We start from the raw sequence: 115,343 nt of genomic DNA, 5'->3' as shown, positions 1-115,343 counted from the left end.
GCCCCGCCGCTCGTCGCCGCCCGCCGCCGTTCCAGCCCCGCCCCGCCGCCCGCCCCCGCTGCCGCCCTCACCCCGTCAGCGCTTCCTCCCGCGTTGCCGGGGCCCCGGCCGTCGGGGCTTCCTTCGCAGCCGTCCCGCGTCGCCCCGCGAGCACGACCGCCGCCAGCCCCAGCACCGACCAGAGAGCGAGGGTCAGGGCGGGGCCTCCCGCCGCGCTGCCGTCGAAGAAGGCGACCGAACGCAGCAGGGATCCGCCCGCGCCCGGTGGCAGCCACTGGCCGATCATGCCGACCGGTTCGGGGAGCAGTTGGGGCGCGCTGGTGACGCCGGAGAAGGAGTTGCCCAGCAGGATCATCAGCAGCGCGCCCAGGCCGAGACCGCGCGGGCCGAGCAGGGCGGCGAGTCCGGCGACCGCCGAGCCGATCGCCAGGACGGTCAGGCCGAGTACGCCCGCCTCCGTCCACCAGTCGCCCGTGATCACGCCGAGCCAGCTGTGCGCCACGGCCGTGGCGGCGAGGCCCACCAGCGCCGCCGACCCCGTCAGCGTGAGCGCCGCCCGTGTCCCGCGCAGCCCGAGCAGGGTGACGGCCGCGCCCGCGCCCATCCCCGCCAGGGCCAGCGGCAGCACGCTCGCGCCGAGTGCGCTGCCGCGCGGGTCCCCGGGAGGCGCGGCCACCACGTCGGTGGTCCGGACGGGGGTGCCCTCCGGGGCCTGTGCCGTCACCGCGTCCCGCAGCAACTGGGCGACGACGGGGCTCGCGGCCGACGCGGTGAGCACGTGCGGGCCTTCCGGTCCGGCGACCACCGCTCCGTATACGGTCCGGTCCTCGATCGCCTCGCGGGCCGCCGCCTCGCCGTCGAACCGGTGCACCTCGAAGGCGCCCGCCCGTCGCTCGAACCCCCGCTCCAGTTGCTCGGCCGCCGGACCGGTGCCGGCCACGCCCACCGGCAGGTCACGGGGGGCGATCCGGGCGGCGGGCCAGGCGAAGGCCCAGAGGGCGAGCGTCACCACCACGGGTATCAGCAGGAGGACCGCCACCGCGCGGCGGTTCGGGGGAGTGGACACGGGGCCTCGTTCCGGGCGGTGGCCGCCGGTCGGGCGAGCACCACATCAAAGAGAAGGATCGTTCGTTTTGCGTACGGCTCCCACTCTCTGCATGTGGGGGTTCGCTTGTCAAGAAGGAACGTTCGTTTTAGGTTGAGGCCATGGCCCGTGTATCCCAGGAACACCTCGACGCCCGCCGCCGCCAGATCCTCGAAGGCGCCGCGCGCTGCTTCGCGCGCAAGGGGTTCCACGGCACGTCCATGCAGGACGTCCTCAAGGAGGCGGGCCTCTCCGCCGGTGCGGTCTACCGCTACTTCCCCGGCAAGGAGGACATCATCGCGGCCATCACCGAGGAGACCTTCGCCACCATCCGCGGCGCCTTCGAGGAGGCCGCCCGGGTCTCCCCGCCCCCCACCCCGGACGTGCTGCTGAGCCGGATGCTCACCCGTGTGCTCGGTGAGCGGCTGTACGGGCTGGAGCGCCGCACCTTCGCCGCCCTCGCCGTCCAGCTCTGGTCCGAGACCCTGCGCGACGCGCGGCTCGCCGCACTGCTCGACGAGGGGTACGCCACCATGCGGGGCGTCTGGGCCGAATTGGTCGGGACCTACCGCGGCGTCGGGATCCTCTCCGAGGACGTGGTGGCCGACCATGTGGCGCGGACGATGATCGCGACCGCCCAGGGCTTCATCGTGCAGGAGGCGCTCTTCGGCGATGTGCGCCCGGAGGTTCCGCGGAACGGGTTGCGCGGGCTGATGTCCATGGGTCCGCAAAAGGCCAGTTAACGCAACGGAAAAACTTCCGCCCTAACGTGCAATGCCTGGTCGCGGGAGCCGGTTTCCCCGTTCAACGAACTGTTGAACGGGGATATGGTCCCGCTGCGTCCGGAGGCCGGTGCCGGGCGGGAGACGATGAGGTGGAAGCGTGCAACTGACCCCGCACGAGCAGGAACGCCTGCTCATCCATGTGGCCGCCGATGTGGCGGAGAAGCGCCGGGCGCGCGGGCTGAGGCTCAACCACCCCGAAGCCGTCGCCCTCATCACCGCCCACCTCCTGGAGGGCGCCCGCGACGGCCGTACGGTCTCCGAACTCATGGCGTCCGGGCGCACGGTGCTCACCCGGGACGAGGTCATGGACGGCATCCCCGAGATGCTCCACGACGTCCAGGTCGAGGCCACCTTCCCGGACGGCACCAAGCTCGTCACCGTCCACGACCCGATCGTCTGACGGGGGACGCGCCGATGCCACCCGTCGTCCCCGGCGAGATCCTGTACGGGGCCGGTGACATCGCCCTCAACGAAGGGCGCCCCGTCATCCGCCTCACCGTCCTCAACGCCGCCGACCGCCCCGTCCAGGTCGGCTCCCACTACCACTTCGCGGAGGCCAACCCCGGGCTCCGCTTCGACCGGGAGGCCGCCCGCGGGCTGCGGCTGCACATCGCCGCCGGTACGGCGGTCCGCTTCGAACCCGGCATCCCCGTCGACGTCGAACTCGTCCCGCTCGCAGGCCGCCGCATCGTCCCCGGCCTGCGCGGCGAGACCGGAGGTGCCCTCGATGCCTGATCTCAACAGGGCCGTGTACGCAGACCTGTTCGGGCCCACCACCGGCGACCGCATCCGCCTCGCCGACACCGACCTGCTCGTCGAGATCGAGCAGGACCGCTCCGGCGGCCCCGGACACGCGGGCGACGAGGCGGTCTTCGGCGGCGGCAAGGTGATCCGCGAGTCCATGGGCCAGGCCCGCACCACCCGGGCCGAGGGCGCCCCCGACACCGTCATCACCGGCGCGGTCGTCATCGACCACTGGGGCATCGTCAAGGCCGACATCGGCATCCGCGACGGCCGGATCACCGGCATCGGCAAGGCCGGCAACCCGGACACCATGGACGGAGTCCACCCCGACCTGGTGATCGGCCCCGAGACCGAGATCATCGCGGGCAACGGGAAGCTCCTCACGGCCGGAGCCGTCGACGCACACGTCCACTTCATCACCCCCACCCTCATCGACCAGGCGCTCTCCAGCGGCATCACCACCCTCGTCGGCGGCGGTACCGGCCCCGCCGAGGGCACCAAGGCCACCACCGTCACCCCCGGACCCTGGCACCTTGCCCGGATGTTCGAGGCCCTGGAGACCTTCCCCGTCAACATCGGGCTGCTGGGCAAGGGCAACACCATGTCCCGCGACGCCCTGTACTCCCAACTCCGGGGCGGGGCACTGGGGTTCAAGATCCACGAGGACTGGGGAGCCACCCCGGCCGCCATCGACGCCTGCCTCGCCGTCTGCGAGGGGAGCGGCGCCCAGCTCGCCATCCACACCGACACCCTCAACGAGGCCGGGTTCGTCGCGGACACCCTCGCCGCCATCGCCGGGCGCACCATCCACGCGTACCACACCGAGGGCGCGGGCGGAGGGCACGCACCCGACATCATCACCGTGGTCTCCGAGCCGTACGTCCTGCCCAGTTCGACCAACCCGACCCGGCCGCACACCGTCAACACCATCGAGGAGCACCTCGACATGCTGATGGTCTGCCACCACCTCAACCCCGCCGTCCCCGAGGACCTCGCCTTCGCGGAGTCCCGTATCCGGCCCTCCACCATCGCGGCCGAGGACATCCTCCACGACCTCGGTGCCATCTCGATCATCTCCTCGGACTCCCAGGCGATGGGCCGCATCGGAGAGGTGGTCCTGCGGACCTGGCAGACCGCCCACGTCATGAAGAAGCGGCGCGGCGCCCTGCCCGGGGACGGGCGCGCCGACAACCGCCGGGTCCGTCGTTATGTCGCCAAATACACCATCAACCCGGCCGTCGCGCAGGGCCTGGACCGGGAGATCGGCTCGGTGGAGAGCGGAAAGCTCGCGGACCTCGTGCTCTGGGACCCGGCGTTCTTCGGAGTGAAGCCGCAGACCGTCATCAAGGGCGGCCAGATCGCCTACGCGCAGATGGGCGACGCCAACGCCTCCATCCCGACGCCCCAACCGGTCATGCCCCGGCCGATGTTCGGCGCCCTGGGCCGCGCGGCGGCGCGCGGCTCGTACAACTTCGTCACCGGTACGGCGATCGAGGACGGGCTGCCCGAACGGCTGGGCCTGGAGAAGGAGTTCAGGGCCATCACCAGCACCCGGACGGTCACCAAGGCGGACATGCGCGAGAACGACGCCATGCCGCACGTGCAGGTCGACCCGGACAGCTTCGCCGTCACCATCGACGGCGAACCGGTCGAACCCGCACCGGCGGCCGAACTCCCCATGGCCCAGCGCTACTTCCTCTTCTGAGCCGGAGCCCGACATGTCACGCGCAGCCCTCCTCGTCCTCGCCGACGGCCGGTTCCCCGCCGGAGGCCACGCCCACTCCGGCGGCGCCGAACCGGCCGTCACCCAGGGGCGCATCCGCACCGCCGACGACCTCGCCGCCTTCTGCCGGGGCCGCCTGCACACCACCGGGCTCACCGCCGCCGCCCTCGCCGCGGCGGCGGCCCGCGGCCTCGACCCGCTCGCCCTGGACGAGGCCGCGGACGCCCGCACCCCCTCGCCCGCCCTGCGGGCCACCGCCCGCAAGCTGGGCCGCCAGCTGATGCGGGCCGCCCGCGCCACCTGGCCGAGCCCCGGACTCGACGCCCTCGCCGCGGCCCGCCCGCGCGGCGCCCACCAGCCCGTCGTCCTCGGCCTCACGGCCCGGGCGGCGGGGCTCGGCCCCGAGGACGCGGCGCACTGTGCCGCGTACGAGACGGTCAGCGGCCCGGCCACCGCCGTGGTCCGGCTCCTCTCCCTCGACCCCTTCCACGCCACCGCCGTACTCGCCCGTCTCGCACCGGAGTTGGACCGGGTCGCCGAGCGGGCCGCGGCGGCCGCCCGGCACGGCATCGACGCCCTGCCCGCCGCCTCCGCCCCCCTCCTCGACATCACCGCCGAAGCCCACGCCGCCTGGCCCGTACGCCTCTTCGCGTCCTAGGGGTGTCCGACCATTCCGCACGGGCGGGCGACGCCCGGCACGGCACCTCGCGGCGTTGCCGAAAGGCCCTGGCAGCTCCCGCTGCGAGGACGCTCCGGCGCCTTGCGAAGCACCGCGCCTGACGCCGCCCGCCGACCCGCGCCGAAGGGCAGGCACTCCCGGTCCCGCACACAGCGGCCCGGCCCCCGGCCCCCGGGCTCCGGCGCACCCGACCCGCACCCCGACAGGAGCAGCCCCATGCACCTCGGCCACACCCACGACGCCCCCGCCGCCGTCAGCGCCGACGCCACCCGCCCCGACGGCACCCGGCGCGCGCTGCGCATCGGCCTCGGCGGGCCCGTCGGCTCCGGCAAGACGGCCACCGTCGCCGCCCTCTGCCGCACGCTGCGCGACCGGCTCTCCATCGCCGTCGTCACCAACGACATCTACACCCGCGAGGACGCCGAGTTCCTCCTCCGCAACGCCGTCCTGCCGCCCGAGCGCATCCAGGCGGTGGAGACCGGCGCCTGCCCGCACACCGCGATCCGCGACGACATCTCCGCCAACCTCGAAGCCGTCGAGGACCTGGAGGACGCGGTCGGCCCGCTCGACCTGATCCTCGTCGAGTCCGGCGGCGACAACCTCACCGCCACCTTCTCCAAGGGGCTCGTCGACGCCCAGATCTTCGTCATCGACGTCGCGGGCGGCGACGACATCCCGCGCAAGGGCGGCCCCGGCGTCACCACCGCCGACCTCCTGGTCGTCAACAAGACCGACCTCGCCCCGCACGTCGGCTCCGACCTCCGGCGGATGGCCCGGGACGCCAAGGAGCAGCGCGGCGAACTCCCCGTACTTTTCACCTCGTTGACCTCCGCCGAAGGCGTCGGGCCGGTCGCCGGCTGGGTACGGGCGCAGCTCGCCGCCTGGACCGCATGAGCGTCCACGCCACCGCCCGCCTCCGCGCCGAACCCGACGGCCGGGGCGCCACCGCCCTGCCCCTCCTGGAGAGCGCCGGACCCCTCGCGCTCCGCCGCACCCGCTCACCGCTCCCCGAACGCGCCCGGGTCACCGTCGTCGGCGCCATGAGCGCACCGCTCAACGGCGACCGGCTGGCGATCGAGGCCGAGGCCGCGGACGGCGCCCACCTCACCGTCGACGCGGCGGCGGCCACCGTGGCGCTCCCGGGCGCGCGGCCCGACGGCGAGCCGTCCACGTACGACGTCCGCCTGACCGTGGGGGAACGGGCCACCCTGCACTGGCTCCCCGAACAGCTCGTCTCCGCCCACGGCAGCGACCTCCACCAGACCACCCGTGTCGAACTGGCCCCCACCGCACGGCTGTTGCTGCGCGAGGAACAGATCCTCGGCCGCCACGGCGAACCCCCCGGCACCCTCGCCGCCCGCCTCACCGTCCACCGCGCCGGCCGCCCGCTCCTGGACCAGCATCTCGCCTACGGACCCGGCGCACCCGGCGGCTGGGACGGCCCCGCAGTCCTCGGCGGCCACCGTGCGGTCGGCCAACTCCTCCTGGCCGACGCGTCCTTCGAGGACGCCCCGCCCGCCCCCCGCCTCCTCGGCCCCACCGCCGCCCTCACCCCGCTCGCCGGCCCCGCCGTCCTGGTGACGGCCGTGGCCCCCGACGCGCGCCTGCTGCGCGCGATCCTGGACGACGCCCTGCGCGAGCTGCTGGACGGGCTGAAGGAGGGCGCGGAGAGCGACCGGGTCCGCTGAGCGGACGCTCCTCACCGGTTATGGGTTCGGTAAAGAAACAGGTGTACGCCCTGGCATCGGGAACCCCACAGGCGAAAGGATCCCCGGAACGCTCCGATGGAGACCACGCCGCCACCGGCGGCGCATCGGACGACGATGGGGGAGGTTCCACGTGGGACGCACAGCAGTGCTCGGCGCGGCCGGGGCGCTGATAGCGGGCACGCTCATCGCGGGCACGGTCACCGCGCCCGCCGCGGAGGCGAGGCCCGCACGCGCCGACAGCCGCCACCACGACCGGGCGGGCGCCGAGGCGTACGGGGTCAGGATCGCCGCCGAGCGGGCGGCCCGGACCGGCATCGCCTGGAAGGACTGCCCGAAGGACTGGGGGCTGGCCGCCCCCATCCAGTGCGGCTGGGTGACCGTACCGCTCGACTACGCGAAGCCGTACGGCAGGAAGATCGAGCTGGCCGTCGACCGGCACGTCAGCACCGGCACCAAGGGCGAGCGCCAGGGCGCCCTGGTCTACAACCCGGGCGGGCCCGGCGGTTCGGGGATGCGCTTCCCCACCCGGGTCACCAACAAGAACCCGCTCTGGACGAAGACCGCCGCGGCCTACGACTTCGTCGGCTTCGACCCGCGCGGGGTGGGCCGCTCGGCGCCCATCTCCTGTGTCGACCCGCAGGAGTTCGTCCGGGCGCCCAAGGCCGACCCGGTGCCGGACAGCGAGGCCGACAAGCGCGCCCAGCGGAAGCTGGCCCGCGAGTACGCCGAGGGGTGCGCCGAGCGCAGCGGCTGGATGCTGCCGCACATGACCACGCCCAACACCGCCCGCGACCTCGACGTGATCCGGGCCGCGCTCGGGGAGAAGAAGCTCAACTTCCTCGGCGTCTCCTACGGCACCTACCTGGGCGCCGTCTACGGCACGCTCTTCCCCGCCCACGTGAGGCGCATGGTCGTCGACAGCGTGGTCGACCCGGCGCGGGAGAACATCTGGTACCGGGCCAACCTCAACCAGAACGTCGCCTTCCAACTGCGCTGGGACGACTGGAAGGCCTGGGTCGCGCGGCACGACTCCGTCTACGGCATCGGCGACACCCCGCAGAAGGTCGAGCAGGAGTGGCTCAAGCTCCGCGCGGCCGCCAAGAAGGAGCCCATCGGCGGAGTCGTCGGCCCCGCCGAGCTGATCGGCTTCTTCCAGAGCGCGCCGTACTACGACTCCGCCTGGGCGCCCACCGCCAAGGTCTGGAGCGCCTACCGGGCCGGTGACACCCAGGCGCTGATCGACGCCGCCGCCCCCGACATGGACGACCTGGCGGGCAACGCGTCGGCCGAGAACGGCAACGCCGTCTACACCGCCGTCGAGTGCGCGGACGCCAAGTGGCCCACCAGTTGGCGCACCTGGGACCGGGACCACACCCGGCTCCACCGCGACCACCCGTTCATCACCTGGTCCAACGCCTGGATGAACCTGCCCTGCGCCACCTGGCCCACCAAGCAGCAGACCCCGCTGAACGTGAAGTCCGGCAAGGGCCTCCCGCCGGTCCTCATCGTGCAGGCCGAGCGCGACGCCGCCACCCCGTACGGGGGCGCCGTCGAACTGCAGCGGCGGTTCAAGGGCTCCCGGCTGATCACCGAGAAGGGCGCCGGCTCCCACGGGGTCACCGGCATCGCCAACCCGTGCGTCAACGACCGGGTGGACACCTACCTGCTCACCGGGAGGACCGACCGGCGGGACGTGACGTGCGACCCGCACGCCACCCCCAAGCCGTAACGCGTCACTGAACCCGACGACCGGGGGCGCCGCCCGGCTCACGCGCGGCGCCCCCGGTCGTGCTCCGCCGCTGCTCGGCGGTGGCGGAGACCCCGCCCGTACGCCCCTGCCGCCCGGCTCGCGGGTGGCCTCGGCCGTGCGCCCCCCGCCCGGCCCTCACACCCCGCGCCCCCGGTCGTACGCGGACAGCCGCACGTCCTCCGCCGCATGGCGGAACAGCGCCTCCCCCTAGCTCCGCGGCATCGTCGGGAACGCCTCCCGCCAGTCCAGCCCCGCCGTCGGCGCATCCGCCGTCAGCGTCGCAGTCCGCGGAACTTCTTCGGCGGGGCGGCCTCCTGGTCGGCGGCCTTCACCTTGGCCGCGTACTCGTCCACGTACTCCTGGCCGGAGAGTTCGAGGATCGCGTACATGATCTCGTCCGTCACGGCCCGGATCGCGGCCTTCTGGTTCTCCATCCCCGCGTAGCGGGAGAAGTCCAGCGGCTCACCGAACCGGATCGTGACCCGTTTGATCTTGGGGACGACCTGGCCGGGCGGCTGGATCTCGAACGTCCCGACCATCGCGCACGGGACCACCGGCACCCGCGCGGTGATCGCCATGACCGCCACCCCGACCTTGCCCTTGTAGAGGCGGCCGTCGTGCGAGCGGGTGCCCTCCGGGTAGATCCCCAGCAGCTCGCCCTTGTCCAGCACCCCCAGCCCCTCGCGGATCGCCGCCCGGCCGGCGTCCTTGCCGGAGCGGTCGACCGGGATCTGGCCCGCGCTGCGGAAGAAGAAGGCGGTCAGCCGGCCCTTGATGCCGGGGCCCGTGAAGTACTCGGCCTTGGCCAGGAAGGTGATGCGCCGCTTGAGGATGGCGGGCATGAGGAAGTGGTCCGAGAAGGAGAGGTGGTTGCCCGCGACGATCGCCGCGCCCTCCTCCGGGATGTTCTCCAGTCCCTCGATACGGGGGCGGAACAGCACCCTCAGCAACGGACCCAGCACGACATACTTCAGGACGTAATAAAACACCGTGTGCGTCCACCTCGCTCTGCCGGGCCGACGTCGGGGCTGCGTACCGTGCAGGCCCCGGCCGCCCGCCCGCGCAGCGCGCGGTCAGGTGTCCTGGGTGGCCAGCATGCCGAGGGTGCAGAGACCGAGCACCACCCAGCCGAACCAGAGCCAGCCACTGCTGCCCAGTGCCACCGTGTACGCCGTCACCGTCACCAGAGCCCCGACGGTCAGATATCCCATGGTCTTCGTCGATCCGGACATGCGCGTACCCTCCTCGTCGGCCGCGCGGCCGTTCACCCCATGGTCACCCCGCGGGCGCCCCCCGCGCTACTGTCGCGCCTGCAATGACGCGAGATAGGCGTTGTACGCCTCCAGCTCCTTGTCGCCGTCGCGGTCGGCGGCCCGATCCGAGCGCCGGGCGGCCCGCTGCTCGGAGTGGTACCACTGGTAGACCAGCGCGATCAGCACCAGCACGGAGGGGATCTCGCTGAAGGCCCAGGCGATACCGCCCGCCCAGTTCTGGTCGCTGAGCGCGTCGATACCGAGCGAGGCCGGGGGATTGCTGTACGTCTCCACCATCGGTGTGGTCGCCATCATCAGCGCGATCCCGAAGAACGCGTGGAACGGCATCCCGGCGAACAGCTCCAGCATCCGCATCACATAGCCGGGGCGGTGCGGGCCGGGGTCGACGCCCATGATCGGCCAGAAGAAGACCAGGCCGACGGCGAGGAAGTGCACCATCATCCCGAGGTGACCGGCCTTGGAGCCCATCAGGAGGTCGAAGAGCGGCGTGAAGTACAGCGCGTAGAGGCTGGCGATGAAGATCGGGATCGTGAACGCCGGATGCGTGACGATCTTGATGTACCGGCTGTGCAGCAGCTTCAGCAGCAGCTCACGCGGCCCGATCCGCCCCCGCCCGGCCGGCGGCAGCGCGCGCAGCGCCAGCGTCACCGGGGCGCCGAGCAGCAGCAGGATGGGGGAGAGCATGCTGATCACCATGTGCTGCACCATGTGCACACTGAACATGACCATGCCGTAGTCGTTCAGCTTGGTGCACATCACCAGGAGGATGCTCAGCACACCCACGGTGAAGGCGATGATCCGGCCGGCCGGCCAGCCGTCCCCGCGCCTGCGCAGCCGCACCACGCCGTACCCGTACAGGGCGAGCGCCAGGAGGCTGCCGGTCAGGAAGAACGGCTCCACGGAGAGCTCCAGCCCCCGCCCCAGCGTGAACGGCGGCAGATCCATGTTCATGCCGTGCCCGCTGTGATCCATCTGTCCACTCCCGATGGGGACACGTCCCCGTTTCGTGCCGGTTGTCCGGTACAGCGTAGAACTGCCCCCGACCGCGTTCGCGGGCGGGGGCAGTTCTCGTGGCGCGGAAGGTCAGAGCACGCACTCCGCCTCGGCGTACCGGTCGGCCGGAACGGTCTTCAGCGTCTCGACCGCCTCCGCCAGCGGGACCATCGCGATGTCGGTGCCGCGCAGCGCGGTCATCATCCCGAACTCGCCCCGGTGCGCCGCCTCCACCGCGTGCCAGCCGAACCGGGTCGCCAGGACGCGGTCGTACGCGGTCGGGGTGCCACCGCGCTGGACGTGGCCGAGGATGACCGGGCGGGCCTCCTTGCTGAGCCGCTGCTCCAGCTCGCCGGCGAGCTGCGTGGCGACCCCGGCGAACCGCTCGTGGCCGTAGACGTCCTTGACGCCCTGCTCGAACTGCATGGAGCCCTCGCGGGGCTTGGCGCCCTCGGCGACCACCACGATGGCGAACTTCTTGCCCGCCTGGAACCGCTTGCCGACCAGCTTGGTCAGCTCGTCGATGTCGAAGGGGCGCTCCGGCACGACGATGGCGTGGGCACCGGCGGCCATCCCGGAGTGCAGGGCGATCCAGCCGGTGTGGCGGCCCATGACCTCGACGATCAGCACCCGCTGGTGCGATTCGGCGGTGGTCTTGAGCCGGTCGAGCGCCTCGGTGGCGACCCCGACGGCGGTGTCGAAACCGAAGGTGACGTCGGTGGAGGCGATGTCGTTGTCGATGGTCTTGGGGACGCCGACGATGGGCAGCCCGGCCTCGGAGAGGAGGTTGGCCGCCTTGAGGGTGCCCTCGCCGCCGATCGGGATGATGGCGTCCAGGCCGAGGTCCGCGACATGGCCGCGGGCCCGCTCCACCCCGTCGCGCAGATGCGCGGGCTGGACCCGGGAGGAACCGAGGATCGTGCCGCCGAGAGCCAGGATCCCGCTCACCGCGTCGAGGTCCAGCTTGCGGTAGTCGGCCTCCAGCAGGCCCTTCCATCCGTCGTGGAAGCCGACCACCTCGTCGCCGTGGTCCACCACCGCGCGGTGCACGACGGAACGGATGACGGCGTTGAGGCCGGGGCAGTCGCCGCCGGAGGTGAGTACGCCAATGCGCATGGCCCGGAAACCTTTGCAACGTGAAGTCGACGACCGGACCACGTCGTCCGGTTGGATCCCCGCCACCCTACCGGCGCGGGGTGGCGGGACCGAACCGGCCGTCCGCCTGCTGGACTCCGCTCGATCGAGCGGAAAACCCCTCAGGCGGACACCGCTCAACCGAGCGGGAAGCGCCTCATCGGGCGGTCGTCACGCGGGCTGTGTCGCGGCGGCGATCCGCTCGGAGCGCAGCGCCTCGTACCAGCGGTCGTCGGTGGGCGGCAGCGCGTTCACATCGAGGGCCAGCTTCAGCAGGTGGTCCGCGATCTGCGGGTTGCGGGCCATCACGGGACCGTGCATGTACGTCCCGAAGACCGTGTCGTTGAACGCGCCCTCCGTGCCGTCCCCCGTGCCGTTGCCCCGGCCGAACCGCACCCGGGCGAACGGCCGCGCCGTCGGGCCGAGATGGGTGACGCCCTGGTGGTTCTCGAACCCGGTCAGCGGCTCCAGGCCGAGCTGCGGGTCGATGTCCGCCAGCACGTCACCGACGCACCGGGCGCCCTCGCCCCGGGTCGAGACCACGTCGAGCAGCCCGAGACCCGGCTCGCGCTCACCGAGGTCGTTGATGAACTCGTGGCCGAGGATCTGGTAGCCCGCGCAGACCGAGAAGATGATCGCGCCGTTGGAGGCGGCCCGGCTCAGCCCGCCGTCGCGGCGCAGCCGCTCCGCCGCGAGGCGCTGCGGCCGGTCCTCGCCGCCGCCGATCAGATAGATGTCACCGGACGTCGGCACCGGCTGGTCGCTGCGCACGTCGACGCGCTGCACGTCCAGACCGCGCTGCCGGGCCCGCCGCTCCACGACCAGCGCGTTGCCCTGGTCGCCGTAGGTGCTGAGCAGGTCGGGGTAGACCCAGACCAGACGCAGACCGTTGTTGCTCATGCTTCGTCCTCTCCGGAGGTGGCCGGGGCCGGGGTCAGTTGCCGACACGACGGCGCAGATCCTGGAAGGCGGTGTAGTTGGCGATGACCTCGATACGGCCGGGCGGGGCGTACTGCACGGCCTCGTCGAGGTTCTCGCAGACCCGGAAGTCCAGCCCCGCGACCTCCAGGCGGACCGCGAGGTCGAGCTTGCGGTCACCGAGCACGAAGATCGGGTGACCGGCCAGCTGGGTGTAGTCCACGTCCCAGAGCCAGGAGGTGTCGGTGCCGTCGGCGCCGCGGGCGTTGACGGAGAGGATCACCGGCGTCGGCGGCGGGTCGATCAGCGAGAACGTCTCCAGCCAGCCGGCCGGGTTCTTCGCCAGCAGCAGCCGCAGCTCACGGTTCTGGAAGTTCACGACGTCGTAACGCCCCGCGACCGCCTGCACCTGGTACATCCGCTCCAGGGCGACCTGCGGCGGCACCCCGAAGACGGCGGCGACGGCGGCCGAACTGGCGGCGTTGGCCTTGTTGGCCCGGCCGGGCAGCTGGAGGTGGATCGGCCAGGCCGAACCGTGCGGGTCCAGGACGTAGTCGCCGTTGAGCGCCCAGCTCGGGGCGGGACGGCGGAAGCCGCACTGCCCGCAGAACCAGTCGTCGCCGGGGCGCTGCATCACACCGCCGCAGGACGGGCAGGACCAGGCGTCGTCCTTCCACGCCTGACCGGCCGCCACCCACACCACGTTCTGCGAGGAGGAGGCCGCCCAGACGACCAGCGGGTCGTCCGCGTTGGCGATGACCACGGCCTTGGAGCCGGAGAGCCCCTCGCGCCAGTGCTCGGCCATCATCCGGGTCTCGGCCGCGCGGTCCAGCTGGTCGCGCGAGAGGTTGAGCAGCGCGATCGCCTTGGGGGTGGTGTCCCGGGCAACCCCGGCCAGATACTTCTCGTCGACCTCGATCACCCCGAACTTGGCGTCCGAGCCGCCGGCCAGCGCCGAGGTGATGCCCGCGGGCATGTTGGCGCCGAGCGCGTTCGACACGACGGGCCCGGCGGCCCGCAGCGCCTCCGCGATCAGCCGTGTGGTGGTCGTCTTGCCGTTCGTCGCCGACACGAGGATCACGTCCAGGTGCTGCGCCAGCCGCCCCAGCAGGTCGGGGTCGAGTTTGAGCGCCACCCGGCCGCCGATCACCGATCCGCTGCCCCGCCCCGCGGCGCGTGACACCGCCGCCGCGGCCTTGCCCGCCGTCACGGCCAGCTTGGCCCGCGGCGACAACGGCTCCGTGTTGCCTGCCATCGTCCTAGATCCTCCTTGCATCGGTCCGCGCCCAGCCTATCGATGTCCGCCGCGGCGACCGCACCGCGGCACCACGGGAACTCCCCGGTGCCGGCGGAACGTACGCTTGCCCGCATGCGAAACCGCCCGATCCCCGGCAGTTCCGGACTCGTCCGTGAGATGAGTCTGCTCGGCGACCCGTTGCTCCACCGCGCCTGTGAGGACGTCACGGATTTCGGCCCGTCGCTCGCGCGGCTGGTCGAGGACATGTTCGCCACGATGTACGCCGCGCAGGGCGTCGGGCTCGCCGCCAACCAGATCGGCGTCCCGCTCAGGGTGTTCGTCTACGACTGCCCGGACGACGACGACGTCCGTCACCTGGGACATGTCGTCAACCCCGAACTGGTCGAGGCGGACGGTCTTACCGTACGCGGACCGGAGGGCTGTCTGTCACTTCCGGGTCTGGAAGCGGGCACGGAACGCTTCGACCACGCGGTGGTCGAGGGGCTGACGATGACGGGGGAGCCGGTGCGGATCGCGGGGACGGGGTGGTTCGCCCGGTGCCTCCAGCACGAGTGCGACCACCTGGAGGGGACGGTCTACACCGACCGGCTGACCGGGCTGCGCCGGTCCCGGGCCCTGCGCGCGGCCCGCCGCGCGCCGTGGGCCCGAAGGTCAGGGGCCGAGGGCTGAGGGCGGGGCCGCGGCCCACGGAACCCCCGGGCTGCCGCCGTGGCCGGGAGGCGGCGGACCACCGCACGGGATGTGCCGTACCCGGGAGGCGGCGGACCGCCGCACTGGATTTGCTGTACGCGGGAGGCGGCGGATCACCGCACGGGACGCGGGCGGTTCAGAACCCCGGGCCGCCCTTCACGTCCCGGTCGCCCGCCTCCGTCAGCCGCCCCCACAGCAGGTCCGCCAGGCTGCGCACCAGCCGCTCGCGGGAGCACGGCCGGTCCGCGAGCCACCAGTCGCCCGCCGCGTGCATCATGCCGACGATGCCGTGGCCCCAGATGCGCGCCATCTGCTCGCCCTCCGGCCCGAGGTCCACGCGCTCGACGATCACCTGGCCCAGCTCCTCGCCGAGGCGGCGCAGCAGCGGGGCGGAGTGGCGGCCGACGTCGAAGCCCTGCTCGGGGGAGAGGGACGCGTCGGCGGGGGAGGCGGAGTCGGCCGCCCCGTCGGCGGGATGCATCAGGAAGCGGTAGACCTGGGGGCGGGCCTCGATCGCGGCGAGATAGGTGTCGAGCGTGGACTCGACCCGGGCCCGGCGTTCGGCAGGGGCGTCCAGGGCCGCGCGCAGGGCGCTGAGGAGGGCGTCGGTGTGGCGGGTGGCCAGTGCGCGGTAGAGGCCGCCCTTGTCCCCGAAGTGGCGGTAGAGGATGGGCTTGGTGATCCCGGCCTCGGCCGCGATCGCGTTCATCGAGGCCTGCGGGCCGTCCCTGAGCACCACCCGGTCCGCCGCTTCGAGCAGCTCCCGGCGGCGCGCCTCGGCCGCGGTCCGCTGTCGTTCGGCGCTCCGCGTGGTCTCCATGTCGTCTCTCCCGCCCCTGGCCCTGCGATTTCTTCACGTCTGCTTCTTCGCGCCTGCGCAACGTAACACCACGCCCGGCGCCCTTGTCGATCAGTACCGGGGCGGTTGACAGCGGCTACTGTCCGGTAACAGACTGCTGTTACCGCAAGTAACGCTTGGTTTTCACGGCAGTGCATGGAGGGGAACATGGCCGAGTTCACGCTCGATCTCAACGACGACCAGAAGCAGGTCCGTGACTGGCTGCACGGCTTCGCGGCGGACGTGATCCGCCCCGCGGCCTCGGAGTGGGACGAGCGTGAGGAGACGCCCTGGCCGGTCATCCAGGAGGCGGCCAAGGTCGGCATCTACTCCCTCGACTTCTACGCCCAGCAGTTCTTCGACCCTACGGGGCTCGGCATCCCCATGGCCATGGAAGAGCTGTTCTGGGGCGACGCGGGCATCGCCCTCTCCATCGTCGGTACGGGCCTGGCGGCCGTCGGCGTCCTCGCCAACGGCACCGAGGAGCAGATCGGCACCTGGATCCCGCAGATGTACGGCGACGCGAACGACGTGAAGGTCGCCGCCTTCTGCTCCTCCGAGCCCGACGCCGGCTCCGACGTCGCCTCCATGCGCACCCGCGCCGTGTACGACGAGGCCAAGGACGAGTGGGTGCTCAACGGCACCAAGACCTGGGCGACCAACGGCGGCATAGCCAACGTCCACGTGGTCGTCGCCGTCGTCGACCCCGGCCTCGGCTCCAAGGGCCACGCCTCCTTCATCGTGCCGCCCGCCACCCCCGGCCTCTCCCAGGGCCAGAAGTTCAAGAAGCACGGCATCCGCGCCTCGCACACCGCGGAGGTGGTCCTGGAGGACGTCCGCGTCCCCGGCCACTGCCTGCTCGGCGGCAAGGAGAAGCTCGACGAGCGCCTCGCCCGCGCCCGGGAGCGCGCCAAGGCGGGCGGCGAGCGCGTCAAGAACGCGGCGATGGCCACCTTCGAGGCCTCCCGCCCGGCCGTCGGCGCCATGGCCGTGGGCACCGCCCGCGCCGCCTACGAGGTCGCCCTCGACTACGCGAAGACGCGCAGCCAGTTCGGCCGCCCGATCATCGACAACCAGGGCATCGCCTTCCAGCTCGCCGACATGCGGACCCGCATCGACGCGGCCCGGCTGCTGGTCTGGCGCGCCTCCTGGATGGCCACCACCGGCAAGCCGTTCACCTCGGCCGAGGGCTCCATGTCCAAGCTGTACGCCAGCGAGACCGCCAAGAGCGTCACGGCCCAGGCGATCCAGATCCTGGGCGGCAACGGCTTCACCCGCGAGTACCCGGTCGAGCGGATGCACCGGGACGCGGCGATCTACACCATCTTCGAAGGCACCAGCGAGATCCAGCGCCTGGTGATCGCCCGCACACTGTCGGGCATGCCGATCCGCTAGCGGCCCGCCGGACAGGAGCCGGTCCGCCGGCCGACAGGCCGTGAAGGAAGGGGGCCGTCCAGGACGGCCCCCTTCCTTCACACCCGCACTCAGCCGGGCAGCTGCGCCTCGATCGCCGCCACGACCTCCGTCGACTCCGGCTCGCTGCGCGGGCGGATCCGGGCCACCGGCTCACCGGCCGGGGAGATCACGAACTTCTCGAAGTTCCACTGGACGTCCCCCGCCTCCCCGTCCGCGTCGGCCAGCTTCGTCAGCTCCGCGTACAGCGGGTGCCGGTCGGCCCCGTTGACGTCGACCTTCTCCAGCAGCGGGAAGGTCACCCCGTACGTCGTCGAGCAGAAGGTCTGGATCTCCTCCGCGCTCCCCGGCTCCTGCCCCGCGAACTGGTTGCAGGGCACGCCGAGCACGGTCAGCCCCCGGTCCCCGTACGTCTGCTGCAGCCGCTCCAGGCCCTCGTACTGCGGGGTGAGCCCGCACTTGGACGCCACGTTCACCAGCAGGACGGCCCGGCCGCTCCAGGCGCCCAGGGTGGTCGGTTCGCCGGTGAGGGTGCGCAGCGGAATGTCGTGCAGCGTCATGAAGCTCTCTCCCTGATCATCGCGTGTGGTGCTCATTGTGCCGCTCCCCGGCTGCCGCTCACGGCCCGGTGAGCTCCTTGTAGTAGAAGGTGGTCGGCTTGAGGCTGCCCGCCGGATCGGCCGCGTATCCCGGCACGGAGCCGACCTCCGTCCACCCCGCCTTGCAGTACACCTGCTCGGCCAGGCTGCCGCTCTCGGTGTCCAGGATCAGCAGCGTGATGCCCTCCCTCGCGGCGAACTCCTCCACCGCCGCCAGCAGCGCCCGCCCGAGCCCCTGTCCCCGCGCCGAGGGCCGCACCATCAGCTTGGCGACCTCCGCCCGGTGCCGGGCGTTCGGCAGCGGCGCCCGGACCAGGGCGATCGTCCCGGCGACCCGGCCCCCCTCGCGGGCGATCCAGATGGAGACCTCCCCGCTCTCCACGGCCGCCGCCCGCGCCCGCCACCAGACGGCCGCCGCCTCCCGTTCCAGCGGCGCCAGGAACCCCACCGAGGAGCCCTCCTCGACGGTCTCCATCAGCAGTTCGGCCATCTCATCGGCGTACGTGACCAGCTCGGGAGCGCTCACATGGACGATCTCGGTCATGGGGTACGGGGTCCTTTCGGGCGGAACAGTCACCGGGGGGCACCGGCCGGGGCCGCTACGGCCCCCGATGAGGAAGGATCTCCCCCGTGCAGTCTTCCGAACCCTTCCCCGAACCACTGCCCGCACTCGGCCGCGAGGAGCACCCCGGCGACGCCCCGTCCCGCCGGCTGATCCGCTGCCGCCTCTGCGGCCGCCCCCTCACCGGCGCCGACTCCCGCCGCACCGGCCTCGGCCCGTCCTGCGACGCCAAACTGCACCCGCCGCCCCCGGACATCCGCACCCGCCGCCACGAGGTGGAGCAGGACACGCTGCCGGGGACGTGAGCATCCGCGTCACTCAGCGTCCACCACGCGAGCGGCGAGCTCCAGGAAGGCCATGACCGTACGGGAGCGCATCCTTCTCACCTCAACCACACCCGCGCCCGAGAGATGCGGGTCGAAAGGGACGAGGACCGGCCCGCCCGCGGCGGGGAACTGCTTCCTCACCTGCGCCTCGGAGGCGCCCACCGCCCCCGTGCCGCTGAGCCGCGTGGCCACCACCACGGCATCGCCGCTCAGCGCTGGATACCCCAGGTCCTCCACGGCGTCCAGCGTCTCGCGTGCCGCGGTCAGCGAGCCGGTGTCGGTGGTGCAGCAGATGACCAGTCGATCCGTCTTGTCCAGCACGGTCCGCGCCGGTGGCCCGAGTCGGGGTGAGGCCCAGTCGGTCAGGACGACCGGGTAGTGGGGATCGGTGATCTCCAGCACCCGGCGGTACTCGTCCGGATACGCGGGACCGGCGCCGGTCCCGAAGGCACTGTGCGCCAGCACCTCCAGTCCCGAGGGCAGCGGGGTGGTGAAGGACCGCACCCGCTCGTACGGGGTGTTGAGCGGAAGCGTCGTCAGGCTGCGGACCGTGGCCCGATTCCGGCCGGTCAGCCGCGAGTACACCTGGCCGATATCCGGAGCCCCGTCGAGCGCCAGCACCGGTCGGCCGCGCACGGTGGCGATGACCGCGCCCAGCGCATGGGTCGTGGTGGACCGCCCGCACGACCGTTCCGCTCCGATCAGCGTGATCCGACGGCCGTACGCGAGAGGCCGGGACGTACGCTCGACCAGCAGCCGGTGCCTGCCTCGCCGCCGGACCGCCGTCAGACCGAGCGCTCGCCCACCGGGGTGGAGGTCCGGCGGCCCCGGCTCGACCAGTGGCCGACGCGGTGTGTCCGGCGGGCTCTCCGTGTCGGTGGCCGGGCCGTAGGGATCGGGCACGCGCTGCGAGACCATCGAGACGTACCGCGCCAGCACGCCGGCCGTCTCACTGGCGGAAGGCCGCCGGGCCGGGTCGGTTTCCAGGCAGTGCACCACCTGGTCGCGCAGCGGCTGCCAGGAATCGCCCTGCCAGAGCTGCATCCCCTGCGAGCTGTGCAGTACCGGCGTCCGCTTGGTGCTGATCAGCCGCAGCAGCTCGCCCAGCTCCCGGACGCTGCCTGCCTCCGTCGGCGCAGGGCCCCCTCCGGCGTACTCACCGTCCACGGCGCAGTCCGAGAGCCCGGCCAGCGACACCGAACGGCCGGTGACGAGGACCCGGTCGGCGGTCAGCCGGGAGGGTACGAGCCCGTGCAGATGGCAGAGGCTGAGGGCATCGGCCAGCTGCCAGCCCAGCGTCAGGCTGCCCAGGAGGTCCAGGGCCGACTGGCGGCCCGGCGGCACCTCCTGGAGCAGGTCCCGCAACAACGGCGCCCGTGCCTGGTCGGTGCCGGACGTCACCAGCTGCACCGCGATCCAGGCGGGCCGGTCGTCGAGCCCGGTGGCCAGCAGAGCGGGGGAATAACGGCCGTTCAGCCGGCGCAGCGCCTCCGCCTCCGTCGCCAGGAGCTGCGCCGAGCCCGTCGGCAGGTCCGGCCGGGCCACCCGCACGGCCGCGTTCCCCCCATGGGTGTCCCGGCCGAGATAGACGACCGTACGCCGCCCCGCCCGCCGGCCCAGCAACCGGTAGGGGCCCAGCCGTTCGGGATCGGAGTCCAGCAGCCGATCCCAGCCTCCGGGCTCTGGCGGCTCCGGCTCCTCCGCGAGACCCGCGGACCCCTCCGCCCGGCGTGGCAGGGTCACCCCGAACCGGGCCAGCAGCCGCTGCTCCACGACCGTGAACGAGCGGAAGGCGGCGGGGAGCCGCTCCGTGCCGCCGGGGTGCGCCAGCCAGGCCGGGAAGTCCGGCGAACGGCCCGCGAGCCGCTCCAGCGAACGTCCGATGTCCCGGCTGGTGCGCAGCAGTTCCGCGCGCGGCACGGTGTCCAGCAAGGCCCCCCGTACCTCCTCGTCGAAGTCGAAGATCCGGTGCTGGGCGGGCAGTGGTCCCGGCACCGGTGCCTCCACCTGCCGGAGCAGCCCGCCGAGGAACACCTCGGCCAGGTCCCCCGTTCCGGCCCGCCACGGGACGGCCGACCGCACCAGGCGCATCACCGGCACGGAGACCGGTGAGACGGCGGCCAGATGGGCGGCGAGGCGGTACGCCCCGGGGGTCGCCGCGTCCCGGAACGACTGCACCTCGCCCGCCGCACCCGGCGGGCCGACCGCCGCCTCGAGGCTGGGCCGTGCCAGCAGGGGCAGCTCCACCGTCGTCCCCGGTGAGGTCAGCAGCCGGGCCCAGTCCCGGGCGGCCGCCGGAGAGGGCTCCAGCACCGGGACGGGGACGCCGGAGAAGTCCGCGAGGCCGGTGGGCAGCACGGAGTCGGTGATCTCCCACGCGGTACCAGCACCGCCGGGCCGGTGCGTGGTCGCCTGCCAGCGCTCCGCCTGGATGCCCGACCCCTCCCAGAGGTGCGGGGGCAGTGCGTGGACGAGGGCCACCGGACCGGCCTGCGCCCAGCCCTGAAGCACGTCGTGCGCGGAACCCTGGCGCCAGGCGGCCCCCATCCCGTCGCTGACCACCATGATCAGGGTCTGGCCCGAGGGGTCGGTGACAACCGTCGCCGGCATCCGGCCGCTGCTGGGGTCGAAGGGGCGGCCGGTCAGCACCGGAGGGTTGGACGCCCGGGTGTCCAGGCCGAAGAAGCGGACGGAGCGGAACGCGCCGAGCCGCTGCATCATCGTCCGCAGATCTCCCGCCAACCGGTGCCACAACAGCATCGAGAGGCCGTCGTCGACCACGAGCACCAGATCGAGCCAGCGCTCGCGGGCCGGCCGCGTCACGACGTCGGGCAGCCCGGTCTCCGCCACCATGGCGGCGGTCGCCGCCTCGTCCAGCTGCCGCCGCCACCGGCTCGGCCGCTTCTGCTTCAGTGGGCGCAGCGCGCGGCCGAGCGCCAGCTCGTCGGCCAGACCCTTGAACTCCGGTACGCGCAACGGCAAGGCGGACCGGTCGTCGGAGCGGGGCCCGACCGTGGGGAAGCGGGACGGTGGCGGCTGGGGGCGGGCCGATGCGGGCGGCGGCGCGGCGAACAGCTCGGGTGCGTCCAGGTCCGGCCGGTCGGCCTCGGCGGTCGGCCTCGGCGGTTCGGCCGGGGTGCCGGAAGCATCCGACGCGCCGCCCGTGACGGGCCCGCGGGCGACGGCCTCGTCCCCGGCCGGAGCGGAACCGGCCCGCACAGCCGCCCTGATCCGGGCCAGCGGCAGCTCCGGGCCGGGGGGCAGCCGCCCGGCCAGCCACAGCACGTCGAGGACCTGCTGCGGGTCGAGCTCGTGCCCGGTGCCCCGTAACACCCGCAGCACGGAAGCCAGCGCGTCGTCCGCCTCCTCCCTCGCGGTCCCGTCAGCAGCCCCCTCCCCGGACATCGTCAGACGGTCCCCGACAGCTGGTGCAGTACCGCGTCCAGCAACCCCTCGGCGTCCAGGTCCACGCCGCTGCCGCGCAGGAACACGGCGTTGAGCAACTGGTCGGTGGCGAGCTCACCCGGGGCCCGACGCCGCAGGAACGCCTGGAGCAGATCATCGGTCTCCCGCAGCGCCTCCGCGCCGAGATGCGCGGCGACGATGGCCCGCAGCTGCTCCTCGTCCGGCACCAGCAGATCCAGCCGGACGCAGCGCCGCAGGAAGGCCGCAGGGAAGTCCCGCTCACCGTTGCTGGTGATGATGACCACCGGGAACTCCGTGCAGTGCACCCAGCCGCCCTCCACCGTCGCGGTCCCCTCCCCGTCGGCCGTCAGCACCTCCACGCTCCCTTGGTCCTCGGGCAGCCGGACCAGCTCCGGTATGTCGAAGAAGCCCTCCTCGAACACGGTCAGCAGGTCATTGGGGAGGTCCACATCGCCCTTGTCCATCTCGTCCACGAGCAGGACGCGTGGCGAGGAACCCGGCACCAGCGCCGTGCCGAGCGGGCCGAGTCGGATGAAGCCGCCGATGGAGGGCTCCGCCTCGCCCTGGTCCCTGCTCCGCGTGGTCTCCCGCAGCCGCCCGATCGCGTCGTACTGGTAGAGCGCGTCCTGCACGTTGGAGCGGCTGTTGACGGGCCACCGCAGCACCGTCCCCAGGCTCAGCTCATGGGCGACCGCCCGCGCCAGGGACGACTTGCCCGTCCCGGCCGGGCCGGTCACCAGCAACGGACGCCGCAGATGCAGGGCGGCGTTGACCACGTCGGCGTGCTCGGGGGAGATGAGATACGGCAGTGGCCCGCGCGCCCGCTCCGGCGTGGAGAACCGGCGCCACGGTGGCGCTTCGGGAATCGCCACCCGGCGTCGGACGCCGTCACCCCGGAAGATCCGCCAGTCCCCGGCCGTCGGTGTGTTCATCGGGTCTCCTGTGGTTCGGACAGCTGGAGCTGCGGTACGGTCCGGTCGGCGTCGGCCCAGGCCAGCACCGGGCGGCCGGGGAACTGCTCGGGACCGTGCACGGACTTGGCCCGGTAGGACCGCACGCCCTCGGGGAGCCGCCGGGTCTCCACCCGGGAGATGTGCTCGACGGCGGCGGACCCGCCGCTCCCACTCCGGTCCCACACCACGACCGGCACCCCCATGGCCAGACACACCTGAACGATCTCGTCACGCGGGCGAGCGGGAACGTCGACGGACACCCGGACCGCGTCGAGCCGGTCCATCAAGGTGGCGTAGACCTCGCGGGGTCGGGCCGCCGCGTCGTCGAACCGCAGCGCCGTGCCTGTGTCCAGCTGACGCCAGCGGCGCCGCCAGTCAAGAAGGAAACGCTTGTTGCGGCGGAGGAGTTCCGGGCAGTTGACGACCACCGGGTACTCGGCCCCCAGGACCCCGGGCACCACACCGTCCGGCTCGAACCACTCCCACTCGTCGATGGGCAGATCGAGCCCGGCCCGGTCGACGAGGACCTCGACCAGCGGCCGCCGCCCCTCGTGCTCGTCGCGGTGCAAGGATTCGAGGACCCGCAGCAGTTCGCCCGCCGCCTCCGTCCCCGAGTAGGTCGCCGCGCCGTCCGACGGCACCTGCCGGGGCCCCGCCCCCTCGTCGCACCAGACGCGCAGCCGGAACCGGTCCCCGTTGGCCCGCACGACATGGGCCAGCAGCCGGGCGGACCCGCCCGTCGCGGCGGTCGCCGCCGCCCACTCCACGGCGTCCGAGCGCCGCTCGCCCAGCGCGGACCTCGATATCCCCAGCCGGGCGGCCACGCCGTCGTTCCACAGCCGCAGTTCGGCGCGGTGCGCGGACGACCCGAGCACCGCGACGAACTCCACCACTCGCAGCAGCGCCGGCACCCGCACGTCCTTGTCGTCGGCGCTGTTGCGGCTGTCCCCCTGAAGGCGTTCCAAGGCGTCCAACAGGGCATCGGTGCCCGCCGGCCCTGGGCCCACCGGCAGCGGCGCGGCCAGCGGCAGCGCGGCGCGGACCATCTCCGGCAGCCGGGCCGGCACCTGCTCCGGCAACGCGTCCAGCAGCGTGTGCAGCTTGCGGTGCTCCCGGGGCGAGAGGAGGCGGTACGTGGGGGAGAACTGCCCGACCGCGAGCAGACCCTTGACGGCGCCCCGGTCCTGCCGCAGCACCTCGGTGAGCGCGGCGATCGCGCGCTCCTCGCCCACCAGCAGCCGCGCGAACTCTCCTGGAGTCGGTGCCGAACCGTCCCGCGGGGCGTAGAGGCCGAACCGCTCCGCCAGCGCACGGCCCGCGTCTGTCCGCAGCTCTGGGGAGGGCAGGGCCCTCTCGATCACCTCCGCCAGCGCCTCCACCAACGGATCGTCCTCCGGCGCCGGCCGCACCGGATCGAAGAGTTCGCCTGCCCCGGCCGCCCGCAGCTCGTCCTCCACACGCTGCCATGGGATGCACCAGCTCCGCCGCGCGATGTGCTGGGTGCTGTAGGCGTACGGGCGGCCGGTGGCGGGGTCCGCGGGCGGCATGATGTGGGCCGCGACGATCCCCACGACGGCGCGCTCCGCACCCCACCAGACCGGCCCCCCGCTGTAGGCGGGGCCGATCGGCATACCCATCGGCTCACCGTCCACGTACCCGATCACATCGTCACACGTCTTCACCCGGACATCGGCGAACGAACTGCGCAGGTTGGTGGCGTGCCACGCGCGCAGCGACTGGCCCTCCGCCATCGGCCTCCGCTTCGGCACCACCACCCGCTCGGACCTCGGCATCTCCAGCTGCAGCACCGCGAGGTCTCCGAGCCACTCCTGGTCCGCCTCCTCGCGGACCGGGCTTAGCCCGTCGAGCCGCCGGGGCGGCACCCAGTGGGTCACCCGGCTCGCGTACCTGCGGGTACTGGTGGCCCCCTGCACCACGACCATGACCGTGCCCCGGGGCGGCGGCCCGGCGGCGAACATGTCCCGGCCCAGCGCGTCGTTGACCACATGGGCGCAGGTCAGCAGGTGCCCGGCGGCCAGCATCAGCCCGGCGCCCGCCGTCTTCCTGTCGTCGGCGCGCAGCAGGGAGACCACGAAACGCTGCGGATCGGCCGAGTCGGACGGGCCGGGCGCGGTGAACCAGTCCACGTCAGCCCGTCGGCCCGGTCGGCTGCCAGGTCGCGGAGACGGTGAGGTGGGCCTGGCCGGCGCCGGTCACGACGCCGAGCTTCAGATCGCCGCCCACCTGGATACCGAAGGTCACGTTGATCTCCTGCGGCGGCCGGTCCGCGGACAGGACGGCGTCATGGACCTCCTGGATCAGCGGCCCGAGCGGCTGGAGCGCGGTGCGCAGCGCACCCGCTGCCAGGACGGCCACGCCCCGGCGCCCCCGGGCCACCGGGACACTGCGTCCCATGCCCTCGGGAAGATCGTCCACCGGCTCCCCGGGCTCCTCCGACGGGTCCGGCCGGGACGCCTCCGGGGCGGTCAGCTCGAAGCGGACCGCCGTACCGTCGGCCAGGAACAGCTCTGCGTAGTTCGACACCCCAACAGTGTGCCGGTCCATCATCCGCCGGTCAGCGGATACGCCCAACTCCACCGGTGAAATAGGGCGTTGCGGAACGGAACTATCCGTTCAGCTGCCGGAACAGCCCCTCCTGCACCACCGACACGAGCAGCTGCCCCGACCGGTCGTAGATCCGGCCCCGGGCCAGACCCCGCCCGCCCGTCGCGATCGGGGACTCCTGGTCGTACAGGAACCACTCGTCCGCCCGGAACGGCCGGTGGAACCACATCGCGTGGTCCAGGGAGGCCATGTCGAAGCCGCGCGGGCCCCACAGCGGCTCCACCGGGATGCGGACGGCGTCCAGGAGCGTCATGTCGCTCGCGTACGTCAGCGCGCAGGTGTGCACCAGGGGGTCGTCGCCCAGCGGGCCGACCGCGCGCATCCACACCGCGCTGCGCGGGTCGGCGTCCTTGATCTCCTCCCGCGTCCAGCGCAGCCGGTCGACGTACCGGATGTCGAAGGGCTGGCGGCGGGCCATCCGCTCCAGAGCGTCCGGCAGCCCGCCCAGGTGCTCGCGCACCTCGTCGGCGACCGTCGGCAGCTCCTCCGGGTCCGGGACGATCCGGGCGGGCGGCAGCTGGTGCTCGAAGCCCGCCTCCTCGGGGCGGTGGAAGGAGGCCGTCAGGTTGAAGATCGTCCGGCCCTCCTGGACGGCCGTCACCCGGCGGGTGGTGAAGGAGCGGCCGTCGCGCACCCGCTCCACCTGGTAGACGATCGGCACCCCGGGGCGCCCCGGGCGCAGGAAATAGGCGTGCAGCGAGTGCACCGGGCGCTCCCCGTCGGTGGTGCGCCCCGCCGCAACCAGGGCCTGGCCCGCGACCTGCCCGCCGAAGACCCGTTGCAGGGACTCCTCGGGGCTGCGGCCGCGGAAGATGTCGACCTCGATCCGCTCCAGGTCGAGAAGGTCCACCAGGCGCTCGGCCGGATTCGTCATGCGCTGCCTCTCCATGTGCCGTTGGGGGTGTCCTACAGCTGGCCGGCCTTCGTCACCCGGACGACCGCCCGGCCCTCCTCGTCGGACGCCGCCAGGTCCACCTCGGCCTGGATGCCCCAGTCGTGGTCGCCCGCCGGGTCCGCGAACGCCTGCCAGACCCGCCACAGCCCGTGTGCCGGGTCCTCCTCGATCTTCAGCAGCTTCGGGCCGCGCGCGTCCGGACCGGTGCCGATCTCCTCGTGCGCGTCCCAGTACGCGTCCAGGGCCTCGCCCCACGCGTCCTCGTCCCACCCGGAGTCGCCGTCCAGCTCGCCCAGGTCCCGTACCCGGTCCAGCGCGGCCAGCTCGACGCGCCGGAACATCGCGTTGCGCACCAGCACCCGGAAGGCGCGCGGGTTGGCCGTGACCGGCTTGACCTCGTCCGCCTTCTCCTGGGCCTCCTCGGCGGTCTCCACCTCCGGGTTGGCCAGCTGCTCCCACTCGTCCAGCAGACTGGAGTCCACCTGGCGGACCATCTCGCCCAGCCAGGCGATCAGGTCCTCCAGGTCCTCCGACTTCAGGTCGTCCGGGATCGTGTGCTCCAGAGCCTTGTAGGCGCTCGCCAGATACCGCAGCACGATGCCCTCGGTCCGGGCCAGCTCGTAGTGCGAGGTGAACTCGGTGAAGGTCATGGCCCGTTCGAACATGTCCCGGATCACCGACTTCGGCGAGACCGGGTGGTCGCTCACCCACGGGTGGCTCCGGCGGTACACGTCGTAGGCGTGCCACAGCAGCTCGCTCAGCGGCTTGGGGTACGTGACCTCCTGGAGCCGCTCCATCCGCTCCTCGTACTCCACCCCGTCGGCCTTCATCTGCCCCACGGCCTCGCCGCGCGCCTTGTTCTGCTGGGCCGCCAGGATCTGCCGCGGATCGTCGAGCGTCGACTCGACGACCGAGACCATGTCCAGGGCGTACGACGGCGATTCGGGGTCCAGCAGGTCGAAGGCGGCCAGCGCGAACGTCGACAGCGGCTGGTTCAGCGCGAAGTCCTGCTGGAGATCGACCGTGAGCCGGACGATCCGGCCCTCCGCGTCCGGGGTCTCCAACTGCTCCACCACCCCGCCGTCCAGCAGCGAACGGTAGATCGCGATGGCCCGGCGGATGTGCCGCAGCTGCGCCCGGCGCGGCTCGTGGTTGTCCTCCAGCAGGCTCCGCATCGCCTCGAAGGCGTTCCCCGGGCGCGCGATCACCGCGAGGAGCATCGTGTGCGTTACCCGGAAACGCGAGGTCAGCGGCTCCGGCTCGGACTGGATCAGCTTGTCGAACGTCGACTCCGACCAGGCCACGAACCCCTCGGGGGCCTTCTTGCGGACCACCTTGCGCTTCTTCTTCGGGTCGTCGCCCGCCTTCTTGACGGCCTTCTCGTTCTCGATGACGTGCTCGGGGGCCTGCGCCACCACGAACCCGGCCGTGTCGAACCCGGCCCGCCCGGCGCGGCCCGCGATCTGGTGGAACTCCCGCGCCCGCAGGGTCCGCACCCGGGTGCCGTCGTACTTGGTGAGCGCCGTGAACAGCACCGTACGGATGGGGACGTTGACGCCGACGCCCAGGGTGTCCGTACCGCAGATCACCTTCAGCAGCCCCGCCTGGGCCAGCTTCTCCACCAGGCGGCGGTACTTGGGCAGCATCCCCGCGTGGTGCACCCCGATGCCGTGGCGGACGTAACGGGAGAGGTTCTGGCCGAACTTGGTGGTGAAGCGGAAGTTGCCGATCAGATCGGCGATCTTCTCCTTCTCCTCCTTCGTGCACATGTTGATGCTCATCAGCGACTGCGCCCGCTCGACGGCCGCCGCCTGCGTGAAGTGCACGATGTAGACCGGCGACTGCCGGGTGTCCAGCAGCTCGGTCAGCGTCTCGGTGATCGGCGTGAAGCGGTACTCGTAGCTCAGCGGCACCGGGCGGGTCGCGGAGCGCACCACGGAGGTGGGGCGGCCGGTGCGGCGGGTCAGGTCCTTCTCGAACATCGAGACGTCACCGAGCGTCGCCGACATCAGGACGAACTGGGCCTGCGGCAGTTCCAGCAGCGGGATCTGCCACGCCCAGCCCCGGTCCGGCTCGGCGTAGAAGTGGAACTCGTCCATCACGACCTGGCCGATGTCGGCGTACTTCCCGTCGCGCAGCGCGATGGAGGCCAGCACCTCGGCCGTGCAGCAGATCACCGGGGCGTCCGCGTTGACCGAGGCGTCACCGGTCAGCATCCCGACGTTCTCGGTGCCGAAGAGCTTGCACAGGTCGAAGAACTTCTCCGAGACCAGCGCCTTGATCGGCGCGGTGTAGAAGGTCACCTTGTCCTGGGCCAGCGCGGTGAAGTGCGCCCCCGCCGCCACCAGGCTCTTGCCCGAGCCGGTCGGGGTGGACAGGATCACGTTCGCCCCGGAGACCACCTCGATCAGCGCCTCCTCCTGAGCCGGGTACATCGTGATGCCCTGGCTCTCGGTCCATGACGAGAAGGCCTCGAAAAGGGCGTCCGGGTCGGCGGTCTGCGGCAGCTGGTCGATGAGGGTCACGCCCCCATCTTGCCTGTCTTCGGACCGGATGAGGGAACCGGCGGGCACCACCAAGATCATGGGCGATACGCTGCGCACTCAACCAGCCCGCGCCGCACCGGTGATGGGCCCATGCCGAACTGGGGGCGGAAGCGACCATGATGGGACCGGCACACTCTCTGTCAGGGGCAGCCGCCTGGCTGGGGGTGGGCGCGGCGGCCGCCGCCACGGGCCACACCATGCCGTGGCCCGTCCTGGTCGTCGGGGCGCTGATCAGCGCGGGAGCCGCCCTCGCCCCCGACCTCGACCACAAGGCCGCGACCATCTCACGGGCCTTCGGTCCCATCTCCAAGACACTCTGCGAGATCACCGACAAGATCTCCTACGGCGTCTACAAGGCCACCAAGAGCAAGGCCGACCCCCGCCGCACCGGCGGCCACCGCACCCTCACGCACACCTGGTTCTTCGCCGCCCTGATGGGCGCCGGCTGCTCCTTCGCCGCCGTCACCGGCGGACGCTGGGCGGTCCTCGCGATCCTCTTCGTCCACCTGGTGCTGGCCGTCGAGGGACTGCTCTGGAGGGCCGCCCGGGTCTCCAGCGACATCCTGGTCTGGCTGCTCGGCGCCACCAGCGCCTGGATCCTCGCGGGCGTCCTGGACCAGCCCGGCCACGGGGCGAACTGGCTCTTCGACGCCCCCGGACAGGAGTACATGTGGCTCGGGCTGCCCATCGTGCTGGGCGCCCTGGTCCACGACATCGGGGACGCGCTGACGGTCTCCGGCTGCCCGATCCTGTGGCCGCTCCCGATCGCCGGCAAGCGCTGGTACCCGCTCGGCCCGCCGAAGTTCATGCGGTTCCGGGCCGGCAGCTGGGTGGAGATGAAGGTCCTGATGCCCGCGTTCATGGTGCTCGGGGGCGTGGGGGCGGCGGCCGCCCTCAACTTCATATGACGCGCCGGCCGTGTCACGCGCGGGCGGTACGCCCCGCGCCTCCCCGGCGGGCGGTGAGTCCTGCGCCTCCCCGGCGGGCGGCCCGTCCCGTGGTTCCTCGGCGGGCTGTGGGCCCCGTGCCTCTTCGGCGGGCGGTCCGTCCCCGCCCGTAGCACCATGGCCGCATGCTGCTCGCCGAGCTCGCCCAGGTCTCCCTGGAGGTCGCCGCCACCTCCGCCCGGTCCAAGAAGGTGGCGCTCCTCGCCGCGCTCTTCCGGGACGCCGGACCCGAGGACGTCCCCGTCGTCATCCCGTACCTCGCCGGACGGCTGCCCCAGGGCCGGATCGGCGTCGGCTGGCGCTCCCTCGGCGACCCCGTCGAACCCGCCGCCGAGCCCACGCTCACCGTCACCGGGGTCGACGCCGAGCTGACCGCCCTGGCCGCGATCTCCGGCACCGGCTCCCAGGCCCGGCGGCGCGAGCGGCTGCGGGCCCTGTTCGCCGCCGCCACCGCCGACGAGCAGCACTTCCTGAAGGCCCTGCTCACCGGGGAGGTCCGCCAGGGCGCCCTGGACGCCGTCGCCGCCGACGCGCTGGCCAGGGCCGCCGAGGCCCCGCCCGCCGATGTCCGCCGGGCCGTGATGCTCGCCGGATCGCTCCCGGAGGTGGCCCGGCCCCTCCTGGCGGAAGGACCCGGCGCGCTCGCCGCCTTCCGGCTCACCGTGGGGCGGCCCGTCCAGCCGATGCTGGCCCACACCGCCGCCTCGGTCACCGAGGCCGTCGACAGGCTCGGCCCCTGCGCGGTGGAGGAGAAGCTCGACGGCATCCGGGTCCAGGTCCACCGGGACGGCGACCGGGTCCGCGCCTACACCCGGACCCTGGACGACATCACCGACCGGCTGCCCGAACTCGTCACCGCCGTGGCCGCGCTGGACGCCGGGCGGTTCATCCTGGACGGCGAGGTGATCGCCCTGGGCGAGGACGGCAGGCCGCGCCCCTTCCAGGAGACCGCCTCCCGGGTGGGCTCGCGCCGGGACGTGGCCGCCGCTGCCGCCGGCGTACCGGTCGTGCCCGTCTTCTTCGACGCCCTCTCCGCCGACGGCGTCGACCTGCTCGACCTGCCCTTCGCCGAGCGCCACGCGGCCCTGGCCCGGCTGGTCCCCGAGCCCCTGCGGGTCCGGCGCACGCTCGTCCCCGACCCGGCGGACGCGGCGGCGCGCCGGGCCGCCGAGACGTTCCTCGCCGAGACCCTGGAGCGCGGCCACGAGGGCGTCGTCGTCAAGGACCTGGCCGCCGCCTACAGCGCGGGCCGCAGAGGCGCCTCCTGGCTGAAGGTCAAGCCGGTGCACACCCTGGACCTGGTGGTGCTGGCCGCCGAATGGGGGAGCGGGCGGCGCACGGGCAGGCTCTCCAACCTCCACCTGGGCGCCCGCCGCCCCGACGGCACCTTCGCGATGCTCGGCAAGACGTTCAAGGGGCTCACCGACGCCCTGCTGGAGTGGCAGACCGAGAAGCTGCGGGAGCTGGCGACCAGCGAGGACGGACACGTCGTGACCGTACGCCCGGAACTCGTCGTGGAGATCGCCTACGACGGGCTCCAGCGCTCCACCCGCTACCCGGCCGGTGTCACCCTCCGCTTCGCCCGCGTCCTGCGCTACCGCGAGGACAAGACGGCCCTGGAGGCCGACACGGTGGAGACGGTCCTCGCACGACAGCGCTGAGCCGCGCCCCGGGGGACGGGGCGCGGCTCGGAGCCGGTGCTCAGTGCTTGATCGTCGCCGACGCCGTGTGCTCCTTGATCTGCTCGGGCGTCAGATAGGCGTCCGTGTACTCGAAGTCCCGCAGCGTCGCCGGTTTGCGCGACTGGAACCCGGTCCGTACGAAGTCGTCCCCGGCGACCGCGTTGAGCAGCCAGTTCGTCATCACCCGGGTCTTCGCCACGTTCGTCCGCAGCGCCGACCAGTGGTAGCCGCGCGCCACCGCCTGCGCGGGCAGCCCGTGCAGCTCGACGCCGAGCGGCTTGGAGACCGCGTCCTTGCCGCCGAGGTCCACGACGAGCCCCAGGTCCTTGTGGACGTAGTCCCTGAGCGGCTGACGGCGCAGCGAGGCGATCAGGTTGTCCGCCATCACCTTGCCCTGGCGCATGGCGTGCTGGGCGGTCGGCGGGCAGACCGCCCCGTCGCCCTTCGCCAGGTCGGGCACCGCCGCCGCGTCCCCGAGCGCGAACACCCCGTCCGCCCCCGGCAGCCGCATCTGCGGGGTCACGGCCAGCCGGCCGCGTACGGTCTCCGCGCCCAGCGTGGTGATCAGCGGACTGGCGGCCACCCCGGCGGTCCAGATCAGCGTCCGGCAGGGCAGCACCCGGCCGTCGGTGAACGTGACCTCCTCGGCGGCGGCCTTCGCGATCGAGACGCCGAGCGACACCTCGATGTTCCGCCTGCGCAGCACGTCCAGGGCGGCGCGCCCCAGCCGGTCGCCCAGCTCCGGCATGAGCTTGGGTGCGATGTCGATCAGATGCCACTTGATCAGCTTCGGGTCCAGCCGCGGGTAGTGCCGGATCGCGTTGGTGGTCAGGCGCTGGAGGCAGGCGGCCGTCTCCGTGCCCGCGTAGCCACCGCCGACCACGACGAACTGGAGCCGGGAGGCCCGCTCCGCATCGTCCTGGCTGGCATCGGCCAGATCGAGCTGGGCGATGACGTGGTCGCGTACGTACGCCGCCTCGGCCAACGTCTTCATCCCGCGCGCGTGGTCCAGCAGCCCGGGGATGTCGAAGGTCCGGGTCACACTGCCGGCCGCCAGCACGATGTAGTCGTAGCGCTCGGTCACGATCTCGTCCGTGATCTTCCGGATGACACAGACCTTGGCCTTGGTGTCCACGCCGATCGCGCCGCCGGGGATGATCCGGGTGCGGTGGCGGCGGCTGCGGCGCAGCGAGACCGCCACCGACTGGGGGGTGAGCACGCCGGAGGCCACCTGGGGCAGCAGCGGCAGGTAGAGCTGGTACGAGAACGGTGTGACGAGCGCGATCTCGGCCTCGCCCGGAGCGAGCCTGCGCTCCAGCCGTTGTACACATTCGACACCTGCGAAGCCGGCGCCGACGACGAGAATCCTGGGTGGTGCCACGGTCTGCGTCCCTTCTCGGGCTTGCGTGGTTCTGCGCTCGCCTGCCCCGTATACCGGCCGATGCACTCCTCATCCTCACCGGATGCACCCCGCCGCGCCTCCTGGCGGGGGTGAACGGGCCGCCGCACGGTGGACCTGCGGCGGCCCGGGATCACAGCGGCGGCGGGGTGCGCAGCTCGCGCAGCCAGTGGGCCGCCTCGGCGCCTCCGGGGGCGGCCGGGGTGCCGGGGGCGGGGAACATCCGCCCCCAGGAGGCGGCCCGGCCCAGCGCCGCCAGCCGCCACGCCGGGCCCACCGCCCTCCGCAGCTCACCCGCCGTCACCCCGTCGCCCGTCCACGGCTCCAGATAGGCGTCCCGCAGCCGGGGCAGGGCCGCGGGGCCGAACCGGTCCTCGGCCGACCGCACCGGGACCAGCAGACTGGAGAACGGGTGGCCGACCAGGGCGTCGCCCCAGTCGAAGAAGGTGAACCGGCCGGGGGCGGGCCGGAAGAGCTGGCCGTCGTGGAGATCGGCGTGGTCCAGCGAGGCGGCCACGCCCGCCGAGGCCAGCTCCTCGCACCATTCCACCAGCCGGGGCCGCAGCGCCCCCAGCGCCGCCCGCTCCTCCCCGGTCAGGGCCCGGTTCTCCGCCACCAGCGTGTCGAAGAGGCCCGGCAGTTCGTCCGGGCGGGCGCTCGGCACCCCGAGACCCGCCACCTTCTCCGCACAAGGGACGAGCGCCCGCTGCATCTCCGCGTAGCTCCGCAGGGCGTCCTCCCAGTCCGCGAGCGTGCCCGCGCCCTCGTCCAGCACCCGCCGCAACAGCGGCCCGCCGTCCGGCAGCAGGCACCAGCCGCGCTCCGCCTCGACGGCGAGCGGCGCCAGGACATGGTCCGGCACCCAGTCCGCCAGGGCGGCCGTGAGGGACGCCTCGAAGGCGGCGGCCGGAGGCACGGCCTTGAACCACACCGGCCGGTCACCGGGGCCACCGGAGACGGAGCACCGCACGAGCACCGACCAGGGGCGCAGCCGCACCTCCCGGCGGCCGCACTCGCGCAGCCCGTGGTCCGCCAGCCGCCCCGTCACCCACTCCAGGGCCTCCGCCCGGAGATCCGGCTCGTCCCAGGGGGTGCGGGCTTCGGGGAAGCGCCCGCGGTCCAGGATCTCGGCCGTGCCGTCGTCATCTCTGTACATCGGACGATTCGACCATCCGGCCGATCGGCCCCGCATCCCTATTCGGACCGCCGCCCGGCCGGCGGACCCGCGACCCGTCGGAGGGCGGGGGAGGTGCGGCGAGTACGCTGCCGGTGCGTGCGCGGCCGTGCGGCGCGGGCCGACCCCGGTCCTCCTCTCTCCTGCCGTCACCCGCTCTCCCCGAAAGCCCCTGGTATGCCGTCGCTCCGCCCGCCCGGCCCCGCCTTCCCGGCGGCCGGGTTCGTGCGCGGGGTGCGGGCGGGGGCGCTCGCGGTGCTGTGCGTGTCGCTGCCGCTCGCCGCCCATCTGCTCGCCCGCTGCGAGGCCCCCGCGTGGGTGCTCGCCGGGACGGCCGGGGCGGTCGCGGGCCCGGCGGCCGTGGTGCTGACCCGGCGGCGGCTGTCGGACACCCAGGTCGTGGGGGTCCTCGCCGTCTCCCAGCTCGCCTACCACCTCGTGTACGCGCTGCCCGGCGTCTGCCGTGCGGTGGGCGCGGGCGGGGTGCCGCTCTGGGCCGGGCACGGCGCGACCGCCCATGTCCCCTCGGGCGTGCTGCTCTCCGGGCAGTTGGCCGCCCTGCTCGTCGCGGCCCGCGCCCTGGGCCTGACGGAACTCCTGCTCGGGCGGGGCCGGCCCCTGCTGGCGGCGGTCGGCCGCCTCCTCACCCTCGTACGGCCCGTGGCCCGCGACCCCGGCGTCCCGTGGCCGCACGGCAGGGCCCGGGGGCGCGCCCGGCGCCCGAAGTCGGCCGTCCTCGCGCGGCTGCGGTCGGGGCGGGCCCCTCCGACCACCGTCCTCGCGCCGCCCCTGTGCACCGGACCGACTCCGGCCGGCGGCCTCTGCCTGCCCTGACGGGTCCCACGGGGCCCGTCCTGCCCCGCCGGGCATCCGAGCGCCACCGCCGTGCCCGGCCCGTTCCGTGAGGACGAACGAACCGTGAAGAAGCATCTGATCGTCGCCGCAGTGATCCTGGCGGCCTTCGCCGCGGGCCTCGGCTCCTTCCTGCTGCTGGCACCCGAGGACCGCGACCGGGGCATGGTGGAGGTCGAAGCCGCCGCCCAGGCCCAGCCCGTACGGGAATCCAGCCACCGGCTCACCTCGCCGGAGCGGAGCGAGCTGACGGTGGTGGAGTTCCTGGACTTCGAGTGCGAGGCGTGCGGAGCGGTCTACCCGGCTGTGGAGAAGCTGCGCGCGGAGTACGGGGACCGGGTCACCTTCATCGCCCGCTACTTCCCGATGCCGGGCCACAGGAACGCCCTGCTCGCCGCCCGTACGGTCGAGGCCGCCGCCCAGCAGGGCAAGTTCGAGGAGATGTACGGCAAGCTCTTCACCACCCAGGCCCAGTGGGGCGAGGCCACCGAGTCCAAGGAGGCGCTCTTCCGCGCGTACGCCCGGGAACTCGGCCTCGACATGGAGAAGTTCACCGCCGCGCTGAACGACCCGGCGACCACCGAACGGATCGAGGCCGACCAGCGCGACGGCCTCGGCCTCGGGGTCCAGGGCACGCCCACGTTCTTCGTCGACGGGCTCAGGATCCCCAACCCCGCCTCGTACGAGGAGTTCCGCGCCCTCATCGAGAAGCGGCTCGCGCGCCGGTGACGCCCGCCGCGCGCACCCGTCCGACGCGTACTCCCGAAGCTGCCGCGCGAACCTAGAATGTGGACGCGGGCGCATCGGAAGAGGGCGCGGGGACGGAAGTAGGGACGGGGCATGCGACGGCTCGGAGAGCTGGAGGCCGAGATCATGGACCGTCTGTGGACCTGGGACAGACCGGCGACGGTCCGCGAGGTCGTCGACGACATCAACCTCCGCCGTCCCGCCGCCTACACGACGGTGATGACCGTGGCCACCATCCTCTACAACAAGGGCTGGCTGACCCGGCGCAAGCAGGGGCAGGCGTGGCTCTACACGCCGGTGCGCAGCCGCGAGGCGTATGCGGCGGCCCTCATGGAGGACGCCCTGGGGGCGAGCCGGGACCGCTCGGCCGCCCTCGTCCACTTCGTCGAGCGGATGACGGACGACGAGGTCGCCGCGTTGCGCGAGGCGCTGCGGGCGACGGGCCGGGGCGGCGAGCTGTGAACGCCGCCCCCGCCTTCCTCGGCTACGCCGCCGCCGTCGGCGTACTGGCCCCGCGCGTGCTGCTCCGCAGCGCCTGGCCGCAGCGCGCACCGCTGCTGGCGGTCGCCGTGTGGTTCGCGCTCGCGGCGTCCCTCTCGCTCTGCGTGCAACTGGCCGCCGCGCACCTGACCACCCCCGGGGCGCATCTGCACGGCATCCTCTACTCCTGCCGGGCTGCCCTGGGCCTGGGCGGCGGTGAGACGGACGGCGGCCAGGGCGTCTCCTGGGGGCTGGTGGCGCTCGTCGTGCTGCTCGCCGCCCATCTGACCGGCTTCGCCCTCCACGCCGTACGGGCCCGGGCGGCGCGCGCCCGCCACCGTGACGTGCTGGACAAGGTGGGGCGCCCCTCGGCGCGGCTGCGGGCCACGGTGGTGGAGCACGCCGAGCCCGCCGCGTACTGCCTGCCGGGCCGCCGCCCGAGGGTCGTCGTCAGCAGCGGTGCGGTCGACGCCCTCTCGCGCGACGAACTCGGCGCCGTCGTCGAACACGAGCGGGCCCACATCCACGGCCGCCACCATCTGCTCCTCGCGGCGGCCCACGCCTTCGCCTGGGTCTTCCCCGGGCTGCCCCTCGCCCGCGGGCTGCGGGAACAGATCCCGCTGCTGCTGGAGATGGCCGCCGACGACCGGGCCCTGCGCCGCTCCCCGCACCACGCGCTGGCCACGGCGATGTTCACGCTGGCCGCCGGGCGGGCGCCGCGCGGGACGCTCGCGGTCGGCGGCGCGTCGGTCGTCATCCGCCTCCGCCGCGTCCTGACCCCGCAGCCCGGCGCCCATCCGGCGCTCCGCTGCACGGTCGGCACCGGCGCCCTCATGGCCCCGCTGCTGCCCGTCCTGCTGACCTGCCACGCCGGACTCGGGTGACGGTCCCCGCCCCTCCCCGCCCGCGGCCCCGGTTCCGCTCTCCCGGCCATGGGCGGGGGCGCGGCCTCAGATCCGTACGCCCCACATGAACGGCATCCCGCTGCGCGCCATCGACTCGTAGCGCACCACCGCTCCCGGCTTCGGCGAGTGGAGGATCTGGCCGTTCCCGGCGTAGAAGCCGACATGGCTGAGGTCGGTCCGCATGATGACGAGGTCGCCGGGCTTGAGCGCGCCGATGGAGTTGATCCGGGTCCCGGCGTTGGCCTGGGCCTGGGAGGTGCGGGGCAGGCTGACGCCCGCCTGCCGGAACGCCCAGGAGGTCAGCCCCGAGCAGTCGAACGACCCCGGGCCCGTGGCCCCCCAGACGTACGGCATGCCGACCCGGGTCTTGGCCGCCGCGAAGGCCCCCGCGGTGATGCCGGAGGCGCTGGCCTCGTTGCCGAGCTGGACCCGCTCGCTGGTCCGGTTGGCGCGCTCCTCCTTGGCGGCGATCTCGGCCCGCTCCTTGGCCGTCAGCGTGTTGAGGAGCCGCTGCGCCTCGGCCAGCTTGCCCTGGATCTCCTTCTTCCGGTTCCCCAGCTCCTTGCGGGTGTCCTGGAGGGCCGTGAGCTTCGTACCGGCCTGGGTGCGCTTCTGCTGGAGGCCGCGCTGCTCGGACAGGAACCGCTGGAGAGCCTGCGACTGGCGTGCGCTCAGCCGGTCCAGGACCGCCGCCTCGTCCAGATAGGCGTCCGGGTCGGAGGAGAGCAGCAAGCGCACCGAGGGGTCGATCCCGCCGCTGCGGTACTGGGCGGTGGCCGCCGAACCGAGCCCGCGCCGCAGCTCGTTGAGGTCGTCCTGCTTGCGGGCCACGGCCTCCTGGAGGTCGTCCGCCTCCTTGCGCAGCGTCTCCGCGTTCTCCTTCGCCCCGTTGTACTTCTCCGTGGCCTGGGTCGCCTCCTCGTGGAGGCGGTCTATCTGCGCCTGCACGCCCTTCTTGTTCGGATCGGGCAGCGGGTCGGCCGACGCCGGAGAGGCGGAGAGCGCGACGCTCACCGCGGCGGTCGCCGTGAGCACGGACGCGTAACCCTGGCTGGAGGACTGCTTGGGACGACGGTGGGAGGCCACGGGGGAGGGCTCCTTCTTCCTCGGCCGCCGACCGAGGGGCCGTGCGGAGGCTGGGCCACGCATACTAATCAACTTAGTGACCGGGATCCAAGCGCCCTCCGGCCGCCCGGAGTTCCCGCACCCGCATGCGAGGATGCTGCGGTGACCACACCGTCCTCCCCGCCCGCGGCCGATGACTCTCCCGCCCCCGAGGGGCCGCCCCGCGACCGTGGCATGGGCCAACGCGCCGCGGCGGTGCTGGTGTTCGGCTCCTCGGCCGCCGTGCTGGTCGTCGAGATCGTCGCCCTGCGCCTGCTGGCCCCGTACCTCGGTCTCACCCTCGAAACCAGCACCCTGGTCATCGGCATCGCCCTCACCGCGATCGCCCTGGGCTCCTGGCTGGGCGGGCGGGTCGCGGACCGGACCGACCCGCACCGGCTCATCGCCCCCGCCCTCGGATTCTCCGGCGTGGTCGTCGCGCTCACCCCGCTGCTGCTCCGCACCACCGCGGAGTGGGCGGCCCCTGCTCTGCTCCTGGTCGCGGCGGGCACACTGCTGGTGCCGGGCGCCCTGCTCTCGGCGGTGACCCCGCTCGTCACCAAACTGCGGCTCACCAGCCTCGCGGAGACCGGGACGGTGGTGGGGCGGCTCTCCGGGGTGGGCACCTTCGGCGCCATCGTCGGCACGGTCCTCACCGGCTTCGTCCTGATCTCGCGGCTGCCCGTCAGCTCCATCCTGATCGGCCTCGGCACCCTGCTGGTGATCGGCGCGGTCCTGACGGGCTGGCGGGCCCGCCGCTGGCGCCGGGCCTCGGCCGTGGCGCTGGCCACCGTCGTCGTGGGCTCCCTCGCCACCGCGTTCGCCCCCGGCGGCTGCGACGCGGAGACCCGCTACCACTGCGCCCGGGTCGTCGCGGACCCCGAGCGGGCCACCGGCCGCACCCTCGTCCTGGACGGGCTGCGCCACTCCTACGTCGACGTCGAGGACCCGACGTACCTCAGGTTCGGCTATGTACGCGCCATCGCGGCCGCCGTCGACACCGCGTTCCCCGCGGGCGAGCCGCTCGCCGCCCACCACATCGGGGGCGGCGGCCTCACCTTCCCCCGCTATCTCGCGGCCACCCGCCCCGGCACCCGCAGCCTCGTCTCCGAGATCGACGGCGGGATCGTCCGCATCGACCGCGAACGGCTGAACCTCGGGGCCTCCACCGGCATCGACGTCCGGGTCGAGGACGCCCGGCTCGGCCTGAAGCGCCTGGAGGACGACAGTCGCGACCTCGTCGTCGGGGACGCCTTCGGAGGCGTCAGCGTGCCGTGGCACCTCACCACGTCGGAGGCGCTGCGGGACGTACGGCGGGTGCTCAGGGACGACGGGCTGTACGCGGTCAACCTCATCGACCACGGCCGGCTGGAGTTCGCCCGCGCCGAAGTCGCCACGCTGGCCTCGGTGTTCCGGTACGTCGCCGTGGTCGGCGCCCCCGTGGACATCGGCCTGGACCCGGCCGCCGTCCCGGTGGGCGGCAACATGGTGGTGCTCGCCGCCGACCGGCCCTTCGACGCGTCGGCCATCCAGGAGGCCCTGGACACCCGGGAGACGGACTGGCGGATCGCCACGGGCGGCACCGTCACCGCCTGGACCGGGGACGCCCGGATCCTCACCGACGACCACGCCCCGGTCGACCAGCTCCTCCAGCCCCACCGCTCACCGACCGTACGCTGACCCGCCGCACACCGGCCCACCGCTCACCGACCGTACGCTGACCCGCCGCACACCGGCCCACCGCACACCGGCCGTGCGCTGACCGACCGGGCGCCGTCCGAGCGGTGACCCGCCGGGCCCGGCGTACGGCCGGCCGCGGCACCGTCCGCGGGCCGCCCTCCGGGACCCCCGGGCACCCTCACCCGTGCCAGGACCGCCACAGCGCCGCGTACGCCCCGTCCGCCGCCACCAGCTCGTCATGGCTGCCCAGTTCGCTGATCCGGCCGTCCTCCACCACCGCGATCACGTCCGCGTCATGGGCCGTGTGCAGCCGGTGCGCGATCGCCACCACCGTACGGCCCTCCAGCACCCGGGCGAGCGAACGCTCCAGGTGGCGGGCGGCCCGCGGGTCGAGCAGCGAGGTCGCCTCGTCCAGGACCAGCGTGTGCGGGTCCGCCAGCACGAGCCGGGCCAGCGCGATCTGCTGGGCCTGCGCGGGGGTCAGCGCGAACCCGCCCGAACCGACCTCCGTGTCCAGCCCCTTCTCCAGCGCCTCCGCCCAGCCGTCGGCGTCCACCGCGGCCAGCGAGGCCCACAGCTCGGCGTCCTGCGCCCCCTCCCGGGCCAGCAGCAGGTTGTCCCGGAGCGAGCCGACGAAGACATGGTGCTCCTGGTTGACCAGGGCCACGTGCTCCCGGACCCGCTCCGCCGTCATCCGCGACAACTCCGCTCCGCCGAGAGTCACTTCACCGGTGCGCGGGGCGTAGATCCCGGCCAGCAGCCGGCCCAGCGTCGACTTGCCCGCGCCCGAGGGGCCCACCAGCGCGAGCCGGGTGCCCGGCGCCACGTCCAGCGACACCCGGTGCAGGACGTCCACGCCCTCCCGGTAGCCGAAGCGCACCTCGTCGGCCCGCACGTCGCGGCCCTCCGGCCCGACCTCCGCGCTCCCCGCGTCCGGCTCGATCTCCCGTACGCCGACCAGCCGCGCCAACGACACCTGGGCGACCTGGAGTTCGTCGTACCAGCGCAGGATCATCCCGATCGGGTCGACCATCATCTGGGCCAGCAGCGCCCCCGTGGTCAGCTGTCCGACCGTCAGCCACCCCTCCATCACGAACCAGCCGCCGAGCAGCAGGACCGCGCCGAGGATCGTCACATACGTGGCGTTGACCACCGGGAAGAGCACCGAGCGCAGGAAGAGCGTGTACTGCTCCCACGCCGTCCACTCCGTGATCCGCCGGTCCGACAGCGCCACCCGGCGCCCGCCGAGCCGGTGCGCCTCCACGGTCCGCCCGGCGTCCACGGTCTCCGCCAGCACGGCGGCGACGGCCGCGTAACCGGCGGCCTCCGAGCGGTACGCGGACGGCGCCCGCCGGAAGTACCAGCGGCACCCCACGATCAGCACCGGCAGCGCCACGATCACGGCCAGTGCCAGCGGGGGAGCCGTCACGGTGAGCGCGCCGACCAGCAGCCCGGCCCACACCACACCGATCGCCAGCTGCGGCACGGCCTCGCGCATCGCGTTGGCCAGCCGGTCGATGTCGGTGGTGATCCGGGAGAGCAGATCGCCCGTCCCGGCCCGCTCCAGGACGCCCGGCGGCAGCCCGACCGACCGGACGAGGAAGTCCTCGCGCAGATCGGCGAGCATCTCCTCGCCCAGCATGGCCCCGCGCAGCCGCATGGACCGGGTGAAGACCGTCTGGACCACCAGCGCCAGCGCGAAGATCGCGGCCGTGCGCTCCAGATGGAGGTCGGTGACCCCGTCGGACAGGTCCTCCACCAGCCCGCCGAGCAGATACGGACCGACGATCGACGCGATGACCGCCACCGCGTTGGTGCCGATCAGCAGCGCGAACGCCGTGCGGTGGCGCCGCAGCAGACCCCGTACGTAGCCCCGTACGGTCGTCGGGGTGCCGACGGGAAGTGTGGTGGCCGACTCCGGGGCGGCCGGGTCGTACGCCGGAGGTGCGACGCCGATCATGCCCTCTCCTCGATTTCCTGGGCGCTCTGCGGGACGTTGTTCAGGGCGGGGACCGTGACGTCGTCAGCCGCGGCCTCCTCGTCGGTCTCGCGGGTGACGACCGCCCGGTAGCGCGGTTCGGTGCGCAGCAGGTCGCGGTGGGTGCCCACGGCGACCACGGACCCCTCGTGGACCAGGACGACCCGGTCCGCCAGGTCCAGCAGCAGCGGGGACGAGGCGAACGCGACCGTCGTACGGCCCCGGCGCAGCGCCGCCACCCCGGCGGCGACCCGCGCCTCGGTGTGCGAGTCGACGGCGGAGGTCGGCTCGTCCAGGACCAGCGCCTCCGGGTCGGTGATCAGCGACCGGGCGAGCGCGAGGCGCTGGCGCTGGCCGCCGGAGAGCGACCGGCCCCGCTCGGTGATCCGGGTCCGCATCGGGTCGCCGTCGTGGTCGGGGGAGGCCTGGGCGAGGGCGGCGAGCACATCGCCGCACTGCGCGGCCTCCAGCGCCGCCTCGGCGGTGACCAGGCCGGACGACGGCACGTCCAGCAGCTCCCGGAGCGTGCCGGAGAGCAGCACCGGGTCCTTGTCCTGGACCAGGACGGCGGTCCGCGCGGTCTCCAGCGGGAGTTCGTCCAGCGCCACGCCACCGAGCAGCACCGACGGGGTCTCCGCCGCCTCCTCGCCGTCGTCGTCGCCGGTCCGGGCGTGGCCGCCCAGCCGCTCCGCCAGCCGTCCCGCCCGGTCCGGGTCGCCGCTGACGACGGCGGTGAACTGCCCCTGAGGGGCCATCAGCCCGGTGGCGGGGTCGTACAGATCGCCCGAGGGAAGGCCCGACGCGGTGGCCGTCAGGTCGCCGCGGCGCAGCGACAGCACCCGGACGGCCCGCTGCGCGGACGGCCGGGAGAAGGAGTAGGCCATCGCGATCTCCTCGAAATGACGGAGCGGGAAGATCATGAGCGTGGCCGCGCTGTAGACCGTGACCAGCTGGCCCACCTCGATCCGGCCGTCCCGCACCAGCGTCGCCCCGTACCAGATCAGGGAGATCAGCAGGAGCCCCGGCAGCAGCACCTGCACCGCCGAGATCAGCGCCCACATCCGGGCCGAGCGCACGGCCGCCCTGCGTACCTCCTGGGAGGCGCGGCGGTAGCGGCCGAGGAAGAGCTGCTCGCCGCCGATGCCGCGCAGCACCCGCAGCCCCGCCACGGTGTCGGAGGCCAGCTCGGTCGCCCTGCCCGCCTTCTCGCGCTGCTCGTCGGCGCGCCGGGTGGCGGGCGGCAGCAGCGGCAGCACGGCGAGGGCCAGCACCGGCATGGCGACGGCGACGAGCACGCCGAGGGACGGCAGGTAGACGACCAGTCCCACGCAGACCAGGACGAGGGCGGTGGCGGCGGCCGCGAAGCGCGAGAGCGCCTCCACGAACCAGCCGATCTTCTCCACGTCCCCGGTGGACACGGCCACGACCTCACCGGCCGCGACCCGCCGGGTCAGGGCGGAGCCCAGCTCCGCGGTCCTGCGCGCCAGGAGCTGCTGCACCCGGGCGGCGGCGGTGATCCAGTTGGTGACGGCCGTCCGGTGGAGCATGGTGTCGCCCAGGCCGATCGTGACGCCCAGGAGCGCGACCAGACCGCAGGCGAGCGCCAGGCGCGATCCGGAGCGGTCCACGACGGCCTGCACACCGAGGCCGACACCGATCGGGAACCCGGCGATGCTCAGCTGGTGGAGCAGACCCCAGCCGAGGGCCTTGAGCTGTCCGCCGAGCTGATTGCGCCCGAGCCAGTACAGGAAGCGGGGGCCCGACCGTACGTCGGGGTCGCCGGGGTCCTTGTACGGAAGATCGCGAATCTGCATGACGTCCCAGGGCTCGGTACGCGCCCGGCCTGTGCGGGGCCGTGCGGATACGGGGTGACCAAACCGTGCAAGGTTCGCCTTCCACCGTCTCCGGGGGCAACCGGTTTTCGCGGTGCTCCCGCCGCCGCGCGGTGACCGCTCCCGCGGCTGCTCCACCGCTCCCGCACCGGCCCGCCGGGGTCCCGGGCCGAGCCGCCCGGGACCCCGTGGTGTCAGGCGGCGGGCTTCTCCGAGTCCATGCCCGACCTGGCCTTCTTCCACGCGCCCCGGGTGAAGTCCGGTATCGGCAGCGGGGCGCCCTTGGCCTTGATGGAGAGATGGCTCAGCGGCACGGGGGCCGTCCAGACGGCCGCGTCGTACACGTCGAAGTCCGGGACCAGCCCGAGCCGCATGCACTGCATCAGCCGGAAGACCATGATGTAGTCCATCCCGCCGTGGCCGCCCGGCGGGTTGGCGTGTTCCTTCCACAGCCAGTGGTCCCACTTGGCGTACTTCTTGAAGTCGTCCCACTGGTGGTTGGTGTTCGTGGGCTCCAGGTAGATCCGCTCCGGATAGTCCTCGAAGACGCCCCGGGTGCCGCCGAGGCTGTTGATCCGGGAGTACGGGTGAGGTGACGACACGTCGTGCTCCAGCCGGATCACCCGGCCCCGGGCGGTCTGCACCAGGCTGATCGTCCGGTCGGCGCCGATGTACGACTCCTTCCAGCTCGGGTCGCCCGGCGGCATGTGCTCCTTCCGGTACGCGGCGAGGCCGAGGGCGGGGGTGCCGACGCTGGTGATGGAGACGGCCCGGTCGCCCCGGTTGAGGTCCATGTAGTTGGCGACCGGCCCGAACCCGTGGTTGGGGTAGAGGTCACCGCGCAGCCGGGTGTGCCAGAGCCGCCGCCACGGGCCCTCGTAGTAGTCCGGGTCGAACATCAGCTGCCGCAGATCGTGGTTGTACGCCCCCGCGCCGTGCAGCAGCTCCCCGAAGAGACCGGCGTGCGCCATCCGCAGCACCCGCATCTCGTTCTTGCCGTAACAGCAGTTCTCCAGCTGCATGCAGTGGCGCCGGGTGCGTTCGGAGAGGTCGACGAGCTGCCACAGCTCGTCCAGGCGCATCGCGATCGGGCACTCCACACCGACGTGCTTCCCGTTCAGCATCGCCGCCCTGGCCATCGGGAAGTGCGTCTCCCAGGGGGTGGCCACATAGACGAAGTCGATGTCCCCGCGCCGGCAGAGGTTGACGTAGTCGTCCTCGCCCTTGGCGTAGACGGCGGGGGCGGGCTGCCCGGCGGCCGTCACCTTGGCGGCGGCCTTCACCGTCTTCTCCCGGACCGGGTCGCAGACCGCCACGACCCGGACGCCGGGGACGGCCAGGAAGAGGTCGATCATGCTGTCGCCCCGGTTGCCGAGGCCCACGATCCCGACCCGCACGGTCGAGCGCCGCTCGAAGGGGACGTCCGTCATCGTGCGGCCCTGCCGGGCGGGGACGGCGGCCACGGCCTCCGCGGCCCGTACGGCCTCGGCGGCCTCCGGCGCGGCGCTCCCGGCCGCCGCCGCGGAACCGCCCGCCAGGGAACTCAGCCCGAGTCCGGCGCCGGCCACGCCCGCCGTGGTCCACAGCACCGAACGACGGCTGGGATCCTGCCGGTTCACCTCGTCACCGGTGCTCGGCGGAGGGAGGTCCCGCGGTGTCTGTCCGGGCCGGGCGTCGTCGTTCATCGAGCCTCCAGGTGGGGTGTGGGGGTTCTGGACGTGCGCGAGCGGGGCCGGTCCCCTGCGGGCGCGGGCGCGCAGGGACCGGGCCTCGGTAGGACCCTGGACGGTGAGGCTGATGGTGCGCAAGAGAGCCCGATTGGACTCCCGTGCGCAAACCATGGACTTTTCTCCGGGGCACACGAAAGCCCCGACTGGTTCAACCAGTCGGGGCCTGCGGAACCGCGCCGATCAGGCCTTTTCGGAGCCCTCGGCGCCTCGCCCGCGGGGCCGCCGGGTGGCCCGCTCCAGCTCGATCAGGGCCGAGCGGTACGGGTGGCCGGTGGCCCGTTCCATGCCGATTTCGCACATGCGGTTGGCCGAGAGATAGGTGTCGTACGTACGGGAGTTGACCTCGGCGGCTTCCTCGGCCGTGGCGGAATCGGTCAGCTCCTTGTGCAGCATGCCCCGGTCGCCCGCGAACGCGCAGCAACCGGCACCGTCGGGGACGGTGACCTCGTCGGCACAGGCCTCGGCCAGCGTGCGCAACTGCCCCGCATCGCCCAGGTGTTCCATCGAGCAGGTCGGGTGGACGACGGCCGAACCGGCCTTCTCGAACACCGTCAGCTCCGGCAGCAGCTCGTCGGCCGCCCATACGAGGGAGTCCACGACGGTCAGCTCCCGGTGCAACTCCCGGTTGTCATCGGTGAGATACGGGACGACCTCCTCGGCGATCCCCAGCGTGCAGGAGGACGCGTCCACGACCAGCGGCAGCGCCCCGCCGCCCGTCCAGCCCCAGGCCGCCTCCACGATCCGGTTGGCCATGATCCTGTTGCCCTCCTCGTACCCCTTGGAGTGCCAGATCGTCGCGCAGCACGTCCCCGCCACGTCCTCGGGGATCCACACCGGCTTCCCGGCCCGCGCGGAGACGGCCACCACCGACTCGGCCAGGGAAGGGGCGCGCTCCGCTCCGGTCCGGGGGCCCCGGCCGGGTGCGGCTTCCGGTCCCGCGAAGATGCGGTTGACGCAGGCCGGGTAGTAGACCGCGCTCACTCCGGCGCGGGCGGTCCGCGGCAGCTCGCGGGCGGCGGCGCCGGGGAGCTGGGGCAGCCACTCCGGTACGAGATCGGGGCGCACGGCCCGGCGCGCGAGCCGGGTCACGGCCTCCAGGAGCCGGTCGCCGCCCCGCTCCCCGATGGCGTCCCCCGCCCCCACGGCGAGCCGGGCCGAGGCCTCCACCACCCGGAAGTTCCTCGCGGTGAGCGCCGCGATCCGCTCCTCGCGCGGGGTGTGCCTGCGGTGGCGGAACCCCTTCATCATCGCCCCGGTGTCGATGCCGACCGGGCAGGCGAGCTTGCAGGTCGAGTCCCCGGCACAGGTGTCCACCGCGTCGTACCCGTAGGCGTCCAGGAGACCGGCCTCCACGGGGGAGCCGTCCGCCTGGCGCATCATCTCCCGCCGCAGCACGATCCGCTGGCGCGGAGTGGTCGTCAGATCCCCGCTGGGACAGGTCGGTTCGCAGAAACCGCACTCGATGCACGGGTCGGCGACCGCCTCCACCTTCGGAATGGTCTTCAGCCCCCGCAGATGGGCGCGCGGATCACGGTCGAGCACGATGCGCGGCGCCAGCACCCCTCCGGGGTCGATGATCCGCTTCGTCCGCCACATCAGCTCCGTCGCCCGTGCGCCCCACTCCTGCTCCAGGAACGGCGCGATGTTGCGCCCGGTGGCGTGCTCCGCCTTGAGCGAGCCGTCGAAACGGTCCACGACGAGGGCGCAGAACTCCCGCATGAACGCGTCGTACCGCTCGACGTCCGCCGGCCGGGCGGCGTCGAAGGCGAGCAGGAAGTGCAGGTTGCCGTGGGCCGCGTGCCCGGCCACGGCCGCGTCGAAGCCATGGCGGGACTGCAGCTCCAGCAGCGCTTCGCAGGCGTCGGCCAGCCGGTCCGGCGGCACCGCGAAGTCCTCGGTGATCAGCGTCGTCCCCGAGGGGCGGGAGCCGCCGACCGCCGTCACGAAGGCCTTGCGCGCCTTCCAGTACCCGGCGATCGTCCCCGCGTCCCGGGTGAACGCGTTGGTGACGGAGGCGGCCGGAGCCACCAGGTCCAGCCCCCGCATCAGCTCGGCGGCGGCCCGCTCGTACGCCTCCTGGGCCGTTTCGTCCGGGGCGCGGAACTCGACCAGCAGCGCCGCCGTCTCCCGGGGCAGCGCCGCCCAGTCGGCCGGAACGCCCTTCACGCTGACCGAGGCGCGCAGGGTGTTGCCGTCCATCAGCTCCACCGCGATGGCCCCCGCCTCGTTGAACCGGGGGACGGCGGCAGCGGCGGCCGGGAGGGACGGGAAGAAGAGCAGCGCGCTGGTGACCCGCCGGTCCAGCGGCAGGGTGTCGAAGACGGTCTCGGCGATGAAGCCGAACGTCCCCTCGGAGCCCACCATGAGACCGCGCAGGATCTGGACGGGCGTCGCGCCGTCGAGGAAGGCGTCCAGCCGGTAGCCGTTGGTGTTCTTGATGGCGTACTTGCTGCGGATGCGGGCCGTCAGCTCCCCGTCCGCCTCGATCTCCGCCTTGAGCGCCAGCAGCCCCGCGCAGAGGTCCGGCTCCGCCCGGGCCAGCTCCTCGTCGGCGGCGGGATCCGCGGTGTCGACGACGGTGCCGCTCGGCAGGACGAAGGTGAGCGAGGCGAGCGTTCGGTAGGAGTTGCGGGTGGTGCCCGCCGTCATGCCCGAGGCGTTGTTGGCGACGACCCCGCCGACCGTGCAGGCGATGGCGCTCGCCGGGTCGGGGCCCAGCAGCCTGCCGTACCGCGCCAGGGTGGTGTTGGCCCGCAGAACGGTGGTGCCGGGGCGGATGCGGGCCCGGGCTCCGTCGTCCAGCACCTCGACGCCGGTCCAGTGGCGGCGGACGTCGACGAGGATGTCCTCCCCCTGGGCCTGGCCGTTGAGGCTGGTGCCCGCGGCCCGGAAGACGACCTCGCGGCCCCTGCCGTGGGCGTACGACAGGATCGCGGAGACGTCGTCGAGGTCCTCGGGGACGAGCACGACCCGGGGGAGGAAGCGGTACGGGCTGGCGTCGGAGGCGTACCGGACGAGGTCGGAGATCTTCCAGAGCACCTTCTCCGCGCCGAGCAGGGCGACCAGCTCGGAGCGCAGCGGCTCGGGGGTGCCGCCCGCGCTCCGGTCGGTGACCCGGTCGACGGCGGGGTCACGGGCCGTACGGGGGCGGAGGGCCTCCGGATCGGGCTCCAGCAGCGGCATGTCGGCGTCCCTTCGGCGGTCGTACGGTGCACGGCCCCCGGTCCGGGGCCGTGCGCACCCGGTCTCAGCAGTGGCGCTCCGGCATTCCGTCGACCAGGGCGGAGAGCAGCCCGCCGAGCACCTCGCGCTGCTCGGAGGTCAACGGAGCCAGGATCTCCTCCGCGGCGGCCCGGCGCGCGTTGCGCAGGGAGCGCAGCGTGGCGCGCCCCTCGTCGGTGATCCGGATGCGCACCACCCGGCGGCTGTCCGGGTCGGGGGCGCGGCGGACCCGCCCGCTCGCCTCCAGGGCGTCGACCAGCGTGGTCACGGCGCGCGGGACGACGTCCAGGCGCTGGGCGAGATCGGCCATCCGGGGGGCCGCGTCGTAGCTCGCGACGGTCCGCAGCAGCCGGAACTGGGCCGGGGTGATCCCGATCGGCTCCAGCTGGCGGCTCTGGATGCGGTGCAGCCGGCGCGTCAGCCGCAGCAGCTGCTCGGCGAGCATGCCGTCGGGATCCCGGTCCCGGCCCCGGTCGTGAGTGGGACCGGGGCCGGGGTCGGTCGCGGGACCGGCGGCGGGACCGGGGGACCGGCCGGCCGGTCCGGCCGCATCCGGGGCGTCGGCGGCGGGGGAATCTGAGACGTCCATACGGGAACAATATCAGGACCCCGTTCATTGTGAGTATAGGTAACAATGAGCTAAGCTCTGAACGTCGGATCCGTCCGGCCGTTCCTCATGCCCACCGAAGGAGCCCATGAAGCCCGACGAACCCACGTGGTCACCTCCACCCGACGCCCGGCCGCTCTCCGACCGGGCGCCCGGTGAGGTGCGACGCATCCTCCGCCTCTTCCACCCCTATCGCGGCCGGCTCGCCGTGGTCGGGCTGCTGGTCGGTGCCTCCTCCCTGGTGTCGGTCGCCTCCCCGTTCCTGCTGCGGGAGATCCTGGACACCGCCATCCCCCAGGGGCGGACGGGACTACTGACGCTGCTCGCGCTCGGCATGATCCTCACCGCCGTGCTGAACAGCGTCTTCGGCGTCCTGCAGACCCTGATCTCGACCACCGTCGGCCAGCGCGTCATGCACGACCTGCGCACCGCCGTCTACACCCAGCTCCAGCGGATGCCGCTCGCCTTCTTCACCCGGACCCGCACGGGCGAGGTCCAGTCCCGTATCGCCAACGACATCGGCGGTATGCAGGCGACGGTCACCTCCACCGCGACCTCGCTCGTCTCCAACCTCACCGCCGTCATCGCCACCGTCGTCGCCATGCTCGCGCTCGACTGGCGGCTCACCGTCGTCTCGCTGCTCCTGCTGCCGGTGTTCGTCGCGATCAGCCGCCGCGTCGGCCGGGAGCGGAAGCGGATCACCACCCAGCGCCAGAGACAGATGGCCGCCATGGCCGCCACGGTGACCGAGTCCCTCTCGGTCAGCGGCATCCTCCTCGGCCGCACGATGGGCCGCTCCGACTCCCTCACCAAGGGGTTCGGCGAGGAGTCCGAGCGCCTGGTCGACCTGGAGGTGCGCTCCAGCATGGCGGGCCGCTGGCGGATGTCGATCATCGGCATCGTCATGGCCGCCATGCCCGCCGTCATCTACTGGGTCGCCGGACTCACGGCACAGCCGGGCTCCACCGCCGTCTCCCTCGGCACGCTGGTCGCCTTCGTCACGCTCCAGCAGGGTCTCTTCCGCCCCGCGGTGAGCCTGCTCTCCACCGGTGTGCAGATGCAGACCTCCCTCGCCCTCTTCCAGCGGATCTTCGAGTACCTGGACCTCGAGGTGGACATCACCGAGCCGGAGAACCCCGTCCGCCCGCCCCGGATCCGCGGCGAGATCGCCTTCGAGAACGTCGACTTCAGCTACGACGGCCAGGACGGCAAGGGAACCCCCACCCTCCGGGGCATCGACGTGACCGTGCCCGCGGGCACCAGCCTCGCCGTCGTCGGCCCCACCGGCTCCGGCAAGTCCACGCTGAGCTATCTCGTCCCGCGCCTCTACGACGTCACCGGCGGCCGTGTCACGCTCGACGGGGTCGACGTCCGCGACCTGGACTTCGACACACTGGCCCGGGCGGTCGGCGTCGTCTCCCAGGAGACCTACCTCTTCCACGCCTCCGTCGCCGACAACCTCCGCTTCGCCAAGCCGGAGGCCACCGACGAGGAGATCGAGGCCGCGGCCCGCGCCGCGCAGATCCACGACCACATCGCCTCCCTGCCCGACGGGTACGACACCCTCGTCGGAGAGCGCGGCTACCGCTTCTCGGGCGGCGAGAAGCAGCGCCTCGCCATCGCCCGCACCATCCTCCGCGACCCGCCGGTGCTGATCCTCGACGAGGCGACCAGCGCCCTCGACACCCGTACGGAACACGCTGTGCAGGAAGCGATCGACGCACTCTCCGAAGGCCGCACCACCCTCACCATCGCGCACCGCCTCTCCACCGTCCGCGAGGCCGACCAGATCGTCGTCCTGGACGGCGGGCGCATAGCCGAGCGCGGCACCCACGAGGAGCTGCTCGACCGGGACGGCCGCTACGCCGCGCTGGTCCGCCGCGACTCGCACCAGGCCCCGGTCCCGGCGCCCTGAGACGCCCAGCCGGTAGCCGCACCCCGACGGCACCGCCCCACCGCCCGTACGGCATGATCGCCGCGCATGAGCGCTCTCCTCGGGGTCGGACTCCCCGGCTTCCGGACCGTGGACACCCACGCCTGGCTGAACGACCACGGCGATGTGCTGTCCCTGCACTTCTTCGACCTGGTGCCGGACCTGCCGGCCGCCCTGGACGACGGCCCGGCCCTGCGCCACGGCCTGACCCGCTTCACGGCGGAGGCGGGCGGCGGGCTCATCGAGGCCTCGGTGAAGCGGCTCGACGGAGTGCCCGCCCTCCGCCAGATACTCAAGCTGCCACTCCCGGGGCAGCCCAGCGGCCAGGCCTTCATCGGCAGTTTCACCGTGCCGCGCGCCACCTGCAGCACGGTGGTGAAGATCCAGGCGGCCGAGCGCGGCATGACCGGGATGCGGGAGGCGGTGGTGATGGCCAGGACCGGCCCCGAGCAGTACTTCCGGCCCCATCCGTACGCCCCCGAGGTCCGGGGCGGGCTGCCCTTCCACGCGGCGGACCACGACCGGTGGGACGCGGACTTCCCGGACCACCCGCTCACCCGGGTCCGCCGGACCCTCGAAGCGCTCGCGGAGGCAGTGACGGTGGCCCCCGGGTTCGCCGCCCTGCCGCCCTTCACGGGCCCGGCCACGGCTCCGTAGCGGCGCCCACGCGGATACGCAGCGGCGCCGCCGCTCCCGTGGGACGGGGAGCGACGGCGCCGGGCGGAGCGATGGTCAGACGAGCCAACCCACGAAGTGGACGATGCCGGCCAGCAGGTTGGTCAGGAAGTTCATCTGGTCTTTCTCCTTGTGCGTGATGCATGTGTGGGACGTGCGCAGTAGCGGTCTGCAGCCCGTTGACTGCGCTCTGCAATCATCCCGCCCCGGACGGGTGAAGAGCGACGAATCCGGTGACGATCACGCGTTCCAGCGAACACCCGATCCCTTGTTCGTGTGTTCTGGTGGTGCGGTACGGCGTTCGTGTCGCCCGAGCCGACGCCGCAGCCGGGCTACCGGCCCGGGCGAGTGCACCGGGTTAACGTGCCCGCATGGTGAACGAGTCCCCGGACGCCCGTCCCCGTCGCAGACTCCGCCCGACCCGCCGCGGAAAGATCGTCCTGGTCGTCGCCGCGCTGCTCGTCGTGTCGGCCGCCGTCCTGCTCCCGCTCTCCCTGCTCGGCTCCGACGAGAAGGAGAAGAAGCAGGAGCCCCCGCGGGCCACCCTGGTGATCCCGGAGGGCTGGCGCGCCTCACAGGTGTACGAGGCCGTCGACCGGGCGCTCGGCCTGAAGCCCGGCTCCACGGACAGGACCGCGACGACGGTGGACCTGGAACTGCCCGAGCAGGCCGAGGGCAATCCCGAGGGGTACCTCTTCCCGGCCACGTATCCCATCGACTCGGCCACCACCCCCACCAGCCTCCTGCGCTACATGGCGGACACCGCCCGCAAGCGGTTCGGGGCCGACCACATCACCGCCGGAGCGCAGCGCAACAACGTCACCGTCTACGAGACGGCCACCATCGCCAGCATCGTCCAGGCCGAGGCCGACACCGCGTCCGACATGGGCAAGGTCGCCCGGGTCATCTACAACCGGATGCTCAAGGACATGCCGCTGCAGATGGACTCCACCATCAACTACGCCCTCAAGCGCTCCACCCTGGACACCACGACCGCCGACACCCAGCTGGACAGCCCGTACAACAGCTATGTGCGCAAGGGGCTGCCGCCGACGCCCATCGGCAACCCGGGGGAGGAGGCCCTGAGCGCCGCCATCAGCCCCACGCCCGGCCCCTGGCTGTATTTCGTCACGGTCGCCCCCGGGGACACCCGCTTCACCGACAGCTACGACGAGCAGCAGCGAAACGTCGAGGAGTTCAACCGCAACCGCCGAGCGGCCACGGGCTGACCGCCCCTGCCCGCAGGAGCGGTCTTCACCAGCCCCCGCCGTCACCCGGCCCCCGGCCCCCGCACCCGCCCACGGCCCCTGCCCCAACACTCGCCACACGGCCACCTCGGCCCCCGCCCTCGCACATGGCCGCTCCGGTCCCCGCCGCCCCGTCACACCGCCACGCCGGCCGTCTCCTCCGCACGCCGTCGTCCACCGACCCCCTCCAGCAGCCGCAGCACCGAGCGCACGGCGGCGCGCCCGGCCCGGTTGGCGCCGATGGTGCTGGCGGACGGCCCGTACCCGACGAGATGGACGCGTCCGTCCCGTACGGCACGGGTGTTCTCGGCCCGGATGCCCCCGCCCGGCTCGCGCAGCTTCAGCGGGGCCAGATGGTCCACGGCGGGCCGGAAGCCGGTCGCCCAGAGGATCACGTCCGCCTCCACCGCACGGCCGTCGTCCCAGGCCACCCCGGTCGGCGTGATCCGGTCGAACATCGGCAGCCGGTCGAGCACCCCCTGCTCCCGGGCGCGCCGCACCGCGTCGTTGACCGGCAGCCCGGTCACGCTCACCACGCTCTGCGGCGGAAGCCCCTTGCGTACCCGCTCGTCCACCATCGCGACGGCGGCCCGTCCCCACTCCTCGGTGAACGGCCCGTCGCGGAAGACCGGTTCGCGCCGGGTCACCCAGAAGGTCTCGGCGGCGTACTCCGCGATCTCCATCAGATGCTGTGTACCCGAGGCCCCGCCCCCGACCACCACGACCCGAAGCCCCGCGAACTCCTCCGGCCCCGGATAGTTCGCCGTGTGCAGCTGCCGCCCGCGGAACGTCTCCTGACCGGGGTAGCGCGGCCAGAACGGCCGGTCCCAGGTGCCGGTCGCGTTGATGAGCGCACGCGGGGCGTACGCCCCCTCGGACGTCTCCACGAGCAGCCGCCCGCCGCTTCCCTCGCGTACGGAGCGCACCTCGACGGGCCGGTGGACCCGCAGGTCGAAGCGGTCCTCGTACGCCGTGAAGTACTCACCGATCACCTTGGACGAGGGCCGGTCGGGGTCCGCGCCGGTCAGCTCCATGCCCGGCAGCGCGTGCATCCCGTGGACCTTGCCGTACGTCAACGAGGGCCAGCGGAACTGCCAGGCGCCGCCCGGCCGGGGCGCGTGGTCCAGGACGACGAAGTCCCGGTCCGGCTCCAGACCGACGCGGCGCAGATGGTGGGCGGCGGAGAGCCCCGCCTGCCCGGCGCCGATCACGACCACGTCCAGCTCGCGCACCCCATGAATGTTCACGTTTCTACTAACTAGCGGGGCGCCCGGGATCTTCCCGAGCGCCCCATCCCGGGCTTCGGCGGCCTCCGGCGGCATCCCAGAGTGCGGCGCCTCCCCGGGGACGTCTCAGGGTGCAGCGGCCTCCGGGGACGTCCAAGGCTTCAGCGGCCTCCGGCGATCAGCAGCCTGGCCCGTAGCACGGACGCCGGGACGATTGGCTCCGGGCCGGGTGGCGTAGGGATGCCGGGACCGGACGGAAGGCGCGTCAACAGGGACGCGAGGGACGCTGAGGGAACGTCAGCAGCCGCGACGACACGCGGCGGATGCCACCCGCAGCAGGTAGATGTGACCGCGCGAGCCGAGCAGAGCTGATCGGAACAGGGCGCTGAACGCAGGCATCCGTTCAGGAGACGGTCAGCGGCGTCCCGGAGCGTGAACGTGGCATCCCGCGCCCCGGAAGGGACGATGGAGCCATGCCTGATTCCTTCACCACCACTGTCCTCAACATCACCACGGGTACGGCGGAGACCGTCATGGACCTGACCCGGGAGTGCGAGGAGTTCCTCTCCCGCTCGGCCTCCGGCCGCGACGGCCTCCTCAACATCTTCGTCCCCCACGCCACGGCGGGCATCGCCGTCCTGGAGACGGGCGCGGGCAGCGACGACGACCTCCTGACCGCCCTCCACCACCTGCTCCCGGCGGACGACCGCTGGCAGCACCGCCACGGCAGCCCGGGCCACGGCCGCGACCACGTACTCCCCGCCCTCGTACCGCCTCACGCGACCCTGCCGGTGATCGGGGGCCGGCTGGAACTGGGGACCTGGCAGTCGGTCTGCCTGGTGGATACTAATCGCGATAATGCAAACCGTCAGGTCCGTCTGAGCTTCCTCGGTCAGTGAGCTGCTCTGGCGCGACTGTAGAGGGAACATCCGGCCGTACCAACTGGGTAGCCCCAGTGGGCGCCAGGTGAGCGTGTGACATCTGATAGCAGATTCTGCGTCTGCTGGTGGTACGCGACTCGCGTGGTTACCGACCTGCGGAAACGGTCGTGATACGACCGCATTGCAGGCGGCTGAGCCGCGTATGGCCCGGATCTTGGGCAGAGGACAGTGGGCCCTGACAGACAGCCCGTGACGCTGGCGAGCCGGCACACAAGGGAGGCGCGGGCCGACAGGTCTTCACAAAGAAGACCTCGGTCTGAAGGGTTACGACAGAGGAACTCGTCAGGGCTTGGATCGCGGCGCGGGCAACCCACCGACTGATCGCTGCGTCGCGCTCCCTCATCTTGGCCATCTGTCGAACCAGGCGGACCCCGGAAGCGGGGCGCCTGCCTGCTGCGCCAGGTGGTCATCCACCCCGGTGAGCGGGTTCCGAACCATCGCCTTGAGCCTCCACCGCTTCCCGCACGCGCTGGTCCTCGCGCAGGGAGCCGACATCGCGCTCCAAGGGGGTGCGGCTCACTGCTGTCGCCAGGTTCTCCAGGGCGTGCTTCTGCAAGTCTGCCTCGCTCCGTAGCGCTGGGCTCCGGCCACCGGCTTCTTCCCATGTCCGGAGGGCCTTCTCCACGCGTGCCCAGTCCGGGTCCCTGTGCTCGCGCACATCGGCCGCCGCCTGCTCCATGTCCGATTCCAGGGCTTCGGCCAAGGCCTCCACTTCGGGAGTCGAAGGGTTGTCGTCGTGCGGGACGCGGCTCTCCATGAGCGTCGCTGCTCTGTCGAAACCTTCGAGCGCCTCCTGAGCGTCCTTCGCCTCTTGCGCGGTCAGGCCCCTGGGGCGGACCGGTTCCTGTTGTGCCCGGTCATAAGCCTCCTGCCAGGCGGCGCGGGCTCTTCTGCTCCTCAGTTGGGCGCTGCGCATGTCGGCACGGCGTTCCGCGGTCGGTGCCGCGAAGTGGCGGAGCACGGCCGCCGCGTGGCGGCCGTCGGCGGCAAGCCAGTCCGCCAGCCGCTCCCGTAGCCGGGGCGTCTCCCACGCGGGAAAGACCGCGTAGGCCAGCATGGCCAGGGCTCCGCCCAGCAGAGTGAGGGTCATCCGCTCCGGAACCGTCTGTTGCCATGCCTGGCCGCCCATGCCGAGCAGGAAGACGACGTAGGCGGCGGTGAAGCACTGGGAGTAGGCGTAGCCCGTACGGATCAGGGTGTACGACAGGCCCGCCGAGACCACCGCCAGCGCACCGGAGAGACGGGCGTCCGGGCCCAGGGCCTCCACGGCCCCGGTGGCGAGCGCGACACCCACCAGAGTCCCGGCGAGACGGGCGACCGCACGCGCGTACGTCCGGTGGAAGTCCGGGCGCATCACCATGACCGAGGCGATGGGCGCCCAGTAGCCGTGCCCCAGGGGCAGCTGTGCGGCGATGAGGTAGCCGAGCGTGGCCACCGCCGCCAACCGAACGGCATGCCGGAAGACGGGCGAGTCGCGTCGGAGCTCACGGCGGACGGCCCGTGCGACGACCGGAACAAGCCGGAACAGGGTCGGGCGCTCCAGGAACTCGACGCGTGCGCCTCCGTGGCGCACGGGCGGCCTTCTGCGAGCGTTGCCGCACTCCGCGATCTCCAGCGCCTCGCCGAGCAGTTGCCTGAGTCTTTCGGCGGCCTGCCTCGCCGGACCTTCGAGCACCTCGTGCTCCGCGTCTGCCCGCAGGAGCTCCGAGGTTCTCGGCGGTACCTCGACGGGGGTGCCTCGCCGGATCGACCGGGCGGCCGCATCCAGCACCTCAGCGGCCGCGTCGAGCAGTTCCCGTGCGCGGTCCCGCCCGGGTCCCTCGGCCGGGGCGCCGATGTGGGGGTCGGCCAGCGCGGTGATGGCCGGCACCATGCGTTCGGCAACTCCTCGCGGACCGTGCAGGGCGACGGGGCGCGTGCGAGCCTGGGACGGCGTCACGGCCGCCGCGTCCCGGGCTGTCATCAAGGGCTCGGGGTCGAACCCGGCCGTCGGGTCGTGCCGGAGCCGGCGGGCGTAGTCCGCCACGGCGGCCAGAGCGTCGGCGAGCGCGTCCCGATGCGCCCCCCATCGGCGGATCGGGAACAGCAGGATCAGCGCTGCCTGCACCGCACCGCCGAGCGCGATGATCCCGGCGTGCTCCAGGGCCCGTCCGGTGCTCGTGGGCAGGGTGATGGTCACCAGCATGCTGCCGACGGTCGTCGCCGCGACGATCCCAGCGGTCGATCCGACGGCCCACGCGAGCCCCGCCCCGAAGGTCCACAGGGCCAGCAGCGGAAGGAACGTCACGAGGTGCCCCGCCGCCAGGTACCCCGCCAGGGTGCTGAGCGCCAGCCCCGCGCCCGCGCCGAGCGCGATCACCTTGCGGGGGCGCCAAGCGCGCTGGAAGGTGGCCCCACCCGCGGAGAAGGCGCCGAGGGCGGCGGATGCGGCGTACGCGGGGGAGCCGAGCCACAGCGCCGGCCCGACGAGGAGTGCCACACCGACGGCCGCGCGCAGAGCGAGCAGGGGCTCCAGGCGCGTCTCCTCGATGCTGAGCCCGGATCGGAGGACGTCCCTCAGGGCTCGCGGCCACGTCACGGGCGCAGGCCCGGCCGGAAGGCCGCTTCAGCTCGCGTCGGCCGGATCGCCGGAGCCACCATCATGTTCATCTCACCATCGCCGAGGAGAGGGGCGGGACAGGCCGTGTGCCGTCGCCACCGGTGCGTGTGCATCGTGCCTGCGGCTAGCCATCGTGCTCGCCCTGGAGCATGTGGCGACGTTCCTGTTCGCGCTTGGAATAGGCCGCTGCTCGGATCGCCTCGTCGCTCTCCAGCCCCGACCCCAGCGCGCCGCCCACTGTGGCAATCGAAGCCACGAACCATGACAGCGTGCAGTAGTTCTGCGCGTTCAACGGATGCCGGGTCGCGGAGGCGAACACGTGGCCGTTGAGCACGAAAAGCGCCCACACGAAGCTGACGACCATCAGGCCGACGTAGCAGACGGCTGCCCCGATGCTCACGGTCACCAGGGTCGACGTGTTGTAGAGAACCGATCGCTGCCTCGCCTCCGGCGATCCTTCCGTTGTGCGATGCCACAGGTTCGCGTCCACGATCAGCCAGCCGATCATGAGCCCGACGGAACCGACCGTGGCGACGACGAGGCGTGGCGTACCCAGGGAGGTGGCCAGGCTCCAGACGGTGTCGTCCACCGTGGCGATGGCTCCCGTGGCGAGTGCGGCGGCCAGGGCTTTGGACAGGCCCGGCACCAGCCGCCACGGCCGGTTGGCGCGGACCATGCCGACGAGCAATTTGACGTAGCCGCGCGGGCCGTCGGCGACGTAGCGCAGATCGGCGAGCTCCTCCTCGTCGACAGGGCCCGGGCGGATGGGCGCGAGGCGGCCGGCGAAGGGGCCGAGCGGCGGTCGGCGATAGGCAGCTCGCTCACATCCGGGGGACCGCGAAGCGGCCAGGCTGAGCACGGCTTCCTCCACGACCCGCCGTGCCTTTCCCTGCAACCGCCAGCCCCCCAGGGACGGAAGGGAAAGCAACGCCGTCCCGTGTTCGTGGCTCAAATCCACCACGAGCCTTCGCCTGTGCGAGTGCAGCGGAAGGTCGGTGAGGGCCACGACGATGTCCCAGTTCTCCGCACGTCCGTCCTCCACGATCCGGCGCATCAACGTGGACGGGTCCTCGGCGTCCGCGGTGAAGGGCCTGCTGAGCACCTCGACAGCGAACCGTCTCTGCCGGCCGGACTTCTCGGCGAGCCGGGCGGGAAGGGTCCGTGCCAGGCGCTTCGCGACCATGGTCGGCGCGTCCGGGTCCGCGAGGAGAACGACCACCGTGACGACCTGCGACGACGCTTGCATGACTGCATCCTTCTCGTTGTCCGTCCCCGCGACCGCAAATGCCCACAGAATGCCTCCGGTGTGGCGTCGGCCATGCGATGACACGCTGGCCCCGGCCGGCCGGTACGGGCGGAGCGGCCGGATTTCCGTCGTTCTGCCCGTACGGGGCCTGCTCTCCGTGACGGGTGATCAGCCCTCTCGGACCATCGTCAGGAGCGCGCGAGCCGGGCCGCGAGATAGGGCGCGGTGGCGCTACGGCGGGCCTTCGCGACCTCGGCCGGCGGGCCCGCCGCGACCACCCGCCCGCCCGCATCGCCGCCGCCCGGCCCGAGATCGATGACCCAGTCGGCGGTGGTGATCGTGTCCAGGTCGTGCTCGACGAGGACGACCGTGTTGCCCGCGTCGACGAGGCGGTGCAGCTGGCGCAGCAGCAGTGCGATGTCCGAGGGGTGCAGGCCCGCTGTCGGTTCGTCGAGCAGGTAGAGCGCGTGGCCGCGGCGGGCCCGCTGCAGTTCGGTGGCCAGTTTGATGCGTTGTGCCTCACCGCCGCTGAGCTCTGTGGCGGGCTGCCCCAGGCGCAGGTACCCCAGTCCCACCTCGCGCAACGTCTCCAGACTGCGGGCGGCGGGCGGGACGGCGGAAAGGAACTCGGCGGCGTCGTCGACGGACAGCGCCAGTACGTCCGCGATGTTCTTGCCCCGGTAGGTGACTTCCAGCGTTTCGGCGTTGTACCGGGCGCCCTGGCAGGTCGGGCAGGGGGCGTAGGTCCCGGGCAGGAAGAGCAGTTCCACCGCGACGAATCCTTCGCCCTGGCAGGTCTCGCACCGCCCTTCGGGCACGTTGAAGGAGAACCGGCCGGCCGTGTAGCCGCGCGCCCTGGCCTCGTCCGTCGCCGCGTACAGCTTGCGCACCGCGTCGAACATCCCCGTGTACGTGGCCAGATTGGACCGAGGAGTACGCCCGATGGGCCGTTGGTCGACCCGGACCAGCCGGTCGAACGACTCGACCCCCGACGCGTCCTGAACGTCCACCTCCAGCCGCGCCTCGTCAAGATCCTCGGGCCCGAGTCCGAGGTGGCCTCGCACGACCTCGGCGAGCACCTGCGTGACCAGCGTCGATTTTCCGGAACCGGACACACCCGTCACCGCCGTCAGTACGCACAGCGGTACGTCCACGGACACGTCACGCAGATTGTGGCGGGACACGCCGCTCAGGTGCAGCCAGCCGTGCGGAGTGCGCGGCCGGTGTTCGAGCGGCTCGGCACGCCCGAACAGATACCGGCTCGTGGCCGACTCCTCCACCTGCTCAAAACCGGCGACGGGGCCGCTGTACAGCACGCGCCCGCCGCCCTCACCGGCGCCGGGGCCGATGTCGACCACCCAGTCCGCCCGCCGTACGACGTCCATGTCGTGCTCCACGACGAACAGCGAGTTGCCCGCTGCCTTGAGGCGCTCCAGCACGTCCAGCAGCGGTTCCGCGTCAGCCGGGTGCAGACCCGCGGAGGGTTCGTCGAGGACGTAGACGACGCCGAACAGCCCCGAGCGCAGTTGTGTGGCGATCCGCAGGCGCTGCGCCTCGCCGGGCGACAGGGTCGTCGAGCGGCGCCCGAGGCTGAGGTATCCCAGGCCCAGGTCGAGCAGTACGGCGACCCGCGCGACCAGATCGCCGCAGATCCGGACCGCGACCTCGGTCGTCTCCCCGGACCGGGCGGTGGAAGTGGTGGCGTCGGGCTCGGACCGCCGTGCGACGGGCCGCAGCAGCGCCGCGACCTCGGAGAGCGGCATCGCGTTGACTTCGGCGATGGAACGTCCGGCGAAGGTCACGGCGAGCGCCTCGGGCCGCAGTCCGCTGCCGTGGCACTCGGGGCAGGGCACGCTCCTGACGAACCGGAGCGCCCGTTCGCGCATCTTCTCGCTTTTGGAGTCGGCAAGGACGTGCATGATGTGCTTGCGGGCGCTCCAGAACTTGCCCTGGTAGCCGTAGTCGACGCGGTCCTCCTCCGGCTCGATGTAGACGGAGGGCTGCTCGTCCGTGTACAGCAGCCAGTCCCGGTCCTTCTTCTTGAGCCTGCGCCACGGTCGGTCGATGTCGATCCCCAGGCCATGGACGATGCTGCGCAGGTTGGCCCCCTGCCAGGCGCCCGGCCAGGCGGCGATCGCACCCTCGCGGATGCTCAGCGAGGGGTCCGGGACGAGGAGGTCCTCGGTGACATCGTGGACGACCCCGAGTCCGTGGCATTCCGGGCAGGCCCCGGCAGGGGTGTTCGGTGAGAACGAATCGGCGTCCAGTCGTGCGGCCCCTGCCGGATAGGTGCCGGCGCGGGAGTACAGCATGCGCAGCAGATTGGACAGGGTGGTGATGGTGCCGACCGTCGATCGCGAACTGGGCGCCCCACGGCGCTGCTGCAGGGCCACCGCCGGTGGCAGTCCGGTGATTTCCTGCACGTGCGGTGCACCGACCTGCTGCAACAGCCTCCGGACGTACGGTGCCACGGACTCGAAGTAGCGCCGCTGTGCCTCGGCGTAGAGCGTGCCGAACGCGAGCGAGGACTTGCCGGACCCGGAGACGCCCGTGAAGGCGACCATCGCGTCCCGCGGAAGATCGACATCGATGTTCCGCAAGTTGTTCTCACTGGCGCCCCGGACCTGCACGAAGGGGTTGATCGCGTCCATGTCCACCCTTCCTGAGTACCTGATCGCGCGGGGAACCGCGCGACGGGAGCCGGCGAGCGGTTTCCTTTCCGACCCTGCGGGGGCCAAGGATCAGCGCCATGGTGCGGACCGGTCCGCCTCCGGTCGAGGCCTCTCCGGACCTGTGGTGCCGCCGCGGACGAGGTTGCCGGCATTCTCCCGGTACTCGTGTACGAGGCGAATCGCCATGGCGCCTTCACCGGTGGCCGAGGCAACTCGTTTGACCGAGCCGCTCCTCACGTCACCGGCTGCGAAGACCCCGGGAAGGCTGGTCTCCAGCAGCATGGGACCACGGCCGAGCGAGTCCCACCGGGTCGCGTCGGCAGCGGCCCGGGCGTCGGCCCCCGTCAGGACGAAGCCCTTCTCGTCCAGGGCGAGGGCTCCCCTCAGCCATTCCGTGCGCGGGCGGGCGCCGATGAACACGAACAGCGCGGTGGCCCGCAGCGGGCGGCGCTCACCGCGGATGTTGTCCTCGATGCTCAGCGACTCCAGTTTGTCCTTCCCGGAGGCAGCCCGGACTTCGGTGTTGAGGAGCACCTCGATCTTCGGGTGACGTTCGACCTGGTCCACCAGGTAACGGGACATGTCCGCGTTGAGATCGCCGCCCCGCACGAGGAGGTGGACTCCGGACGCGTGCTGCGCCAGGAACAGCGCCGCCTGGCCCGCTGAGTTGCCCCCGCCGACCACCGCGACCGGGTCCGCCTCGCAGAGACTCGCCTCGTGCACGGTCGCCGCGTAGTAGACGCTGATGCCCTCCAGACGGTCGACGCCGGGCACCTGGAGCCTCCGGTACCGGACACCCGATGCGAGCACCACGGCGCCCGCCCGGACGTGGGACCCGTCCGTGAAGGAGACCACGTACGCGTCGTCCTGCGGGACGAGACGGTCGGCCTGGGCGGACACCATGAGACGGGCACCGAACTTGTGGGCCTGGAGCACCGCGCGTTCGGTGAGCTCTCCTCCGGAGATGCCCGAGGGGAAGCCGAGGTAGTTCTCGATGCGGGAGGAGGTGCCCGCCTGCCCTCCGGTGGCCACGGCGTCGACGGAGATCGTGGTGAGACCGTCGGAGGCGCCGTAGACGGCCGCGGCGAGTCCGGCGGGGCCCGCGCCGACCACCATCACGTCGCACTGGGAGGCCTTCACCGTGGGGGCGGGCAGCCCGATGAGTTCCGCGAGTTCGGCGTTGCTCGGATTGCGGAGCAGCCGCTCGCCCTTCCACAGGACGACCGGAGTCTCTTCGGGACGGATGGAGAACCGGCGCAGCAGCGCCTCAGCCTCCCCGTCCCTCTCCAGATCCAGCCAGCGGTGGGGGAGCCGGTTGCGGGCGGCGAACTCCCGCAGCCGCCGTGTGTCCCGCGAGTAGCAGGATCCCAGGATGCGAAAACCCGCGCCGAGGCCGATGAGGAGATACCGGCGGCCCAGGTAAGCCCGGAGGATCAGGTCACCGAGTACGGGGTCGCGGCCGATCAAGGTGCGCTGGCGCTCCACCGGCACGGCGAGGATCTCGCCGGCCTCACGGACCACCGCCGTGTCGAAGGCGGCCTGCCCCTCAAGCATCCCCAGCTCACCCAGGAACCTTCCGGACCCGTGCAGTGCCACCGTGCGCTCGTCCGGACCGCCATGGTCCTGGAGGATCTCGACGGTGCCGCCGAGGATCGCGAGGAACTCGCGGAACGGCTCTCCCTCCCGGTACAGCACCTCACCTTCCGTGGTCCTGCGACGCTCGCCGTGCGCGGTCAGGTTCTGAAGCTGTTCCGGTGTGAGGCGGGGGAACGCTCCGTACCGGTCCGGTGTCTCACGGACCGCACCGTTCTCGTGCTGAGCGGCACTCATCAGACCAGAGCCTCGTGAACGTAGCACCAGCGCCAGTCCTCGCCCGGTTGGAGGGACTGGACGATGGGGTGTCCGGTACTGCCCGCGTGTCGTCGAGCGTGTTTGAGGGGTGAGGAATCGCAGCAGCCGACGTGCCCGCAGGTGAGGCAGAGGCGCAGGTGCACCCACGGGGAGTGCTCCTTGAGGCACTCCTCGCAGCCCTGCGGGGTGCGCGGTGTGACGGGCCGCACCATGGCCAGGTGCGGATCCGGAATCGTGGCCATGACGTTCTCCTCCCATGCAGTGCGCCACCGCGAGGTTCGGGGAGCCCTCGTGGCAGCCGGGCACAGCGACTCACTGGCCCGCGGTGGCCTGCCGGCCTTCCAGGGCTTGTTCGACCCAATGCCGCAGGACATGGGCCGGTGCCGCACCGGCCTGTCGGGCGACCGTCTCGCCGTGGTCCCGGACGAGCAGCGTGGGCACTGCCTGGACCTCGAACCGCTGACTGAGTACCGGGTTCCTGTCGATGTCGACCTTGACGAGCTTGATCCGTCCGGCGAGGTCGCGGGCGACCTGTTCGAGGGCGGGGCTGACCATGCGGCAGGGGCCGCACCAGGTGGCCCAGAGGTCCACGACGACAGGTTGGACGGCGTTGTCGGCGACTTCGGCGAAGTCGCCGTCACCCGCGTCGACGACCCAGGGGAGCGGCTGCTTGCAGTGGCCGCATCTGGGGCGCCCCTCGGCGGCAACGGGAATACGGTTGTCGCGCCCGCAGTGCGGGCAGGCCACCGTCGTTGTCCGTGTGGTGTTCACGCCGCCCTCGCTTCCCGGACCTCTTCCGGCCGGTCGTAGGTGACCACCAGCTCTCCGTGTTCGGCGTCGACACGGACGGTCGCGCCGTCCTGCACGTCACCCCGCAGAAGAGCACGTCCGACCAGCGTCTCCACCTCGTGGGAGATGTACCGCCGCAGCGGCCTGGCCCCGTACACCGGGTCGTAGCCCTGGTGGGAAATCACTTCTCGCGCCGCATCGGTGAGTTCTACGTCGATGCGGCGTTCCGCCAGCCGTTGCCGCAGTTCGTCGAACTGCAGCTCCACGATCCGTTCGATCTGCCGCTCGCCCAGCGGCTTGAACAGCACGATGTCGTCGACGCGGTTGAGGAACTCCGGGCGGAAGTGCCCGCGCAGCTCGCCCATCACCAGCGCGCGGGCGTCGGGCTTGATCTCACCCTCGGCGGTGGCACCGTCGAGGAGGTGCTCGGAGCCGATGTTGGACGTCATGACGATCACGGTGTTGCGGAAGTCGACGGTGCGGCCCTGGGCATCGGTGATGCGGCCGTCATCGAGGATCTGCAGCAGAGTGTTGAAGACGTCGCTGTGCGCCTTCTCGATCTCGTCGAACAGGACGACCGAGTACGGCTTGCGGCGTACGGCCTCGGTGAGCTGGCCGCCTTCCTCGTAGCCGACGTATCCGGGCGGTGCGCCCATGAGCCTGCTGACGGTGTGCCGCTCCTGGTACTCACTCATGTCGAGGCGGACCATGTTGTCCTCGGAGTCGAACAGCGCCCGGGCGAGAGTCTTGGTCAGCTCGGTCTTTCCGACGCCGGTGGGGCCGAGGAAGATGAACGAACCGATGGGGCGGCGAGGGTCACGGATGCCGGAGCGGGCGCGGATGATGGCGTCGGCGACGAGCCTGACGGCCTCGTCCTGGCCGACGACGCGCTCGCGGAGGATCTCGTCGAGGCGCAGCAGCTTGTCGCGCTCGCCTTCCTGCAGGCGGGCGACCGGGATACCCGTCCAGGCGGCGACGATCTCCGCGATCTCCTCTTCGGTGACCACCTCGCGCAGCAGACGGTTCTGTCCCTGCCGGGTGGCCAGTTGCTCCTCCTCCGCCGCGAGTCGCCGCTCCAGGTCCTGGAGTCGGCCGTACCGCAGTTCGGCGGCACGGTTGAGGTCGTAGGCGCGCTCGGCCTCCTCCGCCTCGTGGCGGACCTGCTCCAGTTCCTGGCGAAGTTCCTGCACCCGCCGGATCGCCTGCCGTTCGGCCTCCCACTGGGCGTGCTTGGCGTCGGCCTCACCGCGCAGGTCGGCCAGTTCCTTGCGCAGCTCCTCCAGGCGGGCCTGGCTCGCGGGGTCCGATTCCTTGGAGAGAGCGGCTTCCTCGATCTCCATGCGGGTGACGCGTCGGGTGATCTCGTCGAGTTCGGCCGGCATGGAATCGATCTCGGTACGCAACCGGGCGCAGGCCTCGTCGACGAGGTCGATGGCCTTGTCGGGCAGGAACCGATCCGTGATGTAGCGGTGGCTGAGGGTGGCTGCGGACACGAGCGCGTTGTCCTGGATCTTGACGCCGTGGAAGACCTCCAGACGCTCACGCAGTCCGCGCAGGATGGAGATGGTGTCCTCGACGCCGGGCTCGTCGACCAGGACCTGCTGGAAACGCCGTTCCAGCGCGGCGTCCTTCTCGATGTGTTTGCGGTACTCGTCGAGAGTGGTGGCGCCGATCATGTGCAGTTCACCGCGGGCGAGCATCGGCTTGAGCATGTTCCCCGCGTCCATGGCCCCTTCTGCGGCGCCCGCACCGACGACGGTGTGCAGTTCGTCGACGAAGAGCAGGATTCCGCCCTGTGCCGCCTTGACCTCGCTGAGCACGGCCTTGAGGCGTTCCTCGAACTCGCCCCGGTACTTGGCGCCGGCGACCAGGGACCCCATGTCGAGGGCGAACACGATCTTGTCGCGAAGCCCCTCGGGGACGTCGCCGCGGACGATGCGCTGGGCGAGACCCTCGATGATGGCGGTCTTGCCGACACCGGGGTCTCCGATGAGGACCGGGTTGTTCTTGGACTTCCGGCTCAGGATCTGGGTGACGCGGCGGATCTCGGCGTCCCGGCCGATGACCGGGTCGAGCCTGCCCTCCTTGGCCTCGGCGACGAGATCGCGGCCGTACTTCTCCAGCGCCTCATAGGCCACTTCGGGGTTGGCGGAGGTGACCCGCTGATTGCCGCGGACCTGGGTCAGTGCGCCCAGGAACGAGTCCCTGGTGATCCCTGCCCGGTTGAGCAGACGTCCAGCGGCTGTTGACGCCCCCTCCTCGGCCAGGGCGAGCAGGAGGTGCTCCACGGACACGTACTCGTCCTTGAGCCGTTTGGCCTCCCGTTCAGCGGCGTCGAGCAGGCCGGCGAGGCGCTGCGTGACAAAGACCTGGCCGGGTGCCGCGCCGGGGCCGGTGACCTTCGGGCGGCGGGAGAGTTCCTCGCGAACGGCCGCGCGCAGTTCCGCCGCATCGCTTCCGGCCTGCTGCAGAAGGCGTGGGATCAGACCGTCCTCCTGATCGACGAGTGCGAGCAGCAGGTGTTCTCCGTCCACTTCGGTATGCCCCATGCGGCCGGCCGCGGACTGGGCCTCCTGGAGGGCTTCCTGGGATTTCTGTGTGAGACGGTTCATGTCCATGGGGGTGTATCACTCCTCGTGCCGCGGCCGCGCAGGGCGGTTTCGAGCAGGCTGATGCGGTCGAGCAGGTCGAGCACCAGTCCGATGGATGCGTAGTTGAGGCAGAGTCCGGAGCGCAGCCGCTGGACGCGGGCAAGTACCGCTGGGGCGTCGCGGTCGAAAACCAGGCGGCCGACGGCATCGCGTTCGGCGTCGACAAGCCCGAGGGCGACGAACCGGCGGACCAGATCCGGATGGAGACGCGATCGGCGGGCGACGGCCTCCAGGGAAAGTCCCGGGACGGGAACGAGTGCGTAGCGGACAGTCGTCGGAGCCGTGGCGGGGTGGGCGACGGGCTGAACCGGGCGGTCGCCGGGACCGGACCGGGCGGTGCCCGCCGCTCCCGTGGGTCGGTCGGTCATCGCGTCCTCCTGGGGTCGAACGAGGAGGCCGCGGCCAGCTCCTCGAACAGTTCGCGCTCCCGGTCACCCAGGGTGGGCGGCACCACGATGCGGAGCTCGGCGTACAGGTCGCCGTTCGCACCACGCGGGTTCGGCATGCCCTCGCCGCGCAACCGCAGCCGACGGCCGCTGGACGAGCCGGCGGGCACGGTGACCTTGGCCGTACCACCGCCGGGGGTGGGCACCGGCACGGTCGCGCCCAGGGCCGCCTCCCACGGGGCCACCGGGACCTGCACATGGACATTGCGGCCGTCCAGCCGGAATGGGGAATGGGACTGGATGCGCACCCGGAGGTGCAGGTCGCCCGCGGGTGCGGCACCACTGCCCCGCCCGCCTTCCCCCGCCAGCCGGATGCGCTGCCCGTCGGTGACGCCAGGCGGGACTTCGACCTCGTAGCGCCGCGGCTCACCGGTGGGCCCGGCGAGTGTGACGGTACGGCGGCCACCCCTGTACGCCTCTTCGACGGTGAGCGGCAGTTCGGCCTCCTGGTCGGCTCCCGGTACGCCCGCGGAGCCGGCACCTGCGCCGAAGAGGGACCCGAGCAGGTCCTCGATGTTCACATCCCCGGCCGAGAAGTCCTCGCCGAAGCCGGTGGTGTACCGGGCGCGGGGGCCGCCTGCGCCGGTGGTCCGCCGAGTACGGAATCCGCCGCCCGCTCCGGCCGCGACCCGTTCGTCGTAGTCCTCGGGGATCTTGCGGAAGTCCTCGCCGAAGCGGTCGTAGCGTGCCCGGGTCTTCGGATCGGACAGAACGCTGTACGCCTCGTTGAGGTCCTTGAAGCGTTCCTCGGCCGACGGATCCTTGTTGACGTCGGGATGGTGTCTGCGGGCGAGCTTGCGGTAGGCCTGCTGGATCTCGTCCTGGCTCGCGGTCCGCGACACTCCCAGCACATCGTAGAAGTCCCGTGCCATGGCCGGTCACTCCCGCTTCGCGACAGTCACGGCGGCGGGCCTGAGCTGCCGATCGCCGTCGCCGTAGCCCGGGCGCAGCACCTGCACGACGGTGCCCGGCTCGATGTCGGGGTCATCGACCACGCTGACCACCTCGTGGTGGGCCGGGTCGAAGGCCACTCCGGTCTCCGCATGCCGCGGGTAGCCGAGCCGTTCGAGGACGCCCACCGCTTGGTCGCGGACTGTCCGGACGCCCTCCACGACCGCACCTGAGTCGGCGTCGGCGTGGGACAGGGCGAGTTCGAGGTTGTCCAGGACGGGCAGGAAGGCGGCGGCCGTACGCGAACGCTCGACCATCCGCTCCCGCTCCAGTTCCCTCGCGTGACGCTTGCGCAGGTTGTCGAGATCGGCGAGGGCGCGCCGCCAGCGGTCCTCCAACTCCCGCACCGCGGCTGCGTGCTCGTCCGCCGCGGAGGCGGGGCCGACCGCCTCGGGTCGCGTTTCGTCCGCCGTCGCTTGCGGCCGGGGAAGCGGGCCGGGTTGGTGCGGCTCCTCGCCAGGAGGGCTTACGGCCTCCTTCGGAGCCGGGCCGGCCGAGCCTGCCCGGTCAGGTTCTTCGGGGTGGGAGGTCATGGCGGCCTCAACCCTTGTCGAACTCGGCGTCGATGACGTCGTCGTCGCTGCCACCGCTCGGGGGAGCATCGGCGGACGCACCCTGACCCGGGTCGCCCGTGGCGGCGGCACCCGGCTGGGCAGCCAGTCCGGCGAGAATCTGCTGGAGTTCGCTGGCCAGTGGCCGCACGCGCTCCACGCCGGCCTCTTCCTTGACCGCCGCCCGGGCATCGGAGATGAGCATCTCGGCCCGGGCCCTCTCGTGCGCGGGGGCCGCGTCGCCCAGTTCGGCCAGGCGCTTCTCGACCTGGTACGCGGCAGCGTCGAGCTCGTTGCGGGCGTCCACGGCTTCGCGAAGCTCCCGGTCCTGGCCCTGATTGCGCTCGGCCTCCTGCACCATGCGCTCGACCTCACCGCGGTCCAGGTTGGAGCTCTCGCTGATGGTGATGCCTTGTTCCTTGCCGGTGTCCCCGTCGCGCGCCGTGACATTGAGGATGCCGTTGGCGTCGATGTCGAAGGTGACCTCGATCTGCGGTTCGCCTCGCGGCGCCGGCCGGATGTCGGTGAGCTGGAACCGGCCGAGCACGCGGTTGTCGGCGGCACGCTCGCGCTCACCCTGGAGAACCACCACATCAACGGCCGGCTGGTTGTCGTCGGCGGTCGAGAACGTCTCCGTACGCCGCACCGGGATGGTGGTGTTCCGCTCGATGATCTTCGTCATGACTCCGCCGCGCGTTTCGACGCCCAGGGACAGGGGCGTGACGTCGAGCAGCAGGACGTCCTTCACCTCACCCTTGAGCACTCCGGCCTGAATCGCGGCGCCCAGGGCCACGACTTCGTCGGGGTTGACGCTCATGTTGGGGTCCTTGCCGCCGGTCAGCCGTCGGACCAGGGCCTGCACGGCAGGTATCCGGGTGGAGCCGCCCACGAGGATGACCTCGTCGATGTCGCTCTCGCCGACCTTGGCGTCGGCCATGGCCTGCTTGACCGGCTCCAGGCACCGCTCCACCAGGTCGCCGGTGATCTGTTCGAACGTGGAGCGCATGACGGATTCGGTGAGGTGTTTGGGGCCCGAGGCGTCGGCGGTGATGAACGGAAGGCTGACCTGCGTCTGGGTGACGGAGCTGAGTTCGGTCTTGGCCTTCTCCGCCGCCTCGAACAGTCGTTGAAGTGCCTGCGGGTCGTTCCGCAGGTCGATGCCGTTCTCCTTCTGGAAGCCGTCCGCGAGATGGTCCACCAGGCGCCGGTCGAAGTCGTCGCCGCCCAGGTGGCTGTCCCCGGCGGTGGAACGCACCTCCACCACGCCGTCGCCGACGTCGAGGATGCTCACGTCGAAGGTGCCGCCACCCAGGTCGAAGACGAGGACGGTCTCGTGCTCCTTCTTGTCCATGCCGTACGCGAGAGCGGCCGCTGTCGGCTCGTTGATGATCCGCAGCACCTCCAGCCCCGCTATCCGGCCGGCATCCTTGGTTGCGGTTCGCTGGGCGTCGTTGAAGTAGGCGGGCACCGTGATGACCGCCTCCGTGACACGCTCGCCCAGCTGCTTGGAGGCGTCGTCGGCGAGTTTGCGCAGCACCTGTGCGCTGATCTCCTCCGGCGCGTACAGCTTGTCGCGCACCTCGAAGCGGGCCGCCCCGCCGTCTCCCTCGACGACGTCGTACGCCACAGCTTTCGCCTCGTCGGAGATCTCGTCGAAGTGCCGGCCTATGAACCGCTTGGCCGAGTAGATGGTTCCTTTGGGATTCAGGATCGCCTGGCGCCGGGCCATCTGGCCCACGATGCGCTCCCCGGTGTCGGTGAAGGCCACCACCGACGGTGTCGTCCGGTTGCCCTCGGTATTGGGAACCACGGACGGTTCGCCGCCCTCCCACGCGGCGATCACCGAGTTGGTGGTGCCGAGGTCTATGCCCACTGCCCTGGCCATGAGGAACTCCTCCCGGTGCTGCGGCCTGCGCCGATTACCGGTTCGCTTTCGTTCACCAACGGGGAAGACCTCCGCGGAGGGCCGTGCGCACCCCGGGGTTCTCACACCCGGGCTCCTGTACCCGGACCGAACGGACCCGAGCTGGGCTACCGACCCGTAGCGTCGCTCTGCTTCGGATTCCGCTACTTCTGGCGACGTGTACGCGGAGGCTTCCGAACGCTCCCAGCATGTCGAGCCGATTCGCCCCGCGCCTGCGCCTGGCGGGACGAAAACGGATGGGCCCACTCGCCCTGCACGTACTAAGGTGAGATTACGGACATTACGTACGGAGTGGCCTCGCGGGCAGTGACCCGGAACCGCGCTTGTCCGGCCCTCCGACAGCTCGGGATTGGTACCCATGGGGAAGCGCCGGCCGCACAACCTGAACGGCCACTCCTACGAGAAGGGCAGCCGGTCAGCCGTCGGCCACAGCCGACCGGCCGCAACTGGTCCGAGAGAGCCGCGAGCGCTTCCCTCCGGCGGCCGCTCACTCCAGGAACTGACGGTGTTGCTCCGCGACCTTTTCGCCACCTGGGACGAAAGCAGGATTCTGCGCCTGGCCATGGACCACGTTGCCGCCGCCGGGCCTTATACCGCCGAGGCGGGATACCTGCTCGAAGCGGGCGGCGAGCTGGTCCCCAGTGCGGGGAACCGCCAGGATCACGCCCTCATGGTGCAGCCGAAGGTACGGGACCTGGCGGGGCGGGACGGCTCTGTAGCCGTACCCGGCAGGCGCGGCGGTCAGGCCTTGGCGCTGCGCGGAATCGAGGGCCTGCACGGATACCTCGTGGTGACGTCCCGCTCCCGGCCGACCGGAACCGAGCGGTTTCTGCTCGCCACACTCATCCGGCACACGGCTGCCGCGCTGTCGGTCGCCTTCGCGCACCGCTGCCGCCGGGAGGAGGCAGCGGAGCTGCACGTCCTCAGGCAGGAACGTGCCTCACTCCAAAGGCAGCTGGTCACCGTCGTGGGGGAGTTGGCGTACCGGCAGGCTGTACGTGGGCTTACGGCCGACGTCGCAGCCTCGGGCGGTGACGAGGAGGCCGTCACCCGCGCTCTCCACGGGCTGACGGGGCTTCCCGCACTGGTCGAGGACCGCTTCGGCCGACTGAGGTCCTGGGCGGGCCCCAGTCGGCCCGACCCCTATCCGGAGCCGGATCCCGTGCGCCAGAACGCACTGCTCATCGCAGCCGCCCGGGAGGCGGGGCCGACGAGGATCGGGGGCCGGCTGATCGCTCTCGTGCGCCCGCACGGCGAGATCCTCGGCATGCTGGCTCTGATCGATCCCCGGGACGAGGCGGACGAGCACGCGGTGCTCGCGTTGGAGCAGGCCGTCATGTCGCTCGCCCCGGAGCTGGCACACCTGCGCAACCAGGCCGAAGTCGAACTGAGGCTGCACCGCGAGCTGGCCGACGACCTCCTGGCAGGAACGGACGAGGCCAGCGCATACGCCAGGTCCGAGGCCGTCGGGCACGATCTGCAGCGCAGCCACTACGTCGTCGTGGTGCGGTGGTCGGACCGGGTTGCGGACGACTCCTTCGCGCAGGCCGTGGGCAGGGCGGCCTCCGCCGTGGGCATGCGCTCGCTGTTGACCCGAGGGGCCGAGAACGTGGTCCTTCTCGCCGATGACAGACCGCACGCCGGAGCGCTGTACGAGGCACTAGCTCTGGACACGGGGGCACCGTCCGGGAGCATCGGGGTGAGCGCGCGGTGCGATTCCCCCGACGACTTCCCGCAGCACTATCAGGAGGCGCAGCGCGCCCTGGAAGTGCTGCGCCACTCCCGCAAGCAATACGGGATGATGTTCTTCGACCAACTCGGCCTCTATCGAATCCTCGGCCCCGGGACCAACCTCCGGGAGCTGGAGGCCTTCGTCCGCGAATGGCTCGGGCAGCTCATCGATTACGACGCGAGAAACCGTTCGACCATGACGGAGACCCTGGCCCGGTACTTCGACTGTGGCGGCAACTACGACGAAACGGCCGCCTCTCTCTCCATCCACCGCAGCACACTGCGCTACCGGCTCCAGCGCATCCGCGAGATCAGCGGCAAGGAACTCGCCGACGTCGAGGACCGGCTCAACCTTCAGGTGGCGACGCGCGTATGGAAGATCGTCCTGGGCGGATCCGGCTGATGGATCACACCGGAGCACACCGGCGGCAGACCTCAACCGCTCCGGTGAGCGGGAAGCCGGCCAGGAGCGGGTGAACATGAGAATGACTACTCATATGGCCCTGGTCGCGCTGCGCCTCGGCTCGTCTCAGCCGCGATCCAGAAGAGCCCGGGTCTCGACGTCGATCTGCTGGGCTTCTCCCGTGGGGATGACCACGACGGGAACACGGGCGCCGGGCTCACTGACGATCTCGGGGCGTTGGGCGACCAGTGGTCGCAGGCCGCCCGTGAGGCCGAACACGGACAGGCCGGCGCACACCTCCTCACGGACCTCGGGCTGATCCTCACCGATCTCGCCGGTGAAGACGAGAGCGTCCAGACGGCTCAGGGATGCGGCCATCCCGGCGATACCGCGTCGGCACTGATGGGTGAAGACGTCCAGGGCGAGTGCGGCACGCTCGTCGTCTGCCGTCCGGTTGCGGACCAGGTCCCGCGTGTCGCCCGATGTGCCGGACAGGGCGAGCAGACCGGACCTCTGATTCAGAATGTCCTCGATCTCGACTGCCGGCAGATTCTTCCGTGTGAGCAGCCAGATCAGGGCGCCGGGGTCGATGCTGCCGCTGCGACGACTCATCACCAGCCCCTCCAAGGGCGTGAAGCCCATCGTCGTGTCCACACTGCGCCCGTCGCGCACCGCGCAAGCGGAGCAGCCACCGCCGAGATGCACCATCACCAGGTGCAGCCGCTCGGGGCGGCGGCCGAGGAGTTCAGACGTCCGGGCCAGCGCCCAGGCGTAGGAGAGCCCGTGGAAGCCGTAGCGGCGCAGTCCGTACGTCTCGCGCCAATCGGCAGGTACCGCGTACTCCCTTGCCGCGGCGATCAGGCCGGAGTGGAAGACGGTGTCGAAACAGGCGACATGGGGAACTCCCGCCAGCAGATCCCGGGCCGCGTCCACCACGGTCAGTGCTTGCGGCACGTGCAGGGGCGCGAGCTCTGCTACGTGGGCCAAGCGGGCGCGCACAGCGTCGTCCAGCAGAGTATGGCTGCGCAGCTCCGGCCCCCCGTGGACGATACGGTGCCCCGCAGCCCCGGGAGGCGGCCCTTCACTCAGCAACTGCAGCAGCGCCTGGGTCGCCCCTTTACCCGGCGGGGACTCACTGTGGTGTTCGTTGAGGACCTGACCACCGTCGCCGAAGATCGTCAGACGCAGACTCGATGACCCGGCGTCAGTCACCAGCACCGGACTGGTTCGTGTATGCACACTCCGATCCTCTCCCTCGTTCCGCGAGCATCCTCGAGAGTCAATTCATGACTGTCGCGATGGGCTTTCACGCTCCGGCACCGGGCATCCGACTGGTCACCGCGGAGAACAGGACGGTCCGTCGAAGGGGCCTTTCGGACCAGCGGAGCCTGCTTCGAGCTGCGCGCTCTTGGAGCCTCGGCCCCGCCCGGGAAGTGACGCGTCGCCCTGGTCCGTCCCCACCAGGTCTTAAGCGGGCTGCTTCTCCACGATCACATCGATCAGCTCGATCGTGGGTTCCTCGAAGAGCTCACCCGTTCTCTCACCGAGCGCTTGCGCGACCGCGCCCGATAGGTGTGCTTGGCGCCCGTCGTCGTCGGGGAAGGCATCGAAGATCCCGAACGACGAGGGTCCGAACTGGATTCCGAACCACCTCACGGTCCCGGGCTCTCCCTCAACGATTGACAGCCCCTGACTCAGGAAGTCGCGGACGTCGTCCTCCCTGCCGGGGAGGGCTTGAAGCCGTACCAGGACTGCTTTGCTGACCTGCGTAGCCATCTGAGGGTCTCCTTCGCTTCCGCTTGCCCGGTTCGCGTAGTCGCAGCATTTGAGCCACCGGCGCGCGGCTCGGGCAGCCGTCCGCAATGGCGTCATCGCCATGTCATGGCTGGCCCCCTCCCTTCCCCTCCCGGCCCCTGGCCGAGGTGTTGGATCGCACCCCAAGGAATTCCTGGGACCCTTCAACCCTCACCCGGTGTCCTCCCGCCTGCAAATGCAGCCCACAGGCGAAACACCTGATTCATGGACCGAGTGGGATTTGTGATGGAAAATTCCACGGCGTTCTGGCATGTCGCCGTCACACGAGAAGGCTCCCTGATGGAATTCCCGGCTCGGGCAACAGGCAGCCCGCCGTCGATCCAACGGTTCGATGACCCACACCTCGGCAGCCTGACGGAGGATGCTCGACGCATCTGATGCGTTTCGGGACGCCCCTTCGGTCCTGCCAGGGTCAGAAGCCCCGGAAGACACCGTCGTGGGCGGCGTTCTCGAAGTCCTCCCCATCCATGTTGGCGAGGGAAATGTTGTTCTCGACCGACCACAGTTCTGTGGCTACGACTCGGAGCCGGCCGTGCGTCTGCAGCGCCTCACCCTCCCCGCTTTCGTCGTTCTCGTCGGAGAGCAGGAGGGCCAGCAGCGGCATCTCCGGCGTCGTGAGGGCGGCCTTGTCGGCCACGATGAGAAGCTCGGTGTCCAGCTCGTGTGCCGCCGAGAGGATCTGTTCGGTCGTCAGGTCGCGATAGGCGAGATCATCCACCGGGTGGACGTTCGCGAGGAAGCCGTCCTGGTTCGGTGTCATGACGGTCGTGAGCAGAGCTTGCCAAGCGGTCGGGTCGGAGAAGTCGGTGCGGATCAGCAGGGTCTCGTCCGTGTCCGGCAGGCTCTTCACGAGTCCTCCCCGTGCGGGCGGGTTCGGGGCGGCGGAGGGCTCGGCCACTGCCTCGCCGTCGCGCCAGACGACCGTCCCGTCGGCACGGCACAGGACCACTCCGCCCTCCTCGACACGCAGTTCGTCAGCCGGTCCGCCCAGCGGTGGGCCTTCGTCGCCGAGAACGCGCAGCATGCCGTCTTCGTCGAGCCGCAGTCCGGGCTCGGCCGCTTCGCCGAGGTGCGCGTACCAGAGCCAGGTCTGGTCGGCTCCGAACAGAACGAGGCGGCGTTCGTCCCAGTGTCCGAGCACGGTGCTTCCGTCGGGGGAGGTGAGGGAGTGCCGCCCGAGCGTCTGTCCTCGGCGCAGCACGGCACCCTGCGGGGCGTCGGCCGTGGGGCCGTGGCATGCCGTGTGTGCGCCTGCGGACCACACCGACCGGCCGTTCACGTCACGCAGTTCGGCACGGCCGTCATCTCCGACCACGAGCCTGCGGGCCCCCGAGCCGGACGGGCCGGAACTCCACACCGGGACACCATGGGTGTTGCGGACCGAGAGGACACCGTCCTCGGAGAGCTCGGCCCATCCTCCGTCCACCCACCCCGTGCCGGTCGACCACACGGCACGGCGCTCGGTGTGGCAGTACAGAGTCAGGTCGCCGTTGCCCTGATGGGCCAGTGTGTGCGTACCGGTGGGAGACGTCAGGGACTGGTTGCGCAAGCGCCCTCCCGCCTCCAGCGCGGGCCCACCATACGCGTAGGGCTCTCCCAGGGGGACCGGTCCGTGCGGGCGCTGGGTGCCCTCGTGCCACAGGACGCTCCCGGCGGAGTCGACCAGGCACAGCATCAAGCTCTTGGATTTCGCACCACCCGCCAGGTGCCGGCGCCAGGTGAGCACGGTGCCTTCCCGTTCGAACCAGTCGACCAGCGGACGCGTCAGCGCGTAGCTCCTCCCCCCGCTCTTCCCGTACTCGCAGACCCGCAGCCATCCGTCCTGCTGGCGGGCCACTGTCCGGCGCGTCTTCCCCTCCTTGACCAGATACGCGTCCCGGGTGATGGCAGCCGCGGGCGCCGCGTCCCCGAGCGGCACAGGGTGGGTGAGTCCGGTGCGTATGTTGCCCAGGCGGACGTGTGTGCGGTCCAGGAGTTCCAGCTCGCCGGCATCCGTGAGGACGAGGTACTGCGCCCCGGGCGCGGCGAAACCGGAACGCCACACCGTCTCGTCGTCCTCCCCGCCCTCGACGACGACCTCGTACCCGTGCCCGAGCAACAGCTGTCCAGCTGCGCCCGCCCGCCAGACGGCCTGACCGCGATCGGTGTCCGTGACCACGGCGACACCCTCCGAGTCGCACCGCAGCACGAACCTCCCCGAGGGGGACGTCAACTGGACATCGGGGTAAAGACGTTCGAACATGGGCAGTTCTCGCATGGAACCCTCTTCTCCTACCGGGCGACGCCAGGTCATGGTGGCGGTCGGTGAAGCGGATTCTGCCGGACGCCACTGACAACGGGCCTGGTTGGCCCGTCGACTCCCGCCCTGACACCCCTGCCGCACAGCCTGCGCTGCCCCGAGTTTCGTAGAGTCCGGTGGTCTTGGTCCAGGCGGACTGCGGGGTCTGCTCCGTGCTTCGCCAGCAGGCTCCCTCGTACTCGGCGGGCGGGACGTAGTCGAGCGCGGAGTGAAGACGCTCTCCGTTGTGCCAGGTGATCCATTGGAAGATCGCCCGTTCGACCTGGTCGACGTCCTTCCAGGGGTGCTGCGTCTCTATAAGTTCGGCCTTTGGAGGTACCGTTCAGCGCCTCTGCCGTCGCGTTGTCATACAAGTCCGCGCCCGACCTGACGGAGGCGAAGGCGCCGATGGCTGCGAGCCGGTCGATATACCGAATTGGCACGTATCGCGACCCACGGTCGCTGTGACGGATGAGGTCGGAGCCCTTCTTGATCCTCGGCCCCCACAAAGCCATCTCCAGCGCGTCCAACGGCAGTTCCGTTCGGGCCCAGCATCGCGAAGACGGCCTGTAGGTAGTCGGTCATGGCGGTCATGCCTCTCGAAGATGCTTGCCGGGAATCGTTCGTGCCGGCATCGAGCGCCTTTCCTGTCGAAGGCTGGCCGGGGTCCTCGTTGTCCATGGCATGGAGGTGGGGCGGCAACTGGTGCCAGACAGGTTGTGGGAGCTTTTCCTTTGTGTGATGCCCGAGGCGCCTGTCTGATGACTGACGAAATATCCGCCGAACTGACCGAAGAATCCGTTCCAACCTGGCGAATGGAAACGGATATATCACCTACATCGGCGTGAAAACTTGATCAGACGCCCTGCTGGTGGTGTGTGCTGACGCGGCGGAAGCCGTACGTGGCTGCGCCGACGAGGAGGACGGCGGCTCCGGTGAGCACGGAGGGCAGCGGGAGGGCGAAGGCCAGGACGAGGCAGCCGGTCAGGCCGACGATGGGGATGATCCGGGGCGGGCGGCCTTCGGCGGGGGTCAGGGTCCAGGCGGAGGCGTTGGCGATGGCGTAGTACGCCAGGACGCCGAAGGAGGAGAACCCGATGGCCCCGCGTACGTCGGTGGTCGCGGCCGCGATGGCGACGACGGCGCCGACGAGGAGTTCGGCGCGGTGGGGGACCTTGAAGCGCGGGTGTACGGCGGCCAGGGTGTGGGGGAGGTGATGGTCGCGGGCCATGGCCAGGGTGGTGCGGGAGACGCCGAGGATGAGGGCGAGCAGGGAGCCGAGGGCGGCGACGGCCGCGCCGACGCGTACGACGGGGACGAGCCAGCCGGCGTCGGCCGCCCGGGCGGCGTCCGTGAGTGGGGCGGTGGCGGAGGCGAGCCCACCGGGACCGAGGACGAGGAGGACGGAGACGGCGACGAGGGCGTAGACGACGAGGGTGATGCCGAGGGCGATCGGGATGGCCCGAGGGATGGTGCGGGCCGGGTCACGGGCCTCCTCGCCGAGGGTGGCGATGCGGGCGTAGCCGGCGAACGCGAAGAACAGCAGCCCGGCCGCCTGCAGCACCCCGGCCGCCGTGGCGTCCGCACCGATCCCCAGGCGGGCCGTGTCCACCCCGTCGGACGCCAGGGAGGCGGTCGCGACGGCGGCGAGCACCGCCAGGACGACCGCGACGATGGCCCGGGTGAGCAGGACAGACTTCTGGAGGCCCGCGTAGTTGACGGCGGTCAGGGCCACCACGGCGGCCACCGCGATCGCGTGGGCCTGGCCCGGCCAGACGTAGGAGCCGATGGTCAGCGCCATCGCCGCGCAGGAGGCGGTCTTGCCCACGACGAACGCCCACCCGGCCAGGTAGCCCCAGAAGGGGCCGAGCCGTTCGCGCCCGTAGACGTAGGTGCCGCCCGAGGCCCGGTAGAGGGCGGCGAGCCGGGCGGAGGAGGTGGCGTTGCAGTAGGCGACGACGGCAGCCAGGGCGAGGCCGAGCAGCAGGCCGGATCCGGCGGCGCGGGCTGCGGGGGCCAGCGAGGCGAAGATTCCGGCGCCGATCATTGACCCCAGGCCGATCATCACCGCGTCCGGCACGCCAAGGCGCCGCCGGAGTTCGTCCGGGAGCCCGACTGCGGGCGGAGGCATCCTGCTCACGGCGTTCTCTCCTTGCCGAATGCGCACCGCGGACAGTTCGGCGGTGCGCGGGCACGATAAGCGATCGACCTGAACAGCATGCGGCTTGCCCTGCCTGTGGGCCGGGGTACTGGGTGTCGAGCGGGTCGCGCCTGGGCCTTCTTCGGTCAGCAGTTGGACCGGCTCGTCGGGGCGCCCCGGTTGGTCACGAGCTGCAGTAGCCGAGTTCAGTTTGTAGGGGTCACCTTCGTGTTTTCCGGAGGGAGCCCGGCCACTTCTGGGACCGGGTCCGCCGATCGATCCGTGGGGACGTGAACAGGTAGCGTGACGGTTGCCCTAGCGGAGTTTGGTGGATACGAACCGGGACAACCCGGACCGTCAGGTGCGGCTGAGCTTCCTCGGCTGACCAAGATCGTTCAGCGGGGCGTGGCCGCCGATTCTCCGTACGATGCGCGCTCGAACGGAGAGAAGAAATGCGCGGTATGGGCCTCAGCGCGATCGAACGACCCTACGACGGATGCGGCAAGTGCCTGCTCGGAGTGCGGCGGCTGTCGCGCGTGAAGCTGGCGACGTCTTCGCCTGAGCGCCAGCGCGAGAACGTGCTCACTGCCGCCGCCTCCGTCGGGGCCCACATCATCGGCTGGGCGGACGACTGGGAGGTCTCCGGCGCCACGGATCCCGTGACCCGCCCCAGCCTGGGCCCGTGGCTCCGTGACGAGAGGGGACCGTAGCCCACCGAGGAGCGGCCCTTGCGGGTCGCGGAGTGGGATGCGTTGTTGTCCCAGCGGCCGACGTCGCTGTCCCGGTCACACCTGTGCGACGAGGCTTTCAATTGGCACAAGGCGTGTAGTCGGCACTGAGCGGGGCGCTTGGCCTGACGCGCGATGGGCCGAGGCGACGAGTCGCTCGGTGACTTGATCGACGGCTCGGGTGAAGGCTGGCCCCAGTCGGTTCTCGGCGAGTCGGCGGCCCAGTGTGTTGAGCGTGTATCTCCCCACGCCCTTGCCGCCGTCCAACGCTTCCGCGCACTTGGTCAGCCCCACCTGCAGGAGACCGAGCAGGCAACGACCAGGGTGCCGTGTCCGTGGCTTCACCCCGTCTCCAGCCTCGGAACCCCTACCCACGGCGACGGGCGTCGGGCGGCGGGATCACCTGGCCGTAGGGGATCGCTAGGGGTTAGCCGGAGTCTCGCCTGCTCCGTAGCGTGCAGCTCCGACCTGGGCAATCGCCCGACCGACGAGGATTGACGGGGTTGTATGGACAGCGTCAGCGTGCTGATCAGCGGGGCCGGGCCGACCGGGCTGACCCTCGGACTGGAGCTGGCCCGCCGGGGCGTACCGGTGCGGATCATCGACAAGGAGGAGAGCTTCACGACCGCCTCGCGCGGCAAGGCCGGTATCCAGCCGCGCACCCTGGAGGTGTTCTACGACCTCGGGGTCATCGACAAGGTTCTGGCGTCCGGTACGCAGCGGCTGCCGTTCCGGCGCTACCGCCGTGACCGGCTGATCAACGAGACCATCCCGTACCTCGACAACGCGCCCACCCAGGGCGAGCCGTTCCGCCGGCTGCACTTCATGCCGCAGTCGCGGGTCGAGGAGATCCTGCGGGAGCGGCTCGCCGAGTACGGGGTTGCCGTGGAACTGGGCACCGAGCTGGTCGAGTTCGAGCAGACGGATATGGACCGGGTGACGGCCACCCTGGCGACCGCGCAGGGCGCCGAACAGCTGTCGGCCGCCTATCTCGTCGGCGCTGACGGCGGCCGCAGTCTGGTCCGCAAGCAACTCGGCATCTCCTTCGAGGGGTTCACCGAGGAGGAGAAGCAGCTGATCGTCGGGGACGTCCAGATCGACGGGCTGGCTCCGGACGCCTGGTACAAGTGGCTGGACCTCGACCTCGGTGTGGTCATGCTGTGCCCCCTCAGCGGTACGCGCTCCTGGCAGATCCAGGCCACGCCTCCCGCGGACGCGGAGGGCCGGCCCATGGAGCCGTCGGTTCAGGCCCTTCAGCGGGCCGTCGACCGGGCCACCGGGATGCCGATCCGGGTGCATGGCGCGACCTGGCTGTCGACCTCGCGGATCAACGTACGGATGGCCGACCGGCTGCGGGCGGGCCGGGTGTTCCTGGCCGGGGACGCCGCACATGTCCACCCCGTGCTCGGGGCGCTGGGCGCCAACACCGGTGTCCAGGACGCCTACAACCTCGGCTGGAAGCTCGCGCTGGTCCTCGCCGGGGCGGCGCCGGAGCTGCTGGACACCTACCAGGAGGAGCGGCTGCCGGTGGCGCGCTGGACGCTGGACACCAGCGTCGCCAGCACCAGAGCCGTGTTCGAGGAGATGACCGGCGGCATCGGCGGCGCCGAGGCCGGTCTGACCCAGGAGACGCTGCAGCTCGGTCTGGAGTACCGGGCCGGTTCGCTGAGCCGCGCGATACTCGGCGAGACCGACACCGGCGTACAGGCGGGCGACCGGGCCCCGGACTCGGTGTGCCTGGACATGGCCGGCCAGCTCGTGCGGCTGTTCGACGTGTTCCGCGGACCGCACTTCACGCTGGTCGGCTTCGGCGCGGGCTGCGAGACGGCCCTGCGCGAGGTGGCGGCCGGGGCCCCGGACGACCTCAGGACCTGCCTGCTCGGCGAACGGCCGGCGGCGTACGGACTCGGTGCCGACACGCTGGTCCTCGTCCGCCCGGACGGCTATGTCGGGCTCACCGCGCCGTCGGGGGACAGTGCGGCGGTGCTCGGTTACCTCGGCTCGCTGCTCGGCGGCACGCTGCCCGCCGCCACCGCCTGATCAGGCGCCACGGAAAGGAGAGCGCAGATGGTCTACCGCCCCGACTACTTCCGGCCACCGGACCTGGAGACGCAGTGGGACCTCATCGAGGAGTACCCGCTGGGCCTGATGGCGCTGTCGGTGGAGGGCCGGCCCGCCGCCGTCCACATCCCGTTCGTGCTCGACCGGCACGCCTGGCCCTACGGCAAGCTGCGTGGGCATCTCTCGCGGGGCAACCCGATCTGTGAGGCGCTCGCCGGCAATGTCGAGGTGGTGGTTGCGTTCCTGGGCCCCAGCGCCTACATCTCGCCCGACCACTACGTCTCCCAGCCGCACTTCCCGACGTGGGCCTACGCCGCCGTGCATGTCACGGGGCGACCGCGGCTGCTGGACGAGGTGCGCACCATGCGCCAGCTCGACGATCTGATCGAGGACCAGGAGAGCCGGCTCGCGCCGAAGGAGCCCTGGTCGCTGCCGCGCCGGGCGAGTGCGCTGTTCGACGAGTACCTGCGGCTCATCCAGGGCTTCGAGATCCCGATCGGGCGCATCGACGGCGTGTACAAGCTGGGTCAGAACAAGCCCCCGGCCGACATGGCCTCTCAGGCGAAGGCCTTCAGGGAGCGCGGCACGGACCCCATGGACCGGCTCGCCGACTACATCGAGCGCCACAACAACCTGCCCCGGCAGGAGACCGGCCACGGTTCGGATCAGCCCGCACAGGGGACGGGCTGACACGCTGTAGGACGGGAGCACGACGAAGGCGCCGCCTCTTCGGAGGCGGCGCCTTCGTCGTCGTTCCTATTCCCGCGGGGCGACGCCCGCCAGGCCCTGGCGGAGCAGGGCATAGGCGTGGTCGGCGTCGGCGACCGCCTCGGGGTGGACCTCGTCCGCGGACCGTCCCGCGACGACGCGCCGCCAGTTCACCGACGCCAGGATGCGCTCGGTGGCGATCACCTGGCCGGCCAGCAGGGCCGCGGTGATCTCGCGGTCAGAGTCGAGCGCGCCCACCAAGGTCTCGGCCAGCGCGGCCTCGGCCTGGGCCAGGTACTTGCTGACGCGCGCCACCAGGCTCGGCGTGGAGTACACGAGATGGTGAAAGGCCAGGACGTCCTCGTCGTCGTTGAGCCCCGTGATGGGGTCCCGGGCCGTCAGCCCGTCCAGGAAGTGCTGGTGCAGCGCGTCGATCGCGGACACCCCGAGCGGCCGCTCGGCCACGACGCTGCCGGCCACCGTCTGGTGGTCGGCGAAGCGGTGGACGACCAGGTCTTCCTTGGTGGGGAAGTACTTGAACAGCGTGGGTTTGGAGACCTCGGCGACCGCCGCGATGTCGACGACCGAGACCTGGTCGAACCCGTGCTTCAGGAAGAGCGTGATCGCCGTGTCGGAGATCGTCTCTCGCGTTCGCTGTTTCTTGCGCTCCCGCAAGCCCATCGGCGCATTCACCAGGCCATCCTAACACATCGCTTACCGAGGCAATCAGGTAACCGAGTCTCTGAATTGACTTAGTTAAGAAATCTGCTCTAGTGTCCGCCGCGGAAGACGGACGGGCTGCCGCCCGCGGTGACGGAAGGACGGGCAGGACATGGCACAGGCAACAGCGGCCTCCACCGAGAGGTCGGTGCGCTATCGGTGGTGGGGGCTGGGGGTGATCGCCCTGGCCCAGCTGATGGTCATGCTGGACATGACCATCGTGAACATCGCCCTGCCCTGGGCCCAGCAGGACACCGGGATGTCGGACGCGAGCCGGCAGTGGGTGGTGACCGCCTACACCCTCGCCTTCGGCGCGCTGCTGTTGCTTGGCGGACGCGTCGGCGATCTCGTCGGCCGCAAGCGCGCGTTCATGGCCGGGGCCGTCGGCTTCGCCGTCGCGTCGGTCGTGGGCGGCGCCGCGCCGAACGCCGAGGTGCTCGTCGCCGCCCGCGCGGCCCAAGGCGTGTTCGCCGCGCTGCTCGTCCCCTCGACCCTGGCCATGCTCGCCACCACCTTCACCCAACCGCGGGAACGCGCCAAGGCGTTCGGCGTCTTCAGCTCGGTCGCCAGCGCGGGCGGCGCCATCGGACTGCTCGGCGGTGGTGTGATCACCGAGTGGCTCGACTGGCGCTGGTGCTTCTACGTCAACGTGCCGATCGGCGCGGCCGTGGTGGCCGGGGCCTGGCTGCTGCTGCCGGCCATGCCCGCCAACCGCCAGCGGATCGACGTACCCGGCGCGGTGCTCTCCGCCCTCGGGATGCTCTCCCTCGTCTACGCCTTCGACCAGGCGGCGACCCACAGCTGGACCTCGGCCCGCGTCCTCGGCTGCCTCGCCGCCGCACTGGTGCTGCTCGCCGCGTTCGGCCTGGCCCAGGCCAAGGGGCCGGTCCCGCTGCTGCCTCTGCGGCTGGTCGCCGACCGCAACCGGGCGGGAGCGAGCCTGACCATCGCGCTGGCCATGGTCAGTCTGTTCGGCCTCTTCCTGATCCTCACCTACCAGCTCCAGGTGGTGATGGACTTCTCGCCGCTGCGCACAGGCCTCGCGATCCTGCCCGCGACCGTGGCGACGGTGCTCACCTCCACCCAGATCGCCGCCCGGCTGGTGCCCCGCGTACCGCTGCGCATGCTGGTGGTGCCGGGCCTCCTCATCGCGATGCTGGGCCTGCTGAACCTCGGCCGGCTCACCCCCGACAGCTCCTACGCCTCCACCCTGATGCCCACCCAGATCCTCCTCGGCATCGGCGTCGGACTGGTCATCTCGCCCTGCATCAGCGCCGCCACCTACCGGGTGCCGCCGCAGGAGGTCGGTGTGGTGTCCGCCTTCGTCAGCACCTCCCAGCAGCTGGGCGGCTCCATCGGCACGGCGCTCCTCAACGCGATCGCCACCGGCGTCACCGCCGACCGGATCGCCTCCGGCGGCCGCGGCGAACGGGCCGTCACCGAGGCGACCGTGCACGGCTACGCTGTCGCGAGCCTGTGGGCCGCGGGCATCACCGGCGTCGCCGCGCTCCTCGCCGGCCTGCTGATCACCATCGATCTGCGCAAGCCCGCACAGGCCCCCGCCGAACAGGTCCGGACCGCGGAAGGTGATCTGGCGCCCAGCGGCTGACCCCGCCCCGAAGACGAGCAGCCACCGGGCGACATCCCCCGGCCCGGTGGCTGCTCAGGCCGCACGCCGAGACTGACCGTCAGACCCGGCGGGCGGCCCCTACCAGGCCCCTACACCCCCTCTTCCGGCCGTGGATCAACGCCGTCGGCGCGGGGGCGTACGTAGGCTCAGCGCGACCCGCGAACAGCCCGTAGCCGTCATTTCCGAGGATGTGCCCATGATTCAGGATTCAGCCCCGCTGGAACTCGACGACGCGTTCATGCAGGACCCCCACTCCGTGTACACGCGCCTGAACGCCGAAGGCTCGGCGCACCGGGTGATGATGCCTCCTGGAGTTCCCGTCTGCGGCGGCCTGCCGGTCTGGCTGATCACCGGTTACGAGGAGGTGCGCTCCGCCCTTGCCGACCCCCGGCTGAGCACCGACCTGAACAGGACGGACCGGCTGTTCGCGCAGAACGAGCCCGACCGCAACAAGCGCGGCGCCTTCTCCACCGCCCTCGCCACCCACATGCTGCACTCGGACCCGCCGGACCACACCCGGCTGCGCAAGCTGGTCAACAAGGCCTTCACCAGCCGCGCCATCGAGAAGCTCCGCCCCGAGATCGAGCAGATCACCGGCGAACTGCTCACAGCCCTGCCCGACGACGACACGGTGGACCTGCTGGACGCGTTCGCGTTCCCCCTGCCGATCCGGGTGATCTGCCTGCTGCTGGGCGTGCCCCTGGAGGAGCAGGAGAACTTCAAGTCCTGGTCCAAGGCGCTCGTCTCCGGCGACTCGCCGGCCGCGACCGCCGCCGCCTCGACCGCGATGATCGAGTACCTCGGCGAGCTGATCGAGCGCAAGCGCCGTACGCCCACCGACGACGTCCTCGCCGCCCTGGTCTCAGCCCGCGACGTCGACGACCGGCTCACCGAGACCGAACTGGTCTCGATGGCCTTCCTGTTGTTCATCGGCGGCCACGAGACCACCGTCAACACCCTCGGCAACGGCACCCTGCACCTGATGCGGAACCTGGACCAGTGGGAGGCGCTGCGCCAGGACCGCTCCCTGCTGCCCGGCGCCGTGGAGGAGTTCCTGCGGCTGGAGAGCCCGCTGAAGCACGCCACCTTCCGCTGCGCCACCGAGGACCTGCGCATCGGCGACACCGAGATCCCGGCCGGAGACTTCGTGCTGCTCGCACTGGCGTCCGCCAACCGGGACCCGGAGCGCTTCGGCGATCCCCACACACTGGACGTGCGCAGGCCCACCGGCGGCCATGTCGCCTTCGGGCACGGCATCCACTACTGCCTCGGCGCGCCACTGGCGAGGATGGAGGCGCAGGTGGCGTTCGGCGCCTTGCTCGACACGTACCCCGCCATGCGTCTGGCCATCGACACCGACGCCATGCGCTGGCGCACCAGCACGCTCATCCGCGGGCTCCACTCACTGCCGGTACGGCTGAACCGCCCATAGAGTCCAGCCCCTGCGGCAGTTCGTCACGGCGGGACAGGTTGAGCTTGCGCAGGACACGCGTCATGTGCTGCTCGACCGTGCTGACCGTGATGAACAGCCGGCGTGCGATCTCGCGGTTGGTATGCCCCTCCGCCGCGAGGGCGGCGACCCGCAGTTCGGCCTCCGACAGCACGTCGTGCGCCTGCTCGGACGCCTCGTGCCCGGCCGTGCAGGCCCGGCCGTCGGCCGCCCGCTCCGCGTCGGGCAGCAGGTTCTGCGCGAGCGGCTCGGCATGGCACTTCTTCGCCATCCGATAGGCACGCCGTACGATCACCCGGGCCCGGTTGGACTGCCCCAGCAGGTGGTAGACGCGGCCCAGATCACCGAGGGCGTGTGCCAGTAGCAAGTCGCTTCCGGAGTCCTGGAGTTCGTCCACCGCCTCCTGCAGCGCCCGCAGTCGCCGCCGGGGTTCCATCGTCGAGGCCAGCAGCCGCAGGGCGTTGCCGTGCACCCTCGGGCAGCCCTTGTGCCGGGCCAGTTCCTCCCCCAGATAGGTGACGGCCTGGTCCGGCTCGCCCAGCCGCAGCCGGGCCTCGGCCACCCCGGTGCGCCACGGGATGAGCGTGGTGTCGCCCAGTCCCCAGCTGTCCAGCGCCTTCCCGCAGGCCAGGAAGTCACCGAGAGCCGCCTGAAGACGCCCCGTGGCCAGATGGAAACGGCCCCGGGCGTACAAGTAGTGCTGGCCGAACAGCGTCTCGAACACCGCCTCGGGCACCGGCCGGCTCAGCCGGGCCCGCGCCTCGTCGTAGCGGCCCATCGCGGTCAGCGCGAACACCGAACTCGCCAGCGGCATACCGATGCTGAGTCCCCAGCCCTGCGACGACATCCGGGACAGCGCCAGTTCGCTGTGCTTCTCGGCCTCCAGCAGCCGACCCAGCCTGATCAGGTTCGCCGCCCGCAGCGAGGACAGCAGAGCGTCCCAGGTAGGGATGCTCCGCTCCCGGGCCGCCTCCAGGAGCGTGGTGCACCAGGCGTCGACCTGTTCTGTGCGGTCGGCGTAGTACAGCGTCATCAGCGCCAGCGGAATGGTCTCCAGCGTCGGCGTCAGACTGGACATCTCCAGCACATGCGCGGCCCTGACCACCGCGGGCTCCGGCTCACCGCCCCGCAGGACGACGGACAGGGCGGTCGCCGCGTGCAGGCGCGGCTGCGCGGCGATCGCCGCCGGGGCGATCTCGTCGGCGACATCCAGGGACACATCGCCGAACATGCGCCGGTGGAACGGCGGGCACAGCACCGACAGCCACTGCTGCAGCGCCCCGACCTCCTCCGTGCCCTGCTCGCCCGGATCGTCGGCCAGCTGCCCTTCGACCAGGCGCAGTACGTCCGAGGCCTCGCCCACATAGCCGTGCCACACCAGGTTCTTGATCAGGGACATCGCCCCCGAGGCGGCCGTCAGATGCCCGGCCTCCAGAGCCTCCTTGAGTTCCGGCAGCCGGCGCATGGCCTTGGCCGGGTCGACCTGCCAGGCGGACAGGGTGCGCTGGAACAGGATCGATGCCCGCAGCGGCCCGTCCGGGCAGATGGCGTGGGCCAGGTCGAACAGCCGCATCGCCTTGGGGAAATCGTCGTGGGCGAGCGCGTCGGCCGCAGCTTCCCGGAGCAGCGGGGGTGCCCAGGATTCCGCGATACCTCCCGCTACCACGATGTGCTCGGCCACCGTGGCCGGATGCGCGCCGTTGTCGTGCAGCAGCACCGCGGCACGCCCGTGCAGCCGGGCCCGTTCCTCCGCGGAGACCTCACCGCACAGCACCGTGCGCATCCTCGGATGGCGCAGCCCCGGGCCCGCCAGCAGGCCCGCCTGGGTCAGCTCCTGGAAGAGCCGGGTGGGCGGACTGGTGCTGTTGCGATCGAGCAGCACCGTCAGGGCGTCCGGTCCCAGCACCGCCAGATGCCGGGCGAGGTCGGCCGCGGGCGCGCTGACGCGGTGCGCACAGTCGGCGACCGCGGAGTCGAACATCTCCCCGGCGACCGGCCGTGAAGAGGCCGCCTCCGTGCCGTTCAGGGCGTTGCGCGTGTCCTCGATCAGCGCCTGCGCCAGCAGCGGGCTGCCGCCGCTCGCCGCATGGAACTCCCCGGCGTCGGCCTCGTCCACCGGCACGCCCAGCCGGTCGGACAGCAGCAGCCGGATGTCGTCCGTGGTCAGCGGAGGCACCCGCAGCTGATGGAAGCCGGGCTGGCGGGCGAACTCGGCGCGCGCGGCGGAGTACGTAGGCAGGGCACCCGGCCGGTCGGTGAACACCGCCAGGACGCGCGAGGCGACCATGCGGCGGGCCAGATGGCCGAGGCAGCCCAGCGACTCGGGGTCCGCCTCGTGGAGGTCGTCCACGGCAATGACGAGGGGTTGTTCGTCGGCCATTTCCATTACGGCCGCGCAGAATTCGTCCATCGACTTGTCGAGTTCGCTCTCCGGGGCGCGGGTGACCGCCGCGAGGCTGCGGCCGATGGCCGCGAGAGTTTCACTCGCATGCTGTGAGGCTCCTTTGAATCGTCCTGTCTGCCACAGAAGTTGGTGGACGACGCCCCATGCGTTGGAGCGTTCCATCGGTGAGCAGGCCGCTCTCAGGACGAGCGACCCGGATTGTGCCGCGCGCTGGGTGAATTCATGCAGGAGGGCCGTCTTGCCGACCCCCGTAGGGCCACTGACCAGGGCGATCTGGCCCGCTCCGCAGTCGCGTGCGGTCAGCAGGTCGTGCAATTGGGTGAGTTGTATGTCCCGTCCGACGATGGACATCCGCAAGATGCTCCCTATGGTCCCGAGGCTTCGGTATGTCTTCAGCCATCCTCCAACTTCAGGGAGTCCGCGGAACGGTCAGTGACTATCGCCACAGCGATTTGGCGCAAGTGCGACCGCCGGGAACGGAAATCCGGCCAACATCCGATCCAAAGGCAATGTTCTTCCGGGGAGTTCGTCAAAAGGCCGTAAAGAAAAATTGGCCCGGGGGAGTCCCCGGGCCGCACATCTCGGTCACATCGGCGCGGTCAGGCCACGAGCGGCTCCGGCAGCGGGCGGGCGTGCAGGACGTCCAGCCGGGACACCGCACGCGTCACCACGACATAGAGCCGGTGGAGTCCGCGCGCTTCGGACTCGACGATCGCGGTCGGCTCCACCACCACGACATGGTCGTACTCCAGACCCTTGACGACCGTCGCGGGCAGCACGGTCACCCGGGCGGCCGTTCCGACCGCATCAGCGGTCGCCGTCTCGATGCCCGCCTCGCGCAGCGCCGCCGACGTCGCGGCCACCGCGTCGTCGGCGGCGATCACGGCGACCGAACCCTCGCGGTCGAGCGCCGCACGCACCGCGGACACCGTGGCGGCCGCCGCGTCGTCGACCTCGCTGACCGTCAACTCGCCGTCGTGGCGCAGCGAACGGGCCGGCGGCACATCCACACCGAGGGCCCCCACCAGCCGGTTGGCCAGCTCCATCACCGCCGCCGGGACACGGAAGCCGGTGGTCAGCGGGACGACCGTGGCCTGCGCCTTGCCCAGATACGTCAACTGCTCCTGCCAGGACCGCGCCGACCAGGGCGCCGTCGCCTGGGCCAGGTCGCCCAGCACCGTGATGGACCCGAACGCGCTGCGACGGGCGATCGCCCGGCACTGCATCGGCGACAGGTCCTGGGCCTCGTCCACGACCACATGGCCGAAGCCCTCGGGACGCTCGATGAGCCCCGCGACCTCGTCGAGCAGCAGCATGTCCTCGACCGACCAGGTCGCGCTCTTCTCCGACCGCGGCGGCTTGGCCCACAGCAGCGCCCGCTGCTCGGCCGCGTCGAACACGCCGTCCGCCGCCTCCTCCATCACCGACGGGTCGCTCAGCAGCGCGGCCACGACCTCCTCCGGCCGCGCCACCGGCCACGCGGCCTCCAGCAGTGCGGCCACCGGCTTCGAACGGCCGATCTTTCGCGCCCAGGTGACACTCTTCGGCCCGGCCCGCCGCTCGGCCTGCTGCTGGATCAGCGTCACCACCCGCGAACGCACATGCTCGCGCCCGACGCCGTACGGCACCCCCATGCCCCGCACCTCGTCGATGACGCGGGCCAGGTCGTACGAGTCGACCCGCCAGCGGTACGACCCGTCGGTGACGGCGATCGACTCCTCCGGGTGCCTCACCCGGGCGTACAGAGCCCGCTCCAGGACGGTCGCCATCCGGTCGCTGTGCTTCAGCACGCCCACGTCCTCCCCGTCCACCCGCTTGACCGGGTGCCGGGCCACCACGTCCTCCACCGTGAGCTGGGCGATGTCGATCTCGCCCAGCGACGGCAGCACCTCGGAGATGTAGCGCAGGAAGGTGCGGTTCGGACCGATGATCAGCAGACCGCTGCGCTGCAGCCGCTCCGGGAACGTGTAGAGGAGAAACGCCGCGCGGTGCAGACCCACGGCGGTCTTGCCGCTGCCCGGCGCGCCCTGCACGCACACCGACTCGTTCAGTTCGCTGCGGACCAGGTTGTCCTGTTCCGGCTGGATGGTGGCGACGATGTCGCGCATCGGGCCGAGCCTGGGCCGCTCGATTTCGGCCGCGACGATCGCGCTCGCCGCGTCACCGTCGCCCTCGTCACGGGCGTGGTCGAGGTGCTCGTCCTCCAGTCCGGTGAGGTCCTCCGGAGCGCCGTGGCTCCAGGGCGCCCAGCCGAAGCGCCGCCGCACCGCGACTCCGCGCGGTTCCAGGGCGCTCGCCTGGTAGTAGGTGCGTGAGACCGGCGCACGCCAGTCGATCACCAGCGGCGGTGCGGCCGGGTGCTCCGAGACCCGCCTGCGGCCGATGTAGTACCGCTGCCGCCGGTGGTCCCCCGCCTCCTCCGTGTCCTCGAAGTCGAGCCGGCCGAAGAACAGCGGGCTGTCGGGTTCCTCCGCCATCTGCCGTGCCCGGGTGCGCAGATAGCGGCCCAGCGCCTCGGCGCTCGCGCCGTCGCCCGACACGCCCTCGCCCGCGACCACCTGGTACTGGGCATCGTCCACCTGGCGGGTCATCGCCTCGCGGCACATCGCGACGTACGCACGCTCCAGGGCCAGCTCCTCGTCGAGTCCGACGGCCTCCTGGGTGCCGTACGTGTCCTGGACGTGTGACGTCATCGATCGACCTTTCCGAAGTGACGGTCTTGCGCGCCGCCCGGCATGACCGGTCGGCGAATTCCCGGATCACAGCATAACTGAACCGGGTTAATAGACTGGCTGGGTTGCGTTATTGTCCGGGATGGGGGAGGGCTGGGTGCTGATCGGCCTCCGCCGGGCCCGGCGGAGGCCGCGGTCATCGTCGGGCCGCGAGCAGGGCTCCCAGTACCGCCGCGCGCACCAGGTGGGTAGGTGCGTAGAGTTCCTTGCCGATCCACAACGACGGGTGGCGTTCCACGTTCAGGCCGTGTTCCAGGAGGAAGGCGCAGCCCCGTTGCACCGCCTCGGCCGCCTCCTCCGAGGGGGCGTCGGCGGCCAGTTCCAGCAGGGTGCGTACCGCGTAGGCGGTTTCCTCGGCTGTGCCCTCCCAGCGGCCCCAGGAGCCGTCCTCGCGCTGTTGCTCCAGAAGCCAGGCCACGGACCCGCGCAGCGCGTCGGCCGTGTCCGGGCTGGCATACCGGTGCAGGGCCACGGCGCAGCGCATCGTCGCGAAGTAGGGCGAGGCGTGCCATTTGTCGGACCAGCTGCCGTCCGGGTGCCGGCGGTCGCGCAGCCATGTCGCGATCCGGGCCACGGCGTCCCGGTAGCGGTCGGCGTCGACGGGATCGCCGGCCAGGTGGCAGCCCAGAGCCTCCAGGATGTGGGCGTTGGTGGTCGTGGAGGGCTCGTGCTCCGGGATCGTGGACATGAAGTGGCTGCCCGCGTCGTACTGCCACAGGTACGCGGGCTCCTGGGGTGCCCCCAGGTGGGCCAGGGCCGCGAGGACGATCGCGCTGGTCTCCGCCTCGTACGCGAATCCCGGCGCGGTGGGGGCACCCGACCGGCCGACGTCGCCCGGCAGTTCCTTCAGCAGCGGGGCGAGCACCTCGCGCGGCACCCCCGCGGTCGCCAGGTTGCCTGCGATCCATGCGCGTTCGTAGAAGACGAGCGAGGTCATCGCGGCGACCCGGCCGCCGCCCCGCTCCTGGGCTCGCCGCAGGAAACGTAGCGAGGGATGCGTGGGATCGGCCGGCTCGCGCGGGCCGAGCCAGGCCGCCGTGGCGGCCGCGGAACAGCCGACGACCCCGTCGACCGGCTCCATCTCCGCGGCGCCGACGGCGGCCGGGCCGACGATCTCCAGATAGTGACCGGCCAGCGGATTGCGCCAGGCGCCGCCGCGCAACGCGCACAGGGCGTCGTCGGTCAACCCGTCCGGCAGCGCGAGCGGTTGAGCCGTCGCGTCCCCGAGGACGGCGAGACGGGCGTTGACGCCCTCCACCAGGGCCGGGATCAGCATGAAGAACACAACCGTCGACGGCACCGGCCGGGCCACCAAGGCGGCCGCCGCCGCGAGCCCCCGACGCGCGGCCTCGGCGAGACCGGCACGCGGCAGCGGCGGAGTCCCGCCCTCCCGGCCCAGCACGGCGAGCAGCGCCTCCGTCGCACTCAGTGTCGGCACGAGGGCGTACCCACCGGGCCCGGCCCAGCAGCCGTCGGGCCGCTGCTCGTCCAGGAGATGACGGACCCGGGCGGTGTCGCCGTCCAGCCAGGGAGCCAGCGACACCAGCCGGGCCGTCTCGTACACCGAGGGACCCAGCGCGCCGGTCGGGTCGTCCAGCACCCGGTCGACCAGCTCCGCGACGAGCGCGTGGAGATCGGGGCCCGCGGTCACGCCGGGATCTCTTCGGAGACGGTGATGCTCTCGACGAGCAGCGACGACGGCAGCGTGGCAGGGTTGGGGTCGCCCGGCAGGACCGGGCCGCCCGGGCTGCCGATGATGATGGCCAGGCAGAAGTACACCGGCTGGTCGAACAGCCAGCCCTTCGGAGTGGTGTCCTGCGGGGTCAGCCGCAGATACTCACGGCCGTCCAGGTACCAGGTGATCGAGTCGGGGCCGCGCCGCCAGACCACCGAGTAGGTGTGGAAGTCCTCGCTGAGCGCACTGCCGTCCTCAGCGGTGGTGCGCGCGCCCATGCCGAGGGACGGGATCTGGTGGCACTCGGGGGAGTGCACGGCACCCCACACCGAGTCGGGCTCCGAGCCCAGCGCCTCCAGGACGTCGATCTCCCCGGCCCGGTACCAGGCCTGCACCGGGTCCTCGTCACCCCTGTGCCGCAGCTGGGTGCCCCACGCCCACAGAGCACAGTCCAGGCCGGGGCCCGCCGCGGTCTTCACCCGGGCGTCCAGGCGCAGCGCACCGCCGGGGCGCGGCACGAAGTCCTCGCGCCGGCTCTCCAGCCACGCCGCCCGGTACTCCCCGTCCTCATGCGTGGCGGTGATCCTCAGATGCCCCGCCCCGTCGAGGCCGACGTTCGCGGGGTCGTCCGTGTGGAACTCGATTCCGGCGCCGAACGGCTGCCCTGTGACGACCTGCCACAGGGCGGGGTCGGGCGGCGAACCGGCCGGCCCGTCGAAGGTGTCCTGCCACAGGACCCGCCACGACGACGGCGGTACGGTCCCGGCGGACGGGGCGGTGGCGTGCTTCTGGTTCACGGTCTCCATTGCTTTCTCAGGCTCCGGCTTCGAGACGCTCGGCCATGGCGAGCGGGGTGGGATGGGCGAACAGATCGGTCAGTCGTACCGGCACGCCCAGCGTCTTCTCGATGCGCTGCACGAGCTGCGCGCCGAGCAGCGAATGCCCGCCGTTGTCGAAGAAGTTGGCGTCCGGGCCGATGTCGGTCCGGCCGAGCGTGGTCTGCCACAGTGCGAGCAACTGCCCGGCCGCACCCGACTGCGCTTCGGGCACGGCCTCGGCCGTCGGACTGCGCTCGGCACGGCGCTGCTCGGCGAGACGGGTGAGCGCGAGATGGTCCCGCTTCTCGTTGGCGGTGGTCGGCAGCGACTCGAGCACCACGATCTCCTGGGGTACGGCGGCGGAGGGCAGCAGGGACCGGGCATGAGCCGTGAGCCCGGCGGCCAGGCCGTCGGGGGACTCCACGAAAGCGACCAGGGCCGCGTCCGCCCCGCCCCTGCCGACCACGACCACGGCGACATCCCGCACGCCCGGATGGCCGAGGAGTACCGCCTCCACCTCTCCCAGCTCGATGCGATGGCCGCGCAGCTTGATCTGACGGTCGGTCCGGCCCAGCAGCTCGACAGTGCCGTCGGGCCGCAGCCGGGCCAGATCGCCGGTGCGGTAGTGGCGCCCGTACACGGGATGGTCCGCGAAGCGCTCGGCCGTCAGCTCAGGGCGATCGTGGTAGCCGAGTGCGACACCTGCCCCGGCGATGCACAGCTCGCCCTGCACCCCGACCGGCAGTTCCCGGCCGTCCGGGTCGACGATGAACACCTGGGTGCCGGCGATCGGGCGGCCCACGTCCACGCGGTCCACGTCGGCCGGCACCGGGCCCGAGGTGGACCAGATGGTCGTCTCGGACGGGCCGTACACATTGAGCAGCGAGCCGCCCGAGGCGGCGAGGGTGCGGGCCAGCGCGGGCGGCAGCGGTTCCCCGCCGCAGACCAGGCGCCTTCCCGTGAGCCGGCCGTCGGCCGCGTCGGCGACGACACGCCAGGTCGTCGGGGTGGCCTGCACGATGCCGACGTCGTGCGCGACGACCTCACCGAGCAGGGCACGACCGTCGGTGCGGGCCTCGTCGGAGGCCACGACCAGCCGCCCGCCGCAGACCAGCGGCAGGAACAGCTCCAGTGCGGAGATGTCGAAGGCGAACGTGGTCAGCCACAGCACGGAGTCCTCCGCGGTGACCTTCAGCTCCTCGGCGAAGTGCTGTACCACATTGCCGAGGCCGCGGTGGCTGATCAGGGTGCCCTTCGGCTTCCCCGTCGAACCGGAGGTATAGATCAGATACGCGCAGGAGTCCGGATCGGGCCCGCTCGCCGAGGTGTCCGGGAGCGGCCCGTCCTGCCCGACCCGCTGCAGCGGCAGCACCCGCGCCTGGACCCCCTCCGGCAGTCCCACGCCCGGCGCAGTGAGCACGGCCCGCGCCCCGGAGTCCTCCAGGACGTACGCCAGCCGCTGCGCGGGGTGCTCCGGGTCGACGGGCAGATACACCGCGCCGGCCAGCCACACCCCCAGGGTCGCGGCCGCGAGTTCGGGCCCGCGGGGCGCCGCGAGCGCGACGATGTCACCGGCCCCGACACCGGCGTCCGCGAGGACGGCCCGGGTGTGTTCGGCGGCCCCCCACAACTCGGCGTACGTCGTGCTGAGGCCGCCGCTCACCACGGCGGACGCGGACGGTGCCAGCGCCACCCGCTCCCGCACTGCCGTGAGCACGTCGGCCGGCTCCACCGGGCGCGCGGTGTCGTTGGAAGCGGCGAGGACCGCCCGGTCGGAGGGACCGGCCAGCGGGAGCTCGCCCATCGGCAGGTCAGGCCCGGCCGCGGCCGCGAGCAGCAGCGACTCGAAGCGTTCGAGCAGGCCCTGCACGTCCGCCCGGTCCAGGACCTGTGTGTAGTACGCGGCCCGGATGGTCACCCGGGCCGCGGAGGACAGGAAGAGGAACTCGAGGTCGAACTTGCTGAACCCGTTCTCCACCGGCAGCCTGCGGGCCGTGGTGTCCGCGAGGGGGAAGGTCGTACGGCCGTCGTCGGGAACGTAGTTGAACAGATGCCGGAAGACGGTGTTGCGCCAGGAGGCTCCTCCGTCCCTGCGCAGTTCCGGCGTCAGGACGTCGACCGGGACATCGGCGTGGGCGACCGCCCCGAGGAACGCGTCGCGGGCGGTGCGCACGAGGCCCCGGAAGCCGCCGCCGAGGTCGACGGGGATGCGCAGCGGCAGGGTGTTGACGTGGTAGCCCACCGCCCTGGACGCCTCCCGCGCACGGACGTTGACCGGAGTGCCCAGCACCAGGTCGGGCCCCGCGCCGTGCCGGGCCAGCAGCAGCCCGTACGCGGCCAGCAGCACCACGGCTTCCGGCGCGCGCAACTCCTTCTGCAGCCGGCGCAGCACCTCGGTCGCCCGCGGGGACAGTTCGGCGGTGACCTGGTCGCCGGTGAGGGTCGGCTCGGGCAGGTCCTCGCTGCCGCACCACAGGGCGAGCCCGGCGGCATCGGCCCCGGCCAACTGCCCGCGCCAGTACTCCACGGCGGCGGGCCGGGGAGCCGGCTCCCGGTACGGCGGCTGCGCGGCCAGCAGTTCGGCGGGCGGTTCGCCGCCGGCGGCCAGCGCCGTGTACCCGGCGGTGAACTCGTCCAGCAGGACCGCGCCGGAGACCGTGTCGAAGACGAGGTGATGGACGGCGAGACAGAACGCGTCACCGTCCGCGCACCGCACCAGTGCGGCCCGCACCAGCGGCCGCCCGCCGATGTCGAAGGGTCGCGCGATGAACTCGCTCACGACAGCGGCGACTTCACCCGGCTCTGCCGCCAGCTCCTCGACCTCGATCCGCAGAGCGTCGGCGTCGATCACCTTCTTGGTGAGGCCCGCCTCCTCCTGCCGGAACACCGTGCGCAGGGCCTCGTGCCGGTGCAGCAGCAGCTCGACCGTGCCCTGGACCGCGGGGCCGAGCAGGGCCGCGTCGGCCTGGAGGGCGACGGAGAGGTTGTTGACGCCCTTGACGGGCACCAGCTCGTCCAGGAGCCAGAGGGCGTGCTCCTTGCTGTCGGCCGGGAGGGGCCGGGGTTGCGTTGCTTCTGGCATTCCAACCGTTCCGTAGATTCGCGTCCGTGGGTTCGTGTTCGTAGATGCGCGAAAATCGCCTGTGGGGTATGCGAGTGCGGAGACGCCGGTCCCCCTCAGCCTCGTGTCTCGGTGCCGAGCAGCTCGGCCACCGTGCGGGTGACACCCGGGTCGCGCAGCAGATCGACATGCGGGACGTCGACGCGCAGCTCCCTGCCCACGGCGATGTCCCGCCCGGCTCCGCGGGAGCCGTTCAGGCCGCTCGCGGGCGACGAGGAGGTGACGACGACGGCCTCCCGCCACGCCGGCAGGGGGTCGATCTCCGCAGCCGCGATCAGATAGCCCACGAACGATGCGAAGACCGCGGTGAACTCCTCCTGCCGCTTCTCGTCCAGCTCCAGCCGGTCGAAGACGGGTTTGGCGGTACGCCGGTACACATCGAGGAGTGCGGCGCCCAGCGGCGCCATTTCGGTGTGCTGCTCATGGGCCCGCCGCGCCTCGGCCGCCGCCTGCGCGGTCTCCTCGCCGCTCAGCAGGGTGGACATGGAGTCGAGGACCTTGTGGAACTGCGAGTAGAGCGTCAGCGGGCCGGACTGCTCGGGGTCGAACAGTACGAGCGCGGGCGCCCGGCTCTGCCGTTCGGCGATGCGCTGCGCGATCGCGCCCGCGTAGACGCCGCCGACGCAGAAGCCGAACACCGCGCGGACCGGGCGGCCGTCGGCGGCCACCTCCTCCAGCCACCGCTCGACGGGACCGGCACCACCGGCGCCGGTGCCCTCCTCTTGGGGAACGGTCTCCCGGATCGAGAAGGGCAGGCCGGCCAGACCCGCCGCGAGATCGGTGAAACGGCCCTCGGCGCGGCCGGTGGCGTCGAAGTCCACGGCGAGCACCAGCTCGTGCGCGTCCGCGTTGCCGAGAATCCGCCACGTCTGCGGTTCGGTCATGGTTCGGGCTCCCCCAGGTGCAGTGGAAAACAGTGCGTTCGTGGTCGTGGACGCCGCTTCGGGCGAGGGTGTTGAATTCGCGGTCACGCTATGTGCGCCTCCCGGCCCGGATAACCCCTAGCCGACCCCTTGCGACCCCAGGCCGGTGCGGGTGGGCGGACAGCGGGGCCGTGCTCACCGGAACCGGTCCAGCTGCCCGGACAGGACCCGGGCGACCGCGTCGGTCCGTTCCGAGACGAAGAAGTGACCACCGTCGAAGACCCGCAGGTCGAAGGGGCCAGTGGTGTGCTCCCGCCAGGCCCCGGCCTCCTCGACGGTGGTCTTCGGGTCGGTGTCGCCGGTCAGCGCGACGACGGGGCAGCCGATCGTCGCGCCCGGCGTGCTGCGGTACCGCTCGATCGCCTTGTAGTCGGCCCGCAGCGACGGCAGGAACATCCGCACGATGTCCTCGTCGTCCAGCGCCGCCTGCGCGGTGCCGTCCAGGGCCCGGATCTCCCGCAGCAGAGCGTCGTCACCCTTGCAGTGCAGATCCTCGCTGCGATGCCGGGACGGCGCCCGCCGCCCCGACACGAACAGGGAGACGGGCTTCACACCGGCCCGCTGCTCCAGCCGCAAGGCCACCTCGAAGGCGACCGCAGCGCCCATGCTGTGTCCGAACAGGGCGAGCGGCCGGTCGGTGCCCACGGCTTCGACGACCGCCTCGTAGGCCGCGTCGGCCAGCTCGTGCAGATCCTCGAAGGCGGGCTCCCGATGCCGGTCCTGACGGCCCGGATACTGTACGGCCACCACGTCCAGCAGACCGGCCAGCGCCCGGGACAGCGGATGGAAGGACGTGGCCGAGCCGCCGGCGTGCGGGAAGCACACCAGGGTGACGGCGTCGGCGGGCGCCTGCTGATAGCGGCGGACCCAGGGGCTCTCTTTATGTGTGGGGGTCATGACGTGGTCCTCTTCATTTCCTCGTGCAGGTGCGCGGCGAGTTCCGCCGGCGTGGGGTGGTCGTAGACCAGCGTGGGCGGCAGGTCGATGCCGGTGACCTTGGTGAGCCGCCCGCTCAGCTCCACCGCGGTCAGCGAGGCGAAGCCGGCGTCGAGGAAGTCCTGGTCGGCAGGGAGCGCATCCGGATCGGAATGCCCGAGCACCGCGGACGCGGCCGACAGCACCACGTCCAGCAGCAGAGCGGGCCGCTCCTGCTCGGACGCCCCGGCCAGTGCCCGAGCCAGGTCGTCGCCGTCCTCGGGCAGCGGGGCGTCCTGAGACGTGTCGGCCGCAGCCCTGCCGTGGTCCCACGCCGACAGCAGCGACAGCACGGCCTTGAGGGAGTCGGCCTCCTGGGCGGAGTCGACGTCGAGCAGTGTGGCCAGCCCACAAAGATCCCGGCTTTCGACCGCCTGCCAGAAGCGCCGCTCCAGGTCACCGTCACGGGGCATGGCCGTCGAGGCCTGCGGCGCGGCCGGCCCGGACGGCAGCCAGTACGCGCTTCGCTGGAAGGCGTACGTCGGCAGCTCGACCGTGCGGGCGCCGGTGAGGGCGAACACCGCCTTCCAGTCCGGGGACATCCCGTGGACGTGCAGCTCGGCAACGGCCGTGCCCAGCGCGACGGCGTCGGCACGGTCGCGCCGCTGGACGGGCACCACCAGCGCATGGCCGCCGAGGCTCTCGCGGGCCATCGGGGCCAGCACGGCGTCCGGGCCGACCTCGACGTACGCGGTCACGCCTTCCTTCTCCAGATGCGTGAGCTGATCGGCGAAACGCACAGCCTCACGCGCGTGGCGCACCCAGTAGCCGGGATCCTCCAGCAGCCCGTCCGCAGCCGTCTCCCCGGTGACGTCCGAAACCACGGGGATGCGTGGCGCCCGGTACGACACCTCACGCGCGACCGCCGCGAACTCCTCCAGCACCGGGTCCAGCAGCGGCGAGTGGAACGCGTGACTGACCCGCAGCCGCCGGGTCCTGCGGCCCAGACCCGCGAAGTGCGCGACGATCTCCTCCACGGCCTTCACGTGGCCCGAAACGACCACGGCCGACGGCCCGTTGACCGCGGCGACGCCCAACTCGTGCGTCCGGCCGGCCAGCAGCGGCAGCACCTCGTCCTCCGCCGCCTGCAGCGAGGCCATCGCCCCGTCGTCGGGCAGCGACTGCATCAGCCGGCCCCTTGCCGCCACCAGCCTCGCCGCGTCGGGCAGATCGAAGACCCCGGCGACATGAGCCGCGGCCAGCTCACCGATCGAGTGCCCCGCGAGCAGCTCCGGCCGCAGTCCCCATGCCTCCAACTGCCGGAACAGCGCCACCTCTACGGCGAACAGTGCGGGCTGCGCGTACTCGGTGCGGTCCAACAGCTCCGCCTCCAGTGTGCCGGAGTCGGCGAACACCAGATCGGCCAGGGGGTGTTCGAGCAACGGACCGAACTGCGCGCAGACCTCGTCGAAGGCCGCGGTGAACACCTTCGACGAGGCGTACAGCTCCCGGCACATTCCGGGCCGCTGAGTGCCCTGCCCGGAGAACAGGAAGGCGACCTTGTGACCGGTCGTGCCCGCACCCCGCACGAGGAACGGCGAGTCCTCGCCATGGGCGAGCGCGTCGAGAGCCGCGAGCCGGTCCGCCGGATCATCAGCCAGCACGACACCCCGGTGCCCGAACGCCGACCGGGTCGTGGCCAGCGACAGCCCGACCTGCGCGGCGGTCAGCTCCGGCCGCTCCCGTACGAAGTCCCGCAGCAGCGCCGCCTGCGCGCGCAGGGCCGCCGCACTCCTGCCGGACAGCACCCACGGCTGCTCGACACCACCCGCCTCGCCCTCCGTGGCCGGGCTGTGGTCCGGCTCGGCGTGCTCCAGCACGACATGGGCGTTGGTCCCGCTGATGCCGAAGGAGGAGACGGCCGCGCGGCGGGCCCGGTCCGTGTCCGGCCACTCGGTGGTTTCTGTGAGCAGTGATACGGCGCCGGAGTTCCAGTCGACGTGGGTGGAGGGGGTGTCGACGTGGAGGGTGCGGGGGAGGAGGCCGTGGCGCATGGCCATGACCATTTTGATGACTCCTGCGACTCCGGCTGCGGCTTGGGTGTGGCCGATGTTGGACTTGAGCGAGCCGAGCCAGAGGGGCTGTTCGGGGGTGTGGTCCTGGCCGTAGGTGGCCAGCAGGGCCTGTGCCTCGATGGGGTCGCCGAGGCTGGTGCCTGTGCCGTGGGCCTCGACCACGTCGACGTCCGCGCCGGTCAGCCCGGCACCGGAGAGGGCCTGGCGGATCACCCGCTGCTGCGCGGGCCCGTTGGGTGCGGTGAGGCCGTTGCTCGCCCCGTCCTGGTTCACCGCGCTGCCGCGCACCACCGCCAGCACCGGGTGGCCGTTGCGTCGGGCGTCCGACAGCCGCTCCAGCAACAGCAGGCCTACGCCCTCCGACAGGCTGGTCCCGTCGGCGCTGTCCGCGAACGCCTTGCACCGGCCGTCCGGCGCCAGCCCGTGCCCCTGCCCCCGGCTGAACTCGTCGAACAGAGTCGGCGTCGACATCACCGCCACGCCTCCGGCGAGCGCCAGCGAGCACTCGCCGTTGCGCAGCGACTGCACGGCCAGATGCAGGGCGATCAACGAGGAGGAACAGGCCGTGTCGACCGTCACCGCCGGCCCCTCAAGACCGAGTGTGTAGGACACCCGGCCGGAGGCGACGCTGCCCGCGCTGCCGTTGTAGACATAGCCCTCGACAGCGTCCGGCGACTCACCGACCAGCGTGCCGTAGTCGTGGTACATGACTCCGGCGAAGACGCCCGTAGGGCTGCCGCGCAGGGCCCGCGGGTCGATGCCGGCCCTTTCCGCGGCTTCCCAGGAGGTTTCCAGGAGGAGTCGCTGCTGCGGGTCCATGGCCAGGGCCTCGCGGGGCGAGATCCCGAAGAAGGCCGGGTCGAAGTCGGCCGCGTCGTACAGGAATCCGCCGTGGTCGTACAGCCCGTCCAGATCCCAGCCGCGGTCCGTCGGGAACTCCGACACCGCGTCCTCGCCCGCGGCCACCAGCCGCCACAGGTCCTCCGGGGTGCGAACCCCGCCAGGGTACCGGCAGCTCATCGCGACGATCGCGATCGGCTCCCGGCCGCGCTCGGTGAGTTCACGGTTGTGCTGCCGCAGCCGCTCGGTCTCCTTGAGGGACGCTCGCAGGGCGGCGACGACCTTGTCGTTGGGGTTGCTCATGGGGTCACTCACGCTCCGCGTCGGTTCCGGCGCTGTCGCCGTCGAAAGCAAGGTTGATGAGGAGGTCGACGTCCATCTCGTCGATCGCGTCCAGGTCGATGGCGTCGATGTCGCGGACGGAGTCCTGCGCGGCCGGGGCGGGAGCCTGGGTGATCTCCTGCGGGAACAGCTTCCGCTCCACGAACCGGGCGATCGCCTGCGGAGTCGGGTGGTCGAAGACCAGCGTGGCGGGCAGCCGCAGCCCGGTCGCCGTGTTGAGCCGGTTGCGCAGTTCGACCGCGGTCAACGAGTCGAACCCGATGTCCTTGAACGCACGGTCCGGCTCGATCGCGGCCGTCGACGCGTGCCCCAGCACGGCAGCCACCTGCGCGACCACCAGATCCTCCAGCGCCTGCGCCCGTTGCTCACCGGACACCCGGCCGAGCCGCTCGGCGAGCGACAGTTCCGAGGGCCGCCGAGTGCCGGCGTCCGCGGTGCTGCGACGCACCCGGCGCCGGGCGAGCCCCCGCAGCAGCACCGGGAGACTCTCGTCGTCGGCCCGCCGCCGCAGTGCCGCGACGTCCAGCCGGATAGGCAGCAGATGCGCCTCGCCCGTCGCACAGGCCGCGTCCAGCAGCCGCAGCCCGTCCTCGGTGCTCATGGCGCCGACTCCGTGGCGGGTCATGCGGTGGAGGTCGGTGTGGGTGAGGTTGTCGGTCATGTTGCTGCGGTCTTGCCATAGGCCCCAGCCGAGGGAGAGTGCAGGTTGGCCGTTGGTGTGGCGGTGGTGGGCGAGTGTGTCGAGGAAGGTGTTGGCGGCGGCGTAGGCGGCTTGTCCGGGTCCGCCGAAGGTGGCGGCTGCGGAGGAGAAGAGGACGAAGGCGTCGAGGTCGGGGGTGAGTTGGGTGGTGAGCTGGTGGAGGAGGAGGGCGCCGTCGAGCTTCGGGTTGAGGACGGTGTCGAGTTGGTGGGTGGTGAGGTTGTCGATGGTGGCGTCGTCGAGGGTGGCTGCGGTGTGGATGACGGCGGTGACGGGGTGTTCGGTGAGGGCGTGGGTGAGGGTGTCGGGGTCGGTGACGTCGCCGGTGATGACGGTGGTGTGTGCGCCGAGGTCGGTGAGGGTTGTGGCGAGGTTGTCGGCGGGTCGGCGGGAGAGGAGGACGAGGTGGTGGACTTGGTGGTGGGTGACGAGGTGGTGGGCGATGTGGGTGGCGAGGGTGCCGGTGGCGCCGGTGATCAGGACTGTGCTGTCGGGACGGAAGACGGAGGCTGTGGCCGTTGCCGGGGTGGCCCGGGTCATGCGCGGTGCCAGGAACTCGCCTTCACGGATGGCGATCTGGGACTCACCGGTCGTCAGGGCGCCGGGTATCGCGTGAGTGGACTTGTCGTGGTCGTCGGTGTCGATGAGCACGAACCGGTCGGGGTGTTCGGCCTGCGCGGAGCGGATCAGGCCCCAGATGGCGGCGTGTTCCAGGTCCGGGGTGTCCTCGGGTGAGGTGACCACCGCGTCACGGGTGAGCAGCACGAGCCGGGAGTCGGCGAACCGCTCGTCCGCCAGCCACTCCTGAACCAGCTCCAGCACTCCGTACAGCACCTCATGCACCCGCGCAGCGAGCTTGTCGGCGCCAGCCGGCTGAGGCGCGTGCGGCACGACCACCACATCCGGAACGGTGTCCAGCATGGCCACGGAGTCCAGGTCGTCGGCCGCGAACACTGTCACACCGGCCTCCTCCAGCGACTGCCCCGCCTTCAGCGGGTCTGGATCGAGGACCGCCCAGCGCCGGGCCTCGACGGAGGAGGACCCCGTCGGGGGTGTCACCCAGTCGACGCGGAACAGGCTGTCGTGCACGCACGAACCGGCCGCCTCCAACTGCGCGGTGACCACCGGCCGTACGACCAGCGACTCGGCCGTGGCGACCGGCGCGCCGGCCGGGTCGGCCACGGTGATGGACACCGTGTCCTCGGCGTCCCCGAGCGGTCCCACGCGCACCCGCAGCGCTGCGGCGCCCGCCGCGTGCAGGGTCACACCGCTCCAGGAGAACGGCAGCCGCGCCCGTCCCTCGCCCGCCGCAGGCAGCACGCCCAGACCCAGCGCGTGCAGCGCCGCGTCCATCAGCGCCGGGTGGATTCCGTAGTCCGCGGCTTCGGCGGACTCCTCCTCCGGCAGGGCGACCTCGGCGAACACCTCTTCACCGCGCCGCCACGCCGCCCGCAGTCCGTGGAAGGCGGGGCCGTAGCCGTAGCCCTGCTCGGCAAGCCGGTCGTAGTAACCCTCGACCTCCACCGGCTCAGCCCCGGCTGGCGGCCACGCGCTCAGACCGACGTCCGGCCCCAGGGGCTGCTGTGCCGAGGCCAGGGTGCCGGTGGCGTGCCGGGTCCACGGCTCGTCGCTGTCCGCGTCCTGCGCCCGCGAGTGCAGGTTCAGCTCACGACGTCCCGAATCGTCGGGCGCGCCCACGTTCAACTGCACGTCGACCCCGCCCTTCTCGGGAAGCACCAGGGGCGCTTCCAGAGTGAGTTCCTCGACGGTGTCGCAGCCGACGTGGTGACCGGCCTGGAGGGCGAGTTCGAGGAAGCCGGTGCCGGGCAGCAGCACGGTTCCGGCCACGGCGTGGTCCGCCAGCCAGGGGTGGCTCTGGAGGGACAACCGGCCCGTGAACAGGTGCGTGCCCGTGCCCGCCAGCTCCACGGCCGCTCCGAGAAGCGGATGACCTGCGACGCCCAGCCCGATGGACACGGCGTCGACGGGCCGTACGGCAGCCGGTGCGGGCCAGTAGTGCTGGTGTTGGAAGGGGTAGGTGGGAAGGTCGGTCGCCTGATTGTCCGCGGGGATGGGCCAGTTGATGGTGTGGCCGTGGGTGTGGAGGTGTGCTGCGGAGGTGAGGAGTCGGGTGAGGGTGCCTTCGTTGCGGCGGAGGGTGCCGGTGGTGGTGTCGGTGCCTTCGGTTTCTTCGATGCTGTAGGTGAGGACGGGGTGGGTGCTGGTCTCGATGTAGGTGGTGTGGCCGCTTTGGGTGAGTTGTTCGATGGTGGTGTGGAAGTGGACGGTCTGGCGGAGGTTGCGGTACCAGTAACCGGCGTCGAGTTCCGTGGTGTTGAGGAAGCCCGGCTCCACGGTCGAGAAGAACGGGACCTCGGCGGCCTGGGGCGTGATGCCCGCGAGGGCCGTCGTCAGCTGCTCCTCGATCGTTTCGACGTGCGCGGAGTGTGAGGCGTAGTCGACCGGGATCAGCCGGGCCCGGACGTCCTGGTTCTGAAGGTCCTTGACCAGGGCCTCGACGGCGTTCTTGTCGCCCGAAACGACCGTGGAGTTGGGGCCGTTGATCGCGGCGATGCTTACACCGTTCGGGAGCTGTGCTTCGACGGTACGGGCTGCCTGCGGGACGGAGGCCATGGCACCGCGACCCGCGAGGTGTTCGCCGATGATCTGTGCGCGTACGGCGACGACTTTCGCCGCGTCCTCCAGTGACAGCGCACCCGCGACAGCCGCGGCTGCGATCTCGCCCTGGGAGTGCCCCACCACCGCATCCGGACGGACACCGAGGTCCTCCCACGTCGCGGCGAGCGAGACCATGACAGCCCAGGTCACCGGCTGGATGACGTCGACACGGTCCAACTCGGCGCGCGACCGTAGGACATCGGTCAGTGACCAGTCCACGTAAGGCGCGAGAGCTTCCTCGCAGCGGGCGATCGCCTCCGCGAATACGGGGACGGTGGCGAGGAGTTCGGCGCCCATACCGGCCCACTGCGTTCCCTGCCCCGGGAACACGAACACGGTCTTGCCGGTCTCTTCGGGCGCGAAGCCCTGCACGAGGTGGGGCGAGGGCTCGCCGTGGGCGAGGGCGTTGAGGCCCTTGAGGAGTTCGCTGTGGCTGCCGCCCACCACGACCGCGCGGTGCTCGAACGCGGACCGGGTCGTGGCCAGCGCATGGGCGACCTCGGCGATGGCCGGCTCGGGCCGCTGATCGACGTATGCGTGGAGCTGTCGTGCCTGGTCGCGCAGCGCGTCGGCGGTCCGGGCCGAGATCACCCACGGCACCACGCCTGGCTCGGCGGGCTGATCCTGCGGATCGGTGATGGCCGGGGGCTCCTCGATGATGGCGTGGGCGTTGGTGCCGCTGACGCCGAAGGACGAGACGCCGGCACGGCGGGGCTGGTCGCTCAAGGGCCAGGCCTGTTCCTCGGTGAGGAGGCTGACCGCGCCGGTCGACCAGTCGACATGGGTGGTGGGCCGGTCCACGTGCAGCGTCCTCGGGAGGACACCGTGATGCAGGGCCATGACCATCTTGATGACACCGGCGACACCGGCGGCGGCCTGCGTGTGGCCGATGTTGGACTTCACCGAGCCCAGCCATAGGGGCCTGTCGGCCGGGCGGTCCTGGCCGTAGGTGGCCAGGAGAGCCTGGGCCTCGATCGGGTCGCCGAGGGTGGTGCCGGTGCCGTGTGCCTCGACGGCGTCGACCTGGTCCGGGGTGAGACCGGCGTTGGCGAGGGCCTGCCGGATCACCCGCTGCTGCGAGGGGCCGTTGGGGGCGGTCAGACCATTGCTGGCGCCGTCCTGGTTGACGGCCGTACCCCGGACCACGGCCAGCACCGGATGCCCGTTCCGCCGCGCATCCGACAGCCGCTCCAGCAGGAGCATTCCCACGCCCTCGCCCCACCCGGTGCCGTCGGCGGCGTCGGCGAAGGCCTTGACGCGGGCGTCGGGAGCGAGCCCGCGCTGCCTGCTGAACTCCACGAACATGCCGGGGTTGGACATGACGGTCGCCCCGCCCGCGAGGGCGAGCGTGCACTCGCCGGAGCGCAGGGACTGGGCGGCCATGTGCAGGGCGACGAGCGAGGAGGAGCAGGCCGTGTCGACCGTGACGGCCGGGCCCTCCAGGCCGAGGGTGTAGGCCACCCGGCCCGACGCCACACTGGGCGTCGTGCCCGTCAGCACATAGCCCTCGACCTCCTCGGGCGCCTCGTGCAGCCGGGGCCCGTAGTCCTGTGCCGTCGCGCCGACGAACACCCCGGCCTTGCTGCTGCGCAGCGACATCGGGTTGATACCGGCGCGTTCGAGAGCCTCCCAGGAGGTCTCCAGCAGCAGCCGCTGCTGCGGGTCCATGGCCAGGGCCTCGCGAGGCGAGATGCCGAAGAACGCGGGGTCGAAGTCGGCTGCGTCGTGAAGGAAGCCGCCCTCACGCGCGTACGACGTGCCGGAGCGGACCGGGTCCGCGTCGTACAGCGCGTCCAGGTCCCAGCCCCGGTCGGCCGGGAACGGCGAGACCGCGTCACCACCGTCCGCCAACAGCGCCCACAGCTGCTCGGGCGTCCGAATCCCACCCGGCAGACGGCAGCTCATGCCGACGATGACGATCGGGTCGTCGGAGTTCGAGGCATCGGACGCCTCGGGCGCCGCCACCTCTCCTCGCAGACCCGCGAGTTCGCCGTGCAGGTGCTGTGCCAGCTGCTCCGGCGTGGGGTGGTCGTACAGCGCGGACGACGGCAATCGCGCACCGACCGCCCGCCCGAGCGCGGCACAGAACTCCACCGACATGAGCGAGTCGAAACCGAGCTGCTTGAACGGCGCGTCCACCGCGACCTGTTCGGGGCTGTCGTGCTCCAGCACGGCGGCGATGTGCCGTCGTACGAGATCCAGCAGCTCCCGGTTCGCGTCCTCCTGGGACATCCCGGCGAAGGGAAAGGCCTCGGCGGAACGGGCGGCCTGCGGAGCGGACTCCGCCACCTCCTCGTCCGCCGCAGCGTCGGCCGTCTCGTTGAGGCGACCGGCCGACACCCCGACCGTCTCCTTGAGCCAGTACCGACGGCGCTGGAACGCATACGTCGGCAGCTCGACCCGATGCGAAGGCGTGACGCCCAGATCGGCGAGCACCTTCAGCCACGCGATCTCCATGCCCGAGACATGGAGTTCGGCTGCGGCGTGGGTGACGGCGTGGGTCTCGTCGAGGTTCTTGTGCAGGGTGGGCAGGAGCAGTGCTTCGGCGCGGGTGATGGTGTCCTGGGCCATCGCGGTGAGGACGGCGCCGGGGCCGATTTCCAGATAGCGGGTGGTGTCGTGCTGTTCGAGCCAGGAGATCTGGTCGGTGAAGCGGACGGTGTCTCGGATGTGCCGGACCCAGTACTCGGGGTCGAGGGCCGTGTCCCCGGCGGGCATGGGCAGCCTGGGTGTGTGGAACTCGACGTTTGCCAGGATTTGCCGGAACTCGTCGAGTATGGGGTCCATGAGTGGTGAGTGGAAGGCGTGGCTGACCTTCAGCCGTCGGGTGCGGTGTCCGCGTGTGGCGAGCTGTGCGGCGATGTCCTCGACTACCTCGGCGGTGCCGCTGATGACCGTGGCGCGAGGCCCGTTGACGGCCGCGACGGAAGCGTGTTCCTCGTGCCCGGCCAGCAGCGGCAAGACTTCGGATTCCGGTGCCTCGACGGCGACCATGGATCCACCGATGGGCAGTTGTTGCATGAGGCGTCCGCGCGCGGCCACGACAGCGCACGCGTCGGCCAGAGTCCAGAGCCCTGCCGCGTGCGCGGCGGCCAGCTCGCCGATGGAGTGGCCGGTGACGGCGTCGGGCCGGATGCCCCAGGACTCCAGCAGCCGGAACAGGGCGACCTCAAGCGCGAACAGCGCGGGCTGGGTGTAGGCGGTTCGGTCCAGCACTCGCTGCTCGTCGGTTTCGGCGAACATCACCTCGCGCAGCGGTTGTTCCAGCAGAGGATCGAAGTGCGAGCAGATCTCGTCGAGCGCGGCCGCGAACACAGGGAAGGCGGCGTACAGTTCGCGCCCCATCCCGGCCCGCTGGCTGCCCTGTCCGGAGAACAGAAACGCCAACTGACCTGCCGGCACAGCCCCCCGGCTCCGTACGATCCGAGACGCAGGCTCTCCCGAGGCCAGAGCCGTGAGCCCGGTCAGCAGGCTCTCCCGGTCTCCGCCGAGGACGACCGCCCGGTTCTCGTGAGAGTCGCGTGACGTCACCAGCGACAGCGCCACGGCGTCCGCGTCCAGCTCGGGCCGGTCCGCCACGAACGTCCGCAGCCGCTCGGCCTGCGCCCGCAGGGCGTCCTCACCACGGCCGGAGACCATCCACGGCACCACCGCACCGGCACGGTCCTCCGCACCCCTGCCACGGGACGCGGAGCCGGGCTCGGTCACCGGCATTCCCTGAAGGACTATGTGGCAGTTGGTGCCGCCCATCCCGAACGAGCTGACACCCGCAAGGGCCAACCCGGACTCCGGCCAGTCCGATGGCGACTGCTGGACACGCAGGTTGAGTTCGTCCAGCGGGATGCGCGGGTTCGGCGTCTCGAAGTGGAGACTGGCCGGGATCTTGCGCATATGGAGGGACAGAGCGGCCTTGAGGAGGCCGACCATTCCGGCGGCGCCCTCCAGATGGCCCACGTTCGTCTTGGCCGAGCCGACCGTCAGCGGCAGTCGGCGGCCGGTGGCCGTGCCCAGGACATCGCCCAGGGCCGACGCCTCGATGGGGTCGCCGAGGGCGGTGCCCGTGCCGTGCAGTTCGACGTACTGGACTTCCGCCGGGTCGATGCCCGCCCGCTCGTACGCCAGCCGCAGCACCTCGGTCTGCGCGGCCGCGCTCGGGACCGTGAGGCCGTCGGTCGTGCCGTCGTTGTTGAGCGCGCCGCCGCGGATCACGCAGTAGACGCAGTCGCCGTCGGCCAGGGCCCGCGCGAGAGGCTTGAGGAGTACGACCCCGCCGCCCTCGCCGCGGACATAGCCGTTGGCCCGGGCGTCGAAGGTGTAGCAGCGGCCGTCCGGTGACAGCCCGCCGAACCGGTCGGCGGCGAGGGCGCTCTCGGGCACGATGTTGAGGTTCACGCCTCCTGCGACGGCGAGTTCGCAGCTGCCCGAGCGCAGGCTCTCGCAGGCCTGGTGGACGGCGACCAGACCGGAGGACTGCGCGGTGTCCACGGTAAGACTGGGACCGTGCAGCCCGAGGGTGTACGACACCCGGTTGGCGATGATGGCGCGCTGTGTCCCGGTCAGCGAGTGCTGGGTGACGGCGGACAGCCCCTGCTGGTTCAGCAGCACCGAGTAGTCGTTGGCGACCGCCCCGACGAAGACCCCGGTGCGGCTGCCCCGGACCTGCCGCAGAGGTACGCCGGCGTCCTCGAAGGCCTCCCAGGACAGTTCCAGCATCAGCCGCTGCTGGGGGTCCATCATCGATGCTTCGCGCGGGGATATGCCGAAGAACGCGGGGTCGAACTCGTCCACGCGGTCGAGAAATGCTCCGTGCCGTGCGGCCGGCGGAAGTTCCCCGGCATTCCAGCGGTCTTCGGGTACTTCGCCGATTGCATGCCGTGCGTCTCTCAGCAGTTCCCAGAACGCGCTCTTGTCGGGGGCCTTCGGGAGCCGGCAGGACAGCCCCACGATGGCGATTGCGTCGTCCGGTATCCCGACTTCGGTGAAGTCGTCGCGGAATTGAGACATGCGACCGTGATCCCCCATTAAGTGAAATGCATGAGACAGCACCCTGCGGCACACGCAAAGGCAGTTGCCGACTGTAATCAAATGATGGTTGGCCCTTACACCCCTATCGATCCCCTAGTGACCGCTGAAAGGCGTCGGGAGCAGGGGCGGAAGCACCGAGGGGTACGGGTCTCCGCGCGCGAGACCCGTACCCCTCGACGTCACTTCAGACGGACGGAGCCTGCACGGAGAGCGAGTGCCGGAACACGTTCCGCGGGTCCCAGCGCGCCTTGACCGCCTGCAGCCGCGGGTAGGCGCCCTTGTAGTACAGCTCGGACCACGGCACCCCGGAGGTGTTCCACTCCGCGGCCGCCAGGTCGGCGTCCGGATAGTTGACGTACGCCCCGTCGGCCGATCCGCCGGGCACCGGTACGCCGCCGGTGTCCGCGTACACGTCCCGGTACAGCTCGCGGAGCCACCGCTCATGGACCGGGTCCTGCGCGGGGTCCTCCCAGGTCGTCACGTACACGACCTTGAGGACGGAGTCCCGCTGCGCCACCGCCGTCCGGTCCGCGGGGACGGTGTTGACCTTGCCGCCGTAGGCGATCAGCGCGACGACCCCCGTCGGATTGTCGTAGTCGGTGCCGGTCAAGTGGGCGTACAGGGTGCCGATCTGCCGGTCGTCGAAGCTCCGGCGCGCGTACGCCGCCTTGATCTTGGCCCGGCCGGTCATGTCGCCGTCCCCGGCGATCCCGGGCCAGCGCGTCGAGTGCAGCCACGGCAGCCGCCGGGTGTCGCTGAACGGCTGCACGCCCACACCCTCGGACACGGCCGCCAGGTACGCCTCCAGCCGCTTGTCCGCGTCCGGGCCGGTTGCGTCGAGCTGTGTGGTCATCGCGAGGGCGCCGGACTGGCTGCGGGTCAGCGCCAGCACGCTGTAGAGGTCGCACCAGGGGGAGTCGGGGCCGCTGTTCTGCTCGAACCACCTGCCATGATTGCGGACCAGCCGCGCGAAGGCCGCCTCGTCCAGCCCCTCCCAGGGCCACGCCGTGGTGTTGAGGAGCACCTCGGACGGTGGCCGCGGCAGCAGGCGGCCGGGCTCCGGCGGTACGTCCGTGTCGGCGGTGCGCAGCCAGTACCTGACGACCACGCCGAAGTTGCCGCCGCCGCCCCCGGTGTGGGCCCACCACAGATCATGGTGGGGATCGTCGGGCTCGCGCGTCGCGATCACGGTCCGCGCGTCGCCCGACTCGTCGACCACGACGACCTCGACCGCGTGCAGGTAGTCGACGATCGAGCCGTGCATCCGCGACAGCGGGCCGTAGCCCCCGCCGAGGATGTGTCCGCCCGCACCCACATCGGGGCACGCCCCGCCCGGCAGCGTCACGCCCCACACCCGGAACAGCGTCTTGTAGACCGCGCCCAGCGTGGCACCGGCCTCGACGGCGAAAGCGCCGTGCTCTTCGTCGAATCCGACCGCCGAAAGCCGCGACATGTCGATCACCACACGCACATCGGGATGCGCCACGAAGTCCTCGTAGCAGTGCCCTCCACTGCGCACCGCGACCCGCTTCCCCGCCCGTACGGCCCGGGAAAGGACGCGCTCTATTTCAGCGGCCGAACCCACCAGATGTATCTCGTCCGGCTCGCCGACGAAGCGCAGGTTCTCACCCCGTCGTAGGTCCCCGTACCTGATATCGCCGGGAGTCACGGGATTGATTTGCTTCACGCTGCTTCTCCTGCTTTCCGTAAACGGACGTCAAATCGTCCTGTTGCGGTCGGATACTAATCCACCGGTCCTGCAGGGTAATTGGCGCGATCCGGGGAGAGCGGAAGCAGCGCGACGTGCCGAGGCAAGGTTTCGGCCGGATGACCGGATGGTCGGGATCAGCCTTCCGGTCCGTCGGGACTTCAGACGTGGACGACGTCACGGGACGGGGACAGCGTCGACCAGCAACCGCCGCCCAGCGCGGTCGGCTCGCAGGAGACCGGTGAGGGGTAGTCGACCGGCACGAAGCCGTGTGCAGCCGTGGTCCACGGCCGAGTTCAAGCGGGATGCCGTCGCGCTGGCGCTGTCGTCGGACAAGACGGTCACTGAGGTCGCCCGGGACCTGGGGGTGAGCCCGGAGGGTCTGCGTGGCTGGGCAAAGCAGGCCAAGGTCGATCGGGGCGAGGGGCTTGCCGGGGCTCTGACCAGCGCCGAGCGGGAAGAACTCGCCCAGCTGCGGCGCAAGGTCCGCGAGCTGGATAAGACGGTCGACATCCTGGGAATCGCGACCGCCTTCTTCGAGCAAGACAAAATGAGGTAGACACCGCCGCGCGGTGCCGCTTCATCGATGCGGAGGAGGCATTGGACGGCAATTTTGCAGGTCACAGCGTGGCACTGCTGTGCCGGGCACTGGGAGTGCCACGCTCTGCCTACTACGCGCACCAGGCGGCCGCCTCCGCGCGCCGGGCCGCCTTGGCGCGCGGAGGAACGCCTGGTCGACGAGATCCGAGTGCTCCACGCCGGATCGCGCGGCGCCTACGGCGCCCCGCGGATCCACGCCGCCCTGCGGCGGGCTGGGCGGGCGGTGAATGTGAAGAAGGTCGACCGGCTGATGCGCAAGCACCGGATCGTCGGGATCACCCGCCGCATGCGTCGGGGCCTGACCCGGCAGGCGAAGCGGGCGGTGTTCGCCGCCAACTTGATCGGCCGGGACTTCACCACACCTCGCCCCGGGATGCGGCTGGTTCGTGACATGGCCGAACTCATCACGCTGGAAGGAAAGTTGTATCTGGCGACCTGCATCGATCTCGCGACGCGGGAGGTGATCGGCTGGGCCAGTCGTCCGGGACGGCGGGCCAGGAACCGAGGAGCGCGTCGGCAGTGGTCAGGCCAAGATGCACCGTGGTTCCGGTCGTCGACGCCCTCAACAGGATCTCCGCCTTCGCTACCGTCCCTGTCAGCATCCACGACCGCCGGGAACGGCGTGTGGGCTACTACCCCCGCGCACGCACCTCGCCGCCCTCCGGGTACTGGTCACCGCGCATGCCCAGGGCGGCGACGTGGGGGCTTCACTCGACGACCCCAGCTGTCGCCTCTTCGTGGAGCCGTACGACTCCGACGGCTTCTACCTGACGATCGAAGCGCCGGAGCCAGGCGACGACGAGACTTCATGGGAGATCGAGGTCGACCGATGGGTGCCGGACGACCCCGAGGAGGAGCCAGGGGACCACACCAACGCGACAGGGCAGGACATGGTCGGCTGTTCCCTTCCGGTCGCGCCGACCGCCGAGGAGATCGCTCATCTGTTGAAGTCCGTGGACGAGAAGCCGCTGCTGCTCGCCGAGTGGGCTGAGTCGCGCGTGGGAGCGGTACTCGCAGGGACGGCGATGGTGGTGACCGAACGCTACGTCTCGTGATCGGGTCGGCAAGGAAGGCGTGATGCTGACGTGGTGGGGACTGGGCACGGCTCGCCACACATGCCGAGTGGATGCTTCAGCCGTGGTGGTCACCTCGCGAGGTGACCACCACGGCTGGGCAGGCGTGCGTTGGGATCCGGATAGGCTGGGGGTTGCCTTAACGGAGTTTGGTGGAGTCGAGGGTTACCAACTTAGACAACTGCGGCGCATGCGCCGAGCGCTTAATGGCTCACCCGTTCGGTGCCGTGTCGTACGCGCGGTGTTCCCCAGCGGCGGTCGCTTCTCAGGCGTCGAGTAGTTGCCGGAGGGCGTCCGGGCCGAGGCGCTTGTCCGCATCGGCGACAGCCCCGTTGAAGCGGACGCCTTCGGTTCCGAGGATTTCTGCGGGGGTGTCCGTTCGGGTATGGTCCGCCCACTGGAAGCCGTTGCTGACGCGTCCTGCTGCGTTCAATACACGCCAGGGGCTGGGACATTGGCCGCAGGTACTCAGGTGTCTTCCGACCGGAACGGCGTGGCTGCCGATCACTGCTGCCACGTCGCCGTAGGTGGTCCATCGTCCGGCAGGGACTTGGCCCAGCAGGGTGTGCAGCTCCGTCCAGTCTTTGCGGGTGCCGTTGAGTTGCTTGGCCAGCCCGGAGAGGTTGAGTCCTGCCAGGGTTGCCCATTCTTCGCTGTCGACATCGCTGGGAACCTGACTTGTGTCGACGTCCCACCATGTTGTGCCCTGTATGCCGTCGGCGGTGCGGCTCGTCACGCTCGTGAAGATGTGGTTGGCCAGGCCGGTGGGGGAGTAGGACGCGCCGTCGGCATCCCAGACCAGTGGCTGGGCAGTGTTGTTGGTCCAGACTGCGGTTGCTCTGCTGATGTCCTCTTCTACCCACGCGTTGATGGCATTACGGATGGCTTCCGTTGTGCCATGGCGCGGTGTCATGAGCAGTTTGGTGCCTTCGGGCAGCAGGCCCGCAGCGACGAGTACGTGGACGGCGTTGCGTGAGCGTGCGCGTTCCTGCAGCTTCTTGGCTGCCGCCTCGCCTTCGACTCGGGCAGGTGCGAGCGTGAACTCCTCCACTTCCGGGGTCGGATAGACCTTGGTGAAGCCGGC

81 protein-coding genes and 3 pseudogenes (1 of these 84 only partly in view) are annotated in these 115,343 nt (G+C 71.7%); 31 read left to right on the top strand and 53 right to left on the bottom strand.

What is annotated here, in order from left to right:
• Positions 1-67 precede the first annotated feature (67 nt).
• Positions 68-1,066, bottom strand: a complete 999-nt coding sequence (locus tag ACQ9ZG_RS03180) for an ABC transporter permease (RefSeq protein ID WP_499279855.1) — start codon at positions 1,064-1,066, stop codon at positions 68-70.
• Between the two features lie 140 nt (positions 1,067-1,206).
• On the opposite strand from ACQ9ZG_RS03180, the gene ACQ9ZG_RS03175 reads away from it, so the two are divergent.
• From ACQ9ZG_RS03175 to ACQ9ZG_RS03140, 8 genes are all read left to right on the top strand, one after another.
• Positions 1,207-1,827, top strand: coding sequence for a TetR/AcrR family transcriptional regulator (locus ACQ9ZG_RS03175; protein ID WP_028418931.1), 621 nt, complete (start codon positions 1,207-1,209; stop codon positions 1,825-1,827).
• Positions 1,828-1,966: 139 nt separating this feature from the next.
• Positions 1,967-2,269 (top strand): urease subunit gamma, encoded by a 303-nt coding sequence (locus ACQ9ZG_RS03170; protein WP_028418930.1) that lies wholly within the window; start codon positions 1,967-1,969, stop codon positions 2,267-2,269.
• A 14-nt stretch (positions 2,270-2,283) separates the two neighbouring features.
• Positions 2,284-2,604: an urease subunit beta gene (locus tag ACQ9ZG_RS03165; RefSeq protein ID WP_028418929.1), complete on the top strand. Its 321-nt coding sequence runs from the start codon at positions 2,284-2,286 to the stop codon at positions 2,602-2,604.
• Complete coding sequence (locus tag ACQ9ZG_RS03160; protein WP_109916832.1) at positions 2,597-4,318, top strand: urease subunit alpha; 1,722 nt, start codon at positions 2,597-2,599, stop codon at positions 4,316-4,318. Before ACQ9ZG_RS03165 ends, ACQ9ZG_RS03160 begins: the two co-directional genes overlap by 8 nt.
• A 13-nt stretch (positions 4,319-4,331) precedes the next feature.
• Positions 4,332-4,994, top strand: a complete 663-nt coding sequence (locus ACQ9ZG_RS03155) for an urease accessory protein UreF (protein ID WP_415747635.1) — start codon at positions 4,332-4,334, stop codon at positions 4,992-4,994.
• Between the two features lie 237 nt (positions 4,995-5,231).
• Complete coding sequence (gene ureG / locus ACQ9ZG_RS03150) at positions 5,232-5,909, top strand: urease accessory protein UreG (protein WP_499279850.1); 678 nt, start codon at positions 5,232-5,234, stop codon at positions 5,907-5,909.
• Positions 5,906-6,703, top strand: coding sequence for an urease accessory protein UreD (locus ACQ9ZG_RS03145; protein ID WP_499279849.1), 798 nt, complete (start codon positions 5,906-5,908; stop codon positions 6,701-6,703). Before ureG ends, ACQ9ZG_RS03145 begins: the two co-directional genes overlap by 4 nt.
• 151 nt (positions 6,704-6,854) lie before the next feature.
• Positions 6,855-8,453, top strand: a complete 1,599-nt coding sequence (locus tag ACQ9ZG_RS03140) for an alpha/beta hydrolase (protein ID WP_181398043.1) — start codon at positions 6,855-6,857, stop codon at positions 8,451-8,453.
• 293 nt (positions 8,454-8,746) lie between these two features.
• Here the strand turns inward: ACQ9ZG_RS03140 and ACQ9ZG_RS03135 are convergent, their stop codons facing one another.
• From ACQ9ZG_RS03135 to ACQ9ZG_RS03110, 6 genes are all read right to left on the bottom strand, one after another.
• Complete coding sequence (locus tag ACQ9ZG_RS03135) at positions 8,747-9,463, bottom strand: lysophospholipid acyltransferase family protein (RefSeq protein ID WP_109915948.1); 717 nt, start codon at positions 9,461-9,463, stop codon at positions 8,747-8,749.
• A gap of 84 nt (positions 9,464-9,547) precedes the next feature.
• Positions 9,548-9,706 (bottom strand): hypothetical protein, encoded by a 159-nt coding sequence (locus tag ACQ9ZG_RS03130; RefSeq protein ID WP_015607149.1) that lies wholly within the window; start codon positions 9,704-9,706, stop codon positions 9,548-9,550.
• Positions 9,707-9,772: 66 nt separating this feature from the next.
• Complete coding sequence (locus ACQ9ZG_RS03125) at positions 9,773-10,720, bottom strand: cytochrome c oxidase assembly protein (RefSeq protein ID WP_109915947.1); 948 nt, start codon at positions 10,718-10,720, stop codon at positions 9,773-9,775.
• Between the two features lie 111 nt (positions 10,721-10,831).
• A complete protein-coding gene (locus tag ACQ9ZG_RS03120) occupies positions 10,832-11,857 on the bottom strand; it encodes a 6-phosphofructokinase (RefSeq protein WP_109915945.1) in 1,026 nt (341 codons plus the stop codon).
• A gap of 189 nt (positions 11,858-12,046) precedes the next feature.
• Positions 12,047-12,775: a type 1 glutamine amidotransferase gene (locus tag ACQ9ZG_RS03115; RefSeq protein ID WP_018492561.1), complete on the bottom strand. Its 729-nt coding sequence runs from the start codon at positions 12,773-12,775 to the stop codon at positions 12,047-12,049.
• A gap of 34 nt (positions 12,776-12,809) precedes the next feature.
• Positions 12,810-14,048, bottom strand: coding sequence for a MurT ligase domain-containing protein (locus ACQ9ZG_RS03110; protein ID WP_018492560.1), 1,239 nt, complete (start codon positions 14,046-14,048; stop codon positions 12,810-12,812).
• 114 nt (positions 14,049-14,162) lie between these two features.
• Between ACQ9ZG_RS03110 and def the strand changes: the two genes are divergently transcribed.
• Positions 14,163-14,720, top strand: coding sequence for a peptide deformylase (def, locus tag ACQ9ZG_RS03105; protein WP_028418921.1), 558 nt, complete (start codon positions 14,163-14,165; stop codon positions 14,718-14,720).
• A gap of 157 nt (positions 14,721-14,877) precedes the next feature.
• On the opposite strand, the gene ACQ9ZG_RS03100 is transcribed toward def, so the two are convergent.
• On the bottom strand, positions 14,878-15,561 hold the full coding sequence (locus ACQ9ZG_RS03100; RefSeq protein WP_109915518.1) for a TetR/AcrR family transcriptional regulator: 684 nt from the start codon (positions 15,559-15,561) through the stop codon (positions 14,878-14,880).
• Positions 15,562-15,747: 186 nt separating this feature from the next.
• On the opposite strand from ACQ9ZG_RS03100, the gene ACQ9ZG_RS03095 reads away from it, so the two are divergent.
• Complete coding sequence (locus tag ACQ9ZG_RS03095; protein WP_018492557.1) at positions 15,748-16,974, top strand: acyl-CoA dehydrogenase family protein; 1,227 nt, start codon at positions 15,748-15,750, stop codon at positions 16,972-16,974.
• A gap of 89 nt (positions 16,975-17,063) precedes the next feature.
• Here ACQ9ZG_RS03095 and ACQ9ZG_RS03090 read toward each other — a convergent pair whose 3' ends face one another.
• Positions 17,064-17,552 carry a glutathione peroxidase gene (locus ACQ9ZG_RS03090; RefSeq protein WP_018492556.1) on the bottom strand — a complete coding sequence of 163 codons (489 nt, stop codon included), beginning with the start codon at positions 17,550-17,552 and terminating at the stop codon, positions 17,064-17,066.
• 58 nt (positions 17,553-17,610) lie between these two features.
• Positions 17,611-18,135: a GNAT family N-acetyltransferase gene (locus tag ACQ9ZG_RS03085; protein WP_028418918.1), complete on the bottom strand. Its 525-nt coding sequence runs from the start codon at positions 18,133-18,135 to the stop codon at positions 17,611-17,613.
• Positions 18,136-18,221: 86 nt separating this feature from the next.
• Here ACQ9ZG_RS03085 and ACQ9ZG_RS03080 point away from each other — a divergent pair, with 86 nt between their 5' ends.
• Positions 18,222-18,458 carry a DUF6011 domain-containing protein gene (locus ACQ9ZG_RS03080; protein ID WP_109915519.1) on the top strand — a complete coding sequence of 79 codons (237 nt, stop codon included), beginning with the start codon at positions 18,222-18,224 and terminating at the stop codon, positions 18,456-18,458.
• Between the two features lie 9 nt (positions 18,459-18,467).
• Here ACQ9ZG_RS03080 and ACQ9ZG_RS03075 read toward each other — a convergent pair whose 3' ends face one another.
• From ACQ9ZG_RS03075 to ACQ9ZG_RS03050, 6 genes are all read right to left on the bottom strand, one after another.
• Positions 18,468-21,884, bottom strand: coding sequence for an SAV_2336 N-terminal domain-related protein (locus ACQ9ZG_RS03075; protein ID WP_499279844.1), 3,417 nt, complete (start codon positions 21,882-21,884; stop codon positions 18,468-18,470).
• 2 nt (positions 21,885-21,886) lie between these two features.
• Entirely contained in the window at positions 21,887-22,837 is a 951-nt protein-coding gene (locus ACQ9ZG_RS03070; RefSeq protein WP_109914201.1) for an AAA family ATPase, read from the bottom strand.
• Complete coding sequence (locus tag ACQ9ZG_RS03065) at positions 22,834-25,005, bottom strand: VMAP-C domain-containing protein (protein ID WP_499279842.1); 2,172 nt, start codon at positions 25,003-25,005, stop codon at positions 22,834-22,836. Before ACQ9ZG_RS03065 ends, ACQ9ZG_RS03070 begins: the two co-directional genes overlap by 4 nt.
• Position 25,006: 1 nt before the next feature.
• Positions 25,007-25,402: a CU044_2847 family protein gene (locus tag ACQ9ZG_RS03060; protein ID WP_109915680.1), complete on the bottom strand. Its 396-nt coding sequence runs from the start codon at positions 25,400-25,402 to the stop codon at positions 25,007-25,009.
• An 82-nt stretch (positions 25,403-25,484) separates the two neighbouring features.
• Positions 25,485-26,357, bottom strand: a complete 873-nt coding sequence (locus ACQ9ZG_RS03055; protein ID WP_109915681.1) for an acyl-CoA thioesterase — start codon at positions 26,355-26,357, stop codon at positions 25,485-25,487.
• A gap of 32 nt (positions 26,358-26,389) precedes the next feature.
• On the bottom strand, positions 26,390-28,963 hold the full coding sequence (locus ACQ9ZG_RS03050; RefSeq protein WP_181398263.1) for a DEAD/DEAH box helicase: 2,574 nt from the start codon (positions 28,961-28,963) through the stop codon (positions 26,390-26,392).
• Positions 28,964-29,040: 77 nt separating this feature from the next.
• Between ACQ9ZG_RS03050 and ACQ9ZG_RS03045 the strand changes: the two genes are divergently transcribed.
• Together ACQ9ZG_RS03045 and ACQ9ZG_RS03040 are read left to right on the top strand one after the other, a co-directional pair.
• On the top strand, positions 29,041-29,832 hold the full coding sequence (locus ACQ9ZG_RS03045; RefSeq protein ID WP_026238326.1) for a metal-dependent hydrolase: 792 nt from the start codon (positions 29,041-29,043) through the stop codon (positions 29,830-29,832).
• 164 nt (positions 29,833-29,996) lie between these two features.
• On the top strand, positions 29,997-31,532 hold the full coding sequence (locus ACQ9ZG_RS03040; RefSeq protein WP_499279839.1) for an ATP-dependent DNA ligase: 1,536 nt from the start codon (positions 29,997-29,999) through the stop codon (positions 31,530-31,532).
• A gap of 40 nt (positions 31,533-31,572) precedes the next feature.
• Here ACQ9ZG_RS03040 and ACQ9ZG_RS03035 read toward each other — a convergent pair whose 3' ends face one another.
• Both ACQ9ZG_RS03035 and ACQ9ZG_RS03030 read right to left on the bottom strand, forming a co-directional pair.
• On the bottom strand, positions 31,573-32,934 hold the full coding sequence (locus tag ACQ9ZG_RS03035; RefSeq protein ID WP_109914086.1) for an NAD(P)/FAD-dependent oxidoreductase: 1,362 nt from the start codon (positions 32,932-32,934) through the stop codon (positions 31,573-31,575).
• 151 nt (positions 32,935-33,085) lie between these two features.
• Positions 33,086-34,108 carry a phosphotransferase gene (locus ACQ9ZG_RS03030; protein ID WP_499279838.1) on the bottom strand — a complete coding sequence of 341 codons (1,023 nt, stop codon included), beginning with the start codon at positions 34,106-34,108 and terminating at the stop codon, positions 33,086-33,088.
• 195 nt (positions 34,109-34,303) lie between these two features.
• Between ACQ9ZG_RS03030 and ACQ9ZG_RS03025 the strand changes: the two genes are divergently transcribed.
• The 4 genes from ACQ9ZG_RS03025 (at position 34,304) to ACQ9ZG_RS03010 (ending at position 37,089) form a co-directional block, all read left to right on the top strand.
• Positions 34,304-34,960 (top strand): hypothetical protein, encoded by a 657-nt coding sequence (locus ACQ9ZG_RS03025; RefSeq protein WP_499279837.1) that lies wholly within the window; start codon positions 34,304-34,306, stop codon positions 34,958-34,960.
• An 84-nt stretch (positions 34,961-35,044) separates the two neighbouring features.
• Entirely contained in the window at positions 35,045-35,707 is a 663-nt protein-coding gene (locus ACQ9ZG_RS03020) for a DsbA family protein (protein ID WP_109914365.1), read from the top strand.
• Between the two features lie 111 nt (positions 35,708-35,818).
• A complete protein-coding gene (locus ACQ9ZG_RS03015; RefSeq protein WP_018492542.1) occupies positions 35,819-36,187 on the top strand; it encodes a BlaI/MecI/CopY family transcriptional regulator in 369 nt (122 codons plus the stop codon).
• Positions 36,184-37,089 carry a M48 family metalloprotease gene (locus ACQ9ZG_RS03010; RefSeq protein ID WP_165272506.1) on the top strand — a complete coding sequence of 302 codons (906 nt, stop codon included), beginning with the start codon at positions 36,184-36,186 and terminating at the stop codon, positions 37,087-37,089. The genes ACQ9ZG_RS03015 and ACQ9ZG_RS03010 overlap by 4 nt, the downstream gene beginning before the upstream one ends.
• Positions 37,090-37,155: 66 nt before the next feature.
• On the opposite strand, the gene ACQ9ZG_RS03005 is transcribed toward ACQ9ZG_RS03010, so the two are convergent.
• On the bottom strand, positions 37,156-38,196 hold the full coding sequence (locus ACQ9ZG_RS03005; RefSeq protein ID WP_109917274.1) for an NlpC/P60 family protein: 1,041 nt from the start codon (positions 38,194-38,196) through the stop codon (positions 37,156-37,158).
• 141 nt (positions 38,197-38,337) lie between these two features.
• Between ACQ9ZG_RS03005 and ACQ9ZG_RS03000 the strand changes: the two genes are divergently transcribed.
• The gene (locus tag ACQ9ZG_RS03000; protein ID WP_109917275.1) at positions 38,338-39,894 is read left to right on the top strand and encodes a fused MFS/spermidine synthase; all 1,557 of its coding nucleotides are present in this window, start codon (positions 38,338-38,340) and stop codon (positions 39,892-39,894) included.
• Between the two features lie 178 nt (positions 39,895-40,072).
• Here ACQ9ZG_RS03000 and ACQ9ZG_RS02995 read toward each other — a convergent pair whose 3' ends face one another.
• The 5 genes from ACQ9ZG_RS02995 to ACQ9ZG_RS02975 form a co-directional block, all read right to left on the bottom strand.
• On the bottom strand, positions 40,073-41,854 hold the full coding sequence (locus ACQ9ZG_RS02995) for an ABC transporter ATP-binding protein (protein WP_109916323.1): 1,782 nt from the start codon (positions 41,852-41,854) through the stop codon (positions 40,073-40,075).
• Positions 41,851-43,686 (bottom strand): ABC transporter transmembrane domain-containing protein, encoded by a 1,836-nt coding sequence (locus ACQ9ZG_RS02990; RefSeq protein ID WP_109916324.1) that lies wholly within the window; start codon positions 43,684-43,686, stop codon positions 41,851-41,853. The genes ACQ9ZG_RS02995 and ACQ9ZG_RS02990 overlap by 4 nt, the downstream gene beginning before the upstream one ends.
• 212 nt (positions 43,687-43,898) lie before the next feature.
• Positions 43,899-45,389 (bottom strand): Gfo/Idh/MocA family protein, encoded by a 1,491-nt coding sequence (locus ACQ9ZG_RS02985; RefSeq protein WP_499281567.1) that lies wholly within the window; start codon positions 45,387-45,389, stop codon positions 43,899-43,901.
• A gap of 225 nt (positions 45,390-45,614) precedes the next feature.
• Positions 45,615-48,617 carry an FAD-binding and (Fe-S)-binding domain-containing protein gene (locus tag ACQ9ZG_RS02980; protein WP_499279832.1) on the bottom strand — a complete coding sequence of 1,001 codons (3,003 nt, stop codon included), beginning with the start codon at positions 48,615-48,617 and terminating at the stop codon, positions 45,615-45,617.
• A gap of 64 nt (positions 48,618-48,681) precedes the next feature.
• On the bottom strand, positions 48,682-49,245 hold the full coding sequence (locus ACQ9ZG_RS02975; protein WP_499279830.1) for a MarR family winged helix-turn-helix transcriptional regulator: 564 nt from the start codon (positions 49,243-49,245) through the stop codon (positions 48,682-48,684).
• Between the two features lie 106 nt (positions 49,246-49,351).
• On the opposite strand from ACQ9ZG_RS02975, the gene ACQ9ZG_RS02970 reads away from it, so the two are divergent.
• The 3 genes from ACQ9ZG_RS02970 to mltG all read left to right on the top strand — a co-directional run bounded on the left by ACQ9ZG_RS02970 (position 49,352) and on the right by mltG (position 53,100).
• Positions 49,352-51,178 (top strand): ABC transporter ATP-binding protein, encoded by a 1,827-nt coding sequence (locus tag ACQ9ZG_RS02970; protein ID WP_109916747.1) that lies wholly within the window; start codon positions 49,352-49,354, stop codon positions 51,176-51,178.
• 66 nt (positions 51,179-51,244) lie between these two features.
• Positions 51,245-51,853 (top strand): hypothetical protein, encoded by a 609-nt coding sequence (locus ACQ9ZG_RS02965; RefSeq protein WP_109916748.1) that lies wholly within the window; start codon positions 51,245-51,247, stop codon positions 51,851-51,853.
• Between the two features lie 389 nt (positions 51,854-52,242).
• Positions 52,243-53,100 (top strand): endolytic transglycosylase MltG, encoded by an 858-nt coding sequence (gene mltG / locus ACQ9ZG_RS02960; protein ID WP_109916749.1) that lies wholly within the window; start codon positions 52,243-52,245, stop codon positions 53,098-53,100.
• 152 nt (positions 53,101-53,252) lie between these two features.
• Here mltG and ACQ9ZG_RS02955 read toward each other — a convergent pair whose 3' ends face one another.
• On the bottom strand, positions 53,253-54,350 hold the full coding sequence (locus tag ACQ9ZG_RS02955) for an NAD(P)-binding domain-containing protein (protein ID WP_499279823.1): 1,098 nt from the start codon (positions 54,348-54,350) through the stop codon (positions 53,253-53,255).
• Between the two features lie 467 nt (positions 54,351-54,817).
• On the opposite strand from ACQ9ZG_RS02955, the gene ACQ9ZG_RS02950 reads away from it, so the two are divergent.
• Positions 54,818-55,243 carry a secondary thiamine-phosphate synthase enzyme YjbQ gene (locus ACQ9ZG_RS02950; RefSeq protein ID WP_109916517.1) on the top strand — a complete coding sequence of 142 codons (426 nt, stop codon included), beginning with the start codon at positions 54,818-54,820 and terminating at the stop codon, positions 55,241-55,243.
• A 448-nt stretch (positions 55,244-55,691) separates the two neighbouring features.
• Here the strand turns inward: ACQ9ZG_RS02950 and ACQ9ZG_RS02945 are convergent, their stop codons facing one another.
• The 11 genes from ACQ9ZG_RS02945 to dnaK all read right to left on the bottom strand — a co-directional run bounded on the left by ACQ9ZG_RS02945 (position 55,692) and on the right by dnaK (position 70,926).
• Positions 55,692-57,863: an FUSC family protein gene (locus tag ACQ9ZG_RS02945; protein WP_109916516.1), complete on the bottom strand. Its 2,172-nt coding sequence runs from the start codon at positions 57,861-57,863 to the stop codon at positions 55,692-55,694.
• Positions 57,864-58,008: 145 nt separating this feature from the next.
• The gene (locus ACQ9ZG_RS02940; protein WP_109916515.1) at positions 58,009-59,130 is read right to left on the bottom strand and encodes a hypothetical protein; all 1,122 of its coding nucleotides are present in this window, start codon (positions 59,128-59,130) and stop codon (positions 58,009-58,011) included.
• Positions 59,131-59,318: 188 nt separating this feature from the next.
• A complete protein-coding gene (uvrA, locus tag ACQ9ZG_RS02935; RefSeq protein ID WP_258312286.1) occupies positions 59,319-61,781 on the bottom strand; it encodes an excinuclease ABC subunit UvrA in 2,463 nt (820 codons plus the stop codon).
• 90 nt (positions 61,782-61,871) lie between these two features.
• Entirely contained in the window at positions 61,872-63,632 is a 1,761-nt protein-coding gene (locus ACQ9ZG_RS02930; RefSeq protein ID WP_109916513.1) for an FAD-dependent oxidoreductase, read from the bottom strand.
• A complete protein-coding gene (locus ACQ9ZG_RS02925; protein WP_109916512.1) occupies positions 63,632-63,895 on the bottom strand; it encodes a UBP-type zinc finger domain-containing protein in 264 nt (87 codons plus the stop codon). Before ACQ9ZG_RS02925 ends, ACQ9ZG_RS02930 begins: the two co-directional genes overlap by 1 nt.
• Before the next feature lie 70 nt (positions 63,896-63,965).
• Entirely contained in the window at positions 63,966-64,424 is a 459-nt protein-coding gene (gene trxA / locus ACQ9ZG_RS02920; RefSeq protein ID WP_109916511.1) for a thioredoxin, read from the bottom strand.
• Positions 64,421-67,060 (bottom strand): ATP-dependent chaperone ClpB, encoded by a 2,640-nt coding sequence (clpB, locus tag ACQ9ZG_RS02915; RefSeq protein WP_109916510.1) that lies wholly within the window; start codon positions 67,058-67,060, stop codon positions 64,421-64,423. Before clpB ends, trxA begins: the two co-directional genes overlap by 4 nt.
• Positions 67,051-67,461, bottom strand: a complete 411-nt coding sequence (locus tag ACQ9ZG_RS02910; RefSeq protein ID WP_109916509.1) for a chaperone modulator CbpM — start codon at positions 67,459-67,461, stop codon at positions 67,051-67,053. The genes clpB and ACQ9ZG_RS02910 overlap by 10 nt, the downstream gene beginning before the upstream one ends.
• Positions 67,458-68,411, bottom strand: coding sequence for a DnaJ C-terminal domain-containing protein (locus ACQ9ZG_RS02905; RefSeq protein WP_109916508.1), 954 nt, complete (start codon positions 68,409-68,411; stop codon positions 67,458-67,460). Before ACQ9ZG_RS02905 ends, ACQ9ZG_RS02910 begins: the two co-directional genes overlap by 4 nt.
• A gap of 6 nt (positions 68,412-68,417) precedes the next feature.
• Entirely contained in the window at positions 68,418-69,023 is a 606-nt protein-coding gene (locus tag ACQ9ZG_RS02900; protein ID WP_109916507.1) for a nucleotide exchange factor GrpE, read from the bottom strand.
• A gap of 7 nt (positions 69,024-69,030) precedes the next feature.
• Positions 69,031-70,926 (bottom strand): molecular chaperone DnaK, encoded by a 1,896-nt coding sequence (gene dnaK / locus ACQ9ZG_RS02895; RefSeq protein WP_109916506.1) that lies wholly within the window; start codon positions 70,924-70,926, stop codon positions 69,031-69,033.
• A 601-nt stretch (positions 70,927-71,527) separates the two neighbouring features.
• On the opposite strand from dnaK, the gene ACQ9ZG_RS02890 reads away from it, so the two are divergent.
• On the top strand, positions 71,528-73,099 hold the full coding sequence (locus ACQ9ZG_RS02890; RefSeq protein ID WP_258312288.1) for a PucR family transcriptional regulator: 1,572 nt from the start codon (positions 71,528-71,530) through the stop codon (positions 73,097-73,099).
• A gap of 126 nt (positions 73,100-73,225) precedes the next feature.
• Here the strand turns inward: ACQ9ZG_RS02890 and ACQ9ZG_RS02885 are convergent, their stop codons facing one another.
• The 5 genes and pseudogenes from ACQ9ZG_RS02885 to ACQ9ZG_RS02865 all read right to left on the bottom strand — a co-directional run bounded on the left by ACQ9ZG_RS02885 (position 73,226) and on the right by ACQ9ZG_RS02865 (position 79,323).
• Complete coding sequence (locus ACQ9ZG_RS02885) at positions 73,226-74,338, bottom strand: acetate/propionate family kinase (RefSeq protein WP_181398313.1); 1,113 nt, start codon at positions 74,336-74,338, stop codon at positions 73,226-73,228.
• A gap of 228 nt (positions 74,339-74,566) precedes the next feature.
• On the bottom strand, positions 74,567-74,875 hold the full coding sequence (locus ACQ9ZG_RS02880; RefSeq protein ID WP_109916504.1) for a putative quinol monooxygenase: 309 nt from the start codon (positions 74,873-74,875) through the stop codon (positions 74,567-74,569).
• Positions 74,876-75,326: 451 nt separating this feature from the next.
• Positions 75,327-77,171, bottom strand: coding sequence for a DUF6924 domain-containing protein (locus tag ACQ9ZG_RS02875; protein WP_109916503.1), 1,845 nt, complete (start codon positions 77,169-77,171; stop codon positions 75,327-75,329).
• A 271-nt stretch (positions 77,172-77,442) separates the two neighbouring features.
• Positions 77,443-77,511, bottom strand: a pseudogene (locus tag ACQ9ZG_RS02870) (hypothetical protein); the annotation flags it as partial.
• Positions 77,512-78,048: 537 nt separating this feature from the next.
• Entirely contained in the window at positions 78,049-79,323 is a 1,275-nt protein-coding gene (locus ACQ9ZG_RS02865; RefSeq protein ID WP_109916502.1) for an APC family permease, read from the bottom strand.
• 545 nt (positions 79,324-79,868) lie between these two features.
• Here ACQ9ZG_RS02865 and ACQ9ZG_RS02860 point away from each other — a divergent pair.
• From ACQ9ZG_RS02860 to ACQ9ZG_RS02850, 3 genes are all read left to right on the top strand, one after another.
• Entirely contained in the window at positions 79,869-80,042 is a 174-nt protein-coding gene (locus tag ACQ9ZG_RS02860; protein ID WP_258312285.1) for a recombinase family protein, read from the top strand.
• Positions 80,043-80,567: 525 nt separating this feature from the next.
• Positions 80,568-82,100, top strand: a complete 1,533-nt coding sequence (locus tag ACQ9ZG_RS02855; protein WP_109916500.1) for an FAD-dependent monooxygenase — start codon at positions 80,568-80,570, stop codon at positions 82,098-82,100.
• A 27-nt stretch (positions 82,101-82,127) separates the two neighbouring features.
• On the top strand, positions 82,128-82,811 hold the full coding sequence (locus ACQ9ZG_RS02850) for an FMN-binding negative transcriptional regulator (RefSeq protein ID WP_109916499.1): 684 nt from the start codon (positions 82,128-82,130) through the stop codon (positions 82,809-82,811).
• Between the two features lie 66 nt (positions 82,812-82,877).
• Here ACQ9ZG_RS02850 and ACQ9ZG_RS02845 read toward each other — a convergent pair whose 3' ends face one another.
• Positions 82,878-83,522, bottom strand: coding sequence for a TetR family transcriptional regulator (locus tag ACQ9ZG_RS02845; RefSeq protein WP_258312284.1), 645 nt, complete (start codon positions 83,520-83,522; stop codon positions 82,878-82,880).
• A 139-nt stretch (positions 83,523-83,661) separates the two neighbouring features.
• Between ACQ9ZG_RS02845 and ACQ9ZG_RS02840 the strand changes: the two genes are divergently transcribed.
• A complete protein-coding gene (locus ACQ9ZG_RS02840) occupies positions 83,662-85,158 on the top strand; it encodes an MFS transporter (RefSeq protein WP_109916497.1) in 1,497 nt (498 codons plus the stop codon).
• 217 nt (positions 85,159-85,375) lie between these two features.
• Complete coding sequence (locus tag ACQ9ZG_RS02835; RefSeq protein WP_109916496.1) at positions 85,376-86,611, top strand: cytochrome P450 family protein; 1,236 nt, start codon at positions 85,376-85,378, stop codon at positions 86,609-86,611.
• Here ACQ9ZG_RS02835 and ACQ9ZG_RS02830 read toward each other — a convergent pair.
• The 10 genes and pseudogenes from ACQ9ZG_RS02830 to ACQ9ZG_RS02785 all read right to left on the bottom strand — a co-directional run bounded on the left by ACQ9ZG_RS02830 (position 86,565) and on the right by ACQ9ZG_RS02785 (position 112,565).
• The gene (locus tag ACQ9ZG_RS02830; protein ID WP_109916495.1) at positions 86,565-89,384 is read right to left on the bottom strand and encodes a helix-turn-helix transcriptional regulator; all 2,820 of its coding nucleotides are present in this window, start codon (positions 89,382-89,384) and stop codon (positions 86,565-86,567) included. The genes ACQ9ZG_RS02835 and ACQ9ZG_RS02830 overlap by 47 nt on opposite strands.
• Before the next feature lie 248 nt (positions 89,385-89,632).
• Positions 89,633-91,726, bottom strand: a complete 2,094-nt coding sequence (locus tag ACQ9ZG_RS02825; RefSeq protein WP_499279818.1) for a HelD family protein — start codon at positions 91,724-91,726, stop codon at positions 89,633-89,635.
• A 175-nt stretch (positions 91,727-91,901) separates the two neighbouring features.
• Positions 91,902-93,416, bottom strand: a complete 1,515-nt coding sequence (locus ACQ9ZG_RS02820; RefSeq protein WP_499279816.1) for a hypothetical protein — start codon at positions 93,414-93,416, stop codon at positions 91,902-91,904.
• The gene (locus ACQ9ZG_RS02815; RefSeq protein ID WP_181398413.1) at positions 93,413-94,237 is read right to left on the bottom strand and encodes a glycoside hydrolase family 16 protein; all 825 of its coding nucleotides are present in this window, start codon (positions 94,235-94,237) and stop codon (positions 93,413-93,415) included. The genes ACQ9ZG_RS02820 and ACQ9ZG_RS02815 overlap by 4 nt, the downstream gene beginning before the upstream one ends.
• A 16-nt stretch (positions 94,238-94,253) precedes the next feature.
• The gene (locus ACQ9ZG_RS02810) at positions 94,254-97,340 is read right to left on the bottom strand and encodes a non-ribosomal peptide synthetase (protein WP_499279814.1); all 3,087 of its coding nucleotides are present in this window, start codon (positions 97,338-97,340) and stop codon (positions 94,254-94,256) included.
• Between the two features lie 95 nt (positions 97,341-97,435).
• Positions 97,436-98,263 carry a hypothetical protein gene (locus ACQ9ZG_RS02805; RefSeq protein WP_109916805.1) on the bottom strand — a complete coding sequence of 276 codons (828 nt, stop codon included), beginning with the start codon at positions 98,261-98,263 and terminating at the stop codon, positions 97,436-97,438.
• A 174-nt stretch (positions 98,264-98,437) separates the two neighbouring features.
• Positions 98,438-99,199, bottom strand: a complete 762-nt coding sequence (locus tag ACQ9ZG_RS02800) for a thioesterase II family protein (protein ID WP_109916804.1) — start codon at positions 99,197-99,199, stop codon at positions 98,438-98,440.
• A gap of 86 nt (positions 99,200-99,285) precedes the next feature.
• Positions 99,286-102,396 (bottom strand): annotated as a pseudogene (locus ACQ9ZG_RS02795) (type I polyketide synthase); the annotation flags it as partial.
• Between the two features lie 43 nt (positions 102,397-102,439).
• Positions 102,440-110,857 (bottom strand): type I polyketide synthase, encoded by an 8,418-nt coding sequence (locus ACQ9ZG_RS02790; protein WP_499279813.1) that lies wholly within the window; start codon positions 110,855-110,857, stop codon positions 102,440-102,442.
• A gap of 205 nt (positions 110,858-111,062) precedes the next feature.
• A complete protein-coding gene (locus tag ACQ9ZG_RS02785) occupies positions 111,063-112,565 on the bottom strand; it encodes an FAD-binding oxidoreductase (RefSeq protein WP_109915093.1) in 1,503 nt (500 codons plus the stop codon).
• 292 nt (positions 112,566-112,857) lie between these two features.
• Between ACQ9ZG_RS02785 and ACQ9ZG_RS02780 the strand changes: the two genes are divergently transcribed.
• From ACQ9ZG_RS02780 to ACQ9ZG_RS02770, 3 genes and pseudogenes are all read left to right on the top strand, one after another.
• A complete protein-coding gene (locus tag ACQ9ZG_RS02780) occupies positions 112,858-113,145 on the top strand; it encodes a transposase (RefSeq protein WP_181398198.1) in 288 nt (95 codons plus the stop codon).
• Positions 113,146-113,172: 27 nt separating this feature from the next.
• Positions 113,173-113,463 (top strand): annotated as a pseudogene (locus tag ACQ9ZG_RS02775) (IS3 family transposase); the annotation flags it as partial.
• A gap of 421 nt (positions 113,464-113,884) precedes the next feature.
• Entirely contained in the window at positions 113,885-114,241 is a 357-nt protein-coding gene (locus ACQ9ZG_RS02770) for a hypothetical protein (RefSeq protein WP_258312118.1), read from the top strand.
• A gap of 283 nt (positions 114,242-114,524) precedes the next feature.
• On the opposite strand, the gene ACQ9ZG_RS02765 is transcribed toward ACQ9ZG_RS02770, so the two are convergent.
• Positions 114,525-115,343: the 3' portion of an MGMT family protein gene (locus ACQ9ZG_RS02765; protein WP_258312117.1), read on the bottom strand. It continues 996 nt past the right edge of the window; 819 of the gene's 1,815 nt are visible here — the last part of the coding sequence; the start codon falls outside the window, past its right edge; the stop codon is at positions 114,525-114,527.

This window comes from Streptomyces araujoniae, from assembly GCF_050871195.1.
Taxonomy (GTDB): domain Bacteria; phylum Actinomycetota; class Actinomycetes; order Streptomycetales; family Streptomycetaceae; genus Streptomyces; species Streptomyces bacillaris.
This window is presented reverse-complemented; position numbering and strand designations above follow the sequence as displayed.

Excerpts from the sequence above, each read along its gene's own strand:
- ACQ9ZG_RS03175 (WP_028418931.1), top strand. The coding sequence starts at position 1,207 with ATGGCCCGTGTATCCCAGGAACACCTCGACGCCCGCCGCCGCCAGATC.
- ACQ9ZG_RS03165 (WP_028418929.1), top strand. The coding sequence starts at position 2,284 with ATGCCACCCGTCGTCCCCGGCGAGATCCTGTACGGGGCCGGTGACATC.
- ACQ9ZG_RS03160 (WP_109916832.1), top strand. The coding sequence starts at position 2,597 with ATGCCTGATCTCAACAGGGCCGTGTACGCAGACCTGTTCGGGCCCACC.
- ACQ9ZG_RS03155 (WP_415747635.1), top strand. The coding sequence starts at position 4,332 with ATGTCACGCGCAGCCCTCCTCGTCCTCGCCGACGGCCGGTTCCCCGCC.
- ureG (WP_499279850.1), top strand. The coding sequence starts at position 5,232 with ATGCACCTCGGCCACACCCACGACGCCCCCGCCGCCGTCAGCGCCGAC.
- ACQ9ZG_RS03145 (WP_499279849.1), top strand. The coding sequence starts at position 5,906 with ATGAGCGTCCACGCCACCGCCCGCCTCCGCGCCGAACCCGACGGCCGG.
- ACQ9ZG_RS03130 (WP_015607149.1), bottom strand. The coding sequence starts at position 9,706 with ATGTCCGGATCGACGAAGACCATGGGATATCTGACCGTCGGGGCTCTG.
- ACQ9ZG_RS03125 (WP_109915947.1), bottom strand. The coding sequence starts at position 10,720 with ATGGATCACAGCGGGCACGGCATGAACATGGATCTGCCGCCGTTCACG.
- ACQ9ZG_RS03120 (WP_109915945.1), bottom strand. The coding sequence starts at position 11,857 with ATGCGCATTGGCGTACTCACCTCCGGCGGCGACTGCCCCGGCCTCAAC.
- ACQ9ZG_RS03115 (WP_018492561.1), bottom strand. The coding sequence starts at position 12,775 with ATGAGCAACAACGGTCTGCGTCTGGTCTGGGTCTACCCCGACCTGCTC.
- ACQ9ZG_RS03110 (WP_018492560.1), bottom strand. The coding sequence starts at position 14,048 with ATGGCAGGCAACACGGAGCCGTTGTCGCCGCGGGCCAAGCTGGCCGTG.
- def (WP_028418921.1), top strand. The coding sequence starts at position 14,163 with ATGCGAAACCGCCCGATCCCCGGCAGTTCCGGACTCGTCCGTGAGATG.
- ACQ9ZG_RS03100 (WP_109915518.1), bottom strand. The coding sequence starts at position 15,561 with ATGGAGACCACGCGGAGCGCCGAACGACAGCGGACCGCGGCCGAGGCG.
- ACQ9ZG_RS03095 (WP_018492557.1), top strand. The coding sequence starts at position 15,748 with ATGGCCGAGTTCACGCTCGATCTCAACGACGACCAGAAGCAGGTCCGT.
- ACQ9ZG_RS03090 (WP_018492556.1), bottom strand. The coding sequence starts at position 17,552 with ATGACGCTGCACGACATTCCGCTGCGCACCCTCACCGGCGAACCGACC.
- ACQ9ZG_RS03085 (WP_028418918.1), bottom strand. The coding sequence starts at position 18,135 with ATGACCGAGATCGTCCATGTGAGCGCTCCCGAGCTGGTCACGTACGCC.
- ACQ9ZG_RS03075 (WP_499279844.1), bottom strand. The coding sequence starts at position 21,884 with ATGTCCGGGGAGGGGGCTGCTGACGGGACCGCGAGGGAGGAGGCGGAC.
- ACQ9ZG_RS03070 (WP_109914201.1), bottom strand. The coding sequence starts at position 22,837 with ATGAACACACCGACGGCCGGGGACTGGCGGATCTTCCGGGGTGACGGC.
- ACQ9ZG_RS03055 (WP_109915681.1), bottom strand. The coding sequence starts at position 26,357 with ATGACGAATCCGGCCGAGCGCCTGGTGGACCTTCTCGACCTGGAGCGG.
- ACQ9ZG_RS03050 (WP_181398263.1), bottom strand. The coding sequence starts at position 28,963 with ATGATCTTGGTGGTGCCCGCCGGTTCCCTCATCCGGTCCGAAGACAGG.
- ACQ9ZG_RS03045 (WP_026238326.1), top strand. The coding sequence starts at position 29,041 with ATGATGGGACCGGCACACTCTCTGTCAGGGGCAGCCGCCTGGCTGGGG.
- ACQ9ZG_RS03040 (WP_499279839.1), top strand. The coding sequence starts at position 29,997 with ATGCTGCTCGCCGAGCTCGCCCAGGTCTCCCTGGAGGTCGCCGCCACC.
- ACQ9ZG_RS03030 (WP_499279838.1), bottom strand. The coding sequence starts at position 34,108 with ATGTACAGAGATGACGACGGCACGGCCGAGATCCTGGACCGCGGGCGC.
- ACQ9ZG_RS03025 (WP_499279837.1), top strand. The coding sequence starts at position 34,304 with ATGCCGTCGCTCCGCCCGCCCGGCCCCGCCTTCCCGGCGGCCGGGTTC.
- ACQ9ZG_RS03015 (WP_018492542.1), top strand. The coding sequence starts at position 35,819 with ATGCGACGGCTCGGAGAGCTGGAGGCCGAGATCATGGACCGTCTGTGG.
- ACQ9ZG_RS02995 (WP_109916323.1), bottom strand. The coding sequence starts at position 41,854 with ATGATCGGCGTCGCACCTCCGGCGTACGACCCGGCCGCCCCGGAGTCG.
- ACQ9ZG_RS02990 (WP_109916324.1), bottom strand. The coding sequence starts at position 43,686 with ATGCAGATTCGCGATCTTCCGTACAAGGACCCCGGCGACCCCGACGTA.
- ACQ9ZG_RS02985 (WP_499281567.1), bottom strand. The coding sequence starts at position 45,389 with ATGAACGACGACGCCCGGCCCGGACAGACACCGCGGGACCTCCCTCCG.
- ACQ9ZG_RS02980 (WP_499279832.1), bottom strand. The coding sequence starts at position 48,617 with ATGCCGCTGCTGGAGCCCGATCCGGAGGCCCTCCGCCCCCGTACGGCC.
- ACQ9ZG_RS02975 (WP_499279830.1), bottom strand. The coding sequence starts at position 49,245 with ATGGACGTCTCAGATTCCCCCGCCGCCGACGCCCCGGATGCGGCCGGA.
- ACQ9ZG_RS02970 (WP_109916747.1), top strand. The coding sequence starts at position 49,352 with ATGAAGCCCGACGAACCCACGTGGTCACCTCCACCCGACGCCCGGCCG.
- ACQ9ZG_RS02965 (WP_109916748.1), top strand. The coding sequence starts at position 51,245 with ATGAGCGCTCTCCTCGGGGTCGGACTCCCCGGCTTCCGGACCGTGGAC.
- mltG (WP_109916749.1), top strand. The coding sequence starts at position 52,243 with ATGGTGAACGAGTCCCCGGACGCCCGTCCCCGTCGCAGACTCCGCCCG.
- ACQ9ZG_RS02950 (WP_109916517.1), top strand. The coding sequence starts at position 54,818 with ATGCCTGATTCCTTCACCACCACTGTCCTCAACATCACCACGGGTACG.
- ACQ9ZG_RS02940 (WP_109916515.1), bottom strand. The coding sequence starts at position 59,130 with ATGCAAGCGTCGTCGCAGGTCGTCACGGTGGTCGTTCTCCTCGCGGAC.
- uvrA (WP_258312286.1), bottom strand. The coding sequence starts at position 61,781 with ATGGACGCGATCAACCCCTTCGTGCAGGTCCGGGGCGCCAGTGAGAAC.
- ACQ9ZG_RS02930 (WP_109916513.1), bottom strand. The coding sequence starts at position 63,632 with ATGAGTGCCGCTCAGCACGAGAACGGTGCGGTCCGTGAGACACCGGAC.
- ACQ9ZG_RS02925 (WP_109916512.1), bottom strand. The coding sequence starts at position 63,895 with ATGGCCACGATTCCGGATCCGCACCTGGCCATGGTGCGGCCCGTCACA.
- clpB (WP_109916510.1), bottom strand. The coding sequence starts at position 67,060 with ATGGACATGAACCGTCTCACACAGAAATCCCAGGAAGCCCTCCAGGAG.
- ACQ9ZG_RS02910 (WP_109916509.1), bottom strand. The coding sequence starts at position 67,461 with ATGACCGACCGACCCACGGGAGCGGCGGGCACCGCCCGGTCCGGTCCC.
- ACQ9ZG_RS02905 (WP_109916508.1), bottom strand. The coding sequence starts at position 68,411 with ATGGCACGGGACTTCTACGATGTGCTGGGAGTGTCGCGGACCGCGAGC.
- ACQ9ZG_RS02900 (WP_109916507.1), bottom strand. The coding sequence starts at position 69,023 with ATGACCTCCCACCCCGAAGAACCTGACCGGGCAGGCTCGGCCGGCCCG.
- dnaK (WP_109916506.1), bottom strand. The coding sequence starts at position 70,926 with ATGGCCAGGGCAGTGGGCATAGACCTCGGCACCACCAACTCGGTGATC.
- ACQ9ZG_RS02890 (WP_258312288.1), top strand. The coding sequence starts at position 71,528 with ATGGACCACGTTGCCGCCGCCGGGCCTTATACCGCCGAGGCGGGATAC.
- ACQ9ZG_RS02880 (WP_109916504.1), bottom strand. The coding sequence starts at position 74,875 with ATGGCTACGCAGGTCAGCAAAGCAGTCCTGGTACGGCTTCAAGCCCTC.
- ACQ9ZG_RS02875 (WP_109916503.1), bottom strand. The coding sequence starts at position 77,171 with ATGCGAGAACTGCCCATGTTCGAACGTCTTTACCCCGATGTCCAGTTG.
- ACQ9ZG_RS02865 (WP_109916502.1), bottom strand. The coding sequence starts at position 79,323 with ATGCCTCCGCCCGCAGTCGGGCTCCCGGACGAACTCCGGCGGCGCCTT.
- ACQ9ZG_RS02855 (WP_109916500.1), top strand. The coding sequence starts at position 80,568 with ATGGACAGCGTCAGCGTGCTGATCAGCGGGGCCGGGCCGACCGGGCTG.
- ACQ9ZG_RS02850 (WP_109916499.1), top strand. The coding sequence starts at position 82,128 with ATGGTCTACCGCCCCGACTACTTCCGGCCACCGGACCTGGAGACGCAG.
- ACQ9ZG_RS02840 (WP_109916497.1), top strand. The coding sequence starts at position 83,662 with ATGGCACAGGCAACAGCGGCCTCCACCGAGAGGTCGGTGCGCTATCGG.
- ACQ9ZG_RS02835 (WP_109916496.1), top strand. The coding sequence starts at position 85,376 with ATGATTCAGGATTCAGCCCCGCTGGAACTCGACGACGCGTTCATGCAG.
- ACQ9ZG_RS02830 (WP_109916495.1), bottom strand. The coding sequence starts at position 89,384 with ATGTCCATCGTCGGACGGGACATACAACTCACCCAATTGCACGACCTG.
- ACQ9ZG_RS02825 (WP_499279818.1), bottom strand. The coding sequence starts at position 91,726 with ATGACGTCACACGTCCAGGACACGTACGGCACCCAGGAGGCCGTCGGA.
- ACQ9ZG_RS02810 (WP_499279814.1), bottom strand. The coding sequence starts at position 97,340 with ATGCCAGAAGCAACGCAACCCCGGCCCCTCCCGGCCGACAGCAAGGAG.
- ACQ9ZG_RS02805 (WP_109916805.1), bottom strand. The coding sequence starts at position 98,263 with ATGACCGAACCGCAGACGTGGCGGATTCTCGGCAACGCGGACGCGCAC.
- ACQ9ZG_RS02800 (WP_109916804.1), bottom strand. The coding sequence starts at position 99,199 with ATGACCCCCACACATAAAGAGAGCCCCTGGGTCCGCCGCTATCAGCAG.
- ACQ9ZG_RS02790 (WP_499279813.1), bottom strand. The coding sequence starts at position 110,857 with ATGTCTCAATTCCGCGACGACTTCACCGAAGTCGGGATACCGGACGAC.